The 115343-nt window shown below is 67.6% G+C and carries 95 protein-coding genes, 3 tRNA genes and 2 pseudogenes (2 of these 100 only partly in view); 30 read left to right on the top strand and 70 right to left on the bottom strand.

The window, feature by feature from the left end; translation table 11 throughout:
- From AC1PME_RS08265 to thrS, 12 genes are all read right to left on the bottom strand, one after another.
- Positions 1 to 1391, bottom strand: partial view of an undecaprenyl-phosphate glucose phosphotransferase gene (locus tag AC1PME_RS08265; RefSeq protein WP_254461115.1) — the 5' portion only. It extends 70 nt beyond the left edge of the window; the window shows 1391 of its 1461 coding nt (coding positions 1-1391); its start codon is at positions 1389 to 1391; its stop codon lies beyond the left edge, outside the window.
- 309 nt (positions 1392 to 1700) lie between these two features.
- The gene (locus AC1PME_RS08260) at positions 1701 to 3137 is read right to left on the bottom strand and encodes a GumC family protein (RefSeq protein ID WP_307549821.1); all 1437 of its coding nucleotides are present in this window, start codon (positions 3135 to 3137) and stop codon (positions 1701 to 1703) included.
- The gene (locus AC1PME_RS08255; protein ID WP_307549820.1) at positions 3134 to 3826 is read right to left on the bottom strand and encodes a polysaccharide biosynthesis/export family protein; all 693 of its coding nucleotides are present in this window, start codon (positions 3824 to 3826) and stop codon (positions 3134 to 3136) included. Before AC1PME_RS08255 ends, AC1PME_RS08260 begins: the two co-directional genes overlap by 4 nt.
- A gap of 583 nt (positions 3827 to 4409) precedes the next feature.
- A tRNA-Pro gene (locus AC1PME_RS08250) sits at positions 4410 to 4486 on the bottom strand.
- 101 nt (positions 4487 to 4587) lie between these two features.
- Positions 4588 to 4944 (bottom strand): MerR family transcriptional regulator, encoded by a 357-nt coding sequence (locus tag AC1PME_RS08245; RefSeq protein ID WP_009597860.1) that lies wholly within the window; start codon positions 4942 to 4944, stop codon positions 4588 to 4590.
- Positions 4925 to 5224, bottom strand: a complete 300-nt coding sequence (locus tag AC1PME_RS08240; protein WP_003466661.1) for an integration host factor subunit alpha — start codon at positions 5222 to 5224, stop codon at positions 4925 to 4927. The genes AC1PME_RS08245 and AC1PME_RS08240 overlap by 20 nt, the downstream gene beginning before the upstream one ends.
- A gap of 24 nt (positions 5225 to 5248) precedes the next feature.
- Positions 5249 to 7627 carry a phenylalanine--tRNA ligase subunit beta gene (pheT, locus tag AC1PME_RS08235; RefSeq protein WP_481097832.1) on the bottom strand — a complete coding sequence of 793 codons (2379 nt, stop codon included), beginning with the start codon at positions 7625 to 7627 and terminating at the stop codon, positions 5249 to 5251.
- A 119-nt stretch (positions 7628 to 7746) separates the two neighbouring features.
- The gene (pheS, locus tag AC1PME_RS08230) at positions 7747 to 8742 is read right to left on the bottom strand and encodes a phenylalanine--tRNA ligase subunit alpha (RefSeq protein ID WP_481097831.1); all 996 of its coding nucleotides are present in this window, start codon (positions 8740 to 8742) and stop codon (positions 7747 to 7749) included.
- A 202-nt stretch (positions 8743 to 8944) separates the two neighbouring features.
- Entirely contained in the window at positions 8945 to 9304 is a 360-nt protein-coding gene (rplT, locus tag AC1PME_RS08225; protein WP_010342859.1) for a 50S ribosomal protein L20, read from the bottom strand.
- Positions 9305 to 9314: 10 nt separating this feature from the next.
- Positions 9315 to 9512: a 50S ribosomal protein L35 gene (gene rpmI, locus AC1PME_RS08220; RefSeq protein WP_010342861.1), complete on the bottom strand. Its 198-nt coding sequence runs from the start codon at positions 9510 to 9512 to the stop codon at positions 9315 to 9317.
- Between the two features lie 372 nt (positions 9513 to 9884).
- The gene (gene infC / locus AC1PME_RS08215) at positions 9885 to 10424 is read right to left on the bottom strand and encodes a translation initiation factor IF-3 (protein WP_206234651.1); all 540 of its coding nucleotides are present in this window, start codon (positions 10422 to 10424) and stop codon (positions 9885 to 9887) included.
- Positions 10425 to 10472: 48 nt separating this feature from the next.
- Positions 10473 to 12377: a threonine--tRNA ligase gene (gene thrS, locus AC1PME_RS08210; protein WP_481097830.1), complete on the bottom strand. Its 1905-nt coding sequence runs from the start codon at positions 12375 to 12377 to the stop codon at positions 10473 to 10475.
- 346 nt (positions 12378 to 12723) lie between these two features.
- Between thrS and AC1PME_RS08205 the strand changes: the two genes are divergently transcribed.
- Positions 12724 to 13788: a LacI family DNA-binding transcriptional regulator gene (locus tag AC1PME_RS08205; protein WP_481097829.1), complete on the top strand. Its 1065-nt coding sequence runs from the start codon at positions 12724 to 12726 to the stop codon at positions 13786 to 13788.
- A 149-nt stretch (positions 13789 to 13937) separates the two neighbouring features.
- Here the strand turns inward: AC1PME_RS08205 and AC1PME_RS08200 are convergent, their stop codons facing one another.
- The 3 genes from AC1PME_RS08200 to AC1PME_RS08190 are packed head-to-tail and all read right to left on the bottom strand — an operon-like array spanning position 13938 to position 19302.
- Entirely contained in the window at positions 13938 to 15611 is a 1674-nt protein-coding gene (locus tag AC1PME_RS08200) for an alpha-amylase family glycosyl hydrolase (protein WP_481098090.1), read from the bottom strand.
- 8 nt (positions 15612 to 15619) lie between these two features.
- Positions 15620 to 17104, bottom strand: coding sequence for an MFS transporter (locus tag AC1PME_RS08195; RefSeq protein ID WP_481097828.1), 1485 nt, complete (start codon positions 17102 to 17104; stop codon positions 15620 to 15622).
- Positions 17101 to 19302: an alpha-L-rhamnosidase-related protein gene (locus tag AC1PME_RS08190; protein ID WP_481097827.1), complete on the bottom strand. Its 2202-nt coding sequence runs from the start codon at positions 19300 to 19302 to the stop codon at positions 17101 to 17103. Before AC1PME_RS08190 ends, AC1PME_RS08195 begins: the two co-directional genes overlap by 4 nt.
- A 241-nt stretch (positions 19303 to 19543) precedes the next feature.
- On the opposite strand from AC1PME_RS08190, the gene AC1PME_RS08185 reads away from it, so the two are divergent.
- The gene (locus AC1PME_RS08185) at positions 19544 to 21667 is read left to right on the top strand and encodes a glycoside hydrolase family 97 protein (RefSeq protein WP_481097826.1); all 2124 of its coding nucleotides are present in this window, start codon (positions 19544 to 19546) and stop codon (positions 21665 to 21667) included.
- Positions 21668 to 22147: 480 nt separating this feature from the next.
- The gene (locus AC1PME_RS08180) at positions 22148 to 24898 is read left to right on the top strand and encodes a TonB-dependent receptor (RefSeq protein ID WP_254461104.1); all 2751 of its coding nucleotides are present in this window, start codon (positions 22148 to 22150) and stop codon (positions 24896 to 24898) included.
- Between the two features lie 817 nt (positions 24899 to 25715).
- Here AC1PME_RS08180 and AC1PME_RS08175 read toward each other — a convergent pair.
- The 14 genes from AC1PME_RS08175 to AC1PME_RS08110 all read right to left on the bottom strand — a co-directional run bounded on the left by AC1PME_RS08175 (position 25716) and on the right by AC1PME_RS08110 (position 40822).
- The gene (locus tag AC1PME_RS08175) at positions 25716 to 27326 is read right to left on the bottom strand and encodes an alpha-glucosidase (protein WP_481097825.1); all 1611 of its coding nucleotides are present in this window, start codon (positions 27324 to 27326) and stop codon (positions 25716 to 25718) included.
- Between the two features lie 254 nt (positions 27327 to 27580).
- Positions 27581 to 28015 carry a DUF4189 domain-containing protein gene (locus AC1PME_RS08170; protein ID WP_481098089.1) on the bottom strand — a complete coding sequence of 145 codons (435 nt, stop codon included), beginning with the start codon at positions 28013 to 28015 and terminating at the stop codon, positions 27581 to 27583.
- 386 nt (positions 28016 to 28401) lie between these two features.
- Complete coding sequence (locus tag AC1PME_RS08165; protein ID WP_307549787.1) at positions 28402 to 30873, bottom strand: VirB4 family type IV secretion/conjugal transfer ATPase; 2472 nt, start codon at positions 30871 to 30873, stop codon at positions 28402 to 28404.
- A gap of 167 nt (positions 30874 to 31040) precedes the next feature.
- Complete coding sequence (locus AC1PME_RS08160) at positions 31041 to 31352, bottom strand: VirB3 family type IV secretion system protein (protein WP_254461101.1); 312 nt, start codon at positions 31350 to 31352, stop codon at positions 31041 to 31043.
- Entirely contained in the window at positions 31345 to 31740 is a 396-nt protein-coding gene (locus tag AC1PME_RS08155) for a TrbC/VirB2 family protein (protein WP_429002530.1), read from the bottom strand. Before AC1PME_RS08155 ends, AC1PME_RS08160 begins: the two co-directional genes overlap by 8 nt.
- Positions 31741 to 31810: 70 nt before the next feature.
- Positions 31811 to 32695, bottom strand: coding sequence for a lytic transglycosylase domain-containing protein (locus AC1PME_RS08150; protein ID WP_430543950.1), 885 nt, complete (start codon positions 32693 to 32695; stop codon positions 31811 to 31813).
- A gap of 134 nt (positions 32696 to 32829) precedes the next feature.
- Positions 32830 to 33873 carry a P-type DNA transfer ATPase VirB11 gene (virB11, locus tag AC1PME_RS08145; RefSeq protein ID WP_254461099.1) on the bottom strand — a complete coding sequence of 348 codons (1044 nt, stop codon included), beginning with the start codon at positions 33871 to 33873 and terminating at the stop codon, positions 32830 to 32832.
- Between the two features lie 19 nt (positions 33874 to 33892).
- Complete coding sequence (locus tag AC1PME_RS08140; protein WP_307549782.1) at positions 33893 to 35074, bottom strand: TraB/TrbI/VirB10 family type IV secretion system protein; 1182 nt, start codon at positions 35072 to 35074, stop codon at positions 33893 to 33895.
- Complete coding sequence (locus AC1PME_RS08135; RefSeq protein ID WP_254461097.1) at positions 35071 to 35832, bottom strand: TrbG/VirB9 family P-type conjugative transfer protein; 762 nt, start codon at positions 35830 to 35832, stop codon at positions 35071 to 35073. The genes AC1PME_RS08140 and AC1PME_RS08135 overlap by 4 nt, the downstream gene beginning before the upstream one ends.
- Positions 35829 to 36839, bottom strand: coding sequence for a VirB8 family type IV secretion system protein (locus tag AC1PME_RS08130; RefSeq protein ID WP_481097824.1), 1011 nt, complete (start codon positions 36837 to 36839; stop codon positions 35829 to 35831). The genes AC1PME_RS08135 and AC1PME_RS08130 overlap by 4 nt, the downstream gene beginning before the upstream one ends.
- A gap of 61 nt (positions 36840 to 36900) precedes the next feature.
- Positions 36901 to 37329, bottom strand: coding sequence for a toxin co-regulated pilus biosynthesis Q family protein (locus tag AC1PME_RS08125; protein WP_254461095.1), 429 nt, complete (start codon positions 37327 to 37329; stop codon positions 36901 to 36903).
- 396 nt (positions 37330 to 37725) lie between these two features.
- Positions 37726 to 39399 carry a type IV secretory system conjugative DNA transfer family protein gene (locus AC1PME_RS08120; protein ID WP_307549778.1) on the bottom strand — a complete coding sequence of 558 codons (1674 nt, stop codon included), beginning with the start codon at positions 39397 to 39399 and terminating at the stop codon, positions 37726 to 37728.
- Positions 39400 to 39638: 239 nt separating this feature from the next.
- Complete coding sequence (locus tag AC1PME_RS08115) at positions 39639 to 39848, bottom strand: hypothetical protein (RefSeq protein ID WP_254461093.1); 210 nt, start codon at positions 39846 to 39848, stop codon at positions 39639 to 39641.
- Positions 39849 to 40480: 632 nt separating this feature from the next.
- Complete coding sequence (locus AC1PME_RS08110) at positions 40481 to 40822, bottom strand: hypothetical protein (protein ID WP_481097823.1); 342 nt, start codon at positions 40820 to 40822, stop codon at positions 40481 to 40483.
- 602 nt (positions 40823 to 41424) lie between these two features.
- On the opposite strand from AC1PME_RS08110, the gene AC1PME_RS08105 reads away from it, so the two are divergent.
- Positions 41425 to 42024 (top strand): hypothetical protein, encoded by a 600-nt coding sequence (locus AC1PME_RS08105; protein WP_481097822.1) that lies wholly within the window; start codon positions 41425 to 41427, stop codon positions 42022 to 42024.
- A gap of 11 nt (positions 42025 to 42035) precedes the next feature.
- Here AC1PME_RS08105 and AC1PME_RS08100 read toward each other — a convergent pair whose 3' ends face one another.
- Positions 42036 to 42269, bottom strand: coding sequence for a hypothetical protein (locus tag AC1PME_RS08100; protein WP_481097821.1), 234 nt, complete (start codon positions 42267 to 42269; stop codon positions 42036 to 42038).
- Here AC1PME_RS08100 and AC1PME_RS08095 point away from each other — a divergent pair.
- From AC1PME_RS08095 to AC1PME_RS08080, 4 genes and pseudogenes are all read left to right on the top strand, one after another.
- Positions 42268 to 42873, top strand: coding sequence for a hypothetical protein (locus AC1PME_RS08095; protein ID WP_481097820.1), 606 nt, complete (start codon positions 42268 to 42270; stop codon positions 42871 to 42873). The genes AC1PME_RS08100 and AC1PME_RS08095 overlap by 2 nt on opposite strands.
- Positions 42860 to 42973: pseudogene (locus tag AC1PME_RS08090) on the top strand (DNA-binding protein); the annotation flags it as partial. The gene AC1PME_RS08095 and the pseudogene AC1PME_RS08090, both read left to right, overlap by 14 nt.
- 65 nt (positions 42974 to 43038) lie before the next feature.
- Positions 43039 to 43611, top strand: coding sequence for a hypothetical protein (locus tag AC1PME_RS08085; RefSeq protein ID WP_481098172.1), 573 nt, complete (start codon positions 43039 to 43041; stop codon positions 43609 to 43611).
- 6 nt (positions 43612 to 43617) lie between these two features.
- Positions 43618 to 44253, top strand: a complete 636-nt coding sequence (locus AC1PME_RS08080; RefSeq protein ID WP_481098088.1) for a tyrosine-type recombinase/integrase — start codon at positions 43618 to 43620, stop codon at positions 44251 to 44253.
- On the opposite strand, the gene AC1PME_RS08075 is transcribed toward AC1PME_RS08080, so the two are convergent.
- Both AC1PME_RS08075 and uvrB read right to left on the bottom strand, forming a co-directional pair.
- Positions 44204 to 44278, bottom strand: a tRNA-Val gene (locus AC1PME_RS08075). The genes AC1PME_RS08080 and AC1PME_RS08075 overlap by 50 nt on opposite strands.
- A gap of 89 nt (positions 44279 to 44367) precedes the next feature.
- Positions 44368 to 46392 (bottom strand): excinuclease ABC subunit UvrB, encoded by a 2025-nt coding sequence (gene uvrB, locus AC1PME_RS08070; RefSeq protein ID WP_254461092.1) that lies wholly within the window; start codon positions 46390 to 46392, stop codon positions 44368 to 44370.
- A gap of 147 nt (positions 46393 to 46539) precedes the next feature.
- Here uvrB and AC1PME_RS08065 point away from each other — a divergent pair, with 147 nt between their 5' ends.
- Together AC1PME_RS08065 and AC1PME_RS08060 are read left to right on the top strand one after the other, a co-directional pair.
- Entirely contained in the window at positions 46540 to 47067 is a 528-nt protein-coding gene (locus tag AC1PME_RS08065) for a GspH/FimT family pseudopilin (RefSeq protein ID WP_307549774.1), read from the top strand.
- 52 nt (positions 47068 to 47119) lie between these two features.
- Positions 47120 to 47196: transfer RNA gene (locus AC1PME_RS08060), tRNA-Asn, on the top strand.
- A 40-nt stretch (positions 47197 to 47236) separates the two neighbouring features.
- Here AC1PME_RS08060 and AC1PME_RS08055 read toward each other — a convergent pair.
- Genes AC1PME_RS08055 through AC1PME_RS08030 form a run of 6 tightly spaced genes read right to left on the bottom strand, consistent with a single transcriptional unit; the run spans position 47237 to position 53626 of the window.
- Positions 47237 to 47674 (bottom strand): type IV pilin protein, encoded by a 438-nt coding sequence (locus tag AC1PME_RS08055; protein ID WP_481097819.1) that lies wholly within the window; start codon positions 47672 to 47674, stop codon positions 47237 to 47239.
- 45 nt (positions 47675 to 47719) lie between these two features.
- On the bottom strand, positions 47720 to 51082 hold the full coding sequence (locus AC1PME_RS08050) for a pilus assembly protein (RefSeq protein WP_254461089.1): 3363 nt from the start codon (positions 51080 to 51082) through the stop codon (positions 47720 to 47722).
- Positions 51083 to 51097: 15 nt separating this feature from the next.
- Positions 51098 to 51631 carry a pilus assembly PilX family protein gene (locus tag AC1PME_RS08045; RefSeq protein WP_302329812.1) on the bottom strand — a complete coding sequence of 178 codons (534 nt, stop codon included), beginning with the start codon at positions 51629 to 51631 and terminating at the stop codon, positions 51098 to 51100.
- On the bottom strand, positions 51628 to 52638 hold the full coding sequence (locus AC1PME_RS08040) for a prepilin-type N-terminal cleavage/methylation domain-containing protein (protein WP_481097818.1): 1011 nt from the start codon (positions 52636 to 52638) through the stop codon (positions 51628 to 51630). The genes AC1PME_RS08045 and AC1PME_RS08040 overlap by 4 nt, the downstream gene beginning before the upstream one ends.
- Positions 52635 to 53144: a type IV pilus modification protein PilV gene (gene pilV, locus AC1PME_RS08035; protein ID WP_481097817.1), complete on the bottom strand. Its 510-nt coding sequence runs from the start codon at positions 53142 to 53144 to the stop codon at positions 52635 to 52637. The genes AC1PME_RS08040 and pilV overlap by 4 nt, the downstream gene beginning before the upstream one ends.
- Positions 53111 to 53626, bottom strand: a complete 516-nt coding sequence (locus tag AC1PME_RS08030; RefSeq protein WP_254461384.1) for a GspH/FimT family pseudopilin — start codon at positions 53624 to 53626, stop codon at positions 53111 to 53113. Before AC1PME_RS08030 ends, pilV begins: the two co-directional genes overlap by 34 nt.
- A gap of 268 nt (positions 53627 to 53894) precedes the next feature.
- Between AC1PME_RS08030 and AC1PME_RS08025 the strand changes: the two genes are divergently transcribed.
- On the top strand, positions 53895 to 54890 hold the full coding sequence (locus AC1PME_RS08025) for a sensor histidine kinase (RefSeq protein WP_481097816.1): 996 nt from the start codon (positions 53895 to 53897) through the stop codon (positions 54888 to 54890).
- Between the two features lie 39 nt (positions 54891 to 54929).
- Here AC1PME_RS08025 and ppnN read toward each other — a convergent pair whose 3' ends face one another.
- The 5 genes from ppnN to grxD all read right to left on the bottom strand — a co-directional run bounded on the left by ppnN (position 54930) and on the right by grxD (position 61822).
- On the bottom strand, positions 54930 to 56318 hold the full coding sequence (ppnN, locus tag AC1PME_RS08020; RefSeq protein WP_254461085.1) for a nucleotide 5'-monophosphate nucleosidase PpnN: 1389 nt from the start codon (positions 56316 to 56318) through the stop codon (positions 54930 to 54932).
- Between the two features lie 114 nt (positions 56319 to 56432).
- On the bottom strand, positions 56433 to 59654 hold the full coding sequence (locus AC1PME_RS08015) for a TonB-dependent receptor (RefSeq protein WP_481098087.1): 3222 nt from the start codon (positions 59652 to 59654) through the stop codon (positions 56433 to 56435).
- A gap of 514 nt (positions 59655 to 60168) precedes the next feature.
- Positions 60169 to 60768, bottom strand: coding sequence for a MarC family protein (locus tag AC1PME_RS08010; RefSeq protein ID WP_017907241.1), 600 nt, complete (start codon positions 60766 to 60768; stop codon positions 60169 to 60171).
- Positions 60765 to 61505, bottom strand: a complete 741-nt coding sequence (locus tag AC1PME_RS08005) for an SDR family NAD(P)-dependent oxidoreductase (protein WP_307549763.1) — start codon at positions 61503 to 61505, stop codon at positions 60765 to 60767. The genes AC1PME_RS08010 and AC1PME_RS08005 overlap by 4 nt, the downstream gene beginning before the upstream one ends.
- Positions 61502 to 61822: a Grx4 family monothiol glutaredoxin gene (gene grxD / locus AC1PME_RS08000; RefSeq protein WP_254461083.1), complete on the bottom strand. Its 321-nt coding sequence runs from the start codon at positions 61820 to 61822 to the stop codon at positions 61502 to 61504. The genes AC1PME_RS08005 and grxD overlap by 4 nt, the downstream gene beginning before the upstream one ends.
- Positions 61823 to 61946: 124 nt before the next feature.
- Here grxD and AC1PME_RS07995 point away from each other — a divergent pair, with 124 nt between their 5' ends.
- Entirely contained in the window at positions 61947 to 62522 is a 576-nt protein-coding gene (locus tag AC1PME_RS07995; protein WP_254461082.1) for a superoxide dismutase, read from the top strand.
- A gap of 96 nt (positions 62523 to 62618) precedes the next feature.
- On the opposite strand, the gene AC1PME_RS07990 is transcribed toward AC1PME_RS07995, so the two are convergent.
- Positions 62619 to 63767, bottom strand: a complete 1149-nt coding sequence (locus AC1PME_RS07990) for a 5-(carboxyamino)imidazole ribonucleotide synthase (RefSeq protein WP_481097815.1) — start codon at positions 63765 to 63767, stop codon at positions 62619 to 62621.
- Positions 63764 to 64267 (bottom strand): 5-(carboxyamino)imidazole ribonucleotide mutase, encoded by a 504-nt coding sequence (gene purE / locus AC1PME_RS07985; RefSeq protein ID WP_481097814.1) that lies wholly within the window; start codon positions 64265 to 64267, stop codon positions 63764 to 63766. Before purE ends, AC1PME_RS07990 begins: the two co-directional genes overlap by 4 nt.
- A 58-nt stretch (positions 64268 to 64325) precedes the next feature.
- Here purE and AC1PME_RS07980 point away from each other — a divergent pair, with 58 nt between their 5' ends.
- The 4 genes from AC1PME_RS07980 to AC1PME_RS07965 all read left to right on the top strand — a co-directional run bounded on the left by AC1PME_RS07980 (position 64326) and on the right by AC1PME_RS07965 (position 67496).
- Positions 64326 to 64595, top strand: coding sequence for a Trm112 family protein (locus tag AC1PME_RS07980; protein ID WP_010342118.1), 270 nt, complete (start codon positions 64326 to 64328; stop codon positions 64593 to 64595).
- Entirely contained in the window at positions 64592 to 65482 is an 891-nt protein-coding gene (gene nadC / locus AC1PME_RS07975; RefSeq protein ID WP_481097813.1) for a carboxylating nicotinate-nucleotide diphosphorylase, read from the top strand. Before AC1PME_RS07980 ends, nadC begins: the two co-directional genes overlap by 4 nt.
- Before the next feature lie 270 nt (positions 65483 to 65752).
- Positions 65753 to 66880: a DUF2272 domain-containing protein gene (locus AC1PME_RS07970; RefSeq protein WP_481097812.1), complete on the top strand. Its 1128-nt coding sequence runs from the start codon at positions 65753 to 65755 to the stop codon at positions 66878 to 66880.
- A gap of 271 nt (positions 66881 to 67151) precedes the next feature.
- A complete protein-coding gene (locus AC1PME_RS07965; protein ID WP_254461076.1) occupies positions 67152 to 67496 on the top strand; it encodes a DUF3301 domain-containing protein in 345 nt (114 codons plus the stop codon).
- 281 nt (positions 67497 to 67777) lie between these two features.
- Here AC1PME_RS07965 and AC1PME_RS07960 read toward each other — a convergent pair whose 3' ends face one another.
- The 7 genes and pseudogenes from AC1PME_RS07960 to AC1PME_RS07930 form a co-directional block, all read right to left on the bottom strand.
- The gene (locus AC1PME_RS07960) at positions 67778 to 68209 is read right to left on the bottom strand and encodes a ClpXP protease specificity-enhancing factor (RefSeq protein ID WP_481097811.1); all 432 of its coding nucleotides are present in this window, start codon (positions 68207 to 68209) and stop codon (positions 67778 to 67780) included.
- A gap of 73 nt (positions 68210 to 68282) precedes the next feature.
- A complete protein-coding gene (locus AC1PME_RS07955) occupies positions 68283 to 68918 on the bottom strand; it encodes a glutathione S-transferase N-terminal domain-containing protein (RefSeq protein ID WP_010342124.1) in 636 nt (211 codons plus the stop codon).
- Between the two features lie 170 nt (positions 68919 to 69088).
- On the bottom strand, positions 69089 to 69835 hold the full coding sequence (locus AC1PME_RS07950; protein WP_254461074.1) for a cytochrome c1: 747 nt from the start codon (positions 69833 to 69835) through the stop codon (positions 69089 to 69091).
- A complete protein-coding gene (locus AC1PME_RS07945; RefSeq protein WP_254461073.1) occupies positions 69828 to 71090 on the bottom strand; it encodes a cytochrome b in 1263 nt (420 codons plus the stop codon). The genes AC1PME_RS07950 and AC1PME_RS07945 overlap by 8 nt, the downstream gene beginning before the upstream one ends.
- Positions 71091 to 71093: 3 nt before the next feature.
- A complete protein-coding gene (gene petA / locus AC1PME_RS07940) occupies positions 71094 to 71723 on the bottom strand; it encodes a ubiquinol-cytochrome c reductase iron-sulfur subunit (RefSeq protein ID WP_254461072.1) in 630 nt (209 codons plus the stop codon).
- A 146-nt stretch (positions 71724 to 71869) separates the two neighbouring features.
- On the bottom strand, positions 71870 to 72826 hold the full coding sequence (locus AC1PME_RS07935) for a lytic transglycosylase domain-containing protein (protein ID WP_254461071.1): 957 nt from the start codon (positions 72824 to 72826) through the stop codon (positions 71870 to 71872).
- Between the two features lie 89 nt (positions 72827 to 72915).
- A pseudogene (locus AC1PME_RS07930) lies at positions 72916 to 73888 on the bottom strand (helix-turn-helix transcriptional regulator).
- 76 nt (positions 73889 to 73964) lie between these two features.
- On the opposite strand from AC1PME_RS07930, the gene AC1PME_RS07925 reads away from it, so the two are divergent.
- Positions 73965 to 74582, top strand: coding sequence for a glutathione S-transferase family protein (locus AC1PME_RS07925; RefSeq protein WP_307549742.1), 618 nt, complete (start codon positions 73965 to 73967; stop codon positions 74580 to 74582).
- Positions 74583 to 74651: 69 nt separating this feature from the next.
- Complete coding sequence (miaB, locus tag AC1PME_RS07920; protein ID WP_481097810.1) at positions 74652 to 76076, top strand: tRNA (N6-isopentenyl adenosine(37)-C2)-methylthiotransferase MiaB; 1425 nt, start codon at positions 74652 to 74654, stop codon at positions 76074 to 76076.
- A 17-nt stretch (positions 76077 to 76093) separates the two neighbouring features.
- Here miaB and AC1PME_RS07915 read toward each other — a convergent pair whose 3' ends face one another.
- The gene (locus tag AC1PME_RS07915) at positions 76094 to 76756 is read right to left on the bottom strand and encodes an ArsR/SmtB family transcription factor (protein ID WP_307549738.1); all 663 of its coding nucleotides are present in this window, start codon (positions 76754 to 76756) and stop codon (positions 76094 to 76096) included.
- Between the two features lie 71 nt (positions 76757 to 76827).
- Between AC1PME_RS07915 and AC1PME_RS07910 the strand changes: the two genes are divergently transcribed.
- From AC1PME_RS07910 to AC1PME_RS07870, 9 genes are all read left to right on the top strand, one after another.
- Entirely contained in the window at positions 76828 to 77325 is a 498-nt protein-coding gene (locus AC1PME_RS07910) for an OsmC family protein (RefSeq protein ID WP_481097809.1), read from the top strand.
- Positions 77326 to 77372: 47 nt separating this feature from the next.
- Positions 77373 to 77738, top strand: coding sequence for a hypothetical protein (locus AC1PME_RS07905; RefSeq protein WP_481097808.1), 366 nt, complete (start codon positions 77373 to 77375; stop codon positions 77736 to 77738).
- A gap of 355 nt (positions 77739 to 78093) precedes the next feature.
- Positions 78094 to 79080 carry a PhoH family protein gene (locus tag AC1PME_RS07900; protein ID WP_481097807.1) on the top strand — a complete coding sequence of 329 codons (987 nt, stop codon included), beginning with the start codon at positions 78094 to 78096 and terminating at the stop codon, positions 79078 to 79080.
- Positions 79077 to 79643: a hypothetical protein gene (locus AC1PME_RS07895; protein WP_481097806.1), complete on the top strand. Its 567-nt coding sequence runs from the start codon at positions 79077 to 79079 to the stop codon at positions 79641 to 79643. Before AC1PME_RS07900 ends, AC1PME_RS07895 begins: the two co-directional genes overlap by 4 nt.
- A gap of 162 nt (positions 79644 to 79805) precedes the next feature.
- Positions 79806 to 80291: an rRNA maturation RNase YbeY gene (ybeY, locus tag AC1PME_RS07890; protein ID WP_481097805.1), complete on the top strand. Its 486-nt coding sequence runs from the start codon at positions 79806 to 79808 to the stop codon at positions 80289 to 80291.
- 103 nt (positions 80292 to 80394) lie between these two features.
- Positions 80395 to 81009 (top strand): hypothetical protein, encoded by a 615-nt coding sequence (locus tag AC1PME_RS07885; RefSeq protein WP_307549728.1) that lies wholly within the window; start codon positions 80395 to 80397, stop codon positions 81007 to 81009.
- A 111-nt stretch (positions 81010 to 81120) separates the two neighbouring features.
- Positions 81121 to 82002: an HlyC/CorC family transporter gene (locus tag AC1PME_RS07880; RefSeq protein WP_254461060.1), complete on the top strand. Its 882-nt coding sequence runs from the start codon at positions 81121 to 81123 to the stop codon at positions 82000 to 82002.
- 44 nt (positions 82003 to 82046) lie between these two features.
- Positions 82047 to 83285, top strand: coding sequence for a lipoprotein N-acyltransferase Lnb domain-containing protein (locus AC1PME_RS07875; protein WP_307552918.1), 1239 nt, complete (start codon positions 82047 to 82049; stop codon positions 83283 to 83285).
- Between the two features lie 49 nt (positions 83286 to 83334).
- Positions 83335 to 84330: a magnesium and cobalt transport protein CorA gene (locus AC1PME_RS07870; RefSeq protein ID WP_254461059.1), complete on the top strand. Its 996-nt coding sequence runs from the start codon at positions 83335 to 83337 to the stop codon at positions 84328 to 84330.
- 174 nt (positions 84331 to 84504) lie between these two features.
- On the opposite strand, the gene AC1PME_RS07865 is transcribed toward AC1PME_RS07870, so the two are convergent.
- The 12 genes from AC1PME_RS07865 to AC1PME_RS07810 all read right to left on the bottom strand — a co-directional run bounded on the left by AC1PME_RS07865 (position 84505) and on the right by AC1PME_RS07810 (position 101139).
- Complete coding sequence (locus tag AC1PME_RS07865; RefSeq protein WP_254461058.1) at positions 84505 to 85869, bottom strand: NAD-dependent succinate-semialdehyde dehydrogenase; 1365 nt, start codon at positions 85867 to 85869, stop codon at positions 84505 to 84507.
- A 187-nt stretch (positions 85870 to 86056) separates the two neighbouring features.
- The gene (locus AC1PME_RS07860) at positions 86057 to 86908 is read right to left on the bottom strand and encodes an ABC transporter permease subunit (RefSeq protein WP_481097804.1); all 852 of its coding nucleotides are present in this window, start codon (positions 86906 to 86908) and stop codon (positions 86057 to 86059) included.
- Complete coding sequence (locus tag AC1PME_RS07855; protein ID WP_430544004.1) at positions 86905 to 87780, bottom strand: ABC transporter permease subunit; 876 nt, start codon at positions 87778 to 87780, stop codon at positions 86905 to 86907. The genes AC1PME_RS07860 and AC1PME_RS07855 overlap by 4 nt, the downstream gene beginning before the upstream one ends.
- 83 nt (positions 87781 to 87863) lie before the next feature.
- On the bottom strand, positions 87864 to 89006 hold the full coding sequence (locus AC1PME_RS07850; RefSeq protein ID WP_254461055.1) for an ABC transporter ATP-binding protein: 1143 nt from the start codon (positions 89004 to 89006) through the stop codon (positions 87864 to 87866).
- A 133-nt stretch (positions 89007 to 89139) separates the two neighbouring features.
- On the bottom strand, positions 89140 to 90648 hold the full coding sequence (locus tag AC1PME_RS07845; RefSeq protein WP_481097803.1) for an efflux transporter outer membrane subunit: 1509 nt from the start codon (positions 90646 to 90648) through the stop codon (positions 89140 to 89142).
- 7 nt (positions 90649 to 90655) lie between these two features.
- Positions 90656 to 92233: a DHA2 family efflux MFS transporter permease subunit gene (locus AC1PME_RS07840; protein ID WP_481097802.1), complete on the bottom strand. Its 1578-nt coding sequence runs from the start codon at positions 92231 to 92233 to the stop codon at positions 90656 to 90658.
- Positions 92230 to 93483: an HlyD family secretion protein gene (locus AC1PME_RS07835; RefSeq protein WP_481097801.1), complete on the bottom strand. Its 1254-nt coding sequence runs from the start codon at positions 93481 to 93483 to the stop codon at positions 92230 to 92232. Before AC1PME_RS07835 ends, AC1PME_RS07840 begins: the two co-directional genes overlap by 4 nt.
- A 250-nt stretch (positions 93484 to 93733) precedes the next feature.
- Positions 93734 to 94657 carry an IS110 family transposase gene (locus tag AC1PME_RS07830; RefSeq protein ID WP_254460678.1) on the bottom strand — a complete coding sequence of 308 codons (924 nt, stop codon included), beginning with the start codon at positions 94655 to 94657 and terminating at the stop codon, positions 93734 to 93736.
- Between the two features lie 793 nt (positions 94658 to 95450).
- On the bottom strand, positions 95451 to 96572 hold the full coding sequence (locus AC1PME_RS07825) for a polyamine ABC transporter substrate-binding protein (RefSeq protein WP_254461051.1): 1122 nt from the start codon (positions 96570 to 96572) through the stop codon (positions 95451 to 95453).
- A 91-nt stretch (positions 96573 to 96663) separates the two neighbouring features.
- Entirely contained in the window at positions 96664 to 98028 is a 1365-nt protein-coding gene (locus AC1PME_RS07820) for an aspartate aminotransferase family protein (RefSeq protein WP_481097800.1), read from the bottom strand.
- Positions 98029 to 98995: 967 nt separating this feature from the next.
- Complete coding sequence (locus tag AC1PME_RS07815) at positions 98996 to 100378, bottom strand: glutamine synthetase family protein (RefSeq protein WP_307549706.1); 1383 nt, start codon at positions 100376 to 100378, stop codon at positions 98996 to 98998.
- Positions 100379 to 100383: 5 nt separating this feature from the next.
- Positions 100384 to 101139 (bottom strand): gamma-glutamyl-gamma-aminobutyrate hydrolase family protein, encoded by a 756-nt coding sequence (locus AC1PME_RS07810; RefSeq protein ID WP_254461048.1) that lies wholly within the window; start codon positions 101137 to 101139, stop codon positions 100384 to 100386.
- A gap of 277 nt (positions 101140 to 101416) precedes the next feature.
- Here AC1PME_RS07810 and AC1PME_RS07805 point away from each other — a divergent pair, with 277 nt between their 5' ends.
- The 3 genes from AC1PME_RS07805 to AC1PME_RS07795 all read left to right on the top strand — a co-directional run bounded on the left by AC1PME_RS07805 (position 101417) and on the right by AC1PME_RS07795 (position 105656).
- On the top strand, positions 101417 to 102787 hold the full coding sequence (locus tag AC1PME_RS07805; RefSeq protein ID WP_481097799.1) for a glutamine synthetase family protein: 1371 nt from the start codon (positions 101417 to 101419) through the stop codon (positions 102785 to 102787).
- 105 nt (positions 102788 to 102892) lie between these two features.
- On the top strand, positions 102893 to 104200 hold the full coding sequence (locus AC1PME_RS07800) for an NAD(P)/FAD-dependent oxidoreductase (protein ID WP_481097798.1): 1308 nt from the start codon (positions 102893 to 102895) through the stop codon (positions 104198 to 104200).
- A 76-nt stretch (positions 104201 to 104276) separates the two neighbouring features.
- Positions 104277 to 105656, top strand: a complete 1380-nt coding sequence (locus tag AC1PME_RS07795) for a diguanylate cyclase (protein ID WP_481097797.1) — start codon at positions 104277 to 104279, stop codon at positions 105654 to 105656.
- Here AC1PME_RS07795 and AC1PME_RS07790 read toward each other — a convergent pair.
- The 5 genes from AC1PME_RS07790 to fdhD all read right to left on the bottom strand — a co-directional run.
- The gene (locus AC1PME_RS07790) at positions 105595 to 106875 is read right to left on the bottom strand and encodes an MFS transporter (RefSeq protein WP_481097796.1); all 1281 of its coding nucleotides are present in this window, start codon (positions 106873 to 106875) and stop codon (positions 105595 to 105597) included. The genes AC1PME_RS07795 and AC1PME_RS07790 overlap by 62 nt on opposite strands.
- A 368-nt stretch (positions 106876 to 107243) precedes the next feature.
- Entirely contained in the window at positions 107244 to 111767 is a 4524-nt protein-coding gene (inaX, locus tag AC1PME_RS07785) for an ice nucleation protein (protein ID WP_481097795.1), read from the bottom strand.
- Positions 111768 to 112461: 694 nt separating this feature from the next.
- On the bottom strand, positions 112462 to 112710 hold the full coding sequence (locus AC1PME_RS07780) for a hypothetical protein (protein WP_307549697.1): 249 nt from the start codon (positions 112708 to 112710) through the stop codon (positions 112462 to 112464).
- Complete coding sequence (locus AC1PME_RS07775) at positions 112700 to 115048, bottom strand: FdhF/YdeP family oxidoreductase (RefSeq protein WP_481097794.1); 2349 nt, start codon at positions 115046 to 115048, stop codon at positions 112700 to 112702. The genes AC1PME_RS07780 and AC1PME_RS07775 overlap by 11 nt, the downstream gene beginning before the upstream one ends.
- Positions 115045 to 115343: the 3' portion of a formate dehydrogenase accessory sulfurtransferase FdhD gene (gene fdhD / locus AC1PME_RS07770; RefSeq protein ID WP_481097793.1), read on the bottom strand. It continues 541 nt past the right edge of the window; 299 of the gene's 840 nt are visible here — the last part of the coding sequence; its start codon lies off the right edge, out of view — the gene reads right to left on this strand; the stop codon is at positions 115045 to 115047. Before fdhD ends, AC1PME_RS07775 begins: the two co-directional genes overlap by 4 nt.

Here is a 115343-nt window from a genome sequence, read left to right as displayed (position 1 = left end):
GACCAGCGACGGATGTAGTCCAGGTCGTACTGAATGCGCTTCTTCATCGTGCGCAGTTCCGGCGTCTCGCCACGGAAGCCGTTGACCTGCGCCCAGCCGGTGATGCCCGGCTTGACGTAATGCCGCTGCATGTAATGGTGGATCAGCTTCTCGTAGTGGGTGTTGTGCTGCGCCGCGTGCGGACGCGGCCCCACCACCGACATGCTGCCGCCGAGCACGTTGAACAGCTGCGGCAGTTCGTCCAGGCTGGTGCGGCGCAGGAACGCGCCGAAGCGGGTCACCCGGCTGTCGCCGCGGGTGGCCTGCACCACCACCTCGCTGGGCTCCTGCTGCACGCGCATGGAGCGGAACTTGTACATGTAGAACTCGCGCCCGCCCAGGCCGTGGCGGCGCTGGCGGAAGAACACCGGACCCGGCGAACTGAGCTTCACGCCCACCGCGATCGCCAGCATCAGCGGCCACAGCACCGCCAGCGCGGCCAGGGCCACCAGCTTGTCCTGCAGCGCCTTGGCGACCACGAAGTAGGTGTTGCGGTCCACCCCGCCCTGGCGCAGGTTGATCACCGGCACGTTGCCGATCTGGTCGCCGGACTGGTTGAGCATGCCGAAGTCGAACAGGTCGGGGATCAGCCTGACCTGGATCGGATAACGATCCATGCGCTGCAGCAACTGCTTGATGTGGTCGCGCTCGCCCAGCGGCAGCGAGATCCACACCTGCTCGACCTGGTGGTCGTCGAGATAGTCGATCAGCGCATCGGCGTTGCCCTCGCCCAGGCACTGCAGCTTCTGCGGATGGTCGGCCACCGACAGGTCGTAGTCGCTGCTGAAGTAGCCCACCACCTGCATGCCGACCCAGGGATTGCGGCTCAGGTAGTTGTGGATCTTCACCACCGGATGGCGCAGGCCGACCACCACCACGCGCTGCACGTCCACGCCTTCCGAGCGCAGGCGGTTGAGCACGCCGCGCACCACCGTGCGCGAGAGCAGCAACGTCGCCAGGCTGGTGACGAACCAGGTGCCGATCCACAGCCGCGAGACCTGCTGGCCGAACTGCACCACGAAGGCATGCACGGCGAACAAGGCGAACACGCCGCCGCAGGCCAGGCTCAACACCATCATCTCGCGCAGCAGGCCGCGCCCGCGCCAGCTGCGGTACAGCGGAAACAGGGCGAAGCAGATCACCGCGTACAGCAGTGTGGTGCCGATCGCCACCCGGTATGCCGGTTCCGGCATCCAGCTGCCGAACAGCAACCGATGGGTCAGCAACGCGCTGCCGACCATGACGGTCAGGTCGGACACGCGCAACAGGATGTCTGCCGCGGCCGCGTACTTGGACAGCATGCGCGGCGAGGAGGTCGTATAGGTGGCGCTACTCAGGTCTGCCAAAAGCATGATCGGGATTCCTATCCAAACCCGGTCGATCGGCATGCGGGGGAACATGCGACGCCGCCGGGCCTCGATTTCGCCTGCCTGTGGACCGCTGCGGCGCCTCCCTCGCCGACCCCAGGTCCACGGCAGCCCGTGATTACTTCAACAGAACAACGTCTTCGTACAACCGAGCAGGAAAATAATGGAGCACCTCATTGCTTAGCTGAACCACGTATCACCTCACTGAAGACTGTGCGTCGAACCGATGCCGTCGTGTGCGTTGCGGCACGCGCCGGCGCCTGGCGCGGTGCAACCCGCCATGGCGCCGCCACCTCACGGCGAGGCCGCCGCCGCGGCTTCGGCCTCGCCGATGAAGTAGCGCACCAGCGCCACCGCCACCGCCAGGAACAGGCCGAACACGAACGCCAGCGCCAGGTTGAGCAGCTTCTTCGGCGAACTCGGCTTGCCCGGCACGTCGGCGCGGTCGACGATCGAAATGTTGTTGGTGCCGACGTTGCCGACCACGCCAATCTCCTTGTAGCGCTGCAGCAGCGCGTCGTAGAGCTGGCGATTGGTGTCGGCCTCGCGGCGCAGCATGGTGTAGCGGATGCTGCGGGTCTGCAGGTCCAGTTCGTCGTTCTTCAGCGCGGCGATGCGGTCGCTGAGCAGGGTCTCCTGCTGCCGCGCCGCCTCGTAGTCGTTCTTCAGCGCGCTGCGGATGTTGGCGATCTCGTTGGCGATCTGCCGCTTGGTCTCGGCGATCTGGTTCTGCAGGCGCTGCATTTCCGGGTAGCCAGGCTGGAACGTGGCCAGCTTCTGCTGGTAGTCGGCGGTCAGCTTCGCCTGCTCGGTGCGCAGGCTCTGGATCAGCGGACTGCTGACCACCTGCGGCAGGCCCATGCCGTCGCCGATGCCGGCCTGGCGCCAGGCCGCCTCGGCCTTGATCCGCGCGTCCTGCGCCGCAGCCAGGCGCACATTCAGCTCGCTCATGTTCTGCGTCGGCAGCGACGGCTTGTCCTCGCCCATCGACACGATCTGTTCCTTGCTGGAATAGTCGACCGCGTTCTTCTCCGACTCCTCGACCCTGTCGCGCAGTTGCGCAAGGCGTTCGGACAGGTAGCGCGCGGCGAACGAGGACGCCTGCAGCCGGCGTTCCTGGGTCGAGGCGATGAACATCTTGGCGTAGGTATTGGCCACGCGCGCGGCCAGCACGCGGTCGGGCGAATCGAAGTTGATCCGCACCAGGCGCGAGTCGCGGACCGGCTCGATGGTCAATGCGTCCAGCACCGGGCCGACCAGCGCGTTTTCCGCCGCCGCGGCGCGCGCCTGCGGCGTCGGCGCGCGTCCGTCGCCGTTGTTCTGCAGCTTCTCCAGGGCTTCGTCCACCAGCGGCTTGAACGCCGGATCCTGGGTCAGCTTGGCCTCGCGGATCACCTGCCGCGCCAGCGAACGACTGCCGAGCAGTTCGTACTGGGTCTGGTAGAAGTCGCGGTCCTGCGGCGATTCCACCGGCATCAGGTTGGCGACGTTGGCGACGTTGAGCGATTCGCGCTCGATCTGCAGCACGCTGGTGGCGCGGTACTTGGGCGTCATCAGCAAGGTGACCAGCAGCGCCAGCAGCACCACCGCGGCGGTGATGCCGACGATCAGCCAACGCTGGCGGTACAGCGCATTCCAGTAGTCCAGCAGGCCGATGTCGGCCGGGCTCAGCGGGGCGCCCACCGGGCGCGGATGCGGCACGGAGGCCGGAGGCAGGGTGGAGGCGCTCATCGGTAGGCCCTCCAGACCATCACGAACGGAGTCAGTTGCACCACGGTGCGCAGCACCACCAGCGCATCGGAGCGGTACACCACCACGATGTCGCCGCCATAGATCGCCGGGTCGGGCGCGGCGCCCTTCTGGATATCGCGCAGATCGAAGCGGGCCAGCATCTTCTGCCCGCCGACGGTGCGGAACACCACCACATTGCCGCGGCTGGCCACGTCACTGACGCCCTTGCCCAGCGACAGCGCCTGCTGCAGGGTCAGTGCGGAGCCTTGGATGGGATAGATGCCCGGCTCGGATACCGCACCGGTGACCGTGACCCGGTTGCCGGTGAACTCGTCGACCAGCACCGACACCTGCGGGTTCTGCAGGTAGCCATTGCGGTAGCGGTCGGCGATCTCCTTCTGCAGGGCGTTGACGCTGGAGCCGGCGGCCTTGACGTCGCCGATCAGCGGCAGCGAGATGCGGCCCTCGTTGTCGACCCGCACCTGGCGCTCCAGATCGTCGACCTGGAACACCTTGACCGTGAGCAGGTCGCCCGGGCCCAGCAGGTATTCCGGCTTGCCCATGGACGCGGCAAGCGGATCGCCCGGCGGCAGGTCGGACCGCATCGCTGGCCCGCTGCTGCATGCCGACAGCAGTGCCAGACAGAAAAGGGCCAGCGCCCAGTGGAAGGTCACGGAGAGTTTACCCATGCGCGATGCTGATGCCCTCTGTCGAATGGTTTTCGAAGTGCCGCACTCGCCCAGCCGGCCAGGGGTTCCATTCCCGGCCGGGGGATGATGACGGTCTCAATTCCTGCCTGGGACGAATGGCCCTGGCCAACAGCGAAGCTTCGTGTTGCAACGCACTATGGCACAGGCATCTGCCGTCACCAAGGCGTTACCCGACATTTTTTTGACGCAGTAACGCGGGGATTCAACTACATGTCCGTCAGTTCAGCCTAGCAAGGGCGGGTGAACGTTCCATCGACGCGACGTTAACGTGATCAATGTCAACGGATTGACGCTGCGCGGTTCCCAGTTCCGGTGCGGCTTTGCGTTCCGGCAGGGCGGCGGCGGCGCTCCGGAACGGCGCAATCGCGAACATTTTGTCTACGGCGCCGGGTTCGACGCCCGCGCGACGTTACAGATCGCCACGTGTGGCGACGCCGGCACGAAGTTGCCATTCGCACCTGGGCGGGCGGCTCGCCTGCCGCGTGACCGCCGCCGCCCACCCTCGCCCGGCACACGGCACAAACAAAAAGGCCCATGTCGCGGGACATGGGCCTTCGAAAGATGGTCGGGGTAGCCGGATTCGAACCGACGACCACTAGTCCCCCAGACTAGTGCGCTACCAGGCTGCGCTATACCCCGATGGGTGTCTCCGCCGTCGTGGCGGACCCGCCTTGCGGCGAGTTGGCGATTATAGCGGGTTTGCCGCAGGCATTCCTAGCGGCTGGGGCGCCGCCGTCCGCTCAGCGCCGCAACAACTGCAGGACTTCTTCCAGCTCCTGCCGCACCTGCTTGATGATCTGGTTGCTCAGCGCCGACTCCTGGCGCGCGCCCTCGCCCTCCAGGCGCAGCCGCGCGCCGCCGATGGTGTAGCCCTGTTCGTACAGCAGGCTGCGGATCTGCCGCACCATCAGCACGTCGTGGCGCTGGTAGTAGCGCCGGTTGCCGCGTCGCTTGACCGGTTCCAGGCTGGGGAACTCGGTCTCCCAGTAGCGCAGCACGTGCGGCTTGACGTCGCACAGCTCGCTGACCTCACCGATGGTGAAGTAGCGCTTGGCCGGAATCGGCGGAAGTTCGCGGTTACTGCCCGGGTCCAGCATATGCCTCCACTCGCTCCTTGAGCTTCTGTCCGGGACGGAAGGTCACCACCGTCCGCGCCGAAATCGGGATCTCTTCGCCGGTCTTGGGGTTGCGACCGGGCCGTTGGTTCTTGCGGCGCAGGTCGAAGTTGCCGAAACCGGACAGCTTCACCTGACGCCCCTGCTCGAGCGCATCGCGCAGCACGTCGAAGAACGCATCGACGAATTCCTTGGCCTCGCGCTTGTTCAGCCCGACTTCGTCGAACAACCGCTCGGCCATTTCCGCTTTGGTCAACGCCATTGCCCTGCTATCCCCCTGTCCTTCTCAACCACGCATCCGCGCGTCGTGTTCGCGCGCCAGCGCCGCGACCGCTTCGGCGACCACCGCCTCCACGTCGCGGTCTGTCAGAGTGCGCGTGTTGTCCTGCAAAATCAAGCCCATAGCGAGACTCTTGCAACCAGCCTCGACCCCCGCGCCGACGTAGCGGTCGAACAGCACCACCTCGCGCAGCAAGGGCCCCACGGCCGCTCGCACGCTGCGCGCCAGCGCCGCCCAGCTCACCGCCTCCGGCACCACGAAGGCCAGGTCGCGGCGCACCGACGGGAACCGCGACAGCTCGGCGGCGCGCGGCAGGGCACGCGCGGCCAGCGGCGCCAGGTCCAGCTCGAACGCCAGCACGTCGACGTCGATCTGCATGGCCTGCAGCAGCCGCGGGTGCAGCTGGCCGATCCAGCCGATCCGCACGTCGTCGCGATAGACGTCGGCCGAGCGGGTCGGATGCGCGAACGGATGCGTCGACGGCCGGTAGTCCAGGCGCGCGCCGGATGCCGCGGCCAGGGAGTCCAGGTCGCCCTTGAGGTCGTGGAAATCGACCTTGCGCGCCGGCAGGCCCCACTGCAGGGCGTCGGCGTCGCCGCACACCGCGGCCGCCACGCGCTGGGTCTCGGTCGGCGCCGCGCCGGCCTGCGCCGCCGCGGCGAACACCTTGCCCAGTTCGAACAGGCGCACGCGCCCAGCCTGGCGCGCCACGTTGCGACCCAGCGCGGCGACCAGGCCCGGCAGCAGCGACGGACGCATCACCGCCAGCTCGGCGCTGAGCGGGTTGGCCAGGGCCACGCGGCCCTCGTGCAGGCCCCACTGGTCCAGCAGCGCGGCATCGACGAAGGCGTAGTTGATGGTCTCCAGCAGGTCGCGAGCCAGCAACTGCCGGCGCACGCTGCACTCGTCCAGTTGGGTCTCGCTGTCCATGGCGATGCGCGTGGCGCCGCCGGGCAAGGTGGTCGGCAGGCGGTCGTAGCCGTGGATGCGCGCCAGCTCCTCGATCAGGTCCTCTTCCAGGGCGATGTCGAAGCGGCGGCTCGGCGCGGTGACCTGCCAGCCGTCGGCCGTCGCGACCACCTGCATGCCCAGCGCGCGCAGGATGCGTTCCACGTCGGCATCGGCGATCTCGATGCCGAGCACGCGCAGGATGCGCGCGCGGCGCAGCGCGATCGGCGCCGGTGCCGGCAGGAATTCGGGCAACTCGGCCTCGACCACCGGACCGGCGCGCCCACCGGCCAGCTCCAGCACCAGCCGCGTCGCCAGTTCCAGCGCCTGCCGCGGCAGCGCCGGGTCCACGCCGCGTTCGAAACGGTGGCCGGCATCGGTGTGCAGGCCGAGCTTGCGGCCACGGCCCATGATCGCCGCCGGGGCGAAATGCGCCGCTTCCAGGAACACGTGCCGGGTGGTGTCGGTGACGCGGGTGGCGTGGCCGCCCATCAGCCCGGCCAGCGCCACCGGCCGGTCGGCGTCGGTGACCAGCAGGAAGCCCGGATCCAGCGCGGCCTCGCGGCCGTCGAGCAGGGTCAGGGTCTCGCCGGCGCGCGCATGGCGCACGCCGATCGGACCCTGCAGGGTCTCCAGATCGAACGCATGCATCGGCTGGCCCAGTTCCAGCATCACGTACTGGGTGATGTCCACCAGCAGCGACAGCGGACGCACGCCGCTGCGGCGCAGGCGCTCGGCCATCCACAGCGGCGTCTTCGCCGCCGGGTCCAGGTCCTCGACCACGCGGCCGCAGTAACGCGGCGCATCGGCGCCCGCGTCCAGCGCGACCGGCAGCGTGCGCGCGCTGCCCACCTCGGCCGGCGTCACCACCAACGGCAGCACGTCGCTGCCGCAGGCCGCGGCCACGTCGTAGGCGATGCCGCGCACGCCGAAGCAGTCGGCGCGGTTGGGAGTGAGCTTGATCTCGATGCTGGCGTCGGGCAGCCCCAGGTACGCGGTCAGCGCCTGGCCGACCGGCGCATCGTCGGGCAGTTCGAACAGGCCGGACGCATCGCTGTCCAGGCCCAATTCCTTGGCCGAGCACAGCATGCCGTTGGAGGCGACCCCGCGCAGCTTGGCCGGCTTGATCGCGATGCCGCCGACCTGGGCGCCGACCAGCGCCAGCGGCGCGACCAGCCCGGCGCGCGCGTTCGGCGCACCGCAGACGATCTGCAGCAACTCGCCCTGCCCGGCATCGACCCGGCACACCTGCAGCCGGTCGGCCTCCGGATGCGGCGCGGCCTCGACGATCCGCGCCACCACCACCTGCTGCAGGCCGTCGCCGAGCGGCACGACCTCCTCGACCTCCAGGCCGATGGCGGTCAGGGTAGCCACGAGCTGCTCGCGCGAGGCCTGGGTCGGAACGTGGCTGCGCAGCCAGTTTTCGCTGAATTTCATTGGGGAGCCGGGATTGGAGAGTCGGGAGTGGGGATTCGTAAGAGCGGGTCAAGCGAGATCCGGAAGCAGCGTGGACCCGCTTTCGCGAATCCCCACTCCCGAATCACCAATCCCTGCCCTCAAGCGAACTGCCGCAGGAACCGCACGTCGTTCTCGAAGAAGGCGCGCAGGTCGTTGACGCCGTAGCGCAGCATCGCGAAGCGCTCCACGCCCATGCCGAAGGCGAAGCCGGTGTAGCGTTCCGGGTCGATGCCGACGTTGCGCAGCACGTTCGGGTGGACCATGCCGCAGCCGAGCACTTCCAGCCAGCGGGTGCTGCCGTCGGGCTGCTGCCAGGCGATGTCGACCTCGGCGCCGGGCTCGACGAACGGGAAGTAGCTGGGACGGAAGCGCATCTGGAAGTCGCGCTCGAAGAACGCGCGCACGAACTCGGCCAGGGTGCCCTTGAGGTCGGCGAAGGTCGCGTGCTCGTCGACCAGCAGGCCTTCGACCTGGTGGAACATCGGCGAGTGGGTCTGGTCGCTGTCGCTGCGGTAGACCTTGCCGGCGGCGATCATGCGCAGCGGCGGCGCGTGCTCGCCCATGTAGCGCACCTGCACGCCCGAGGTATGGGTGCGCAGCAGGCGGCCGTCGCCGAAATAGAAGGTGTCGTGCATCGCCCGCGCCGGGTGGTGCGGCGGGAAGTTCAGCGCCTCGAAGTTGTGCCAGTCGTCCTCGATCTCGGGGCCGTCGGACAGCGCGTAGCCCAGCCGCGCGAAGATCTCGGTGATGCGTTCCAGGGTGCGGGTGACCGGATGCAGCCCACCGCGCTCGCCGCGCCGGCCCGGCAGGGTCACGTCGATGCGCTCGGCGGCCAGGCGCGCGTCCAGCGCCGCGGTCTCCAGCAGCGCGCGGCGCTCGGCCAGCGCCGCCGACACCGTGTCGCGCGCGCGGTTGATCGCCTCGCCGGCCAGCTTGCGCTGCTCCGGCGCCAGCGCGCCGAGCTGCTTGAGCTGGGCGGTGATGCTGCCGCTCTTGCCGAGCAGCGCGACCCGCAGTTGCTCCAGCGCCTCCGGACTCTGCGCCGCGGCGATGTCCGCCAGCGCCTGCCCGCTCAGGGAATCGATCTCACTCATTGCACTCGCGCCTCACTGCTCCGGCCGAACCGTGGCCACCGTGTCCCACCGGTGCGGGACCTCACCTACCCGGCAGGCATCCCGCATCGGGACGCCCAAAAACGCAAAAGGGGAAGGACTCGCGCCCTTCCCCCGCATGCCTGCGATTGCACCTCGCCGGAACCCCGCACATGGACGTGCGGGCTTCTGCGGGGACTCGCACTTATGCCGCCAGCGCGCCCTTGGCCTTCTCCGCCAGGGCGGCAAAGCCCTGCGCGTCGTGCACGGCGATGTCCGCCAGCACCTTGCGGTCGAGGGTGATGCCGGCCTTGAGCAGGCCGTTCATGAAACGGCTGTAGCTCATGCCGTTGATGCGGGCCGCCGCATTGATGCGGGTGATCCACAGCGAACGGAAATTGCGCTTCTTCTGCTTGCGGCCGATGTAGGCGTACTGCTGCGCCTTGATCACCGCCTGCTTGGCGACGCGGAAGACCTTGCGACGGGCGTTGTAGTAGCCCTTGGCGAGGTTCAGAACTTTCTTGTGACGACGGCGCGCCTGGACGCCACGCTTGACTCGAGCCATGGTTCAGTCCTCAGAGGTAGGGAAGCATACGGTCCAGACGGCCTGCGTCCTCGGCACGGACGTGGTTCGTCTGCCGCAGGTTGCGCTTCCGCTTGGTCGCTTTCTTGGTGAGGATGTGGCTACGGTTGGCGTGGCCGGCCTTGTACTTGCCGGAGGCGGTCTTGCGGAAACGCTTGGCCGCCGCCCGGTTGGTCTTGATCTTGGGCATTGCAATGTCCTTGATGGTGTTTTGTCACTGGTCAGGGCGGTGGCTGCGCCACACTTTCCGTCCGTGCCCTTACCTGCTTGTAAGCCCTTGATCCACTGAGGATCCGGGCGGGTCCTGTTGCCGCGCGAACGGCAATCCCGATGAACTGGGCCGCGCATTATGCCAGGGCTTGGAATGCCTTGCAAATCATGCAGTTCGATCCTGGCGCTGGCGCGCCGGGATTCGGGATTCTGGCGGGCTGCACGGCGCACAGCCACGTCCCGACTGCGCAGCCGTCGCTGCGCTCGGGAGGTCAGAAGGGGCTGGGCGCAGGGACCGGCACATCGCGCACCCGCCAGCGGCGGGGCGCGATCCTGGGCCGCGGTCCGCGGATCAGCGCTTCTTCGGCGCGATCATCATCACCATCTGCCGGCCTTCCAGGCGCGGACGCGATTCGATGACGATGTCCTCGCCCAGATCGGCCTCGATCCGTGCCGCCATTTCGCGACCGAGCTCCTGATGGCTCATCTCGCGGCCGCGGAAGCGGATGTTGACCTTGACCTTGTCGCCCTCTTCGAGGAAGCGGCGCATGTTGCGCAGCTTGATCTGGTAATCGCCCTCGTCCGTGACCGGACGGAACTTGATTTCCTTGATCTCGACCTGCTTGGTCTTCTTCTTGGCTTCGTTGGCCTTCTTCTGCTGCTCGAACTTGAACTTGCCGAAGTCCATGATCTTGCAGACCGGCGGATCGGCCTGCGGCTGGATCTCGACCAGATCGAGTCCGTCCTCTTCGGCCAGCGCCAGCGCTTCGTCGCGGGTCAACACGCCGACCATCTCGCCGTCCGCGCCGATCACGCGCACGCGCGGGACGCGGATCTCTTGGTTCTTGCGGTTCTGTTTGTTGTCAGGGGTACTGATGTTGCAATCTCCCAGGGGAATCGGACTGGCGCGGCCGGAAGGTCCGTCCGCGCCAGGGTGGTGTCACGCCAACTGCTCGGCGCGCAGCCGTTCGGCGAAGGCGGCGACCGACATGGTGCCCAGATCCTCCCCCGATCGCGTGCGGACCGCAATGGCGCCGTTTTCGGTCTCGCGGTCGCCCGCCACCAACAGGTACGGCACCCGCTGCAGCGTGTGTTCGCGAATCTTATAGCCGATTTTTTCGTTCCGCAAATCGGCCTCGATGCGGAAGCCTTGATTTGCAAGGAGTTTCCGCACGTTGTCTACATACTCCGCCTGCGCGTCGGTGATGTTCATGACCACGGCCTGCACCGGCGCCAGCCAGGCCGGGAACATGCCGGCATGGTGCTCGATCAGGATGCCGATGAACCGCTCCATCGAGCCGACGATCGCCCGGTGCAGCATGACCGGATGCTTCTTCTGGCTGTGCTCGTCCACGTACTCGGCGCCGAGGCGGCCGGGCATCATGAAATCGACCTGCATGGTGCCGAGCTGCCAGGTGCGGCCGATCGCGTCCTTCAGGTGGTACTCGATCTTCGGGCCGTAGAAGGCGCCCTCGCCCGGCAGTTCCTGCCACTCCACCCCACAGGCGCCGAGCGCGGCGCGCAGGGCGGCCTCGGCCTTGTCCCAGGTGGCATCGTCGCCCAGGCGCTTTTCCGGGCGCAAGGCGATCTTGATCTGGATGTCGTCGAAGCCGAAGTCGGCGTACACCTTCAACGCCTGCTGGTGGAAGGCGGTGACCTCGGCCTCGATCTGCTGCTCGGTGCAGAAGATGTGGCCGTCGTCCTGGGTGAAGCCGCGCACGCGCAGGATGCCGTGCAGCGCGCCGGACGGCTCGTTGCGGTGGCAGGCGCCGAACTCGCCGTAGCGGATCGGCAGGTCGCGGTAGCTGTGCAGGCCCTGGTTGAACACCTGCACGTGGCCCGGGCAGTTCATCGGCTTGACCGCGTAGGTGCGCTTCTCCGACTCGGTGAAGAACATGTTGTCCTGGTAGTTGTCCCAGTGGCCGGACTTCTGCCACAGCGACACGTCCAGGATCTGCGGGCAGCGCACCTCGCCGTAGCCGCTGTCGCGGTAGACCTTGCGCATGTACTGCTCGACCACCTGCCAGATCGACCAGCCCTTGGGGTGCCAGAACACCAGGCCCGGGCCCTCTTCCTGCAGGTGGAACAGGTCCTGCTGCTTGCCGATCTTGCGGTGGTCGCGCTTGTCGGCCTCCTCCATCCGCAGGATGTAGGCGTCGAGCTGCTTCTTGTCGGCCCAGGCGGTGCCGTAGATGCGCTGCAGCTGCTCGTTCTTGGCGTCGCCGCGCCAGTAGGCGCCGGAGATGCGGGTCAGCTTGAAGGCCTTGAGGAAGCGCGTGTTCGGCACGTGCGGGCCGCGGCACATGTCCACGTATTCCTGGTGGTAGTACAGGCCCATCGCGGTGACGTCGTCGGGCATCTCCTCGATCAGGCGCAGCTTGTAGTCCTCGCCGCGCTGCTTGAACAATTCGATCACCTCGGCGCGCGGGGTGACCTTCTTGATCACGTCGTAGTCCTGCGCGATCAGCTCCTGCATGCGCTTCTCGATCGCCGCCAGGTCCTCGGGGGTGAACGGGCGCTCGCTGTAGATGTCGTAGTAGAAGCCCTCGGCGATGACCGGGCCGATCACCATCTTGACCTCGGGGTACAGCTGCTTGACCGCGTGACCGACCAGGTGCGCGCAGGAGTGGCGGATGATCTCCACGCCCTCGGCGTCCTTGGCGGTGATCAGGCGCAGGCTGGCGTCGTGGTCGATCAGGTCGCAGGCGTCGACCAGGCGGCCGTCGACCTGGCCGGCGATGGTCGCCTTGGCCAGGCCGGGGCCGATGGACTGGGCCACGTCCATGGGGCTGACGGGGTGTTCGAATTCGCGGCGGCTGCCGTCGGGGAGCGTGATCGTGATCATGGGAGTCGGCGGAAAGGGAAACGGAAGGACGGCGTCCACGCCACCACGGCGGCGGTCGCGACTGGGCGCGGGACAGAAAGAAGGCGCCACAAGGGCGCCTGCTCGGACAGCCTTGGGCGGAAACTCACGCGAGGGCGGTGGTAGTGCTCATGTCGCACGCTCGGCCGGCGTTGCCGCGGGCCACCCAGGTCCGGATCAGGTGATGGGCAAGATGGTAAACCAGTTAGCGCGCAATTGGTAACTTTTGGCGATCGCGGGGCGCGCCAGCAGCACCATCCCGAACGCCAGCGGACCGCCCCTCGCCGCCTCGCTGCGCCGCAGCAAGAGCTAAGGCGGACGCCATGGCATGCTTCGCCGACGTTTTCTCCGCACCGGACGCGCCGTCATCAAAGGCAAGGCCACATCGCTGGACATCGCCTACCTGGCAGGCGTGTCGCAACCCACCGTCTCGCGCGCGCTGCGCGGCAGCCCGGCGGTCAACGAGCAGACCCGGCGCAAGATCCTGGCGATCGCCCGCGAGCTGAACTACAAGGTCGACAAGCACGCCTCCAGCCTGCGCCTGCGCAATGCCGGCACCCTGGCGCTGCTGTTCTTCGAGGACCCGACCACCGACGACTCGCTGATCAACCCGTTCTTCCACTCGATGCTGGGGTCGATCACTCGCGCCTGCGCCCGCCATGGCTACGACCTGCTGGTGTCGTTCCAGCAGTTGTCGGACAACTGGCGCGCCGACTACGGCGACAGCCAGAAGGCCGACGGGCTGATCCTGCTCGGCTACGGCGACTACCTGCAGGCGCAGCAGCGGCTGCAGCACCTGGTCGACCAGGGCATCCATTTCGTGCGCTGGGGCGCGGTGCTGCCCGGGCAGCCGGGCGTGTCGATCGGCAGCGACAACTTCCAGGGCGGCCACGACATCACCGCGCACCTGCTGACGCAGGGCCGCCGCCGCATCGCCTTCCTCGGCGACGCCTCCAACCATTACCCCGAATTCCTGGAACGCTACCGCGGCCACCTGCAGGCGCTGCGTGCGGCCAGTGCCGAGGCCACGCCGGCGCTGCAGGTCGACGCGATCACCACCGAACAGTCCGGCTACGCCGCGGCGCTGGCCCTGCTCGGCCGCGGCGAGCGCTTCGATGCGCTGTTCGCCGCCAGCGACCTGATCGCGATCGGCGCGCTGAAGGCCTTGCGCGAGCACGGGCTGCGCGTGCCCGAGGACGTGGCCCTGGCCGGCTTCGACGACATCCCGGTGGCGGCCAGCGTCGACCCGGCGCTGTCGACCGTGCAGCAGGACACCAAGCTGGCCGGCGCGGTGCTGGTGGAGACCCTGCTGGCGCAGATCGCCGGGCAGCCGGTGAGCAGCCGCACCTTGCCGGTGACGCTGGCGCTGCGCGGCTCCTCGCTGCGCGGCTGAGGCGTCACCGCCGGCGCGTCGGGTCGCGAGCCGGACGCAGGCCGGCTCCAGGAGCGAAACGCGGAGTCCGCAAGACCGGCTCACACCACCCAGTGCGCGTGGACGGCGAGCGCAGGCCGACGCACCAGGCAGACGCGCATCCCCAAGCTTCAGGGCGTCGGCGCGACCCCGTCCTTGGCCGCCATCAGCCAGCGCAGGCGCGCGCGCAGGTCCGGCCGCACGATCGGCGCATCGGACAGGAACACGCGCACCCCGTGTGCCGGCACCTCGGCGCGCAACGCATCGCTCACCTCGATGGCGCTGCCGTCGAAGCCGTCGCGCCAGATGCCGGGCTGCAGGTAGCGGCGCACCTCCAGCGTGCGCGGCGCATCGCCCTTGTTGAGCAGCACCAGCGCGGTCTGGGTGGTGCCCGCATGCTGGAACACGCGGTAGAACACCGCCTCGTCGCCGGACAGGCGCAGGTTGAGCTGCAGCCCACGCTGCAGCGCCGGGCTGCGTTGGCGCAGCGTGGCGATGCGCCGCAGCGGCGCGAAGATCGGGCTGCCGGGAGCGGCGTTCACTCGCGCCTGGCCGAAATAGTTGCGGTTGCCGGCATGCTCGGCGCGGCCGCGCATGAAGCCGGTCTCCGAGCCGTAGTAGATCACCGGGATGCCGCGCGCAGTGAACAGCCAGTTGTGCGCGTCGATGAAACCGGCGTCGCTGGCGTCCAGCCGCGCCATGTCGTGGTTGTCGTAGAAGGTCATCAGCTCGTACGGATTGGCGTACGGGCCGCGCTCCAGGTACAGCGCCGGCTGCAGCGTCTCGTAGCCGCGCCGGGCGTGTCCGAACGTCGCCGCCAGCGCCTGCTTGAGCGGGAAATCCAGCACGCTGACACCCGCATTGTTCGCCCAGGTGTGGCCGGCGATCTTGTGCGCGTCGTAGTCGAAGTCCTCGCCGAACATGAACATGCCCGGGCGCTGCGCGCGGATGCGGCGCACGAACTCATGCCAGAAGCTATCCGGCATCCAGCCGATGGTGTCGATGCGGAACGCGTCGGCGCCCTGCCCCAGCCATTGCGAGTAGGCGCCGACCAGGTAGTCCATCACCGCCGGGTTGCGCTCGTTGAAATCGGACAGCTGCGCCAGGTTGCCGCCGGTGTTGTAGAACGCGTGCAACGGGTTGTGCGCCGGGTCCAGCTTGGATGGCGGCAGGTTCTGGTGGTCGGCGATCAGCTTGCCGTCGCGGTCGAACACCTGGCCGAACATCGGCTGCCGCTTGGGCATGGTCCAGGCCGGCGAGCCGTGGTTGCCGACGATGTCCAGCACCACCTTCAGCTGCTGCGCGTGCATGGCCTGGGTGAAGCCGGCGAAATCCAGCCCCGGACTCGGCAGATGCTCGTCGAGCTTGTAGAAGTTGACGCCCCAGTAGCCGTGGTAGCCGGTCTTGCCGCGATCGCTCAGCGAACTGCCCCAGGTGATCGGCTTGCCGCCGGTGAAGGCTTGGTCGGGGTTGTCGACGATCGGAGTGATCCACACCGCGCCGAAACCCAGGTCGCGGATGTAGCCGGCGTTGTCGACCACGCCCTTGAAGTCGCCGCCGAGGTAGCCGATGTTGTCGCTCTCGCCCGGCGGCGCCGGGATCGGGATGTCGAAGGTGCGGTGCGCGCCGCCCTGGTCGCGGTGATCGTTGCCCGGGTCGCCGTTGACGAAACGGTCGGTGACCACGAAGTACACCGCCTCGCTGGCGAACGGCTCCAGCGTGCCGTAGAACTCCTCCTGTGCAGGCGCCTGGGCCTGCGCGGACGCGGCACAGGCCCCCAGCAGGGCCAGCGCCAGCAGCGACATCCGATCGATCATGCAGTTGCTCCCGAATCCGACGGCACCCGCAGCACGCACAGCGCCGCCACCAGCAGGCTGCCGCCGCCGATCGCCAGCGCGTACAGCGGCCGGCCATCGAGCCAGTGCGTGAGCACGAAGCCCAGCACGCTGACCGCGACCAACTGCGGGATCACGATGAAGAAATTGAAGATGCCCATGTACACGCCCATCTTCGCCGCCGGCACGCTGTCCGACAGCAGGGCGTAGGGCAGCGACAGGATCGAGGCCCAGGCGAAGCCCACCCCGACCATCGACAGCAGCAGCCACTGCGGATCGCGGATCCACAGGAACGACAGCAGGCCGGCCGCACCCAGGCACAGGTTCAGCAGGTGGCTCATGCGCAGCCCGCAGGCGCGCACCAGCCGCGGGATCGCGATCGCCGCCAGCGCGGCGAAGCCGTTGTAGGCGGCGAACAGCACGCCGACCCAGTTGGCGCCGTCGTTGTACGCGGCCGAGGTCGCGTCGTGGGTGCCGTAATGGGTCTGGGTCACCGCGGCGGTGGTGTAGATCCACATCGCGAACAGCGCGAACCACGAGAAGAACTGCACCCAGGCCAGGCGCCGCATCGCCTGCGGCATGGTCTGCAGGTCGCAGGCGATCGCCGCCAGCATGTGCCCGCGGCGCAGGCGCGGCGCCAGCCCCTGCAGCACGCCGTAGCCCAGGCACAGCCCGGCCAGCACGTACAGCATGCGGTCGCCGCCGCTGACGGCGATGGCGGCGCCCCCGGCGATGCCCACGGCGCCCCACAGCGCAGCGGCGACATCGGCGCGGCGCGGCTGCGTCGCGGTGGCGGCCGGGGTGGCGTCGTCGAAACCGTGCAGGTCCTCGGGCGGATACTCGCGGGTGCGCAGCACGGTCCAGCCGATGGACAGGAACAGCACCGCGCCGCCGAGGTAGAACGCGTAGCGCACCGTCGCCGGTACCTCGCCGGGGGCGGCGGTGTTGCTCACGCCCCAGTGCGCCAGCAGCCACGGCAGCATGCTCGCCACCACCGCGCCCACGCCGATAAAGAAGCTCTGCATCGCATAGCCGCTGGCGCGCTGGCGCGGCGGCAACTGGTCGCCGACGAAGGCACGGAACGGTTCCATCGAGATGTTGATCGAGGCGTCCAGCACCCACAGCGTCCCCGCCGCCACCCACAGCGCCGGCGAGTTCGGCATCGCCAGCAACGCGAGCGTGGTGAACAGCGCGCCGACCATGAAGTACGGCCGGCGCCGGCCGAAGCGGTTCCAGGTGCGGTCGGACAGGTAGCCGACGATGGGCTGCACGATCAGCCCGGTCAGCGGCGCGGCGATCCACAGCCCCGGCACCTGCTCCATGTCCGCGCCCAGGGTCTGGAAGATGCGGCTGGCGTTGGCGTTCTGCAGGGCGAAGCCGAACTGGATGCCCAGGAAGCCGAAGCACATGTTCCAGATCTGCCAGAACGACAGCGCCGGCTTGGCGCGGGCCACGTCCCTCATGGGCGACCTCCGGCAGCGCCGATCGGCGCGATCAACAGTGCGGCGACATCGGCGGCATTGACCACGCCATCGGCGCCGCCCTGCCCGCCGGTGTAGCGCGCGAAGTGTTGCAGCGCGCTCATGTTCGCCGCCGGCAACAGCCGCGCGTGGCAGCGCTGCCCGGCCTGCAGGGTGAATGCCGCCGCCGTGGAGGTCTGCTCGCCCACGCTGTGCGGCATCACCAGCGGCTGCGTCTGCGGTGACGCCGCACCGCATTGCACCTGCAGGCGTTTCACCGCGGCGGTGACGCCGGTGTTGATCGGGCCATGCGCGTTGACGTAGCGCAGGCTCAGCCGATACGTGCCATCGTGCGGCGCCGTCCACGCCCAGTCGTCGGCGCCGTCCACGCGCGCGACGTCGCCGACGCAGACGGTGGGACTGTGCAGCGACTCCCAGCGGTCCCCGCGCCGGGTCAGGCTCAGGCACTGCACGTGCTCGGCCAGCGGCAACAGCATGCCGTCGGCGCTTCCCGTGCGCGCCTGCCCATCGACGTACAGCAGCGTGTCCGCGGCGGCCTGCACGCGCCAGCCCTGCGCCTCGCGCCGCACCTGCGGTGCCGGCGGCGCCAGCGGCGCGAAGACGTCCGCCGCCGCGAGCACATGCAGGGGCGCGCTACCGCTGCGCCGCGCGACCAGATCGACGGTGGTCACGCCGTCCTGGCTGCGGGTGTCGCCGGCGACCAGCAGGTCGCCCCGCAGTTGCGCCGGCCGCCGCAGCACGACGCGTCGGTCCTGCAGTTGCAAGGCGATCTCCTGGCGCTCGCCGAACAGCAACGGCACCAGGCTGGCGGGCAGCTTGGGCAACACGCGGCCGTCGTCCTCCACCCCGAACACGCCCTCGACCACCATCGCCAGGTAGCCGGCCACCGACCACAGCTGCCGCGGCGAATTGACCACCGGCCCGCTGAGCGGGCCGTCGTCGACATGCGCGGCCTGGCTCAGGAACTCGTAGTTCTCCATGTTCGAGCCGGCCAGCGCGGCGCCGCGCAGCAGCGAACGCACTTCCAGGTCGATGCGCGCGCTGTCGTCGGTATGCCGCGCCGCGCGCAGCGCATAGGCGCTGACGAACGGCCAGATCGCCCGGTTGTGGTAGATCGGTACCTCGCGCTGCTGCGGCCACACCACCGGGCTGCCCGCCTCCACCGCCGGATAGCGCGCCAGCGCCTGGCGCGCGCGCGCGGCGGGCAGCACGTCGGCCAGCACCGCCAGCGACAGGCCCAGCAGATCGTAGCTTTCGTAGCGCACTGGATGCTCGGCGGTGCCGATATAGCTGACGTAGGTGCCGCGGTCCTCGCGCCAGAAGCGCTCGGCGATCGCCTGGCGCAGCGCATCGGCCCAGCCGGTATAACGCGTGGCCGCCTGCGTGTCGCCCTGCTCGCGGGCCAGGCGCTCGCCCAGGCGCAGCGCCTGGTAGTGCAGCACGTTGGTGGACAGCGCGAAGGAACTGGCGACGAAGCCGACGTCCTCGCGGGTCCAGGCCGGATAGGTCTGCTCGCGCCAGTCCAGGAACGAGGTCTCGCCGCGGTACAGGCCGATGCGCGGATCGAACGCGAACGCACGGTCCTGCGCCAGCGTGGCGGCGAGCGCGGCGCGGGTGTCGGCGGCGAAGCCCGGTTCGTCCAGCAGGTGGCGCGCAGCCAGGAACCACACCACGCGGTCGCTGCTCACCGGCCAGCTGCCGCCGGAGCCGGTGTCCTGCGCCACGAACAGCCCCGGCAGCGCATCGGCGCCGCGCAGCGGCGACAGCTTGAAGCGCAGCGAACGCCGCGTGCGCTCCGGATCCAGCCGTGCCAGGGCCAGGTCCGCGGCATAGCTGACATCGCGGGTCCATACGTAGGGCCAGCGCTCGCCGGTCTGGTAGCAATCGCACGGCAACGGCTTGCCGTGGTCGAACGCCGGGTCGCGGATGGCCTGGACCTGATCGTCGTGCAGTTCCTGCTGCGCCAGCGCGAACAGCGCATCGAACAGCGGGCTGTCGGTCTCGCTGCGCAGCGGCTGTGCCGGCAGCGTACGCGTGCCGTGCGCCGCATGCAGCACGAAGCCGCCATCGGCGGTGGCCTCGGCCTGCGCGGTCTGGCCACGCCAGTGCAATGACGTCTGTCCAGCAGACGCCGACGCCGCAGCACCCAAGGTGGCGGCCAAGCAGATCATCTTCAGCATCGAAGCGGCAGACCGGCTCGCACCGATCGACCTCCCTCCCTCTTTGCCTGCGTGGTGAAAGCACGGGCCGACATTGCCGGCGCCGCGGTCGCCGCCTCCGCATCGCGGGGCGCTGTGGACATGGTAGACGGGCGGCACGGCGGCGCGTGCGCTTGCATACGTATTCATGCGCTGCGCGACGGCGGCATGCGGCGCCGCGGCTATAGTCGTTGCGCTGCCACGGTCGCCTTGGGAGGGGGATATGCCGCTGCCGCTTCACGTTTTGTCGCGCCTGCCCATCTTTCGCCCGCGTCCGGCGCGACGCCTGCCGGCGCTGCTGGCGAGCGTGCTGTTGTGCATCGCACCACAGCTGCACGCGGCACCGCAGACGGTGGCCAGCGTCGACTCGCCCGGCAAGGCCCTGCAGGTCTCGCTGCAACTGGACGACGGCCGCCCCAGCTACCGCGTGCTGCGCCTGGGCGAACCGGTGGTCGGCGACTCGCAGCTCGGCTTCCAGTTGCGCGACGGCAATTTGGACCGCGACCTGGCCGTGCTGGACCAGCGCAGCCGCAGCGTCGACGAGACCTGGGAACAGCCATGGGGCGAGCGCCGCTACGTGCGCAACCACTACAACGAGTTGCGTGTGGAGCTGGGCGAGCGCGGCGGCCGCCAGCGCCGCTTCGCGGTGGTGTTCCGCGTCTACGACGACGGGCTCGGCTTCCGCTACAGCTTTCCGCAGCAGGCCGGCATGCAGGAAGCGATCATCGACGAGGAGCTGACCGAGTTCGACATCGTCCCCGATGCGACCGCCTGGTGGATCCCGGCCGGCGGCACCATCCACTACGAATACCTGTACCGGCGTACGCCGCTGCGCGAAGTGCCGCTGGCGCACACGCCGTTCACCCTGCGCAGCCAGGACGGCCTGCACCTGGCCATCCACGAAGCCGCCCTGGTCGACTACGCCGGCATGTGGCTGCGCCGCGGCGAAGGCCAGCGCCTGCATGCGCAACTGTCGCCGTCGGCGGAAGGCTGGAAGGTGCGCCGCGCCCTGCCCTTCGACACGCCGTGGCGCACGCTGCAGATCAGCGACACCGCCGGCGGCCTGGTCGATTCCAACCTGATCCTCAACCTCAACGAACCCAATGCGCTGGGCGACGTGAGCTGGGTGCATCCGGCCAAGTACGTCGGCGTGTGGTGGTCGATGCATTTGAACGAGCAGACCTGGGCACGCGGCCCCAGGCATGCCGCCACCACCGCCAACACCCGCCGCTACATCGACTTCGCCGCCGCGCACGGCTTCCGCGGCGTGCTGGTGGAAGGCTGGAACCCCGGCTGGGACGGCGACTGGGGCGGCAACGGCTATGACTTCGACTTCACTCGCCCCACCGCGGACTTCGACATCGCCGCGCTCAGCGCCTACGCAGCGAAAAAGGGCGTGCATCTGATCGGCCACCACGAGACCGGTTGCGCGGTGGAACACTACGAGGACCAGTTGGATGCGGCGCTGGATCTGTATGCGCGGCTGGGCGTGGACACCTTCAAGACCGGCTACGTCTGCGAGGACGGCCAGGTGGACCGGCGCAATCCGGCCGGCGGTCCGCTGTGGCGCGAATGGCACGATGGCCAGTTCATGGCCCGCCACCATCTCAAGGTGGTGCAGGAGGCGGCCAAGCGCCATCTGTCGGTCAACGCCCACGAGCCGATCAAGGACACCGGCCTGCGCCGCACCTACCCGAACTGGCTCTCGCGCGAAGGCGCGCGCGGCATGGAATACAACGCCTGGGGCGAGCCGCCGAATCCGCCGGAGCACGAAGTCGATCTGGTGTTCACGCGGATGCTGGCCGGCCCCATGGACTACACCCCCGGCATCCTCAGCCTGAAGGGCCGCGACGGACGCGCGATTCCAAGCACGCTGGCGCGGCAGCTGGCGCTGTACGTGACCCTGTACAGCCCGATCCAGATGGCGGCCGACCTGCCCGAACACTACCTGCAGCACCGCGACGCCTTCCGTTTCATCGAGGACGTGGCAGTGGACTGGGACGACAGCCGCGTACTCGACGGCGAGGTCGGCGATTACGTGACCATCGTGCGCAAGGACCGGCACAGCCGCGACTGGTTCCTCGGCAGCATCACCGACGAACACGGCCGCGTCCTGCCGATCGCGCTGGGCTTCCTCGAGCCGGGCGTGCGCTACCGCGCCGAGATCTACCGCGACGGCGATGCCGCCGACTACCAGCGCAATCCGTTCGACTTCGTGCGCGAGCAGCGCGAAGTCACCAGCGGCGATCGATTGCAGGTGAAGCTGGCCCCCGGCGGCGGCCAGGCGATCCGCTTCGTCCCGCTGGATCCGGCGCCGACCTCCGCCGGCACGGCCGCGCCGCGCTAGCGCGCCACCATGCCGCATGCGGCGCCGCCGGCGGCACGTCGGCGGCGCACGCGCGCGATGCCTGGTCACATGCACGGCGTCGCGCCATCGTGCGCGGCAGGACAGCGCTGCGGCGCAGGGCAATTGGGCAATACGTGTGCCGTGCCATCCACAACGCGACCCAGCAACCCCGCGCTGGCGCGAAACCGTGGCACTGCTACCGCGCCGCGTCCGCGCGTTCACGAGGGGCCACGTCGACGCATCGAGCATGCGCCTGTTCGCAACGACACCGGCGTCGCGACGTGCACGCGACAGTGCGGCCCTGAAAGCGCTTCCAATGCGATGCGCTCCAGTGAATACGTATGCAGCGGGCGTTCGCGACGAAGCCGCGTGTCTACCATACAGCGCAATCGCGACACCGCCGTGCGGCGGCGCGACACGCACATCCGGCCGCCTCGCCGGTTCAGATCTTCGCAAGACAACATTGCCTGGGAGGGGAAAATGTTGAACCACAAGCGCAACGCGCTGACGCTGGCGCTGGCCGTCGCACTGACGCCGATGCTGGCCGCTGCACAGTCCGAGACCGCCACCACCACGTCCAACGATCCGGTCACCGAACTGGACAAGGTCCAGGTGACCGGCATCCGCCGCGGCATCGAAAACGCCATCGCGGTCAAGCAGGACGCCACGTCCATCGTCGAGGCGATCTCGGCCGAGGACATCGGCAAGCTACCGGACGTGAGCATCGCCGAATCGCTCGGCCGCCTGCCCGGCCTGGCCGCGCAGCGCGTCGCCGGCCGCGCCCAGGTGATCAGCGTGCGCGGCCTGTCGCCGGACTTCGCCACCACACTGCTCAACGGCCGCGAAGTGGTCAGCACCGGCGACAACCGCAGCGTCGAGTTCGACCAGTACCCCTCGGAACTGGTCAACGGCGTGACCGTGTACAAGACGCCCGATGCCGGCCTGGTCGGCCAGGGCCTGTCCGGCACCATCGACATGCAGACCGTGCGCCCGCTGAGCTTCCCGGACCGGGTGATCGCGCTCAGCGGCCGCCTGCAGAAGAGCTCGCTCGGCAAGGCCGCCGATGTCGACGCCTTCGGCAACCGCTTCAGCGCCAGCTACATCGACCAGTTCCTGGACAACACTCTGGGCGTTTCGATCGGCTATGCCCACAGCGACATGCCGATCCAGGAAAACCAGGTCGGCCTGTACGAGCCGTGGACCACGCAGAACACCGACAGCGGCAGCCGCCCCGGCGTGGCGCCGGGCACCTACTTCTCCGACGGCATCAAGGCGCTGCGCCGCACCGGCAACAACAAGCGCGACGGCGTGATGGCGACCGTGCAGTTCCGTCCGTCCAGCAGCTGGACCAGCACCTTCGACGCGTTCCATACCGAAGCCGAGCAGATCGACACCGCCAACCAGTTCGAGGTCAATCTCAGCAACTTCAACGGCGGCTACACGCCCGGCCTGCTGATCACCAACCCGCAGGTCGACGCCAGCGGCAGCTTCACCGGCGGCACCGCCAGCGGCGTGTATCCGCTGGTGCGCGGCATGTACAACAAGCGCAAGGACAAGATCGACGCGTTCGGTTGGAACAACGAGTTCAACCTCGGCAGCGTGCGCCTGATGGCCGACCTGAACTACTCCAAGGCGACCCGCAAGGAGTTGAACCTGGAGAACAACCTGCAGCTGGTGCCGATGCCGCAGCTCGATACCGTCGGCCTGGTGATCAAGCCCAACGGCTTCTCGCAGATCACCCCTGGCCGCGACTACTCCAACCCGAACGACCTGTTCCTGACCAACACCATCTACGGCTCCGGCTACGGCAAGGTGCCGGAGGTCGAGGACCGCCTGAAGGGTGGCCGCCTGGCGGCGACCTTGCCGGCACCGCAGGCGTTGACCTGGTTTTCGGACATCGACGTGGGCGTGAACTACGCCGACCGCCGCAAGCAGAAGACCCAGGCCGAGGGCAACATCCTGCTCGGCGCGCAGGGCGACACCAGCATCGCCAGCGACCTGCAGTACGACCCGGTCAACCTGGGCTTCGCCGGCATCGGCACCATCCCGGCCTGGAACGTGCCGGCGGCGGTCTCGCGCTACATGAGCTTCAACCCGGTCACCAATCTGGACTACCTGATCCCGAAGTCGTGGACCGTGCAGGAGAAGATCACCACGGCCTGGGTCCGCGCCAACATCAACACCGACATCGGCGAGGTCGGGGTGCGCGGCAACATCGGCGTGCAGCTGCAGCACGCCGACCAGAGCTCGCAATCCAGCTACTTCGACCAGTCACGTCCCGCGGGCCAGAACGTGCTGCCGATCGATGCCGGCAAGACCTACAACGACTGGCTGCCGAGCCTCAACCTGGCCTTCCTGTTCCCGCACCAGCAGACCCTGCGCTTCGCCGCGGCCAAGCAGGTGGCGCGGCCGCGCGTGGACCAGATGCGCGCCGGCCTGGACTTCGGCGTCGACACCTCCACCGGCAAGCCCGGCGGCAGCGGCGGCAATCCCCTGCTGGACCCGTGGCGCGCCAACGCGCTGGACCTGTCGTACGAGAAGTACTTCGGCGAGAAGGCGTACGTGGCGGCCGCGGTGTTCTACAAGGACCTGAAGAGCTACATCTATACGCAGTCGCGCGACGACTACGACTTTTCCGCCTTGCTCGCCAGCTATGTGCGGCCGCCTGGCATGACCGTGCCCGTGCAGACGACGGGCACCTTCTCCTCGCCGCAGAACGGCAAGGGCGGCACCTTGCGCGGCCTGGAGCTGACCGCGTCGTTGCCGCTGGACATGTTGACCGACAGCCTGCGCGGCTTCGGCGTGCAGGCCAGCGCGACCTTCAACGACAGCGACATCAAGATCCTCGATCCGGAAAGCGCCTCCAGCGTCGGCTCGGCGCCGATCGACCTGCCCGGCCTGTCCAAGCGCGTGTACAACGTCACCGCCTACTACGAGCGCAACGGCTTCGAGGCGCGCGTCAGCCAGCGGCGGCGCTCGGACTTCATCGGCGAGATCGGCAACTTCAACGGCAACCGCACGCTGCGCTATGTGGTCGGCGAGAACGTCACCGACGCCCAGCTCAGCTACACCTTCGCCGACGGCAGCACCCTGGCCGGGCTGAGCCTGCTGCTGCAGGCGAGCAACCTGACCAACTCGCCCTACCGCACGTACGCCGGCACCAAGGACCGCCCGCTGGAGTACGTCGAATGGGGACGCACCTACATGCTGGGCGTGAACTACAAGTTCTGAGCCCCGCCAAGAGGATGCAGACGACGCCCGCCGGCGCACCCGGCGGGCGTTTTTTCGTTGCGCGGTTGCGGCTGCGGTGAGGTCGAATGCCTGGGAGCTCAGCGGCGAGAGGGAAGATCGCGATCGGGCAGCGGTGGCAGTCCCTTTCGTCATCCGGAGGGAAGACGAGTAGTTCGCAGGGACGCGCGCGCTACTCTTCCCGAAGGCGAGGAAGCTCCATACCCGAACGTCCGATCGGGAGTCCGGACCAACCTGGTCGCCCTCCGGACGATAGGGCTCCGACAAAGCGGGGCTACGGCAGCCGATCGAGAGTGGCATCACCATCGCGGACAATGGCTTGCAGCGGAAGGCCGCGAGCACGCGCAACTGCCCGCGTCGGCGGGAAAGGCGGTGTTGCAGATCGCCAAGGCCGACGCGTGGGCCTGGCGACCTCGGGACGATGCCCGAAAGTGCGGCGCAACGCCCACGCGGCGTCGTGGCGCACCCCCATGGCGGCGTTATGGCAATGTCCCCGGCGCCGGGCGAGGCGGCACGACGGGCGGTTCATCGTGTGGACCGGCAACGCCGTGTCTGGATCGGCCCTTGTGTGCTGGCGACATCTACCGCAACGTCGTGGCCGCTGGCGCATGCCACCAACCGATGTCGGCACTCCGGATCGATCCGTACCGCTCACCCAAGCGCCGACGTGGCCGCCGCACGTATGCGGCCCAGTCCGGTGCGAGCCGGATCGTCAGATCAGCCAACGGCCTCTCCGCAGTGCCGCAGCCGCATCAGCAGCGATGCGGCATTCCCCTCGACAGCGATCGCCCATCCGCGCTCACGCGCCCTGCAGGCACACCATCGCATAGCCGGGCAAACGCAAGCGCTCGCCAAGCGCCCCAGGCTCCACGCCCGGTACCTCCAGCGCCTGCCAGGCTCCCTCCGGCACCGCCACCTCGGCGGCCTCGGCAGACAGGTTGAACGCCAGCAGCAAGGTTTGCGCCGCATGGCGGCGCTGGAACATCAGCACGGGCTCGGCCGTCTCGTGGAACACGATGTCGCCCTCGCGCAGCGCCGGATGGCGCTTGCGCCAGGCCAGGAACCGGCGGATCGCTAGCAGTACCGACTGCGGGTCGGCCTCCTGCGCCGCCACCGATTGCGCACGATGCGCTGGCGCGACCGGCAGCCAGGGCGTGCCCGTACTGAAGCCGGCCTGCTCGCCGGCATCCCACGGCAGCGGCGTCCGGCATCCATCGCGGCCCTTGAAGTTCGGCCAGAACGCGATGCCATAGGGGTCCTGCAAGGCCTCGAACGGCACGTCCGCCTCGCCCAGGCCCAGCTCTTCGCCCTGGTAGAGGCAGACCGAGCCGCGCAGCGAGCACAGCATCGCGACCAGCAGGCGCGCGAAGGCCGGCGTCTCGGCGCCCTGCCCCCAACGCGTCACTGCGCGCTGCACGTCATGATTGGAAATCGCCCAACACGGCCAGCCTTCGGTCATCGCCGCTTCCAGGCGGGAGACCGTCTGGCGGATGTAGGCGGCGCTGAAATCGTCGGTCAGCAGTTCGAAGCTGTAGCCCATGTGCAGATGCCCGGCCCGCGTGTACTCGGCCGTGGTCGCCAGCGAATCTTCCGACGAGATCTCGCCCAGGCTCACCGTCCCCGGATAGCGGTCGAGCAGGCTGCGCAACTTCTGCAGGAACGGCAGATTCTCCGCCTGCGTGTTGTTGTAGTAGTGGTACTGGAAGGCGTACGGATTGTCCGGGCTGAAGCCACGGCCGACCCGCTTTTCCGGCGGCTTGGGCGGGTTGTCGCGTAGCTGCGGATCGTGGAAGCAGAAATTGATCGCATCCAGCCGGAAGCCGTCCACGCCGCGCGCCAGCCAGAACTCGACGTTGTCCAGCGTCGCCTGCTGCACCTGCGGATTGTGGAAGTTCAGATCCGGCTGCGACGCCAGGAAGTTGTGCAGATAGTACTGCGCCCGGCGCGGCTCCCATTGCCACGCCACGCCGCCGAAGATCGACAGCCAGTTGTTCGGCGGCGTCCCATCCTCGCGCGCATCGGCCCACACGTACCAATCGGCCTTCGGATTGTCGCGGCTTTGCCGGCTCTCCTTGAACCAGTCGTGCTCGACCGAGGTATGGCTGAGCACCTGGTCGATCATCACCTTCAGGCCCAGCGCATGCGCCTTGGCCAGCAGAGCATCGAAGTCGGCCATGGTGCCGAACAGCGGATCGACCTCGCGGTAGTCGGCGATGTCGTAGCCGAAATCGGCCATCGGCGACTTGAAGAACGGCGAGATCCAGATCGCATCGACGCCCAATGCCGCGATGTAGTCCAGCTTGCGCACGATTCCCGGCAGATCGCCGATGCCATCGCCGTTGGCGTCGAGGAAGCTACGCGGATAGATCTGATAGATGACGGCACCGCGCCACCATGGAGCCTGAGACATGCAACGCCCCCCTTCGGGCAGAAATCGCGCGTGCGACAGGCACGCGAAACGCCGCGTTAGAGTAGCGTTGATGTCTCAAGTTCAGACATAGATGCATACGTATTCACGCCAACGGACGGATAAAACTGGTGAGAGGCCGGCGGCGAGACGAAATTGCTGGCACGTCAGAGTTCGCACGGACGAGCAATAAACCAGAAATAAAGAATTCAAATCATAAATGAAAATTTCAACGCAAAATTAAATTCCCTTACGAATCAATATTTCTTAAACTGAGCCTCCGAACAATCCGTGCCTCTGACAACACATTCGGAGCCAGATGCCTCCTTACACCGGCGCAACGCCTCTTTCGTAGCCGCCTCGACACTTACAGCACTTACTATCTTTCCCACTCCGCTGCCGTCGGGGCCCTGGACGACCGCTACGCACTGGTTTTTATACGTGAAAGCAACCTTGCAATCCGAATTGCCGAGATCAGCACATCTTTTCAACGCGCCAGGCTCGGCATCCTTTTCGGAAAATCTACCGGTGCTGCTTCCGATGTCTCCACTGGACGCCGTCGCGATCGCACCCCACGTTTTAATCCACTCTCCTGTCGGACGGGCAGGAGCCTCAGCACAGCCAGGACTTGGGCCACATTGAGAACTACCTGGCGCCACGCCGGATGGACACGCCGTTTGCGCAGATGCCATCGAGCTGATCAACAGACAAGATAAAAAGAAGATGGGTTTCACAGCAGCCTCCAAAACCTAATTAACCTAGGTCCTGAGGCCTGAATCTGCCAACTCCCGTCTGGCCATTCGCACCGGAGGAGAAGCCAGGCTGTCTCAGCGCATGATTTTGCGTAACAGCGCTGGAGGGATTGAAATCATTGCCTCGATAGGACGCGTCATTGCCAGGCGACTGCGGCGTATAGGGCCTACCAGTCGCCGGATCCCGCTGGCAACAGCGTGAGCAGCGCAACCACACCAACGACACGAACGACACGAACACGACTGAATGCTTTCGTCCTCTTGTCCATGCGCAACTCAACAAAGATCTTGTAGAAACATCCCCGTGCGTAACCAAGGCAAGGCGGTCAGTTGACCGCCGCCGCCCCCCGATTATCCGAAGACATCGATCTCGCCGGAGCCGATTTTCCGGATCCCTTACGCCGTGCATAGAACTCGTTCAACCACTGCTCTGGCGTCAGGTCGTCCGGCACGACGCCATGTTCCTTGGCTTTGCGCTCCAACACCTCGTGCATGATTTCGATATTGTCGGTCGACGCCGAGATGACCGACAGTGCATCGTCCATGCCGCGGAGGTTGAGCTGGCACACCGACGACCCGTGGCCCTGCTTGACCAGGAAGCAGCGCGAGCGCTCGTCCAGGCTGACCACGACCTGGTACTCGGCCTCGGTGAGCTTGAGGCCGTCCATGTAGTCTTCCTTGCTGGCATTGGGATTGGGCAGCAGGATCATGGTCGCGGTCTGTTCGACCAGCGCCGCGGAGATGTCGCTGGCGAGCGCATCCTCCGGGCTCTGGGTGGCGAAGATGCCGAGGCCGTTCTGCTTTCGGATGGTCTTCTGCTTGTTCTTGGCGAACTCCTTCAGGCCACCCTTGCCGTCGAGGATCTTCCAGAACTCGTCCATCACGTAAATCAACGGCCGGCCGTCGATCAGCGCCTCCAGCCGATGCAGCAGGTAGTTGATGACCGGAACGCGTACTTCAGGGTTGTCGATGACGTCGGTGTAGTCGAAGCCGATGATGCTGGCCTTCTCGAGATCGATCGTGTCGACCGGGTTGTCGAACACCCAGCCGTGCGAGTTGCCGGCGGTCCACTTGCGCATGCGGGCGTACAGGCCGTCGTCGCCCATGTTGGGCAGGCTCTTGCGGAAGTTGGTCATGCTGCGCAGGTGCATCGGCGTATCGAGCATGCCTTCCACGCCACGGAAGATGTCCTCCTCTTCGCGCGAGGTGTACTCGATCTTGCCGGCCAGGACCTTGATCAGGTCGGCCAGGAACTGCACGTTCGCCTCGGTGCGCTCGCACTGGAACGGATTGAAGCCGGTGGGCTTGCCGTTCTCCAGCGCCAGGTAATTGCCGCCGCAGGCGCGCACGAAGATCTCGGCGCCGCGGTCCTTGTCGAAGAAGAAGATGGTCGGGACCGGATCGAACTTCTGCACCTGGCTGAGCAGGAAGTTGATCAATGCGGTCTTACCGGTACCCGACTTGCCGATCACCATGGTGTTGGCGATCGCCTTTTCGCCCAGCGAGTTCTCCGCCGGGTGCGTCGCGTGGAAATTGAAGTAGTACGGCTGACCGTTGGTGGTCTGCAAGGTGGTGACGCACTCGCCCCACGGATTGTTGTCGCGCTTGCCCTGGGCGAAGTTGTGCAGCGGCGACAGGCCAAGGAAGTTCAGCGAGCTGACACTGGCGATACGCGTGCGGTAGCGCCAGTTCCCCGGCAATTGGGCGTAGAAGGAGGACGCGACCGCCAGATCCTCCTTGGTCGAGACGAAACCGGCATTGGACAGCTCCGCACGCGTGGTGGCGACCTGCTGCGCGAGCTTCTCCTGCGTATCCGCGTAGACGGCGATGGTGAAGTGGTACTCGCCCAACACGAAATTGCCCGACGACAACTGGTCCATGGCCAGGTCGAGCTCGTGGATCTGGCTGACCGCCTTGTCGCCGGAGGACACCATCATGCCCTTGGTGCGATCGAGCACCTTCAGCGCATCGTGCCGCCCCATCGGGCTGAAGGAGTGAGTCACCACGTACTCGAAATCGAGATACTTCAAGCCATTGAGAATGCCGGGATAGGTCCCGTCGGTGTATTCCTTGATGTTCAGAATGGCGCCGAAGTGATTGATGCCTTCAGGCGTCTTGATCACGAAGTCGCCGGTCTTGTTGGCGAACATGTGCTTGCTGACCGGCAGATAGGCGGGCACCGGCGCCTGCAGCACCGGCACCGGCTCGTCGATGCGGTTGATCAGATAGCCGAAGAACTCCAGCGCCTCGGAGAACACCACGCCATTGCTGGCTTCGTACATGCTCAGGCGGTAGGGCGAATAGTCCTTCAGCACGGCTTCGACATTGCCCGCCAACTCGAGCACCTTGGCGATCGCCTGGTCCTGCTCGGACTGCAGCTGGGGAATGCTCGACGACTTGTCCATGAGACGCTTGCCCGTCACCACCGGGCGATAGATCATCGTCATGTACAGCTCGTTCTGCATGATCTTCTGCGACGACAAGGTGCCGTAATACTGGTCCGACAGGTCCTGGTTGAAGGCCTGCTTGAACTTTCCCGCATTCTTGATGCGGCGACGGCGGCGCACGTCGTGCACCCAGAACGCCACGTTGGCGAAATCCGGGGCACGCAGGGTCTGCAGCATGCGATTGAAGGTGTTGTGACGGTGTTCGATCTCCCACTCTTCGCGGCCCACGAACGGAAGCCCGCCCAAGTGCCAGATCAGCATGAAATCTCCTCCCGTCGTCTTCAGCACGGACGGCGCCACATGCGTGGAGATGGAGATGAACTCGCTGATCGAAGTATCCGGGATGAACATAAGGGAATAACTCAGAATCCGTTTCGTCTTGCAAAGGCCCGGCGCAGATGCTCCGGGAACCGCCAGCCACGCGCTACCGCCATCGCGCGCCGACACGAAAAACCGAACAACCCCATGCACGACACATACGTCGTGCATGGGGTCGACACCCGGTGCCCGGCTCCAAACTAGCGCTTGGCGCCTGGCACGTCTTTCCTGTACTCATTCGGCGAGAACACCCACATGCCGGAATAGCGCTGCAGGTTGCGCACGCGCATCCTCATCATCCAGCGCAAGCCGAGCATGCGGAAGATCATCTCGTCCCGCTTGGTCATCTGCTGCATGACGAAGACGATGACCGGAATGAGCGCCAGCAGCCACATATTGAAATAGATACCCATCAGGAAGCCGCCACCGGCACCGATGAAGAACGGGACGTAGGGCACCCCGAAAAACATCGCAGGCCGCGTACAGCCCCGGAAAAGTACGTTCTTATGCATACTGCATCGCGTGCTGAACGAGCGTGATGGCGGCAGTGCAGGACGTCTGGCCGGTATCGCCGATCAGCATCTTGGCCAACTGGCCGGCAGCACCGATCAGCACGCCCCCCAGCAGCACCGGCGCCACTTCGGCAACGCGCTTGTGCGCGAAGGCGATCTGGTAACCGGCGAAGACAACCGCGATGGTCACCACCACAATCGAGGCCATGTTCAGGATGTTGTTGGTCTTGCCGAGGAAACCACAGACCTTCTGATCTGCACCGGCGTAGTCGGTACCGGTCGCCATCGCGGCGCCGGAGGCGAATACGGCCGCGGTGAACATCGCCGCCTTCAATGCCGCCATGCCGATGATCTTGGCGTTCGAATTCACTTCAGCTTTCTTGAACATCATGGGTTTCTCCTTGACTTGGAAACAGGGTGGTCAAAAGCCATTTGCATGGCCGTGCTACTGCATCTGGCTAGAATACGAAGGCCCCGTCGCCAGACGTCGGCGACGGCGTACTTGTGCCAGGAACGGCCGCTCCCGCCACGGCTGGAGGCGCGTGTGCGGCAGCGTGCGGAGCTGGGGGCTCTCCGCCACCTGCAGGAACCGCCACTCCTTTGCCGGCGCCTGTCGGTCGTATTACATAAAGATCGGAATCTGCAGCAGCGGCCTGAGCGGGTGCAGCCGCTACGGCACCCGCCGTTGGCTGCACCGGCGCCGCAATGGCAGCCTGGGCGGGCACGGACGGTTGCGTTTCCCTCGTGAAACCGCTGGCGAGCCGATCGGCCGCAGAGTCGATGCGCCGCGACACGATCGAATCGACTTCACGTATCGCTGCAGCCCTGACGGAGTCGGTGACAACGCGGCGCACGCCCCCTGCCGGGATCACCGGGATCGCACCTGCGGTGGAGCCGGCAAGCGCCCTGCCCTGGTTGATCGACGCATAGACCTTCTGCACGTAACCGTGCCGATACCCGGTCTCGAAGTTGCCGGAGTAGTAGCAACTGAACGACTTGCCCCAGTTGCCGCCGGAGCGGTTGTAGCATTCGGCCAGGATCTTCGACGCGGCCTGCAGATTCGGGCAGGTCTTGAACGCCTTTTCGTAGGTATCCAGACCGTACTTGATCAGGTTGTAGCGATTGACCTGCCCCAGGCCGAGCGAAAAGTTGTAGCCCTTCTCCTCCAGCATCCGCGCCGTCGCGACCGCTTCGGACAGGTTCTGCGGCTGGCGCACCAGGCGCCCGCCGACCACCCCGATCGCGAACGGATTGTGCGACGACTCGACGCGCACAACGTGCTGCATGACTTCAGCCGGAACCGCCATTTCGGGACAGCTCAGTAGTTCCATGCCTGGCAACATGCCGTGGTTACTCCTTATGCATCGGCGCACCGGAAACGCGTCCGGAACACCGCAGATGTCGCAAATCAATCGTGTTGGAAGAAAAATTCAAAGTCAATCGGCGCTGTTTTGCCCTATCACCTTGGTGAACATATTCATCCACCGCCCGAATGCATGCGCTCCGGATCGAAATCGATACCGGTGATATAGCGCCGGCCCGCGTGCGATTTGATGTGGACAACGATGTCGATGGTCATCATCAGCAGCCGCTTGATGACGGAAAACTCCAGGCCCGATCCTTCGGCCGACGCCTTGACCATCAGCGCCAACTGGTCCCAGGTCTGCCCGATGCTGCCAGCATGGCAACTGGTGATGGAACCTGGATGACCGGAGGCGCAGTTGCGGATGAAGTAGAACGACTCGTCGCCTCGCAGCTCGGCCAGGATGATGCGGTCGGGCTTCATGCGCAGGCACGCTTCCATGCAGCTCTTCGCCGTGACGTTACTGGTGCTTTGTCCGCCTTTCGAATAGAGCAAATGCACGGAATTGGGCTGGCTGATGAAGAGCTCGCGCGCGTCTTCGATCGTCACCAGCCGTTCTTCGTGCGGAATGTGGTTCACCAGCGACTTCATGAAGGTGGTCTTGCCGCTGCCGGTGGCGCCGGCGACGACGACGTTCTTCTTGAACAGCACCGCCTTCTTGAAGAATTCGGCGTAATCGCGCTGCCGCCGCAGTTCCAGCAACTCCCGATCCTGCTCGCTGAGGCCCGATTGCACCTCCAGGATTTCCTGGAAGAAGCCGTCTTCCTTGTACTGCTCCAGGGTCTTGGTGTGCTTGGACGGCAGACGGATGGTGATGGATACCTTGCCGGCGTCGCAGGCCGGCGGGATCACGAACTGCGCGCGCTGACCGGTAGGAAAGGTCAACGACACCACGGGATCGGCATCGGTGATGCGCTGGCCGGTGTTGCTCTCGTTGACCACTGCCGTGCAAAACTGCCGCGCGCGCTCGAACGTCAGCGACGGAATCTCCAGTCGCTGCCAGCCACGCAGGGTCTCCAGATACAGCTCGCCAGGACGGTTGATACAGATTTCCGTCACTTCCGGCGAGTTCAGGTAATCCAGGATGCCCAGCACCGAGTACTGGTAATCCAGGAAATCCGTGGAGATCTGCGCAGTCGGAGAGTCGTCGAACGTCACGTCGCTGTCTCGCTCGCGATCAACGCGGCAACACCGCGGTGAAGTCGACGTCCTTGGCCACGTAGACGTTGACGATGGTGCCCTGGTTGATGGTCACGGTGGCGGGACGACGGCGATCCAGGGCCTGGTCGGCCAGACGCTGGATGGACTGGGCCGTGTTGCTCTCGTACGGCTGCTGGGTGACCACGCCGGAGTTGAGACCCACCGTCGTCGTCTTCGGACCATTCTCGGCCGCTGCCCACTTGAAGGCGTCGCTCAGCATGCTGATCATCAGTGCGGACGAGATGCGGCTTGCCCAATGCGCGCTGTATTGACCCGGGTGGCCGGAGCTGCCGAGATTGTCGACGCCCGGTCCAACCAGCGTCACATCGATGCCGGTGGGCGTGGTGATGCGATCCCAGACCACCTGCATGCGCGGACCGGTCGGCTCTGCAGCCCCGTACTGACCGAGGATCTTCGACCCCTTCGGTAACAGCAGGCGGCGGCCGTTGATGGAGTAGACCGGCTCGGTGATGATGCAGGAGGTGAAACCCGGGAAGTCGGTGATGATCCGGGTCTCCAGCACGCAGCGGATGTAGGTGCCGCGCACCAGCAAACCGTCCGGGTTGGCGATCGGCTTGGCAGAGGTCTCCTGCCCTTGCTGCAGCGGTGCGCCACCCTGCTCCTGTCCCGGCAGCATGCCGCCCATGCCCTGGCCACCACCAGACTCCTGTTGCAGGCCGGCCATACGCCGCTCCAGCAACGATGGTCCGCGCTCCTGCCGCGCCGCCGACTGCATCTGCGCATCTGCGTTGGTGGGCATCGGCGGCAACGGCGGCAGGCTCGGCTGCTCGGCCAGTGGCACCGGCTCTACCTGCTGCACCGGCGGCGGCGCCGCGGTCTGCGGCAACGCAGGTGCCACCACCGCTTCCTGGCGCGGCTTCGGTGCCGGCTCGGGCGTGCTGCTGCCGCTCACCAGCCAGAAGATCGCCAGGATCAGCAGCGCGGCGATACCGGCGAGGAACACCAGCGCCTTGCGGTTGAGCTTCTTCAGGTCGCTGGACCGGAGCACCGGCTCGTTGGCGTCCAGATCCGGGTCGGCAGTCTGCTGCTGGCGGGCGAAATAGGGATTCTCGCGCGGCGCATCGTCCGCACGCGGGGAACGCGGCTGACCGTGGTCGTTGCCGTAATTTTCGTCAGACGGGGGTAGATTCGAGTTCACTTTTGCTTGTTCCTACGCAAGCCGACAACATTCTTGCCGTGGCGGATGACCAGGAAGGGATAGGTCCCGTGGACAATCAGGGTGTTGCCCTCGACTGTGGTATTGACCAGGAAATCCTCATCGCTCTCCTTCTCGCGGCCGAACACGGCCGGGAAATTGCCTGTCGGGAAACGCGTCAGATCCATTTTGATGTAGGTGAACTTGCCATCGTCGTAGACGCTGCTCGGCACGATCCATGGTTGCTTGGAACGCGTCGAATAGTCGTAGTCGAAGTAGTAATGACGGTCCTTGGTCAGGCGCGTGTCGAGCTGCGACTCATCCTTCACCTCGTCGCTGGCCGCGGCAAAGCTGGTGTCCTTCGGATAGGTGAAGGTCACCTTGTACTGCACGCCGGCCTGCTTGGCCTGCTCCAGCCGCTGCCAATCCGTGGCTACCACCTTCAATTCCAGGATGTAGGAATGGGTAGCGGTGCGGATCATCATGTTGGTGTCGACGTCGACGTTCTTCGGCTTCAGATAGAAGACGTTCTCGCGACGACTGAGTTCCCAGCCACTGGTGAAACCGGTGCTGTAATCCAGGATCTTCTCGTTCGGGCTCAGTTCGATCTGGGTAGTGATGCCCAGGCCGGTACGCACCTGATAGATCTTGTCGGGCTCGTACTCGTACTGCTGAACCACCTGGGCCGACGCAATCGGCGCGAACAGGCCCAGAGCCAGCAACGCAAGATGCGCCGAACCGGTTTTCGTCAGGAAACTCATCGAACGTTCGCTCCATTACCGTTGTGCTGAGGTGCAACGCTGGGTGCAGGACGCGCCGCAGCCGGCTGCGCTCCTGGATAAACAGGCGCGCTCGCCGGATTGACCGACGGCGCCTCCTGCGGAACCGGCATCGTGCCGTTCGCGCCCGGCGCCATCGGCTGACCAGGCATCTGCTGCACCGGCACTTGTCCTGCCGCTCCCGGCATCTGGGCGGCCGCCGGCTGCTGAACCGCGCCGGTGGCAGGGGTCTGCACGGCGGACGACGGCGGAACCGGCATGGCCGAGTAGTCGTTATCGACCCGGTAATCGGTCACCTGGAACCCCAGCGGATTCTGCACCCGCAGTTCGTCTCCCATGGCCAGATTGCTGTTGTAGCGGAAGGCCATGATGGCGAACTTGTTGTCGAGCAGCGTGGATTGCCCCGTCTTCTTGTCGTAGATGCTGCGCTGGAAGCGCACATTCGCACCGCTATAGGGCTTGCCGCCGCCGCCGAGCAACGAGATGCTCAGAATCTTGACCCGAATCGAGCGCGCCTTGCCGTAGGTGTAATACGGGGCCGAGGGGTTGTTGGGCGCGTGCAGATTGAAATACTCGGCCCCCACGGCGGTATCCCGCGGCGCCATCGAAAACACCGTATTCCAGTCGTTGAGTCCCATCATCTCCGAGTCGTAGGACTCACGTGCGGTGATGAAACGCGCCACATTGCTCTTGGCCAAAGCTTCACTGCTGGTGATGCTCTGCACGTCCCCGCTGTTGCGCAACACCGAGACCGTGGAGGTGCCGGTATACGCATCCGCCATCACCAGATACGGCACTTTTTCCTTCAACGGCAGCATGTAGTAGTACCCGCCGCCAAGCAGCAGGCACAGGATGATGGCGCCGAACGCGACCCACCACGCACGGCGCTCGCTGCGGCGCGCCAGATCAGCGATGCTGATTTCGTAATTGACCGCCTTCGCTACCGCTTTGTTGACGTTTTCGCTTTCGACCGGCTTTTTACCGAACATCAGACTTCACCAGGTTTCGTAATGTGGCTGCCGGCGCACCGCGTGCGCGCCGACGGTGACGTCACTTCGCGCTGCCACTGGCCGTGGCCGCTGGTGCGCCGCTCAGCGATGACGACGGCTGCACCAGGATGCGATTGCCTGCAGCGGTCACGCTCACTCCTTCCTGCGCATAGACCACGCTCAGCTCGGCGACCGCCTGCTGGATGCTGGTCGTGTTGATCTTGGCGACCGGCGCGTACAGCGTGTAGTCGGACTGGATGCCATAGGACAGCTGCATGTTCGAATCCTTGGCCCAGCGCTCGAGCATCGTCTTCAGCGTGCCGTCCATCGGGATCGCCTGGTACACGTACGACGAGTACAGCGGAATCTCCATGGTCGACTCGGAGAAACGATTGACCGGCTTCCACTTGCCACGGAAGTCGGGTGCCGGCCTGGTTGCACAGGCGCTCAACAGCGCGACGGCGCTCAACGTAGCGATCAGCCGAAACATATGCGTTCTTTTCACGCGAGCCTCTGAATTGCGGAAACGTATGAAGAGCGGGCGGCGCGCAGGCGGCCCACTGCTGGATTGCGGAGTTCGACGCGACGACGCGACACGCGCGATGCGGGAAGGAAGGCGCCGCGGATGGCGCCGGCGCAGATCTGCGGCAGACAGCGGCAGGTGCCCGAGGCCGCACGACCAGCGCCAAAGAAAACGGAATTTGACAGCAAACCTTCCATGTCACCCCTTAACGTGTGCCGGTTCGACCCACGCTCCTGTTCCTGTTACCAACTTACCGCCATACCCGCGAGAATGTGCCGCAGGGGCATGCTCACGTCAAGCATTTGGCAAAAAAACGTTCAATTGACGACGACGCCCAAAAAATAGATGAATTTCGTCACACTCTCAAATCGAAAGCGTCGGAATATCGACTTTGGGGCGCAGCCGTGCGGTGAAGTAGCGATCCTTGTAGTACTTGATCTTGTCGCACTTCACCGGATGCGGGATGCCCTCGTACAGGAACACCTCTTGATCGTTCCCCATCGCCTTCAACTCCTGCGGCAGCATCAACGCCCGCTTTTCCTCCGATACGCTCCGGGTCACATCCTTGCCACGGGTGACGTTCTTCTTGCGGAAGGTGGTGTAGCCGAGCATCTCGGAGTAGTCGTTGGCGTCCTGCTGCTCGCGCGGAGCGTAGAGAATCTGCAGTGCATGATTCGTGATGATGGTCCGCGAGATGTCCTTGCCATAGGTGGCATCGAGCTGGGCCATGCTCTGGATGATCGGCAGAAGGCGGACATTGTAGCCAGCCATGTATGACACTGCCGAGGCGATGATGTCGACCTTGCCGATCGCGGTGAACTCGTCCATCAGCAGCAGGCACTGGTACTTCAATGCCGGATTGCTCTTAGGCAGTTCCTTGGTGTTGAGGTTGATGATCTGGCTGAAGAACAGGTTGATGATCAGGCGGCTTTCGGCCAGCTTGTTGGGCTGGATGCCGATGTAGATGGTCATCTTCTTCTTGCGCAAGTCGGTCAGCAGGAAGTCGTTGTCGCTGGTGGCCGCATCCAGCACCGGATTGATCCAGGCGTTGAGCGGCTCCTTGAGCGTGCCCATGATCGAGGCGAAGGTCTCGTCCGCCTGCGACAGCAGGTTGGAGAACGCCGACTTGGCGTTGCCGCTGAGGAAGCGCCGCTCCGACAGCGACTTCAGGTACTTCTTCAGATCGGTGCCGTCGCCGGACGACAGACGGTAGATCGCCCCCAGCGTCGGCGTGCCCAGACCGCCGGGGAAGCCGATGTTGCGTTCGTCGTCCCAGTTCTCGAACAGGTACAGCGAGAACGCCATGAACGCGTTGCGCGCCTGGCTGACCCAGAACTTCTGGTCGTCGGAGCCGTCCGGATACAGCATGGCGGCGATGCTCATCAGGTCCGAGACGCGGAACGCCGGATCGTCGGAGACGTAGCTGAGCGGGTTCCAGCGGTGGGTGCGGCGGTCCTCGGCGAAGGGATTGAACAGGAACACCTCCTGGCCCTGGCTGGCGCGCCAGCCGCTGGTCAGATCGAAGTTCTCCTGCTTGATGTCCAGGACCACCACCGACTCCTGGTACTCGAGCAGGTTCGGGATGACCACGCCGACGCCCTTGCCCGAGCGGGTCGGGGCCGCCAGGATCACGAACTGCTGACCGCTGAGGCGCACCAGTTTGCCGCGGAACTTGCCGACCACGATGCCGTCGCCGCTGGCCTTGAACAGCCCGTGCCTGGACAGGTCGGCCGCACCGGCGAAGCGCGCGTCGCCATGCAGGCTGCGCTTGGCCGGCTTGAACATCAGCACCAGGATCAGCAAGGCCAGCAAGCCAGGCAAGCCGAAGCCGAGGTAGCCGGCCCATTTGATCTTGCCGACGTAGGGAGCCACCTCCGGCAGGCCGATGGCGTGCACGTACTGGTAATAGGTACCCAGCCCGAACATCCGCGTGTCCAGCTTCAACAGCAGCAGGACCAGGTAGCCGGACAGGAAGTAGCCGCAGGCGGCCGCGAGCACGACGACGAGCGCCGCCGCAACGAGTTTACGATTCGACAAGCCCCATCCTCCTTGATCCATCCTGGCGAATATTCTAGAGCGAGTTCCACACTTTGCGACCAGCGCGTCGACGATCCGTGCGGCGTGACGTCGGCCGCGTGCGGGAAGCTGAGCAGGCTGTGCCCCGCCGCGAGCCACGATGCTCGCCCATCCCGCCTACGGCGGCGCGCCGGACTCCGGCATGTCTTGTGCGGGCGCCGCCGGCCGGCTCGCGCGTGCCTCGACGTGCGCGGCGCGCCCTACCGGCGCTGCCGCGTACTCGGCTTGTGCCGCGACGGCTTCCTTTCCGTACTGACCGCCTCCCGATCGCGCTCGATCAGGGTGTCCAGGAACACCCGCGCCTCGTCCCAGGACATGTCGTGCGGATCCACGCGCGCCCCGCCGTCGGTGGTGACCGTATAGCCCACCACGTTGGCCGGGCTGTAGTCCGGCTCCCGGGTCAACGCCACGAGCTGGTAGCGTCCTTTGACTTGCACCGTATGATGGTATTCCACCATGCGTCTGGCCTCCTCGCCTGATCGTCCGCTCGGATGCTAAAGCAAGCCTGGCCGCGCGGCCAGCGGCCCGCCTTCACGCCCCGGTTGCCGGGCAGCCGGGGCACAGACACAAAAAAAGCCGGCTTCCGCCGGCTTTGTTCGTTTCCACGTCCGCATCTTCGCGTCGTGGTGGGCGGTACAGGGTTCGAACCTGTGACCCCTATCATATCAAGGTCGCGTAAAATCAACAAAAACAAGAACTAATGCGATCAATTGCGATCACTCGAAGCCTTGATATATCAAGGCTTCGCGGTGCCTATGGGGTCAGTTTGGGGTCAGTCGACCGCGGGAGCTTACAGGGAGTCAAGTAGACTGAAGAAGTCACTTTTGCTTAGACCCGCCTGACTGAGCATCAATGCCAAGACGCGCCGGTGATAGGGCGAGTTATGCTCGTCTAATGTGACCTTCCGAAACACCTTACCGTCGTCTAGAACCCAGTGCTCGTGTGAAGTCGCCCTCTGCGGCCTGGGCTCATAGCCAAGGCGCTTCAGTACGGCTTTGAACTCTTTGTGCGTTACCGGCCTCTCCCTGACCATAGAGTTACTTCAGCAGGACACTGGAGCCATGCGGATCTTTTCGTGAAATGGGGTCACGGCAGGCGCCGGCCGGTGCATTGCTCGAGCAAGCCTAGCCATCCACTTGCCCAGGTAGTAACGCGCCCACTCACCTGCCGGGGCTTTACGCTGGGAGATCAGATACTCAGCATGCTTTTGATCCTGCCCACACAGGGCATCCTGCAAGTACTCCTGAATCTGGGCGTCGAGCTTCTGCCTAGCCTCTTCGAAGGAGGCGCCTTGTGCCGCCAGCGAAAGATCAAGGCAAACGGCAAACCACAGCGCGCCCTCACGCTCCGCGTAGCAGCGGAGAATCAGTTGGTTCGGTCGCATATGGCACTCCTGGTTCACGGGGTCTACCACCATCCTGGTGGGATACATCGGCACATCAGCCAACATCTTCAGCGCTAGCTTGTTTCCACGATGTGTGTGTGGGTGTGTGTGGGTGTGTGTGGGTGCGGATGCTAAACACCTCAAGGGCTGTTTTGTTAAAATTTTGATAAAATTTCACCATCTAGCCGGGCGCAAGATGTAAGCTATTGATTACTCTGAAGTAACGAAACTAGACAAAAGTGAAACAAGTTTTCGGCCGCAATGGAAAACGCATCTCCGCCCGGGCGATTGCGTCTCAGACGAAATAGAGACTAACTCTGGCAGACAGAGGTGATCAGCTCCACCGTCGTCGAAGTCGACGCGATCGGCCGGGGAAGAGCTGCCCTGTCAGCGAATTGCGGGCGCGTTCCCGACGCACTTCGTCGCCTCTTCGAATGAGCGCATCCCCTACGGGCGCACCGGCGACGCTATGGATTTGCCCGAGGGCAAGACCTGCGGAGACTGCGTCCATTGCCGACGCTGCACCATGATTTTTGGGCATATCTCCGAGGACGAATCATGCGACTGGGAGCCTTCGCGCTTCCGGGAAAAGGAGCCGACCCATGGCTGACATCGAACAGCAGAGGACCGCATTCGAAGCCGCCATGGTCGCGGCCGGGTACGACAAGCCGAAGCGCCCATGGGCTTGCTCCGTGGTCACTGGCGACTATCTGTGGCAACGCGACCAGGACCGATTCATCGGCTTCCAACTCGCGCTCGCCTCGCAGGCGCAGGTGCTGGACGAGCCTGACCAGGCGCTGCTGATCAGCATGGCTACGTGCCTCAATCACGGCTTCGGCGTGCTACCCGCTGATCGGCAGCACGCCATGCTGCGCGACATGCGCAAGCTGTGGGACGAGGTCATGGGCCGCGGGGCTACTACTCCCCGCAGTGTCGCGAGCGCTACACCTCAATGCTGGCCGCCGCGCCGGCGCCGGAGGGCATCCATCATGGATAAGATCCAGCTCAACCGCGCCGATTCATTGCGCGTGGTCAACAACGAGGACGCGTCTCCCGATGCGAAGGTGATTGCGTCGTTCGCCCTGGCGTTCTTCGCGGTCATGGAGGCGGCCGACGTCATCGAGAAGGAAACGGCCGCCATTGCCCACAAGCTCATGCGTGTGGCCGTCAGGGAGATCGACCAGGCGATGGAGGATCGGTGATGGCAACTCAGTCAGGCGTCCGCGTTATTCGCCCATGCCCAGTCGGTGCCAAGCCCTTCCACGACCCGCTCTGCCTCTTCTTGCGCGGTGTGCCGCGCATAGGACTCCGCTGTGTACATCGGCGCTCCCCCGCCCTGCGGGACAACATGCACCGCCGCGCGCCAGAAGCTCGCGGGCGCCTCGTTGGTGACGTAGCGCGAGGAAATCACAAGCGTCCAGCCATTCACATCGAGAGAGAGTGCCATGCGTGAGCATCCCATGCTGTTCAGTGGCCCCATGGTCCGCGCCATCCTCGACGGGCGCAAGACGCAGACCCGGCGCATGCTGAAGTCCCAGCGTGTAGCAGCGTTCGCGGCGCTGGGCCAGCGGCCATGCCACCTCGGCAAGCCTGGCGACCGCCTGTGGGTGCGGGAGAGCTACGCGGATCTGCTCGGCACTGGGATCGAGCACCGGCCGGATCCTGCTGGCCCGATGCAGCGTTACGCCTATGCAGCCGACACGCCGCCTGGCTCCGCAGGGGACTTTGCGCGCAAGGACTATGGCGTCAGGTGGCGGCCCAGCATCCACATGCCTCGCGAGGCCTGCCGCCTGGTGCTGGAGATCACCGGGGTGCGCGTCGAGCGGCTTCAGGCGATCAGCGCCGCGGACGCCGAGGCCGAGGGTCTGCGCAAGTTCCCGTTCGAGGACAGCCATGCGTGGGCATGGCGCGACGGCGACAAGCATGGCCATGCCTCGCCGACCGGCGCGTTTCGAAGCCTGTGGGAGAGCACCGGTGGCGACTGGTCGGCCAACCCATGGGTGTGGGCAATCAGCTTCAAAGGAATGGAGGGCGACGATGGGCGCCGCTGAGCGACTTCCCGAGCTGTACACCGAGGCGGCGGCCGCCTCCTACCTCGGCATCTCCGAAATCACCTTGCGACGGTTCCGCGTGCGCGGCGCCATCGCGCACATCCGCATCGGCAAGGCCGTCAAGTACACCGAGCGCCACCTGCTGAACTACCTGGAGCCACAGACGTGTCCACCCGCTTCCGCCTTGGCGACTACTGGCTTGAACAACGCAAAGGCTCAACCGTCTGGTACCGGGCGTGGCGGGACGCGGCAGAATGCAAGCAGCGCGCTTCGCTTGGCACAAGAGACCTTGGCGAAGCGAAAGTAGCGCTGGCGCAGTGGTACGTCGAGAACGCCGCCATGGCGCAGCAGGCGCCGGCGGATGTCCTGCTGTCGACCGTCCTCACCCGCTACATGGTGCAACACGGCGACGGGTTGGCCAGCAGGGACAGCGCCAAGCCCGGCAGCGCGCTGTGGCGCGAGTTCTTCGGGCCGGATGCAACCGTGGCGGACGTGACGATCGCGCGCCAGGAGGACTTCGTGCGCTGGCTGCGCGGGCGCGAGTTCAGTGAGGGCTACGCGCGGCGGCTGCTGGGCGTCTGCAAGTCAGCGATGAATCGCGCGTGGAAGCGTGGCGAGATCAGCCAGGTGCCATTCGTGGATCTGCCGCCGATTGGCGACACCTACCCGCACTACGCCTCGCGGGAGCAGATCGTGCGCCTGCTGAACACGCCGATGGCGGACCACGTCTGGGCCTAGTTCCTGGTGCGCCTGTGCGCCTGTGCGCCTGTGCGCCTGTGCACCGGCTGCCGCGGCGACGCGGCGCTGGACCTGCAGGTCTTCCAGATCGACCGTGGCGCCGGCCTGGTGCGCCTCAACCCGCCGGGACGGCAGCAAACGAAGAAGTACCGGCCCGTGGTCCCGCTGCTACCGGCGCTGGCCGCCTACCTCGACCAGGCGAAGCCATCCGCCGACGTCGTCCACTTGCACCAGCGGCCGGTGGCCTCGATCAAGACGACGTGGCGCAAGCTGCGGCGCGCGGCGCTGCTGCCGGCCTGGTTCGTCCCGAAGACCATTCGCCACACCGTGGCCACCTGGCTGCGCCAGCGCGGCGTGCCTGCGTGGGAGGTGTCGGGCCTGCTCGGGCACCACGCCGGCGGGACGACGGACGCCTACGCCAAGTTCGACCCGACCTACCTCGGCGAAGCGCGCAAAGCGCTGCAGGCGATCGTGGAAGACCTTGCACGCGACGTGCCCCGACTGCGCGCCCTTGGGGTCAGTTCGGGGTCAGTCGAGGATGTGCGTGGTGTTGATCGATCCACCGAAACCGCTGGGACGCTTGGGTTTCGAGTGGTGGGCGGTACAGGGTTCGAACCTGTGACCCCTACCATGTCAAGGTAGTGCTCTACCGCTGAGCTAACCGCCCTTCTCTGCCGCGGCGCACCGCTGCAGGGGCGCGAATCTTAGCCCACCTGGCGGACAAGAACAATACCCACCACCCACTCGGCCGGCCGCCTAGCTGACCAGGCTGGCATCGCGCAGCTTCTTGATCTGGTCGCGCACCCGCGCCGCATCCTCGAATTCCAGGTCGCGCGCGTGTTGGTACATCTTCTGCTCGAGGGCCTTGAGCCGGGCCGCGACTTCCGCCGGCTCCAGCGCCCGGTAGTCGGCCGGCTCCTCCGCGACCCGCCGCGCCTTGCTTTTGCCCTTGCCGGACTTGGTCTCGGCGACGTCGTCGCGCGCGCCTTCCAGGATGTCCACGATCGGGCGCGCCACCGATTTCGGGGTGATTCCATGCGCTAGGTTGTACTCCACCTGCTTCTCGCGGCGGCGCCCGGTCTCGTCGATCGCGGCCTGCATCGAACGCGTCATCTTGTCCGCGTAGAGGATGGCCTTGCCGCGCAGGTTGCGCGCGGCGCGGCCGATGGTCTGGATCAGCGAGCCGGTGGAGCGCAGGAAGCCCTCCTTGTCGGCGTCCAGGATCGCGACCAGCGAGACCTCCGGCATGTCCAGGCCCTCGCGCAGCAGGTTGATGCCGACCAGCACGTCGAACTTGCCCAGGCGCAGGTCGCGGATGATCTCCACGCGCTCGACCGTGTCGATGTCCGAGTGCAGGTAGCGCACCTTCACGCCGTGCTCGCCCAGGTACTCGGTGAGGTTCTCGGCCATGCGCTTGGTCAACGTGGTGACCAGGACGCGGTCGCCATCGGCCACGCGCAGGTTGATCTCCGACAGCAGGTCGTCGACCTGGGTGGCTACCGGGCGGATCTCCACTTCCGGATCGATCAGCCCGGTCGGGCGCACCACCAGTTCGGTGATCTCGCCGGCCGACTCGCGCAACTCGTACGGGCCGGGCGTGGCCGACACGTAGATGCTGCGCGGCGAGCGCGCTTCCCATTCCTCGAAGCGCAGCGGCCGGTTGTCCAGCGCCGACGGCAGGCGGAAGCCGAACTCCACCAGGGTTTCCTTGCGCGAGCGGTCGCCTTTGTACATCGCGCCGATCTGCGGCACGGTGACGTGCGACTCGTCCACCACCAGCAACGCGTCCGGCGGCAGATAGTCGAACAAGGTCGGCGGCGGCTCGCCCGGCGCCTTGCCGGTGAGATGCCGCGAGTAGTTCTCGATGCCGTTGCAGAAACCGACCTCGGCCATCATTTCCAGGTCGAACTGGGTGCGCTGCGCCAGCCGCTGCGCCTCGACCAGCTTGTTCTGCGCATACAGCTGTTCGAGCCGGTCCTTCAGCTCCAGCTTGATCGTGTCCACCGCGCTGAGCGTGCGCTCGCGGGTGGTGGCGTAGTGGGTCTTGGGGTAGATCGTGTAGCGCTGCAGCTTGCGCAGGGTCTCACCGGTCAGCGGGTCGAACAGGGTCAGCTGCTCCACGTCGCCATCGAACAGTTCGATGCGCAAGGCTTCGCTGTCGGATTCGGCCGGAAACACGTCGATGACCTCGCCGCGCACGCGGAAGCTGCCGCGGTGCAGCTCGTACTCGTTGCGGGTGTACTGCAGATCGGTCAGGTGGCGGATCAGCTGGCGCTGCTCCACGTGCTCGCCGATCGACAGGATCAGCCGCAGCGACAGGTAGTCCTCCGGCGCGCCCAGGCCGTAGATCGCCGAGACCGTGGCCACCACCAGCGCATCGCGCCGCGACAGCAGCGTCTTGGTCGCGGCCAGGCGCATCTGCTCGATGTGCTCGTTGATCGAACTGTCCTTCTCGATGAAGGTGTCCGAGGACGGCACGTAGGCCTCGGGCTGGTAGTAGTCGTAGTAGCTGACGAAGTACTCCACCGCGTTGTTGGGAAAGAACGCCTTGAACTCGCCGTACAGCTGCGCCGCCAGGGTCTTGTTGGGCGCCATCACCAGGGTCGGCTTCTGGATCGCCTGGACCACGTTGGCGATGGTGTACGTCTTGCCCGACCCGGTGACGCCGAGCAGGGTCTGCTTGGCCAGGCCGGCCTCGAAGCCGGCCACCAGCTTCTCGATCGCCTGCGGCTGGTCGCCGGCCGGCGAATACGGCGATACGAGTTGGAAACGGTCGGACATGGACCTTCACCTGGAGACGACAGATGAGTATAGCGAGCGGCGGATGACAGCCATGTCTGGATTATTCCTACAGCACTGTCGGCATCCCGGCGATGCCTCGGCCTCGCCCCCACCGCTAGCTTGTGGAACACCAGCCAAGGAGCGGACATGGCCAGAAGAACCCAAGGTTTCACCCTGCTGGAGATGATCGTCAGTCTGGCGGTCGTCCTGGTGATACTGAGCGTCGGGCTTCCGGCCTTCGGACGATTGCTGGACAGGCATCAGGAACTGGCGGCCACCAACGCGTTGCTGACGCAGCTTGCCCTGGCGCGCAGTTGGGCCGTCTCCCGCGGCCAACCCGTCGCCCTGTGCCCATCCAGGACCCAGGGACGCTGCACCGCCGAGATCGAGTGGAGCAACAACTGGATGATCTACGCGGATCCGGATGGTGACCGGCAGCCCAATCGGAGCAGCGACATCCTGAGCGAAGCCGCAGCACCCGGCCGCTCCAGACTGCGCGTACTGTCGTCTCTCGGGCGTTCACAGATGCGCTACCTCCCCGATGGGCGCGCTACGGGAAGCAATGTGACCTTCAGGATCTGCCGCCGACAGGCCATCGCGTCCGAAGTGATCGTCAGCGCAACCGGAAGGGCGCGCTCGGTTCGCCATGCAGGCGAGCCCCCATGCGGGCCGTAGCAACAAAAAGGTGCTTGCCAGGCGCCCAAGATCTGCTTACAATGCGCGCCTCGCCCGAATAGCTCAGCCGGTTAGAGCACTTGACTGTTAATCAGGGGGTCGTTGGTTCGAGTCCAACTTCGGGCGCCACCTAAAAAAAACCGCCGTTGCTCGGCGGTTTTTTTTTGCATCACCAGCACTTCGCCGGGGTTGAGGACAGAGAGCCACTGGCCGAACGCACGCCGCGCTGGTCGATCGTCAATGTCGCGCATTCCGTATCCCGCGCTTGCGCCTTTCCCGAGATCGGCACCGCAGTGATACTGAAACTGGTTGCAGTGCTGGCGGCCAGACTCACCGTGTAGAAGTTGCTGACATCGGTACTGCATGCCGGCAGCGTAGGCGCGGCACCGGCTGCGCTCAGATAGCTCATGTTGGTCGTGTGGAAGCGCTCCATGTACTGCGCCGCCTCCTGCAAGCAACCGGCTGCGGCCGAACGCCGCGCCTTGATCATCACCCAGTTGTAACTGACCATGGCAATGCTGGCGAGGATCGCAACAATCGCCACCGTGATCATCAGTTCGATCAGGCTGAAACCGCGCTGTGCTGCGAATCGACTACGACTGGGCATGCCTTAGCTCCAATGGATGTGGGAAACGTTTCGGGCTGAACGCTGTCATTCCTGGAGTAGCTCCTTCCATTGCACACGTCCCACTTTGCGAATTTCGCGAATCTTTTTGCAGACGGCGCTGCCATCGTTGATATTCAGGCAAGCCAGACCGCCGCTGCCACCCGCGCCGCCGGTGAAGTAATTGCTCGAGCTGCCCAAGCCGCCCAAGGCGACGGACGCGACGGGAATCGACACGCCCCCGACCGTCAGCGTTTCATCGGCATAGGAGCCGTCCTGATTCAGGTCGAAGAACGACTGGTTGAGACTGGAGCCCGTGAACGCATCGATGGCGTTGTCCTGGCCCTTGCCGCCAGGCAGACACGGGTCATCGTCGGGAATGTTGCTGGTGAACGTCAGAACGCCGGAAATGACATTCACCCCGGTATAGACGCGCTCGCCATCGGCCGTTGCAGGCGCGGGGTCGGACACAGGCGGATCGATCAAATCCAGATACCAGCCCTTCTTGCCGGCTGCCAGCGCGCTGTTGGCCTCCATGACCCGCACCCTCTGATTGTTGACCACGCCGCTCGCCGCGAACTTGCGCCGCTGCAGGTCGGACTTGGCAACACCGCTCGTGGCGTCCTTGATTCCATAGACCGACTGCACGGTCATGTCGGTCACGTCGTCGGTGGTGAGAAAACGGCCAGTACCGAAGAAGATCCACAACTGGAAGCTGGCAGGATCACGCGCGATCGCCGGTGCCGAGGTGATGGGCTGCGGCGTCCCTGCGGAGTTGGTCGCGGTGAACAGGCGCAGGCGATTACTCGCAGCGTTCCAGCTAGAAGAGGTGGTGGCGGAAAGGTCGAAGCGCCATAGGTTCCCCTGCATGTCGCCAGCGTAGACGAAGTCGATGGTACCGTTGCCGTCGACGTCGCGCGCAGAGGGCGCAAACAGTCCGTTCGGAGACGAGGAAGAACCTACCCCCGTGTCGATTTCCGAAAGCAACGCACCATCGCTGAGCCGATACACGAACAAGGCCGCGCGCTCGTTGGTGCTATTGGGGCCGTTGGCCACGAGCACCCCGAGATCGCCATTGTTGAGCTTGGCGATGACGGGAGCGCCCAGATTCAGGCCCATGTTGTTGTCGGCCGTCGTGGACGCCCGATTGTCGCCGGCTTTTTCCCACAGCACGTTGCTGTTGGAGAAACTGTCGGGATTGGTGACATCCAACGCATAGATCCCCTTGCCGCCGCGCCCGAGCGTGCCGACCAGGATCGTCTGGTTGCTCAGTTGATCGCGTCGGGAAAGGCTGATCGGGCCATCCACGAAGAAGCGATGGTCGTAGTCGGGCGCACTGAGGGTGGCCAGGTCGGTGAAGTTGAGACTGGCCGGCACATACGCAAATCGCTCCACGCCAGTATCGGCATTGAAGGCATGCATCATGCCGTCGTTGGAGCCGATGAAAATGGTCCCGCTGACCGTGTCGTAGGCCGGGGAAGAATTGACGAGGTCGCCGATCAAGGTGCTACGGGTGCGCAGATACCCGTTGGGGTGATCTTGCTCCAGGTCCTGGGTTCCGGCGATATAGGCCGCGTTGTCGGCGCCGGTGACGGCGGCGGCGGTTGAGGTGGCCGCGCGCGTCAGCGCCGTCCGCTGCGCGGAAGTGGGAAAGGTCGTGCCGGCGGTGCCGCTCCACGTGCGGATATTGCGCCCCGAACCGGGAATGCTTGCCACCCAGGACGGATTGGTCGCATCTACGCCGGTACTGGTGACCGGAATCGCCTTGAGCGCACCAGTCCATTTACCGGAAACGAAACTGGCCTGATAGACATGCGTACTGCTGGTGAGGCTGCTGGAATTCGCCGCGAGATTGCCGGCGGTGCCGGTACGCTCGACGATCGAACCAAGCGCAGATTTAAGCCCCTGCGTGAATTCGTCGGGATTGCTCGCGACGATGAAACTGCCATGACCATTCACCGCCGCGTGCCACAAATCGTCGATATTGGCGACACTATCGGCGGAAGGCGTCGGCCAGCTCTTCGCGCCCGAAGTGAGGGCCGGAAGATCCTGTTTCGGATCCAGAGTCCCCTTCGCACCGATAGAAATCGCGAACGTCGTCATGTGCTGCCAGAAAGCGGGATCTGCGGAATTGGTAGGCACGGAGTTCGCCATGTCGGATCTTAGATCCGACTTCCAGTAGCGCATCGCCACGTCGGCCAGGGTGTCCGAATCAGGACTTGCATAAGGCCGTGACGGGGTATAGGTGTACGTATTGCCGGTCGGACTGGAAATGGTGGCGCCGGCGACGTTATCCTGCTCGTTGACAGGCGTGTAGTCGCCCTTGGAATTCCAGTAACCATCGGTGGTCAGAATCGTGAAGTTCTGCCGGCAAACGAGCTGCGCGGCGCCGGCTTGCGGACCATAGGGACCCGCAGCATCGCTGCTACTGAAATACATGCCGGCACTGCTGAGCGCCCGGTGCAGCGGCGTGCCATTGTTGCCGTAGGCAGCATACAGGCGGTCGTACCAGACCTTGCGATTATTATTATCCCCATTCACCCCATTGGGGTTGTCGAACAAACCGTCATTCCTATTCACTGGAATGGGGTTTGCATGGTTCATCGGAAGTGAATCTGCCGTTCTCTGCCAGATCGTGCGGAACCCGACCCGGACATTGGTCCCCAGGTCGGAAAACGCATGTCCTGCGCTGCCCTTGGCCACTTTGATGCGCGTGCGGCTGTAGGAATACCATGTCGCAAAGTTGGTACGCTCGTCCGCCTCGCTTCTGCCAGTGGGCGTTGCGCGCGTGCAGTTCTTCCACTGCCAATCGTTACGGGAATTGGAGCAACCACGCCCCGCCAACCCCTGTTGGTTCGCGACGTTGTTCAGCAACTCGCTGCGGATGATGACACCATCACCCATGATCTGATAACGATAGTAATTTGCCGTATCCGACAGATAGGATTCCGAATTGTTTCCAGTATCCTTCGGGACATAGAACGTCCTCGTAGAGTCGTAAAGATTGATTGACGACGTGAGGTCATGCGAATTGTCATAAGCACTCCCATAATCCATGCCACCAGTCATAGGCGCTCCGGTGGAGTCCACCCACGGCTGATAGTTCACCGCCGGGTTGTAGTAGATGGAATTTCGCGTGTAAGCGAAGCTACCAATACTGTTACCGCCCCTGCTGTCCCTGGTCTGCGGCACCGAATCCGGCATGTAGCTAAATTCCATGGAGCCGGAGTCGTCCAAAATGAACAACACATTGGGCGCGATACGCCCACCCGACTGCAGCGGGTAGCTTGGCACCACGATGCCGGCACTGGCCGGGAGCGCCAGCATGGTGCAGGCAAAGGCCGTAGCGAATGCATTGAGACGGGGCCAAAGGCCGCGTCGCTGCACACGATGGTCGTGAAACTGGCTCATGGCGGTGACTCCGTCTTACGGCGCGATATAACTGGATTGAAGAATGACGCTGGCGCGGCCAGGCGCCTGGCTGCGCGCCACCACCCGGTACATCGGTCGCACGCAGATCTGCTGGCCGGTGTACTTCTCGTCGCTGTTGCACTCGAACCAGGCTTCGGACGAGCCCATGTATTCGATATAGAAACTCGTGGTGGAGGCCGACGCACTACGGCTGGCGGCACTGGCGTTGATCCAACCAGTGAAGCCGGGGTCGCGCCAGCGCTCGGTCTGGGTCGCCTGCGGGCGTCCGCAAACGCCAGCGCTGCACCCGTTGCCGGTGGGCACGACGGTCTGCGCAGCCGCCAGCGCTTCGCCCTCGCGCAACGCCGATTCGGCGGCCTGGAAGTTGACGCTGCGATCAAGCAGGTTGCCGCTCATCCGCTCCTGCATCAGCGTTCCGCGCACGACCGCCAAGCCCAGCAGGGTCATCACCAGCAGCAGCAACAGCACGACGATCAAGGACACGCCGGCCTGGCGCGCGACGGGGATTGGGCGAGGCGTTGTGCTCATTCGTTGCGATTCCGCAAGGTGATGACATTGCTGATCGTGCGTGTCACCGGCAGCCCGTTGGTTCCGATCGTATCCTGGGTCTGGAAGGTCAAGGACAGATTGATGGCGGTCACCTGCCCCCAACGCGTCCCTACTGCCGCGGCATTGACGTAACCGCCATCGTCGGGAATCAGATAGGTGATGGTCATGTTCTGCACGTTCTCGGCCACTTCCTGGTCGACGATCGCCGGAGTACCAGTGGTGTTGGTCAACACGCCCTGGTACAGCGAGCGCCCCCCGCGAGGATTGGTGCCGATGAACCAGCGCGATGCGTTGAGCCGACTGAGCAGCGTGTTCGGCCCGTAGGTGAAGACGGAACCGTTGATGCCAAGGTTGGCACTGGAATTTCCCGGCGACCCGGAGGCGGCATGGCCGATGGTGGTCCCCCCTTGGCCGCTGCTCATCTGGAACAGCGCGCCCATTCGCAATACCCCGGTGGTTTCGGAATTCGGACCGCACGCGATCAGGAAGTCGCCATTTTTGAAGCCATGGGTATTCGCATTCACCGTGAATCGCGCGGACGCCGGGTTATGCGCGGTCACGATCGCAGTCGCGTCGCCGGAAGACAACAGCATCAAGCCATCCGTATTGGCCACGCGATTGGACACGACATCGGGAAAACTGCCGCTCGCCGACACGCCGACCAACCGGTTACCCGACCAGTTCGTCCACCAACGCGACGCCGGATCGTTGATGACGTTCGACATCCCCATATTGTCGCTACTGTTGCATTGATTGCCGCCGGCCTCGCGGATGTCGCGGGTCATCAGCTCGAACGCGGTGCGCACATTCTCCTGTATGCGCCCCAGATTCTCCGTGGCCGTGTAGGTACGCCGATTGGTGAGGAAGATGCCGATGGCCGCCCCCACGACGAGCAGGCCCAGCACCAGCGAGATCATCAACTCGATCAGGCTCAGGCCCGCACTGCGGCGCCGGCATGGCGCATTTCCCCGGCGCATGCGGCTCATAGTCTGGTCACCGTCTGGAACTGCTGCGTTTGCACCGCCGTCGCGTCGGCGGCCGCATGACTGCCCCTGCTGTCGTCCCACTGCACCGTCACCTGGCATGCCGTGGCACTGCAGTTGATCGCGCCGCATGCCGAGGCGCCCATGATCGCCTGCAGCGAATTAATGAAATTGCGCTGGTCGACCACCACCTGCGAGGTACCACTGGGCGCGACACAGGTCATGCTCATGTTGTAGTTGCCGCTGCGAGCCGCGCTGAGATTGGCCCGCATCGCATCGAAGACCCCGGTCGTGCCGACCACCACCTGGCTACGTTCGAAGGAACTCTGGTTGTTGCGCAACGCGGTCGCCTGCAGGGCGGCCACGCCCAGCATGCCAATGCCCATGATCAACACGGAGATCATCACTTCGATCAGACTGACGCCGCGTTGCGATGCCATCGCGACCGATCGCGGAGAGGAAATGTGCATGACGTTCACTTCGATGGGGAATCCGAGGGTGCAGGACATGCGACGTTCCCGGGGGTACTGTAGAACGCCACCCGACTGCCGCCGGCGATGTACACCACACGCAGATTGTCGCTCGGACGCGTTGTGGCGATGCAACTGGAAAAGCCCGCATTGAGCAACATTCCGGTGCTGTTACGGGCAACGCCATCGGGGCTGAAGACGATGCGGTCATTGTTGCCGCTGACCGCCGCGCTCACGCTCATTTGCACCGGCGCCTTCACCGTACTGACGCGCAGCACGGTGGAGTCGGTCACCACGATGGTGATCCACTGGTTCCATGCGCCGCCGGCGGCGCAACTGCTGCCGTTATCGCTGCGGCACACCGCCACGTTGCGGTTGAGCCGGATCGCTTCCGAGCGCGCGAGCTGCAGCGAGGCCACCATTTCGTTAGCGGCGGCGGTCAGCCGGCTGGAGTTGATCAGATAGGTATAACTGGGAATGGCGATACTCATCACCACCGCCAGCACGGCGACCGTCACCATCAGTTCGACCAGGCTGAATCCGCCGATCCCTCGGCGCCTTGCGGAGCGGCGCGGTCGCGCGGCGTGAAAACGCGGCATATCGTATCCCCTCTTTCCCACCTCTAAGCTAGAACTCCAGCCGGACCGATGCCAGCGGGGTCCGATGGGCGGTGGCAGATCGTAGCCGAACGGCACGGTTGACGACATGGGGGCTGGAACCGGGGCATGATGCGGCTGGCCTCCCCTCCCCATGCCCATGTCCCCCGCCCCCACCAGCCCCCCACCGGCCATGACCCTCGACATCCTGTGGCAACCCACGACGCTGATGTGGGTGGTGCTTGCCGGCGAGGCGGTGGCCGTGGTGCTGAGTCTGGCGCCGGGGCAGTCCAGCAATGGCTGGATCCATTTCGGCCTGACCTCGCTGCTGCTGCAATGGACGGCATTGACGACGCTGGCCTTGCTCTACCTGATGCGCGGCAACCTGCGCCGCCGCAGGCCCCAGCAGATCGCCTATCTGGCGGTGGCCGTCTTGGTGCTCGTCGCCGTCGGCGTGCACGCGATCGCCTGGGCGATACTCAGCGAGCTGTCGCTGCTGCAGGGAAGCTGGCACAGCTTCCTGCTGAGAGTGGCGGCCATCGCCCTGACCCTGGGGCTGATGGCACTGCTGGCGTTCCAGAACCACTGGCGCGTGCAGCACTTGGCGGTACAGGCCAAGCAGGCCCAGCTCGAAGCGCTGCGCGCCCGTATCCAGCCCCACTTCTTGTTCAACACACTCAACACCGGCGCGACGCTGGCGCGCTCCTGCCCGGAACAGGCGGAACACCTGCTACTGGATCTGGCCGACCTGTTCCGTGCAGCCCTGGCCGGGCCGGATCGACTGCGCCTGGAAGAGGAGTTGACGCTCGCTCGGCGCTATCTCGGCATCGAGCGGATGCGCCTGGGCGATCGACTGAGGGTGGACTGGCAGCTCCCCGATCCGCTTCCGGCGATCGAGGTGCCCACCCTCTCGATCCAGCCGCTGATGGAGAACGCGATCCGGCACGGCATCGAACCCAGCACCCGCGGCGGTCATGTCCAGCTGCGAATCGAACAGGATGCGCACTGGGTCAAGATCGAAATCGCCAACTCCCTGCCCGCTGCCGGCGAATCGACCGTCGGCCGCGGACATGGGATCGGCCTGGCCGGGGTCCGCGCCCGCGTGGAGAGCATCAGCGGCGGACGCCTGAGCGCCAGGCGCGAGGCCGACCGCTTCGTCAGCCTGCTGGAATTGCCGCGCTCTTCCTGATGGCGTGAACATCTCGCCGCCAGCGTTCCCGCTCCGCCCTCAGGCCATGACCCGATAGCAAGGCCGGTACTCGCCAGAGATCTTCATGCGGCGCTGTTCGACGAAGGCGCGCAGCAGTTCGTCCAGGGCCTGCATCATGTCCGCGTCGCCATGGATCTCGAACGGGCCGTGCTGCTCGATCCGGCGCATGCCGTCTTCCTTGACGTTGCCGGCGACGATGCCGGAGAAGGCGCGGCGCAGGTCCGCGGCCAGCGCATGCGGCGGGCGGCCGTGGTGCAGATCCAGCGCCGCCATCGCCTCATGGGTCGGTTCGAACGGACGCTGGTACTCCAGCGGGATGTCCACGGACCAGTTGAAGTAGAACGCGTCCTTCTGCTCCTTGCGGTGCGCGCGCACCTGCTGGATGCCGGCGGCCATCTTGCGCGCCACCGCCACCGGATCGCCGACCACGATCTCGTAGCGCGAGGTCGCCACTTCGCCCAGGGTCAGGCGCAGGAAGCGGTCGATCTGCTCGAAGTACGGCGCGGCGATGGTCGGGCCGGTGAGGATCAGCGGGAACGGCAGGTCGCGGTTCTCCTCGCGCAGCAGGATGCCGAGCAGGTACAGGATCTCCTCCGCGGTGCCGACGCCGCCGGGGAACACGATGATGCCGTGGCCGATGCGGACGAAGGCCTCCAGGCGCTTCTCGATGTCCGGCATGATCACCAGGTGGTTGACGATCGGGTTCGGCGACTCGGCGGCGATGATGCCCGGCTCGGTCACGCCGATGTAGCGGTTGTCGTGCTTGCGCTGCTTGGCATGGGCGATGGTGGCGCCCTTCATCGGCCCCTTCATCGCGCCCGGACCGCAGCCGGTGCAGATGTCCAGCCCGCGCAGGCCCAGCTCGTAGCCGACCTGCTTGGTGTACAGGTATTCGTCGCGCGAGATCGAATGGCCGCCCCAGCACACCACCAGCTTGGGATCGGTGGGCTGCAGGATGCGCGCATTGCGCAACTGGCCGAACACCGCGTTGGTGATGCCCTCGCTGGAGTGCAGGTCGGTACTGGATTCGGGGCCGAGTTCGATGGCCATGTAGGCCAGGTCGCGGACCACGGCGAACAGCAGCTCGGCCACGCCGTTGATGATCTCGCCGTCGACGAAGGCCATCGCCGGCGCATTGAGCAGGTCGATGCGCACGCCACGGTCGCGCTGCACCACCTGGATGTCGAAGTCGGGATACAGATCGCGCGCCGCGCGCGGATCGTCGGACGCGCTGCCGCTGGTCAGCACCGCCAGTGCGCAGCGCCGCAGCAGTTCGTGCAGGCCGCCGCTGGACGCATCGCGCAGGCGCGCCACTTCCACGCGCGAGAGGATGTCCAGGCCGCCGCGCGGGTAGATCCGCGCATCCACTACCGGCAGCGCGCGTGCGGCCGTATTGCTCGTCGTCATATCGAAGTTCTTGTCGTTGTGGTCAGCCGGCTGACTTTAACGTCAGCCCCCACAAAAGGAAAACGGCCGGGTCGCCCCGGCCGTTTCCAACGCATCAGCTAGCCTGCGCCGCGATCAGAACTGATAGCGGAAGCCCAGCTGCAGCGACCACTGCGACACGCCGGTGTTGAACCCGTCGGCGTCGGCGTTGGCGGCCGTCGGCTGGTCGGTGTACAGGGTGTTGTACACGTACTTGCCCTGGTAGATGCCCTGCAGGTTGGCGACGCGGGCGTCGGCATAGAAGCCGTAGTCGTAGATCCGGCCCCACTTCTTGTTCAGCAGGTTGCCCACGTTCTGGATGTCCAGCCAGACCTCGGACTTGTGGCCCTTGAAGAAGCCCGGCAGCTGCTGGGTGATGCGCACGTCGAAGGTGTTGATCCAGCCGGAACGGAAGCCGTTGGCCGGGGCGTAGCTGCCGGCGTACTTGGCCAGCTGCGGGTTCTTGGCCAGCCAGTCGAAGAACTGCTGCTGCAGCGCCGGGTTGGCGGTGAACGCGCCGGTGCTGCTCAGCGTGCCGAACAGCACGTCGCCCGGACCCTTCGGCACGTAGAACAGGTCGTTGGTCGAACGGCCGTCGCCGTTGGCGTCGCCGTTGAACACGTAGCTGTACGGACGGCCGCTGCGGCCTTCGTAGACCAGGCCCACGCGGGTCTCGTAGTCGCCGAAGAACATGTGCTTCCAGTCCAGCGAGCCGGAGATGCGCTCCTTGATCTCGTAGCGCGAGGTGTTCTCGGTTTCCGAGTTGGCGTTGAACGCGTACTGGTAGCCCCAGCCCGAGCTGGCGGTGGAGCTGGTCAGCGAACCGACTTCGGTGGCGTGGGTGTAGGTGTAGCCCAGGGTCCAGGACCAGTCGCCGCCTTCACTGAACGGCTTGGACAGCGACACGGTGAACTGCTGGGTCTTGCCCTTGTCGGTGTTGTCGATCAGGTAGACGTCGCTGTAGGCCTGGTTGCGGTTGTAGCGGTTGTTGCCGGTGGCCCACGGACGACCGGTCTGCGACGGGTTCCAGTACAGCGCGCGGCCGTCCGGACCGTAGTAGGCCGGGCTCGGATCCTGGCCCGGGCCATTGACACGGCCGATGTTCAGGCTCTTGTAGTACAGGCCGTCCTTGACCTTGGTCACCAGCAACTCGGCCGAGGCCACGATGCCGTACCACGGCAGCTCGTGATCCAGGGCCAGGTTGGCCTTGTACAGCGACGGCAGCTTGAAGTCGTTGCCGACGAAGCTCACGCCCTGCGTCGCCGAACCCGGGGTGGTCGGCACCGGCTGGGTGTCCTTGTTCGGGCTGAACGGCAGCGCCGGGTTGTAGCTGGTGTAGCTGTAGGCGTTGTAGTTGAAGCCGGTGTTGGAGTAGCTGTTGCCGATCCACACCTGCGGCGCATCGCCCTGGAACAGGCCCACGCCACCGCGCAACTGGGTCGGACGGTCGGTGTCGAAGGTGTAGTTGAAACCGAAGCGCGGCTGGATCAGGAAATCGCCGCTGAAGATCTTGCTGTTGTCGTAGCCGAAGTAGGCCTGCGCCCCGGCGTTGTAGGTCGGATCCGGACTCACCTGCGGACGGTCGCCGCGCAGGCCCAGGGTCAGGGTCAGGTTGTTGTTGACGTACCAGGTGTCCTGCACGAACAGGCCGAGGTTGCTGTTCTTGTAGTCGGCCGCGATCGAACCCGGGCTACGCTCCTGGTTGAGCTGGTACGAGCTCCAGCGGCCGCTGGCGAAGTTGTCCAGGCCGAAGAAGGTGTACACGCCCCAGGTGTTGCGGCCGTACAGGTTGTAGATGTCGTTGGTGCTGTAGTCGACGCCGAACTTCAGGTTGTGGTTGTCCAGGGTCAGGGTGCCCGCACCGTAGTAGTTCCAGGTCTTGGTGGTGAGGATGTTGCCCTGTGAGTTGGTCTCGGTGCCCAGGTACAGCACGTCGCCGGTCGGGTTGGCGACCGAGCCGTCGAAGTACACGGCGATGCTCGGCGCGTTGGTCGGGACCACGCGGATCGCGGAGTAGTCGCGGTAGGACACCTTGAACTCGGTGGAGAAGTTCTCGGACCAGTCGCTGAACAGCTGGCCGACGTAGCTCTCGACCGACTTCTCGTGCTGGTACCAGTACGAGCTCAGCGAGGCCTGGCTGGAGTTGCCGGCACCGTTGATGCGCAGCTTGCTCTGGTCGAGCTTGCTGTAGCGGAAGCTGGCGCGGTGGTTGTCGTTGATGTTCCAGTCGAGCTTGAGCGCGTATTCCTTCAGGTCGGTGTTGCCGTCGCTGTCCAGGGTGCCGGCGTCGAAGCCGTAGTTCTTGGCGATCTGCTGGGCGCGGGTCACGTCGGCCATGCCGTACTTGGCGTTGGCCTTGCCCAGCGCGGTGCTGCCCAGGTCCAGGCCCGGCGCGTCCTGCTGGAACTTCTCGTAGTTGGCGAAGAAGAACAGCTTGTCCTTGACGATCGGGCCGCCGAAGGTCGCGCCGTAGGTCTTCTCCTTGGTGAAGCCGTTGAACTTGCTGCCGTCCGGGTTGTCGCCGAACCAGTCGCCGTCGCGATAGCTGCCGTACACCGAGCCGTGGAACTCGTTGGTACCGGACTTGGTCACCGCGTTGACGGTGGCGCCGGCGGCGCTGGCGATGCTGACGTCGTAGTTGGACAGGTTGACGTCGATGGCCTCGATGGCCTCCATCGACACCGGCTGGCGCCGGGTGGTCATGTTGTTGCCTTCCAGGCCGAAGGTGTCGCTGGCCGAGACGCCGTCGATGTTGATCGAGTTGTAGCGCGGGTTGAGGCCGCCGGCGCTGATCGTGCCCGAGGCGCGATCGACGAAGGCCACGCGCGGATCCAGGCGCATGTAGTCCTGGATGTTGCCGTTTATCGACGGCAGCGCCTCGATCTGCTCGCGGCCGACATTGGTGCCCGAGCCCATCTTGGTGGCGCTGAACACTTCCGAGCCGCTGGCGATGGCCACGGCGTTGACCGTCTCCAGCGTGGTCGGCGCGGCCAGGTCGCCGGTCAGGTCGGCGTTGATGGTGGCGTTCTGGTTGACGCTCAGGTACACGCCGTCTTCGGTCTTGGTGCCGTCGCCCGGCTTGGTGATGGTGATGCTGTACGGACCGCCGACGCGCAGGCCGCGCGCGTTGTAGCGACCGGCGGCATCGGTGGTGGCGCGGCTGACCGTGCCCGACTCGACGTGGGTGATGGTCACCTCGGCGCCCGCGACCGGCTGGCCGGCATGGGTCACCACGCCGCCGACACCGGCGGAAGTGCTCTGGGCGAACACCGGCGCGGCAGCGAGCGCCGCAACGAGGCCCAGGGTGAGCTTGGACATCCGCAGACGGGGTTGGATCATTGCAATAGCCTCGATGGAGTTGACGAAATGCGCGTGGCAAGCCGTGCGGGTACGGGCGCACGACCGCGAAATGGAGGGCTGGTCCCCCTTGCCGATTCCCCGCAAGGGTTAACGTGAGTTTAACACCATAGAGCCGATTTGTTGCCAAACCGTGACAGCCGGGCAAAAGCGGACATCAGAAGACGTCGATCCCAGTCCTGGCGGGCATCGAGGACACCGCCAGGACAGGCGTGCTACGGGCGCGGCGCCCCCGCCTGGGTGAGCGCAAAGCGAAAACCTGTCACCCGTCACCCTTTACCACGGTCCGCCGCGGGAACAGCTTTGGGCGTTCCCGGGGAATGTCGAGACGGAGGTCGGCACGTCACGGCGATCGGCCACGGACGCCCTGCCCGCTCACCGGGCCCGCGGCGTACGGCCGAGGCCGCGACGGCGCCCGCAGCGGCGGGCACGGCGCCGCCCCCGCGGCACCCACCCGCCCAGCCGTGAGGCAGCCTCAGCCGGCGACCGGCAGCTTCAGGTAGGCGCTGAGCCCGTCCAGGAACATCTGCACCGAGATCGCCACCAGCAGCATGCCCATCAGCCGCTCGACCGCGGTCAGCACGCGCATGCCGAGCAGCTTGTACAGCAGCGTGCCGGAGAACAGCAGCGCCGAGGTCGCCAGCCAGGCCAGGATCAGCGCCAGGCTCCATTCGCCCAGGCGGGTCGGCTCGTTGCTGCCCATCAGCATCACCGCGGCCATGCCGGACGGGCCGGCCACCAGCGGGATGGCCAGCGGCACGATGAAGGGTTCGCCGTCCGGGATCTCGCCCATCAGCCCTTCCGGGCGCGGGAAGATCATGCGGATGCCGATCAGGAACAGCACGATGCCGCCGGCGATCGCCACCGACTCCTGGCGCAGGTGCATCACTTCCAGCGCGTACTTGCCGCCCCACAGGAAGCCCATCAGCACGCCCAGCGCGATCAGCAGTTCGCGCGCCAGCACGACACGCTGGCGCCGCGCCGGCAGCGGCTTGAGCACGCTCAGGAATACCGGGATGTTGCCCAGCGGGTCGAGGATCAGGAACAGCAGCAGCGCTGCCGACAGGATGGTCATGCCAGGGGCTTCCAGATTGCGCCGCGGTGCGCGGCACCGGCGGGCGACAGCAGTTCGACGCAGGCGCCGGCGTAGCGCGCCGGGTCGACCGCGTCGCGGTCTTCTTGATGGGTATAGGCGCGGGCGCGCAAGGCGCTGCGCATCGGACCCGGCTGCAGGCCGGCCACGCGCACGTGCGAGGCGGCCAGTTCCCCGTGCAGGCTCGCCAACAGGCCGCGGCGGCCATGCTGGGCCGCACCGTAGCCGCCCCAGTAGGCCTGGCCGACCCGCGCCGGATCGTCGACGGCAAACACGATCGCGGCATCCGGCGCCTGCCGCAGCAACGGCAGGCAGGCCTGGGTCAGCCAGGCCGCGGCGGTCAGGTTGACGTGGATGGCGCGCGCGAACTGGGCCGGATCGGCATGTTCGAACGGGGTCAGCCCGGCGAAGTCCGCGGCGCAGTGCAGCAGCCCGTCCAGGCGGCCAAGCTCGCCCTGCAGGCGCTCGGCCAGGGTCGCGTAGTCCGGCGGGGTGGCGCCGAGCAGGTCCAGGGGATACAGCAACGGCGCCGCGCCGACCGCGGCGATCGCGTCGTAGACCCGGTTCAGGCGTGCCGGCTTGTGCCCGAGCAGGACCACGGTGGCCCCGGCCTGGGCGCAGGCCAGCGCCGCGGCGCTGCCGAGTCCGCCGGCGGCGCCGCTGACCAGGATCACCCGCTGCGCCAGCGCGCCGGCCGGCGGCGACGCAGGCGCGCTCACGACTGGTAGGCCTCGGTCACGATGCGCTGCAGTTCGCCGGATTCGAACAGTTCCAGGGTGATGTCGCAGCCGCCGATCAGTTCGCCATGGATGAACAGCTGCGGGAACGTCGGCCAGTTCGAATAGCGCGGCAGATTGGCGCGGATCTCCGGCTCGTCGAGCACGTTGACGGTATGCAGGCGGTCGGCGCCGGCGGCCAGCAGCGCTTGCAACGCACGGCTGGAAAAGCCGCACATCGGGTACTGCGGCGTGCCCTTCATGAACAACACGATGGGATGGCGTTCGACGTCGGCCTGGATGCGCTCCATCACCTGCATGCGGGTATCTCCTGCTGGGGCGAAAGAACGACCTCGGCGGTCGGCTAGACTCTCGCGTAGCCGCATAGTGTAAGCCCTGCACGCGGCAGTACCGCGACACGCATCCGAAACCGCCCGAGGATCCATGCCCATCGAACTCGCTCCCCTGCCCTACGCCGCCGCGGCGCTGGCCCCGCACCTGTCCGCCGCGGCGGTGGAACAGCACCACGCCCATGAGCGCGCCTTGGTGGAACGGCTCAATGCGCGGCTGGACGGCAGCGACCTGGCCGAGCTGGCGCTGCCGGACCTGCTGCGGCGCGCCCAGGGCCGGCTGTTCCAGGAGGCGGCCGAGGTCTGGAACCACGCGTTCTACTGGCGCGGCCTGCGCCCGCGCGGCGGCGGCGAACCCGGCGGCGCGCTCGGCGAGCGCCTGGCCAAGAGCTTCGGCGACGTGGCCCGGTTCAAGGCCGAGTTCGAGCGCATGGCCCTGGCGCTGTTCGGCTCCGGCTGGGTCTGGCTGGTGCAGCGTCCGGACGGCCACCTGGCCGTGGTCAGCACCGCCAACGCCGGCACCCCGCTGACCGGCGACGACACGCCGCTGCTGGCCTGCGACGTCTGGGAACACGCCTACTACACCGACTATCCCGGCGACCGCGCGCGCTACCTGCAGGCGTTCTGGAAACTGGTGAACTGGGAATTCGCGGCGTCCAATCTGCGCTGAGCCGGGATTGGGGATATGGGATTGGGGATTCGCAAGAGCGGCGGCCGTAGCCGCCGGTCCTTGCCCCGGGGGTAGCCCGGACTTCGTGCTGCTGGTTCAGCGCTCGCCGCGCAGGGCGGCGATCACCGGGGCGACCTGGGTCTCGCGCTGCAGTTGTGCGCCCACGGCCTGCAGGGCCTGCGCCAGCGCCTCCGGCGTGTCCTCGCGCAAGGTGGCGTGGCCGACCTTGCGGCCCTCGCGCGGCTCCTTGCCGTAGTCGTGCCAATGCCCGCCGGGCTGCGCCAGGACCGGCGCGGCATCGGGCATCGCCCCGATCCAGTTGAGCATGCAGGCATGGCCGCGCATGCGCGTGGATCCCAAGGGCAGCCCCAGCACGGCGCGCAGGTGGTTCTCGAACTGCGAGGTCTCCGCGCCTTCGATGGTCCAGTGCCCGGAGTTGTGCACGCGCGGGGCCATCTCGTTGGCCAGCAGTTCGCCGTCGCGGCAGAACAGTTCCAGCGCGAACACGCCCACGTACTGCAGGCGCTCGGCCAGCGCACGCGCATGCGCCACCGCCGCCTGCTCCAGCGCGGCATCGGCCTGCGCCGGCGCCAGGCTGGCCGACAGCACGCCGTGCACATGCCAGTTCTCGGTCAGCGGCCAGGTACGGAACTCGCCGTCGCGGCCGCGCACCGCCACCACGCTGACCTCGCGCTGGAACGGCACGAACGCCTCGGCGATCAGGCCCACACTGGCCGCCTGCGCGCCCAGCGCCGCCCAGGCCGCATCGGCATCGGCAACCGAGGCGATGCGGAACTGGCCCTTGCCGTCGTAGCCGAGCCGGCGGGTCTTGAGGATGCACGGCGTGCCGACCTGGGCCAGCGCCGCGTCCAGGTCCGCACGACTGTCCACCGCGGCGAACGCCGGCACCGGAATGCCGAGTTCGCGGAACAGGGTCTTCTCGGCCAGGCGGTCCTGCGCCACGGCCAGCGCATCCGGGTTCGGGAACACCGGCACCTGCCCGGCCAGCCAAGCGGCGCTGGCCGCAGGCACGTTCTCGAAATCGAAGGTCGCCACCTCCACCGCGTCCGCGAACGCGGCCAGCGCGGTCTCGTCGGCATAGTCGCCGACCCGCAGCGGCGCGACCTGCCCGGCGCAGGCATCGGCCGCCGGATCCAGCAACGCGAAGCGCAGGCCCAGCGGAACGCCGGCCACGGCCAGCATGCGTGCCAATTGCCCCGCCCCCAGAATGCCGACGGTGGTCATTGGCGCGGATCGTCCTTGGCCATCACATCGTCGGTCTGGCGCTGGCGGAAGTCGCCAAGCGCGCTGCCGATGTCGGCGTGGTCGTGGGCCAGCATCGCCGCGGCGAACAGCGCGGCGTTGGCCGCGCCGGCGGTGCCGATCGCGAAGGTGGCCACCGGGATGCCGGCCGGCATCTGCACGATCGACAGCAGCGAGTCCATGCCGTTGAGCGCCTTGGACTGCACCGGCACGCCCAGCACCGGCACCGCGGTCTTGGCCGCGAGCATGCCCGGCAGGTGCGCGGCGCCGCCGGCGCCGGCCACGATCGCGCGCAGGCCGCGCCCGGCCGCCTGCTCGGCGTAGGCGAACAGCACGTCCGGCGTGCGGTGCGCCGACACCACCTTCACTTCATAGGGCACACCCAGCGCATCGAGTTTCTGCGCCGCATGCTGCATGGTCTCCCAGTCGGAGCGGGAACCCATCACGATGCCGACGAGCGGCGCGGTTTGCTTGGAGGTCATGGCCGTCCCCTGCCTTAAAGACGTATTCTAGCCGTCTTCCACGCAAGACGAAGACCGGATGGACCGCAAACTGCTCGACCTGCTGTGCTCGCCCGACACCCGCCAACCGCTGGCGCTGCTGGAGGCGCGCGGCCTGGAGGCGTTGAACCGCGCCATCGCCGCCGGCGGCGTGCAGCGCGCCGATGGCAGTGCGCAGGCGCAACCGCTGCGCGAAGCCCTGATCACCCGCGACCGCAAGCAGGTGTTCCGCGTCGACGACGGCATTCCGGTGCTGCTGGCCGAGGAAGCCATCGGCACCGCCCAGCTCGCCGACTTCCCGGCCAAATGAGCCGCGACCCGGCGCCGCCGCAGGCGCCCGCGCCGGAACTGATCGCCGCCGATGTCGCGCGTGCGCTGGCCGAGGATCTCGGCAGCGGCGACGTCACCGCGGCGCTGTTGCCCGACCGCGCCGACAGCGCCTACCTGCTGTGCAAGCAAGACGCGGTGATCGCCGGCCGGCCCTGGTTCGACGCCTGCCACCGCGCCCTGGATCCGCAGGTGCGGATCGACTGGCACGTGAGCGAAGGCCAGCGCGTGGCCGCCGGCACCGTGCTGGCCCTGCTGCACGGACGCAGCCGCGCCCTGGTCAGCGCCGAACGCGCCTCGCTGAACTTCCTGCAGACCCTGTCGGCCACCGCCACCGCCACCGCCGCCTACGTGGCCGCGGTCGCCGGCACCGGCGCGCGCATCCTGGACACGCGCAAGACCCTGCCCGGCCTGCGCCTGGCGCAGAAGTACGCGGTGCGCTGCGGCGGCGGCAGCAACCACCGGATCGGCCTGTACGACACGGTGATGCTCAAGGAGAACCACATCCACGCCGCCGGTTCGCTGCCCGCGGCGGTGGCGGCCGCGCGCGCGCAGTGGCCGGCGCTGCCGCTGGTGGTCGAGGTGGAAACCCTGGACCAGCTGCGCGAAGCGCTGCAGGCCGGCTGCGACCGCATCCTGATCGACGATTTCACCCCGGCGCAGCGCCGCGACGCGGTGGCGATCGCCGCCGGCGCCCCGTTCCATCGCGCGATTCCGCTGGAAGTCTCCGGTGGCGTCGACCTGGAGGCGGTGCGCGCGATCGCCGCCGACGGCGTCGACTGCATCTCCATCGGCGCGCTGACCAAGCACGTGCAGGCGGTGGATCTGTCGCTGAAACTCGGGCCGCCGCCGTCGCGGCCAGCCAGCTGACGAGGCGGCCGCTGCGGCCAATCCCACGCCGGCGGCGCAGGCGCAGCCGACCAAGGTGTGCCCAGGCGCATCGACTCTTTCAGCCGTCGCTGGATACGGCCCGCACACGCCTGGGCAGGCCGCGACACACCGCGGCGCAGCCGATACGCCTGCGAACGCTGCCGCCAGCACGGTGCACCACCACCCGCGCACGGCGCGTCCTACACTTCACGACTTCGCCAACGCCGCTCTGCGACGCTGCGCGGTACTTCCTCCCCGCCGAGTTCGCCGATGCTCCGCCCCTGGTTCGCGTTGCTGTGTGCCGCCGCCCTGTTTCCTGCCGGCCGCGCCGCGGCCGCGGAAGTCTGCGATCTGCCGCCGCGCTTCGGCCTGACCCCGGCGGCGGTGGCGATCGTGCGCACCGCCTGCAACGAACACCGCCTGTGGTGGCGTCCGTTCATCGACCGCGACGGCCGCCTGGCCGGCCTGCGCGTCACCGAGGCCGAACGCGCCGACCTCGCCGACGACGGCATCGAAGCCTGGCAGCGCGTCGCCGCGTACTGGCGCGACAGCGGCACGCTGGGCGCGATGGGACGCATCGACGGCGCCGAGAGCTGCCAGGAGCTGGACGGCTCGCGCTACCGCGAGAACGACTGCCGCGCCTTCCTCGTCGACAATCCGTGGTCGGCGGCCTTCGTGTCCTACGTGATGGTGCGCGCCGGCGTGGCCGGTTTCCGCAGCTCGATCCGCCACATCGACTACATCCGCGCCGCCTACCAGGCCGGTGCCGACGGCCTGCCCTACCGCTACGCCGACCCGCAGCAGGAGAAGCCCGCCCCCGGCGACCTGCTGTGCTTCCTGCGCGGACGCCGGCAGCCGGTCGGCGCCGCCGGCCTGCGCGAGGCGCTGGCGCGCGGCCGCCCGCTGCCGTGGGAATCGCATTGCGACATCGTGGTCGCAGCCAACGTCGGCGGCGACCAGACCCTGTACCTGATCGGCGGCAACGTGTTCAACGCGGTGACCATGCGCAAGCTCAAGCTGGACCGCAGCGGGCGCCTGCAACTGGATGCGCCGCTGGCGCAGGAGCAGAACGACGAAGGCGCCGCGCTCGAATGCACGCCCGGCCACGAGGAACTGTGCGACTTCAACCGCCAGGACTGGTCGGCGCTGCTGAAGCTGCAACCGCAGGCGCAGGTACTGCCGCCGGTTCCGCCCGGCGTGCCTGCCGTCGTGCCGACCGCGACGCCGCCGGCCACTCCAGCAGGCGCCGCACCCGGCACGCCTGCCGTTCCGCCGGCACCGCCCACCGCCCCGAACACGCCGGCACCGCCGGCACCCGCCGCAGCGCCTCCACCGCCACAACCCGGCGCATCCCCCAGCAGCCAAGCGCCCAGGACCGAACCGCAGCCACAGCGCTAGCACGCGTTCGCACCATCGCACCGCTAGGCACCGCTAAAAGCCAAGTTCCTGTGGTTGAACACCTCGCGCAATCAAGGCGCCGTGCGCGCTTGCCCAGGGCCATGGCCGCCGCGAGAATGGGCCTCGGCACCTCTCCCGCAGCTAGCTGCAGGCGCGCGAGCGCACGGCATCACCCCGGCAACCGCCGAGGCGCCTACCAATCCCGAATCCCGAATCCCCAATCCCCGCCCCCAAGATTGCCCGCCCACCAGCGCCTCGCTACAGTGACGCCATGCCCAGCCTGATCCTGTTGATGATCGCCGGCGCGGCGGTGTTCGCGTTCTGGAACGCCTCGCGTGCCGCTGCCGAACGCGCCGAAATCCTCGGCCGCAACGCCTGCAAGGCCGCCGACGTGCAGTGGCTGGACCAGAGCGTGCACGGCACCGGCCTGCGCCTGCGGCGCCTGCCCAGCGGCTGGCTCGGCTTCGAGCGCAGCTTCCGCTTCGACTATTCCTACGACGGGACCGACCGCCACAGCGGCCGCCTGGTGCTGCTCGGCGACCAGTTGATCGCCTTCACCGGGCCGTCGGTGGCCAGCGTGAGCAACCTGCAGGACGCGCGCGCGCAGCGCGACTGAGCCATGTACCAAGGCCGCGCACCGATGGCGCGCGGCCTCTTGGGCGACAGTGAAGGTGAGTGCGAGACCGCTGCGCATGCCACCTGCAATGGACGGCGACCGCAGGGCCCCACGCGCCTGCTGTAGGAGCGGCTGAAGCCGCGACGGGCGTTCCCGGGAACGTCCGTCGCAGCTGAAGCTGCTCCTACGACAGAACACGGCGCGTGCGATACGCGTACACCAGAGATGCCAACGCGTAGGGATAGGTACAGCGCGCGGCCCCGAGGCCGCGCATCGACTGCTTACTTGACCACGCGCAGGCGCGGCCGCTTGCCGGCGTCGTCGGAACCGCCCGGCCGCGGCGGTGGCGGGGTGTCGTCGCCCGGCGGCTCGCTGGCGCCGTGGATGTCGTCCGGCAGCGCCATGCCCTGCCCGGTTTCGCGTGCGTAGACCGCCAAGACCGCGGACATCGGCACCTGCACCGGATAGCTGACCCCGCCGAAGCGCGCGGTGAAGCTGACCCCGTCGTTGTCGATCTGCAGACGCACCACCGCCCGCTCGGCGATGTTCAGCACCACCCGCCCGTCCTTGACCGCGCTCGGCGGCACCTGCACGCCGGGCAGGCCGGCGTCCACCAGGATGTGCGGGGTCATACCGTTGTCGTTGATCCATTCCACCAGCGCCCGCAGCAGGTACGGGCGATGGCTGGTCATGCGGGAGGTCTCGTCGGTCATGCGCCCATTCTACGTGCCGGCGCGCAACGCCGGTACAACTCCAAAGACAACGGGGACGGCGCGCCTGCCGCCATCATGCCGGCAGGTCGCGCAGTTTCTTTTCCTGGTCGGTCAGGCTGCGGATGAAACCCGGATTGCGGAAGATGCGGTTGCCGTAATCCTCGATCGCCTTGCCGTCCTTCGGCAGCGGGATGTCCAGCGCCTGCAGGCGCCAGATGATCGGCGCCATCGCGCAGTCCGCCAGGCTCATCTCCGGATTGAGGAAGAACTTGCTGGCCTTGAACAGCGGCACCGACGCGGTCAGCAGTTCCTTCAGGCGCTTGCGCCCGGCTTCGGCCTGGGCCTTGTTGCCGAGCTGAATCGCCTGCACCTGCGGAACCCAGTCGTGTTCGATGCGCAGCATCGCCAGGCGCAGGCGCGCGCGAGAGAGCGGATCGACCGGCATCAGCGGCGGATGCGGGTAGCGTTCGTCCAGGTACTCGCTGACCACGGACGCGGCATACAGCACCAGCTCGCGCTCCACCAGCGTCGGCACCGAGTGGTAGGGATTCAGGTCGATCAGGTCTTCCGGCGGATTCTGCGGATCCACCGCCACGAAATCGTAGGTGACGCCCTTGGCCGCGAGCACCAGGCGGACGCGGTGGCACAGGACATCATCCGTGGAGGAAAACAACGTCAAGGTATTTCGCATGCGCAAACTCGCCGCCATTCAAGGCTCTCCGACGGCCGGAATCCGCCGGCCGCATCGACGCCGCCCGCACCTTGCGGACGGTCGTCACGGCCCCTGAGTGTGCAACCCTCGCTCACAAAAGCCAATAGGATGAACAGGGGATCGGCTCAGCAACGGTGCAGCCGGGGCTCCGCCGAAACGGCCGGCGCTCAATGCACGTCCTTCCAGTATTCCTTCTTCAGCAGATAGGCCAGGAAGGTCAACAGCGCCAGGAACAGCACCACCCACACGCCCAGGCTCTGCCGCTTGAGCGCCGCCGGCTCGCTGGCGTACTCGAGGAAATTGCTGATGTCGCGCACCGTCTGGTCGAACTCGACCGGGGTCTGCTTGCCCGGCGTCGCCAGCTGCAGCCGCGCCACCGGCTTGTCCACGCCCGGCTGCTCGGCCTTGCCGTAGACCGGCTGCTGCAGGCCCTGCAGCTCCCACAGCGGATTGGGCATGGAGGCGTTGGCGAACAGCTGGTTGTTCCAGCCCAGCGGCCGCGACTGGTCGAGATAGAACGACTTGAGGTAGGTGTAGACCCAGTCGGTGCCGCGCACGCGGGCGATCAGGCTCAGATCCGGCGGCGCCTTGCCGAACCACTTGGTCGCCGCATCGTGCGGCATCGCCGTCTCGATGTGTTCGCCGATCTTGGCGCCGGTGAAGTTGAGGTTCTGCATCACCTCGTCATCGCTCAGGCCCAGGTCCTCGGCCATGCGCTGGTAGCGCAGGTACTTCAGCGAATGGCAGCCGGAACAGTAGTTCATGAACAGCTTGGCGCCGCGCTGCAGCGAGGCGCGGTCGCCCAGGTCGTTGCCGGCCTGCAAGGTGGCCGCGCCCTCGGCGGCCATGGCCGAGGCGGACAGCAGCAGCGCCGACGCAAGGCCGGCGAGAACGGCGATCAGGCGCTTAGTCATGGCTGCTCACCCGCTCCGGCACCGGCTTGGTTCGATCCAGCGACGTCCATATCGGCATCGTCAGGAAGAAGGCGAAGTACAGCACGGTCAACACGCGGCCGATGTAGGTCTCGATGATCTCGGTACCGGGACCGGAACCGATCACGCCGAGCCAGACGAAGCACACCGCCAGCACCCCCAGCATCACCCGCGAGATCCAGCCGCGGTAGCGGATCGACTTGACCTTGGCACGGTCCAGCCAGGGCACCAGGAACAGGATCGCGATCGCCGAGAACATCACCAGCACGCCGCCGAGCTTGTTCGGCACCACCCGCAACATCGCGTAGTACGGCGTGTAGTACCACACCGGCTTGATGTGCTCCGGCGTCACCAGGCGGTTGGCCTCGGTGAAGTTGTCGTGCTCCAGGAACAGGCCGCCGAAGCCGGGCGCGAAGAAGATGATGAAGGCGCCGATCATCAGCAGGAAGCCGACGCCGACCATGTCCTTGACCGTGTAGTACGGATGGAACGGGATGCCGTCGGCCGGCTTGTTCGGGCTCCAGCGGTTGCCCTTGGGGCCCTTCTTGATCTCCACGCCGTCGGGGTTGTTGGAACCGACCTCGTGCAGCGCGCCCAGGTGCAGCACCACCAGCAGCAGCAACACCAGCGGCAGCGCGATCACGTGCAGGGCGAAGAAGCGGTTGAGGGTGGCGTCGGACGGCAGGTAGTCGCCCATGATCCACTCGGTCAGGCCGTTGCCGATCACCGGGATCGCGCCGAACAGCGAGATGATCACCTTGGCACCCCAGAACGACATCTGCCCCCAGGGCAGCACGTAGCCCATGAAGGCTTCGGCCATCAGCACCAGGTAGATCAGCATGCCCAGGATCCACACCAGCTCGCGCGGCTTCTTGTAGCTGCCGTACATCAACCCACGGAACATGTGCAGGTACACCACGATGAAGAACAGCGAGGCGCCGGTGGAGTGCATGTAGCGGATCAGCCAGCCCCACTCGACGTCGCGCATGATGTACTCGACCGAGTTGAACGCCTCGGCCGCGCTGGTCTTGTAGTGCATCGTCAGGAAGATGCCGGTGACGATCTGGTTGACCAGCACCACCAGCGCCAGCGAGCCGAAGTAGTACCAGAGGTTGAAGTTCTTCGGCGCGTAGTACTCGCTGACGTGCTTGCGGTAGAACGGCATCAGCCCGGGGGCGCGCTCGTTGACCCAGTCGAACACGTTGCCCGCGGTGCGGGTGAGGAGGTTGTCGGCCATGACTTACACCCCTCCCTTCGCGGACGCGCCCGGATCCACGCCGATCACCAGCGTGTTGTCGTCCTGGTAGTGGTGCGGCGGCACCAGCAGGTTGATCGGCGCCGGCACGCCCTGGAACACGCGTCCGGACATGTCGAAGCGCGACTTGTGGCAGGGGCAGAAATAGCCGCCCTTCCAGTCGGGGTCGTAGGGTTCGGGACGGATCTCGGCGACCATTTCCGGCGAGCAGCCCAGGTGCGTGCACAGGCCGACCAGCACCGAGACGTCGGGCTTGATCGAGCGGTACTCCGGATTCTTCAGCACGTAGTCCGGCTGCTGGTCCTTGTTGGTGGACTCCGGATCCTTGAGCCGGCTGTCCAGCGACGGCAACGCATCGAGCATCGCCTTGGAGCGCTTGACGATCCAGATCGGCTGGCCGCGCCATTCCAGGATCAGGCGCTGGCCTTCCTGCAGGGCGCTGATGTCGGCGGTGACCGGCGCGCCGGCCAGCTTGGCCTTTGCGCTCGGATTCCAGGACTTGATGAAAGGAACCGCGACGAACCCCGCACCGACCGCGCCCACGACGGACGTGGTGGCGGTGAGAAAGCGGCGGCGTCCTGCGTTTACAGAATCGTTGACCCCATCGTTGGCCATCCGGCACTCCGATCTGTGATTGGGTAGCGTGAGGCTGCCAGCAGCTCGGTGGGGGGCGAGCCGCACTAAATCCATTGCAGTGTAGCGGAACCCTTAACGCGTCGACAATGGAGACGCAACGCCGTGTGCAGAGCCGCGGCGGCGGCTCAACGCGCGGTCGCCAGCACGCCGCGGTAGCGCTCGGCGAGCACGCCCACCCGTTGCACGTAGCGTTGGGTCTCGCTGTACGGCGGCACCCCGCCGTGTTTGTCTACCGCGCCCTCGCCGGCGTTGTAGCCGGCCGCGGCCAGGCTGAGGTTGCCGTTGAAGCGCTTCAGCAGCCACGCCAGGTACTGCACGCCGCCGCGAATGTTTTGCGCTGCATCAAAAGAATCGCTGACGCCGAAGCGGCGCGCGGTCGGCGGCATCAGTTGCATCAGCCCCTGCGCGCCGGCGCGGCTGAGCGCCATCGGGTTGTAGGCGGACTCGGCGTGGATGATGGCGCGCACCACCGCCTCGTCGACGCCGTACTCGCGCGCGGCGGCGGCGATCTCGCTCTGGTAGGCGGTGGTGTTCAGGCGCACCGCACCGAAGTTGACCCCGGGATTGGCGCAGGCGTAGCAGGTCTCCATGAAGCTGTAGCGGATCGTGCGCACCGCGCCGAGATTGGCGACCTGGGTCGGGCGCGCACTGGTGTAGTGGCGCACGCCATCCTTCATGTACGAGTACAGCTGGCCGCTGACCAGGCGGCGCGGTACGCCGCTGCTGCCGGGCGGCACCGGCGCGATCCGGTTGGGCACGGCGTTGGCGGTGACCGGGGCCGGGGCGGTCACCGGGGCGCTGATCAGGGTGGCCGGCGCCACCGCTGAGGCGCTGGCGATAACGCCGCGGCTGGGCGCCCGCTCGACGCTGGCCTTGGCCGGCGCAGGGGCCGGGGCGGCGCGCGCGGCGCGGCGGTCGGGGGTGTAGCGGCCGATCACGCTGCAGCTGGCGCCGGACACGCGCTTGCTGCCGTAGCTGGGCACGCCGTCGCTGCCGGTGCATTTGTACAGGGTGCCGGCGCTGGCCGGCGCAGCCGTCAACGTGGCGAATCCCAGCCCCAGGAGCCACAGCATCCCCTTCATGGCGGCGAGTGTCCCAACTTCCCCGGCACTTGCCAAGTGCGCGCCACCCCAGAACACCCGGCAGACCTCGCGTCAGCAGGCCCGGACGCCTACTGCCCGGGCACGGACGCCGGCACCTGCTCCAGCAACGCGTTCAGCACCCCGCGCAGCGCCGCCCGCACCTCGGGCTCGGCCTGCAGTTCCGCGAACGGCACCCCGACGGTCAGCAACTGCGCCGCCAGCCACGGCACCGCATCGGCCAGCAGCGACAGCCGGCAGTGGCCGTCGGCCTCGTCCTGCAAGGTGCCGCACCACAGCGGAATGCGCGCTCCCAACTCGGCGGCGCTGCCGCGCAGGCGCACGCTGAGGGCGAACCCCATCGCCCGCGGGCTGTAGCGGATCGCCGCATCGACCATGGCCGCCGGCGCCTGCGGCGGCAGGCGCAGCGCCACCGCCGCGCCGAGCCGCAAGGGCGGCACGATGCGCTCGACGCGGAAGGTGCGCCAGTCGCCACGGTCGCGGTCCCAGGCCAGCAGGTACCAGCGGCGACCGGCGTTGACCAGCCGCAACGGCTCGACCAGCCGCTGGCTGGCGCGGCCGCCATGGTCGCGGTAGGCGAAGCCGAGCAGGCGCCGGTCGCGGCAGGCGCTGGCGACGCCGACCAGCACCCGCGTGTCCGGCCGCAGCGGGTCCTGGCCCAGCGCCAGGGTCGCGCCCTGCAGCGCCTCGGCGCGCTGCCGCACCCGCGCCGGCAGCAGCGGCTCGAGCTTGGCCAGCACCCGCACCGCCGTGTCCTCCAGGCCGGCCATGCTGGCGCAGGCGGCGCGCAGCGCCACTGCGACCGCCACCGCCTCGTCCTCTTCGAACAGCAGCGGCAGCATCTGCGCCCCCGCCGCCAGGCGGTAGCCGCCGCCGACGCCGGCCGCCGCCTCCACCGCATAGCCCAGCGCACGCAGCCGCTCCACGTCGCGGCGCAGGCTGCGGCGGTCCTCCCAGCCGCTCGGCCAACTCGGCGCCGGACCACAGCCGGCGGGTCTGCAGCAGGGCGATCAGGCGCAACAGGCGGGCGGCGGGCGAGGACATCGGTGCACGCTATTGCGGACAGGATCTGTCCGCAATGGGGTCTACGCTGCCAATACCGACCAGCCAGGAGCCGTGCATGACCGCCGACCGCCACATCACCCTGTTCCACAACCCGCAGTCGCGCTCGCGCGGCGTGCTGATCCTGCTCGAGGAACTGGGCGCCGACTACACCATCGCGCGCATCGACTTCGAGCGGCAGGCGCAACTGGCGCCGGAGTACCTGGCGATCAACCCGATGGGCAAGGTGCCGGCGATCGTGCATGCCGGCGCGGTGGTGACCGAACAAGGCGCGATCTACCCTTACCTAGCCGACCTGTACCCGGAGGCCGGCCTGGCGCCGCCGATCGGCGACCCGCTGCGCGGCCCTTACCTGCGCTGGCTGGCGTTCTACGGCGCCTGTTTCGAGCCGGCGCTGATCGACCGCGCGCTCAAGCGCGCGCCACCGCCGCGGGCGATGTCGCCCTATGCCGACTGCGACACCGTGCTGGCGGTGCTGGACGCGCAACTGGCGCGCGGCGACTACCTGCTCGGCGCGCGCTGCAGCGCCGCCGACGTGCTGTGGGGCAGCGCGCTGGGCTGGATGCTGCAGTTCGGCCTGCTCGATCCGCCGGCGCCGACCCGCGCCTACGCCGCGCGGATGGCGGCGCGGCCGGCGGTGCAACGCGCGCAGGCGGTGGACGCGGCGGCCGGCTGAGCCCAGCGCAGCCGCGCCGGCACGGGTAAACTAGTCGGCTTCCCCAGCCACCCGCCTGGATTAAGCGCCATGCCCGGGACCATCCTGCATCCCCTGCCCTCCGCCGGCACCGCCGCCGCGCCCTCGCCGGTGCGCGGCAAGCTGTACATCAAGACCCACGGTTGCCAGATGAACGAGTACGACTCGGCCAAGATGGCCGACGTGCTCGCCGCGGCCGAGGGCCTGGAGCTGACCGACAACCCGGAAGAAGCGGACGTGGTGCTGGTCAACACCTGCTCGATCCGCGAGAAGGCGCAGGAGAAGGTGTTCAGCCAGCTCGGCCGCTGGAAGGCGCTCAAGGCCGGCGGCAAGCCGGTGATCATCGGCGTCGGCGGCTGCGTGGCGTCGCAGGAAGGCGAGGCCATCGTCAAGCGCGCGCCCTACGTGGACCTGGTGTTCGGCCCGCAGACCCTGCACCGGCTGCCGGAACTGATCCGCGCACGCCGCGCCTCCGGGCAGGCGCAGGTGGACATCAGCTTCCCCGAGGTGGAGAAGTTCGACCGCCTGCCGGAACCGCGCGCCGAAGGCCCGTCGGCGTTCGTGTCGATCATGGAAGGCTGCTCCAAGTACTGCTCGTTCTGCGTGGTGCCCTACACCCGCGGCGAAGAGGTCAGCCGGCCGTTCGAGGACGTGCTGGTGGAAGTGGCGCAACTGGCCGCGCAGGGCGTGCGCGAGATCAACCTGCTCGGCCAGAACGTCAACGCCTACCGCGGCCCCTACGCCGACGCCGAGGCCGGCGAGGACGTGCAGCATGCCGACCTGGGCCTGCTGATCCGCAGCATCGCGCAGATCGAGGGCATCGGCCGCATCCGCTTCACCACCTCGCATCCGCTGGAGTTCAGCGACGCGCTGGTGGAGGCCTACCGCGACGTGCCGCAGCTGGCCAACTACCTGCACCTGCCGGTGCAGGCCGGCAGCGACCGCATCCTCAGCGCGATGAAGCGCGGCTACACCGCGCTGGAGTTCAAGCAGAAGATCCGCAAGCTGCGCGCGGTGCGCCCGGACATCTCGATCAGCTCGGACTTCATCGTCGGCTTCCCCGGCGAAACCGACGCCGATTTCGAGAAGACCATGAAGCTGATCGAGGACGTGGGCTTCGACCAGAGCTTCTCCTTCATCTATTCGCGGCGCCCGGGCACGCCCGCCGCCGACCTGGAAGACGACACCCCCGACGCGGTCAAGCACGCGCGGCTGGCGCGGCTGCAGGCGCACATCAACGCGCATGCGCAACAGATCTCGCAGGGCATGATCGGCAGCGTGCAGCGCGTGCTGGTGGAAGGACCGTCGAAGAAGAACCCGGCCGAGCTGACCGGCAAGACCGAGAACATGCGCTCGGTGAACTTCCCCGGCCACCCGCGCCTGATCGGCCAGTTCGTCGACGTGACCATCACCGAGGCGCTGAGCAATTCGCTGCGCGGCCGCCTGTACCTGGCCGAGGACGACGCCGCGGCCTGAGCGGCAGCGGGCGCGTCCTAGTCGAGCAGGCTCAGGAACCGTTCCCCGCGCGGGCCGATCTGCACCACTCGCGAATCCGGCACGCGCCTGGCCAGCCCGGTGTCGAGGAGATGCCGGAGCAAGGCGCTGCCCAGCGCACCGGCGACATGGTCGCGGCGCTCGCTCCAGTCCAGGCACGGCCGGCACACCGGCCGGCGCGACGCGCGCAGCGCCGCCACGTCGATACCGAGCGTTGCGCACCAGGCCGCGCCGGACGCGCTCAGGGCCATGCCGTCGCCGCATAGCAGGTGTCCTCGCGCCTCCATCTGCTGGCGCCAGCGGATCGCCAGTTCGCCAGCAAGGTGGTCGTAGCACACGCGCGCCCGGCGCAACGCGGGATCCGACGGACCGGCACGCCGCGCCGGCGGCGGCGCGAGCCCCATCATCGCCTCGACCGCTGCGGCGACCTGCGCATCGGCGAGGCGGAAATAGCGGTGCCGACCTTGGCACACCACCGCGAGCAGGCCGGCCTCGACCAGTTGCGCCAGATGTCGGCTGGCGGTGGACGGCGCCACGCCCCCGTCCAGGGCCAATTCCGTGGCGGTGCGCGCCTGTCCGCTCATCAACGCGGCCAGCATGCGGCTGCGCGCGGCGTCGCCCAGCAGGAAGGCGACACGGGACAACGGCGTGGCTTCGCTCATGCTTCGATTCTAGACGAAGCATGGCGCCGCGCTGGCGTCTACCGTGCCCGCTTCCCACACGAGGCAGGCACATGGCCGACACGCTCCATCACTACGTTTCGCAACTGCACTGGACCGGCAACCACGGCGACGGCACCGCCGACTACGCCGGCTACGGCCGCGACTACATGCTGCAGGTTCCCGGCAAAGCGGCACTGGCGGGCAGCGCCGATCCCGCGTTTCGCGGCGACCCGGCGCTGCACAATCCGGAAGACCTGTTCGTCGGCGCCCTCGCCGCCTGCCACATGCTCACCTACCTGGCGCTGTGCGCGCATGCCGGCATCCGGGTACTGGCCTACCACGACCAGGCGCAAGGCTGGTTGGAGCTGAATCCCGGCCGCGGCGGACGCTTCCGCGAAGTGGCGCTGGCGCCGCGGGTGACCATTGCCGCGGACAGCGATGCGGCCCGCGCGCACGCGCTGCACGCACAGGCGCACGCGCAGTGCTTCATCGCCAACAGCTGCACGGTGGCGGTGCGCTGCGAGGCGACGGTGGTGCACGGCGAGGCGCCGGCGGAGACACTGCGATGAAGGACGTGGAGATCCATCTCGACGATCGCCCCGGCGCACTGGCGGCGATGGCCAAGGCACTGGGCGCGGCCGGCATCAGCATCGAAGGCGGCGGTGTGTGGCGCGTGGATGGCCATGCGGTCGCGCACTTCCTGTTCGATGCTGCCGCGCCGGTGCGCGACGCGCTGCAGGCGCACGGGATGCGCGTTGCCGCCGAGCGGCCCGCGGTGCTGCTGCGCCTGGACCAGGAAACGCCGGGACAACTGGGCTTGCTGACCGGCCTGCTCGGCGACGCCGGCATCGACATCGCCGTGCAATACAGCGATCACCACGGTCAGCTGGTGCTGGTGGTGGACGACCTTGCCGGCGCACGGGCAATCGCGGACGCGTGGAGGCAGGCCCGCGACGCGCGCAGCGACGGTGGGCGTCGATAAGGCCCGCCGCAACCGATCCGAGAGCGACGAGCGCCGCGGCCACGCAGCGGTCGCCGTCAGGAGCGCTGCAGTTTTTTTCGCCAACCTAGGTCAACGCCTTGCGCGGCAAGGCGCCCGCACGGTTGTCCACAGGCTTTTGGACAATCGATCCACATCCATTGTGGACAACGTTGCCATCGCCGGGTCGCGCGGGTCGCGGCGGTGGCGCGCACGAACCCGCACGACGCACTGCGACTGCGTCGGCGTGCGCACGCCGGCCGCGGTCCCTGCGCGCCTTCACTGGCCCGGCTACGCGCTGCGCGCTACCCTTTGCGCCCCTACTTTCATGCGCCGCCGCCGGCGGCGTGCGCCCGCCATGACCACCCCTGCGCAACGCGACTTCACCCTGGATCCCGCCGACACCGAGCGCCTGGCCAACCTGGCCGGCCCGTTCGACGCGCACCTGCGGCAGATCGAACTGCGCCTGGGCGTGGAGATCTCCAACCGCGGCAACGTGTACCGGGTGACCGGACCGGAGCCGGCGGTGGCGGCGGCCGAGCGCCTGTTGCAGGCGCTGTACGCCGAAGCCGACCACGTCCCCTTCGACGACCAGGAAATCCACCTGCGGCTGAACCAGTCCAACGTCGACCAGGTGGCGCAGCGCGCGTACCAGCCGCAGGAGGTCGCGATCAAGGTCAAGCGCGGCACGGTGCGCGGCCGCGGCGCCAACCAGGCCAAGTACCTGCACCAGATCGCCACCCACGACATCAACTTCGGCATCGGCCCGGCCGGCACCGGCAAGACCTTCCTGGCCGTGGCCAGCGCGGTGGAAGCGCTGAACGAATCGCGGGTGCAGCGGCTGATCCTGGTGCGCCCGGCGGTGGAGGCCGGCGAGAAGCTGGGCTTTCTGCCCGGCGATCTCAGCCAGAAGGTCGACCCCTACCTGCGCCCGCTGTACGACGCGCTGTACGAGATGCTGGGCGTGGAGAAGGTGGTCAAGCTGCTGGAGAAGAACGTCATCGAGATCGCGCCGCTGGCGTACATGCGCGGGCGCACCCTCAACGACGCCTACGTGATCCTGGACGAGGCGCAGAACACCACCATCGAACAGATGAAGATGTTCCTGACCCGGCTCGGCTTCGGCAGCACCGCCGTGGTCACCGGCGACCTGACCCAGATCGACCTGCCCAAGCACGTCAAGTCCGGCCTGCGCGATGCGATCGAGGTGCTGCACGAGGTGGACGGGGTCAGCTTCACCTTCTTCGAGGCGCGCGACGTGGTCCGGCATCCGCTGGTGGCGCGCATCGTCAACGCCTACGAGAAGCGCGACGTCGACGACCGGGCCAGCGGACCGGCCGCATGATCCGGCCCTGGCCGGGCCTGCTGGGAGCGCTGCTGGGCCTGGCCGGCAGTGCCGGCGGCCAGACGCCGGAGCAAACCCCTGCACGCGATCCTGCGCCGCAACGCGTCGCCCTGGCGCAATCGCTGACCTCGCCGTGCGTGTCGATCGCGCAGGACAGCGCCGTCATCGGCCTGCCGCGCGACGTCCTCGAACGCGCGGCAGCGGTCGTCCGCGCCTCGCCGACCGCGCCGCGCGACGACGAGGCGCAACGCCTGGCCTGGATCGCCGGAACCCGGGCGAAAGCCCTGCTCGAGGCGGTCGAGGCCGACGGCGTGACCCGCGACCGCTTCGGCTGCAACGCGCTTCCCTACAAGAAGGTGCCTGCGGACAGCCTTTACCTGGTCGGCGACCTACTCGAACACGGCCAGGCCGCGGTGTGGTTGCCTGCTTCGGGACGCTTCGCCGCCAAGGTGGAGATCCTGCGCAACAATCCGCAATGCCAGCAAGGCCCGATGGGCGGCGTGGCCTACCGCACCGCTGCCGAAAAGACGCGCTTGCTGTTCCTGGTCGCATGCGTGACCTGAGCCGGGCGCCGCACGTCCCGACGACCGGTGCGGTCGTGTCGCGCCGCGCAGGCGCGGACGCTGCGGCGAGGCACGCTCGCCCCAGCGCCGACGCCGGAAGGTCGCCCTGAGCCGCCGCACGCGCGATACTGTCCGCCCGTCCGCTGCGTTCGCCGTCCCGCCATGACCAAAGGTCCCGTCCGCCTCGATGTCGGCGTCAGCTACGCCCTGCCCCGTGCCGGGCTGCCGGCGGCGACGAGCTTCCGCAAATGGGTCGCCGCGGCGCTGAAGGGCCGCATCCGCGAGGCCGACCTGGCGATCCGCCTGGTCGACGACCGCGAAGGCCGCTCCCTCAACCAGCACTACCGCGGCAAGGACTACGCCACCAACGTGCTCAGCTTCCCGGCGGAACTGCCCGAGGGGCTGCCGAAGGGCGTCAAGCTGCCGCTGCTCGGCGACCTGGTGATCTGCGCGCCGGTGGTGGCGCGCGAAGCCGCCGAACAGGACAAGCCGCTCAACGCGCACTACGCGCACCTGACCGTGCACGGCGTGCTGCACCTGCTCGGCTGGGACCACGAGGACGACAAGGAAGCCGAGGCGATGGAGCAACTGGAGCGCGACATCCTCGCCGACCTCGGCGTGTCCGACCCCTACGCCGGCGAACGCTGATCCGGCGCCGCCGCTCGCCCCCGCGCTGGTCAAGCGCAGGCGCCGGCGCTAACGTGGCCGCGCGGCGCTCGCCGCAGCCCGCTTTCCTTCGAGGTTCCGTGCGTTGATCCGTCCCTCGCTCGTCCTGCTCGCGTTCGCCTGCGCCATCCCCGCGGCGGCCGCGCCTGCCGCGCCACCGGCGGCAACACCTGCCGCCAGCGCGGCCGCCGACCCGGCCATCGACCTGCCGGCGCTGCTGGAATGCCGCCAGCACGTGGCCGACTTCACCGCCCTGGCGCCGCTGCTGGCCGATCCGCTGAAGGCGGTGGCGCACGGCTGGCGGCCGCTGCCGCAGTCCAACCTGTTCATGACCGAGTACGCACTGACCCGGCCGATCCAGGTGTTCGGCTACAGCAGCGAGCGCATCGCCTTTTCCGGCGCCAGCGTGATGGCGATCCTGGACCTGCCCGACCCGCGACCGCTGGCCAAGCGCCTGAACCTGGAAGCGGCCGTGGACACGCCGGAGAAGGCCATGTTCGGCCGCGAAGTGCTCAGCCGCGACGTCCGCGATCCCAAGACCGGCGAGCCGATGATCGAGTCGATCATCCTCAGCGTGTCCACGGTGAAATCGCACCCCGGCAAGACCCTGGCCGGCTGCAGCTACAGCCTGGACCTGCCCGAGGAACCCGGCGCGGCACCGGCACCGGACGCGCTGCATACGCCGCCCTCTGGCGGCTGAACCTGCGCCGGCGGGCCGCCGGGGCCCCGCCGGCGGCGTCGCGATGCTGTCGCGACCGCCCTGTTAGACTTGCCGCTACCGCCCGTTCGACCGGGCGCCTACCCACAGAACATGTCAGAAGACGGACCGAGTAGCTCCTCCCCGGAACCCCACGAAAAACGGCGCGGCTGGCTGGAACGCCTGACCTCGGTGTTCTCCGGCGACCCGCACACCCGCGACGACCTGGTCGAGGTGCTGCGCGACGCGCAGCACGATGGCCTGATCGCCGCCGACACGCTGCGCATGATGGAGGGCGCGCTGTCGGTCTCCGAACTCACCGTCGGCGACGTGATGGTCTCGCGCGCGCAGATGGTCTCGCTGCCGGTGGAGTCGCGCTTCCTCGACCTGATGAAGCAGGTGGTGGAATCGGGCCACTCGCGCTTCCCGGTGCATGGCGAGAACAAGGACGACATCCTCGGCATCCTGCTGGCCAAGGACCTGCTGCGCGGCGTGGTCGCCGACCACGGCCCGGGCACGGTGCGCGAACTGCTGCGCCCGGCGGTGCTGATTCCCGAATCGAAGAAGCTCAACGTGCTGCTCAAGGAGTTCCGGCTCTCGCGCAACCACATGGCGATCGTGGTCGACGAGTACGGCGGCGTGGCCGGGCTGGTGACCATCGAGGACGTGCTGGAGCAGATCGTCGGCGACATCGACGACGAGCACGACGACGCCGAGGACGAGGCGTCGCTGATCGCCGCGCAGGCCGACGGCCAGTACGTGGTGGATGCGCTGACCCCGATCGAGGATTTCAACGAGCGCTTCGGCGCCGACTTCCCCGACGACGACTACGACACCGTCGGCGGCCTGGTCACCGAGGCGATCGGCCACCTGCCCGAGACCGGCGAGGAACTGACCCTGGGCCGCTTCGCGTTCCGCGTGGCGCGGGCCGACGCGCGCCGGGTGCAGGCGTTCCACGTCACCATCCTGCCGCCCGCCGAGCAGGACGGCGCTTGAGCGCGCGCACCGTGCCGCGCGCGCGCGCGGCCTGCTGGCTGGGAATGCTGCTGGCGCTGTGGGCCGGACTGGCGTTTGCGCAGACCCCGCCCGCCGATCCGGCGGCCCCACCGCCGCTGGCCGCCCAGGCGCCGGCAACGGCGGCAGCCGCCACGGCCGACGCCAGCGACCCGGCACCGCGCATCGGCGTGGCCACGATGCAGCCCGGCGAGGTGTTCTTCGAGCGCTTCGGCCACGACGCCATCGTGGTGCTCGACCCGCGCACCGGCCAGGCCACCTCGTACAACTTCGGTTTCTTCGACCCCAGCGAACCGGGCTTCGTCGGCCGCTTCGCCGCTGGCGACATGCGCTACTACCTGGTGGCGCTGCCGCTGCAGGAGGATCTCGAGCAGTATCGCGAAGCCGGCCGCGGCGTGGACATCCAATGGCTGGACCTGGCCCCGGCGCAGGCACGCGCGCTGCAGCAGGCGCTGGCCTGGCGCGCGCGCCCGGAAAACGCCCGCTACCGCTACGACTACTACACCGCCAACTGCGCCACGATGGTCCGCGACGCGCTGGACCGGGCCATGGGCGGGGCGCTGCACGCGCAGCTGTCCGGCCGTTCGCGCGGCAACACCTACCGCAGCGAATCGGTGCGCCTGGCCTCGCCGGCGCCGTGGATGTGGCTGGGCTTCGACCTGGGCCTGGGCCCGTACGCGGACAAGCCGCTGTCGCGCTGGGAGGAGGCCTTCGTGCCGATGCGCCTGGCCGAGAGCCTGAACGAGGTGCGCAACAGCGCCGGCCGCCCGCTGGTGCAGGCGCGCCAGCAATTGCTGCCGCAGCGGCTGCCGCCGGAGCCGCCCGAGCAGGTGCGGCACTGGTGGCCATGGCTGCTGGTCGGGCTGGCCGCGGCGGCGGGCGTGCTGGCGCTGCGCCGCCGGCCGCGCTGGCTGGCCGCGCTGGCGCTGCCGTTCTGGCTGCTGTGCGCGCTCGGCGGCGCGGTCCTGCTGTACCTGTGGGGCTTCACCGAGCATCGCGCCGCCTGGGGCAACCGCAACCTGTTGCTGCTGGATCCGCTGTGCCTGCCGCTGCTGGTCGGCGGCGTGGCGCTGCTGCGCGGGCGCCGTCCCGGGCGCTGGTTCGACATGCTGCTGTGGCTGGTGGTGGCGCTGGCCGGCGCCGCGCTGCTGATCCACTGGCTGTCGATGCTGCAGCCGCAATTCAACCTGCAGTGGATCGCGCTGCTGTTGCCGGTGCACGCGGCGCTGGCCTGGGCGCTCACCCGCCCTCGCCCGCAGCCCTGATACCGTCGGGCCCCTCGCCACGCGCGCCTCCGCCGAACACGATCCTGCCATGGCCTCCGCGACCGCCAATCCCGCCTGCGTCATCAACTGCGTGCACTACGACGGCCACGGCCGTCGCCACGACATCCCCCTGGAGCAGATCAGCGACGTGCTGGCCGGCGACGACGACGGCTTCGTCTGGGTCGGCATGTACGAGCCCGGCGACGCCGTGCTGCAGCAGCTCAAGGAGGAATTCCAGCTGCACGAGCTGGCGATCGAGGACACCCGCAAGGCGCACCAGCGGCCCAAGGTCGAGGCCTTCGGCAACTCGCTGTTCCTGGCCGTGCACACCGCGCAGGTGATCGACGAGCGCATCGTCTATGGCGAGACCCACGCCTTCCTCGGCGAGCGCTTCCTGCTGACCGTGCGCCACGGCGCCTCCCTGCCCTACGCGCCGGTGCGCGAGCGGCTGGAACGCGAGGCCTCGCTGATGAAATTGGGCCCGTCGTACGCGCTGTACGCGGTGCTGGACTACGTGGTGGACAACTACCAGCCGATCCTCGACGCCTTCCGGCAGAGCCTGGAGCGGCTGGAGTCGGACATCTTCGCCGAGGCGTACCGCCGCGACACCGCGATCCGCCTGTACGAACTCAAGCGCGAACTCAACCAGATGCGCCTGGGCGTGGCGCCGCTGCAGGACGTGCTGGCGCACCTCAAGCGCCACCCCGGCCCGCTGATCGCCGACGAAGTGCGGCTGTACGTGCGCGACGTGCTCGACCATGCGGTGCGCACCAACGACGCCATCGACACCCTGCGCGAGATGCTGGGCACCGCGCTGAGCGTGAACCTGTCGCTGGTGACCCTGGCGCAGGGCGAGACGGTCAAGCGCCTCGGCGCCTGGGCCGCCCTGCTCGCCGCCCCGACCCTGATCACCAGCTGGTACGGCATGAACTTCAAGCAGATGCCGGAACTGGAATGGCCCTGGGCCTACCCGCTGATGGTCGGCGGCGTGGCCGCGGTGTGCCTCGGGCTGTATGTGGCGTTCAAGCGGGCCAGGTGGCTGTGAGCCGCCGCGCAGCGGCGGCGGGAATGGGGAAACGGGAATCGGGAATGGGCAGCGCGCCGCTTACGTGAGGCAGTGGCGCAACCGTTGGACATACAGCACCCGTCCACAACGGACCGGCGCCCTCAGACGCCGCCGCTTCTCCCATTCCCCATTCTCCATTCCCGATTCCCCACCTCAAGCCACATACACCGACTTGATATTCATGAACTCATGGATGCCATGCTCGGCCAGTTCGCGGCCGAAGCCGGAGCGCTTGATGCCGCCGAACGGCAGGCGCACGTCGCTCTTGACGATGGCGTTGACGAAGGCGGCGCCGCATTCGAGTTGGCAGGCCACGCGTTCGCCACGGGCGCGGTCGGCGGTCCAGACGCTGCCGCCGAGGCCGAAGGTGGTGTCGTTGGCCACGCGCACCGCCTCGGCTTCGTCGGCCACGCGCAGGATCGCCGCAACCGGGCCGAACAGTTCTTCGTCGTAGGCCGGCATGCCCGGCGCCACCTGGTCGAGGATCGAGGCCGGATAGCCGGCGTGGCTGCCGCGCTCGGGTTCGCAGCCCAGCAGCGGCGTCGCGCCCTTGGCGATGCTGGCCTGCACCTGCTTGTGCAGTTCGTCGCGCAGGTCCTGGCGGGCCATCGGCGCCAGCGTGGTCGCCTCGTCCTGCGGATCGCCCAGGCGCCGCGCGGCGGCAGCGGCCACGAAGCGGCGCACGAACGCGTCGGCGATCGCCTCCACCACCACGAAGCGCTTGGCGGCGATGCAGGTCTGCCCGGCGTTGTCGAAGCGCGACTTCACCGCCGCAGCTACGGTGGCGTCCAGGTCGGCATCGTCCAGCACCACGAAGGCGTCGCTGCCGCCCAGCTCCATCACGCACTTCTTCAACTGCCCGCCGGCATTGGCGGCGATGGAGCGGCCGGCACGCTCGCTGCCGGTGAGGGTCACCGCGGCCACGCGCGCATCGCGCAGCACCTCGGCGGCCTGGTCGTTGTCGATGTGCAGCACGTCGAACACCCCGGCCGGCACGCCGGCATCGGCGAGCACCCTGGCGATCGCGTCGGCGCAGCGCGGCACGTTGCTGGCGTGCTTGAGCAGCGCCACGTTGCCGGCCATCAGCGCCGGCGCCAGGAAGCGGAACACCTGCCAGATCGGGAAGTTCCACGGCATCACCGCCAGCACGCAGCCCAGCGGTTCGTAACGCACGTAGCTGCGCTGCGCATCGGTGGCCACCGTCTGCTCGCGCAGATACTCGGCCGCGTGGTCGGCGTAGTAGTCGCAGGCCGCAGCGCACTTGTCGAGTTCGGCCAGCGCCTCCTTGCGCAGCTTGCCCATTTCCGCCGTCATCACCCGCTGGATCGCATCGCGCTGTTCGCGCAACTGCGCCCCGACCTTGCGCAGCAGCGCGCCGCGCTGCTCCAGCGGGGTGGCCGCCCAGTCGGGGAATGCCTGTGCGGAGGCGGCCAGACGCCGCTCGACGGCGGCGGCGTCCATCAGCTCCTGGCGGTGTTCGACCTGGCCGGTGGCGGGATTGACGGTGTCGTAAGGCATCGCGACGGACTCCTGGAAAAATGTCCGCTCAGCCTAGCGCTGCGAAGGTTGCGGCGGCGTGGCGATGGTGCCGCGTGCGATGGCTCACAGTGTTCCGCGAGGCCTGGCAGCAGCGGCTTTAGCCGCGACCGGGCAGTGTCGAAAGAGGCCGGTCGCGGCTGAAGCCGCTCCTACATCGAGCAGCGCCCTAGCCCGCCTGCTGCTGCGCCAGCTGCATGTCGCGCTGGCGCCGCTTCTCGCTGCGCGCCATCAACCACCAGCCGACGACGGCGGCGATCGACACCGCCAGCACCATCAGGGTGGCCAGCGCGTTGATCTTGGGCTTCAGGCCCATGCGCACCGAGGAGAACACGGTCATCGGCAGCGTGGTCGAATCCGGGCCGGCGACGAAGTTGGCGATCACCACGTCGTCCAGCGACAGGGTGAACGCCAGCAGCCAGCCCGACACCAGCGCCGGGGCGATGATCGGCACGGTGATCAGGAAGAACACCTTGAGCCGGTTGGCGCCCAGGTCCATCGCCGCCTCCTCCAGCGAGCGGTCCAGCTCCTGCAGGCGCGAGGACACCACCACGGTGACGAAGGACAGGGTGAAGGTGACGTGCGCCGCCCAGATCGCCATCACGCCCTTGGGCGGAATGCCGAGCACGCCGCCCATCGACACCAGCATCATCATGATCGACAGGCCGATGATCACCTCCGGCATCACCAGCGGCGCGGTCACCAGCGCGCCGAACAGGCTCTTGCTGGGAAAACGCCGGAAGCGGGTCATCGCCATCGCCGCCAGCGTGCCGATCACCATCGACGCGGTGGCCGTCCAGAACGCCACCTTCAGGCTGATCCACGCCGCCTGCAGGATCTGCCGGTCGCGCAGCAACTCGCCGTACCACTTGGTGGAGAACCCGGCCCACACCGTCGCCAGCTTGGAGGCGTTGAACGAATACACCATCAACAGCAGGATCGGCAGGTACAGGAAGGCGAAGCCGGCGCCCAGCACCGCCCAGCGCAGCACCGTGCCCATGCCGCCGCGCACGCCGCTCATGCCTGCCCGCCTTCGAGCTGGCGCTGCTGGTAGCGGTTGAAGATCAGGATCGGCACCATCAACAATGCCAGCATCGCGATCGCCACCGCCGAGGCGGTCGGCCAGTCGCGGTTGTTGAAGAATTCGCCCCACAGCACCCGGCCGATCATCAGCGTGTCCGGGCCGCCGAGCATCTCCGGGATCACGAACTCGCCCACCGCCGGGATCATCACCAGCATGCAGCCGGCGACGATGCCCGGCCGCGACAGCGGCAGGGTCACGGTCAGGAACGCCTTCCACGGCGGCGCGCCGAGATCGTAGGCGGCCTCGAGCAGGCGCTGGTCGAGCTTGACCAGGGTCGCGTACAGCGGCAGCACCATGAACGGCAGGTAGCAGTAGACGATGCCGATGTAGGCGGCGACCGGGGTGTACAGGATGTGCAGCGGCGCATCGATCAGGCCCAATGCCAGCAGCGCGCGGTTGAGCACGCCGTTGCTGTCGAGGATGCCGATCCAGGCGTAGACGCGGATCAGGAACGAGGTCCACGACGGCAGCACCACCAGCATCATCGCGATATTGCGCGCCGACGGCGACAGCCGCGCGATCGCGTAGGCCATCGGGTAGCCGATCAGCAGGGTCAGCGCGGTGGAGATGCCGGCGATCTTGATCGAGCCCCAGTAAGCCTCGATGTACTGGTGGTCGCGCAGCAGCGCCAGGTAGTTCTGCAGGGTCAGCTTCAGCGTCAGCACGCCGTCGCGGATCTCCAGCAGTTCGCTGTACGGCGGACTGCGGATCGCCTGTTCGGAGAAGGAGATGCGCAGCACGATCAGGAACGGGATCGCGAAGAACAGCAGCAGCCACAGGTAGGGCGCGGCGATCACCAGCCAGCGCATCGCCGGCAGGGAACGCAAGCGCAAGCGCTGCTGCAGGCGCAGCCGCGGCGTCGGTTCCGACGGCACCGGCACGACGGGCGCGCTCATGCGGTCAGCACCACGCCGTCGTTGTCGTCCCACGACACCCAGACCGCATCGCCCCAGGTCATGCCTTCGCTGTCCCAGCGCTTCTGGTTGGCGAAGTTGGACTGCACCCGGATACCGCTGGGCAGGCGCACGTGGAAGATCGAATGGCTGCCGAAATAGGCGATGTCCTCGATGGTGCCGCGCGCCTTGTTGTAGGTCTGTTCGGGTTCGTCCTTGGTGATCCAGACCTTTTCCGGACGCACCGCGAACGCCACGTCCTGCCCTTCCACGCCGGTGATGCCGTGGCTGATGTAGATCGGCACCGGGAATTGCGGGCACAGCACCGTCACGTGGTCCGGGTGGTCCTCGCCGATCCGGCCCTCGAACATGTTCACCGAGCCGATGAACTCGGCGACGAAGCGGCTGTTGGGCGACTCGTAGATGTCGCCCGGGGTGCCGACCTGGCGGATGCGGCCATGCTCCATCAGCGCGATGCGCGTGGCCATGGTCATCGCCTCCTCCTGGTCGTGGGTGACCATCACGCAGGTCACGCCCGAGGTCTCGATGATGGAGACCAGCTCCAGCTGCATCTGCGAGCGCAGCTTCTTGTCCAGCGCGCCCATCGGCTCGTCCAGCAGCAGCAGTTTGGGCCGCTTGGCCAGCGAGCGCGCCAGCGCCACGCGCTGTTGCTGGCCGCCGGAAAGCTGGTGCGGCTTGCGCTTGCCGAGCGTGCCCAGCCGCACCAGCTCCAGCATCTCGCCGACGCGGCTGGCGATGGCCGCGCGCGACAGCCCATCCTGCTTCAGGCCGAAGGCGATGTTCTGCTCCACGCTCATGTGCGGGAACAGCGCATAGGACTGGAACATCATGTTGAGCGGGCGCCGATACGGCGGCAGCCCGTCCAGCGCCTGGCCGTCGAGCACGATGCGGCCGCGGCTGGGCTGCTCGAACCCGCCCAGGCAACGCAGCAGCGTGGATTTGCCGCTGCCGGAGCCGCCGAGCAGCGCGAAGATCTCGCCCTGGCCGATGTCCAGGTCGATGTCGTCCAGCGCGACGAAGCCGTCGAACTCCTTGCGCAGGCCGGCGATGGACACATAGCCGCCGCCCTTGACCGGCGGCGGCGCCGGCAGATGGTCGGTTCTCGCTTCGCTCAACGCCATCGGTGATTCCCCGTGAAACACGCCGTCGTGCGGAACGCCGATGCCCAGGCGACCGCGGCGCGGTGAAGCTCAGTGTAGCCGTGACGGCGTGGGATTCGGGAGTCGGGAATGGGGATTGGTAAAAGCAGCGCGCTCACTGCGTCGTGGCTGGCGTTGGCGCGGACGCCGCTGCCGGCGGCGCCGCCCAGCCCAGGCCCAGGCTCTTCTGCAACGCCACGTAGCGCAGCAGAACCTGGGTGTGCGCCTGCAGCGCGCTGTCCTGGGCCGAGGCCTGCTGGCGCTGCACGTCCAGCGCATCGATCAGCGAGGACGCGCCGGCGGCGTAGCGTTGCTGCAGCAGCGCAGCGGACCGATCCGCCGAGGCCGCGGCCTTGTCCGCGGCCAGCGCCTGCTGGCGCGCGGCGCCGAACCGCGCCAGTGCGCCGTTGGCGTCCTGCAGCGCGGCCAGCACCGTGCCCTCGTAGGCGGCCAGGCGCGCGGCATTGCCGGCGCGGGCCTGTTCGACCTTGGCGCGGGTGGCGCCGAAGTCGAACAGCGACCATTGCAGGAACGGCGCCACCACGCTGTTGACCGCATCGCGGCCGAGATCGCCCGGCGAGGTCGCGGCCATGCCGATGTTGCCGAGCAGCCGCACTTGCGGGAAATAGGCGCTCAGCGCTTCGCCGATCTGCGCCGACGAGGCGGCCAGTTGGCGCTCGGCGCGGCGCACGTCGGGGCGCCGGCGGATCAGCGCGCCGGCATCATCCACCGGCACGCGCGCCGGCAGCGTCGGCAACGGCCGGTCCGCGGCCAGCTCGGCATCGAGCGCGCCGGGCGCGCGGCCGATCATCAGCGCCAGTTGGTCCAGCGCCACCTGCGCCTGCGCCTGCAGGTCGGGCAGCACCGCTTCCTGCTGCTGCAGCTGCGCCTGTGCGCGTTCCACCTGCAGGTCGGCATCGGCGCCGCGCGCGCGGCGCTGGCGGGTCAGCGCCAGGGTCTGCCGGGCGGCCTCCAGGTTGCGCTGGGCGACGGCCATGCGCGCACGGGTGCTGCGATAGCCCAGATAGGCCTGCCCCACTTCCGCGGCGATCTGCACCTGGGTATCGGCCAGGTCGGCCTCGTCGGCCTGGGCGTCGGCCAGCGCGCCTTCGCTGGCGCGGCGGCGGCGGCCGAAGAAATCCAGTTCCCAGCTGGCATCGAGGCCGACGTTGTAGAGCTGCGTGCGCGGATTGATCTCCACCGGCTGGCCGGTGCCGGCGGCGATGCTGCCCACGCGATCGGCCAGCGCATCGGGCAGCCTGGCGTTGAGGTAGGCGGCATTGGCGCCGACGCTGGGCAACTGTTCGGCATGGCGCTGGTCGACCAGGGCGCGCGAGGCGCGCAGGCGCGCCTGCGCCACGCGCAGGTTGGGGCTGTGCTGCAGGGCCTGCTCGACCAGCAGGGTCAACTGCGGGTCCTGCAAGGTGTCCCACCAGCGCTGCGGCGGCGGGGCCGGCACCACCCCGGCGGCGGCGGCCGTGGCATCGGCGCGGTGCAGCCGCGGCTGCGCCAGCGCCGCCTCGGCCACCGGCGGCGGCTTCACGTAGTCCGGGCCGAGCATGCAGGCCGACAGCAGCGACGGCAGCGCGGCGGCGACGAGAACGCGGGAGAAACGCTGGGCCATGGAATCCTCAATGCATCGCGAGCGGAGCGCCGCCCTTGGGCAGCGGCTTGAGCAGGAACGCCAGCGGGATCGTGCACACCACGATCACCCCGAAGATCCAGAACAGATCGTTGTAGGTCATCACCAGCGCCTGCTGCTGCACCAGCCGCGCCAGTTGCGCCAGCGACTGCATCGCCGCGCCGGCGCCGGACGCCGACTGCAGCTGGGCGGCGATGCCGTGCAGGTAGTCCTGCGCCAGCGGCGAATTGGCGGTGGTGCCGCTGCCGAGCATCTGCGTGTGGAACACCATGCGCCGCTCCTGGAAGGTGGAGATCAGCGCCAGGCCGATCGAGCCGCCCATGTTGCGCGCGGCGTTGAACAGGCCCGAGGCGTCGCCGGCCAGGTCCGGCGGCACCGAGGAGATCGCCGCTTGGTTCAGCGACATCAGCGCCAGCGCCAGCCCGCAGCCCTGCAGCAGCTGCCCGGCGACGAAATGCATGCCCACCGACTCGGCGGTCAGGTGGATGTTGACGAAGCAGGCGCTGGCGAAGCAGGTCAGCCCGCCGAGCACCAGCACGCGCACGTCCACCGTGGTCAGCAGCTTGGGCATCATCGGCATCAGCAGCACCGTGGGAATGCCCGACAGCAGCACCACGTAGCCGGACTGCTCGGTGTTGTAGCCGGAGATCACCGCCAGGAACTGCGGAATCATGTACATGACCCCGAACAGGATCATGCCCACGGCCATCACCATCACGAACACCGCGCCGAAGCTGCGCTGCAGCAGGATCGACAGGCGGATCACCGGTTGCCGGCTGACGAACTGCGAGGCCACCAGGGCGACGAAGCCGACCAGCGAGACCACGCTCAGCAGGACGATCTCGGTGGACTCGAACCAGCGCTCGCGCTGGCCCTCCTCCAGCACCACGGTCAGCGCGCCCAGTCCCGCGGTCAGGCCGAAGATGCCGAGCCAGTCGGCGTCGAGCAGCCCGCGCAGGTACATGCGCTCGTGCGGCAGCCCGAGCAGCAGCAGCGCCACCAGGCCGGCGCAGACCGGCACGTTGAGGAAGAACGCGTAGTGCCAGCTCACGTTCTCGGTCAGCCAGCCGCCCAGCAGCGGCCCGATCACCGGCCCCAGGATCACGGTCATGCCGAACAGCGCCGTGCCCAGGGTCTGCTGCGCCGGCGGCAGGCGCGTGGCGACGATGGTCAGCGCGGTCGGGATCAGCGCGCCGCCGGCGAAGCCCTGGCCGACGCGGCCGAGGATCATCATGGTCAGGCTGTTCGACAGCCCGCACACCACCGAGAAGAAGGTGAACAGCAGCGCGCAGATCAGCAGGAAGTTGCGCAGCCCCAGGGTGCGCACGAACCAGCCGGTCAGTGGGATCATCACGATCTCGGCGACCAGGTAGGAGGTCGAGATCCAGGTGCCCTCGGTGCCGCTGGCGCCGACCTCGCCCTGGATGGTCGGCAGCGCGGCGTTGACGATGGAGATGTCCAGCGTGGCCATGAACGAGCCGATGGTGCCGGCGGCCACCGCCAGCCAGGCGCCGGTGTCGGCCTTGCGCGGCGCCTGCGCGCCCGCCGCCGCGGCCGCTTCGCTCACGGGTTGCGCCCACGCGGGGCGACCGCATCCTGGCCCTGCACGTCCTCTTCCTCCACGCGTTCCTTGGCGTCCTTGGCGCTGCGCGTATCGACGGTCACCGTCACCGACATGCCCGGCACCAGCACCTTGCGCGCCTCGGCGCCGGCCTTGATCCGGATCCGCACCGGCACCCGCTGCACCACCTTGGTGAAGTTACCGGTGGCGTTCTCCGGCGGCAGCAGCGCGAATTGCGAACCGGTGCCGGGGGCGATGCTCTCGACCACGCCGTCCAGTTCCACCCCGGACAGCGCATCGACCTCGATCCGCGCCGGCTGCCCCGGCCGCATCAGCCCGACCTGGGTTTCCTTGAAGTTGGCGCTCAGGTACAGCGCGTCCACCGGCACCACGCTCATCAGCCGGGTGCCGGCGGCGACGAACTGGCCGACCTGCACGGTCTTGTCGCCGATGCGGCCGGCGATGCGCGCGGTCAGGCGGGTGTCCTCCACCGCCACCTGCGCCTGCGCGGCGTCGGCCTGCGCCTGCGCCAGGCCGGCGCGCGCCTGGTCGAGCTTGGCCGCGGTGCCCTGCACCTGGCTCTCGGCGGCGGCGACCTGGGCCTTGGCCGCGTCGAACTGCGCCTGCGCGCGGTCGCGATCGTGGACGATGCTTTCGTAGTGTTCGTGGGTGTCGGCGCCGGAGGCGGCCAGCGGCCCGAAGCGCCTGGCCTCGCCCTGCGCGAAGCGCAGGCTGGCGGCGGCGGCGGTGACCTGGGTGCGCGCCTGCAGCAGGCTGGCGCGCTGCGCCTGCAACCCGGCCTCGGCGGCAGCGATGTCGGCCTGGCGCACCGCGATCGCGGCCTGCGCCTGCTCCAGGGTGGCGCGGTAGGTGCGCGGGTCGATCTCCAGCAGCGGCTGCCCGGCGGCGACGGCCTGGTTGTCGCGCACGTACACCGCGGTCACGTAGCCATTGACCCGTGGCGCCACCGCGACCGTGTCGGCCTGCAGGTAGGCGTTGTTGGTCTCCTGCAGGTAGCGGCCGGTGCTGAGGTAGTAGATCAGCCACACCACCAGGCCGATCGCCACCAGCAGGCCGATCAGCAGCAGGGTCCATTTGACCTTGGGGTTCTTCAGCGGCGACGGGGTGTCGGACTTGCCGGCGGCGTTGCCGCCCGCGTCGTCCCGGCGCCTGCCGGCCTGGCCCTGGTCGGCCTGGGGGTCGTGCGCGGCGCCCTGCCGCGGCGCCTGCGAGGAGTCTGGGTCGTGGTTGCTCAAGTCGCTGGTTCCTGGGGAGAGGAAGAACGTCGCCGGGTCGGGATGGCGACAGCACCAAACGGTAGCGTACGCCGGAACGGCGCATTGTTTGTACCGGCGAGTACAGGATGTGTGAGCATGGCGTGGCGAGGGGCGTGCGGATGCCACAGGCCGGCGGCGCGCATGGTTCAGCACCAGGCGCGAGGGCTTGTCGGGAGCGACATCGGGGGGCGCGCATCACCGTAGGAAACGCGCATGTAGGAGTCAACTGTCATGCCCCAGCGATAACCGGAGGAGCGTACGGTGCCTGATCGCGCGCGATGGCATTGAGCCAGCGCAGGAACTTGTGCATGCAGGCGACGATGGCGACCTTGGCCGGCTTGCCGGCCGCGCGCAAGCGCGCGTAGGTGTTGGCCAAGGGGGATTTGGCGCGGATGCTGGCCCAGGTGGCCATGTACAGCACGCCTCGCACGTCGGCACGGCCGCCTTTGATGCGACGTTGGCCTTTCCAGCAGCCGCTGTCGTGATTGAACGGGGCCAGCCCGACCAGGGCGGCGAGCTTGCGTGGCGGCAGCGTGCCCAGCTCTGGCAACCGCGCGGCCAGCACTGCGCGCAGGATCGTGCCGAGCCCAGGTACCTTGGGCAAGCTCGAGCAGGTCTTGCCCTGCTGCTCGATCTCCTGCGTCAATGTCTGGATCTGCTGGTTCAGCAGGGCGATCACCTCTCGGCAGCGGTGTTGCACCTTGGCGCTGGTGATGTGTTCCAGGCGCCGCCGATGGGCATCGCGCTGGCCCACCAGGGTGGCACGCAGGTCCAACAGTTCGCGAAGAGACTGCTGGTGCTCGGGCACCACGGTCGTGGGCGTGGTCGGGATGTGCTGGGCGGCGATGGCCAGCAGGCGCGCGTCCAGGGCGTCGGTCTTGGCCTGCAGGCCCAAGGCTTGGGCTAGCTTGCGCGGACGATCGGCGGCCATCCGCACTGCCGGCAGGGCCGCCTCTCGGAGCACCCGCAGCACGGCATGTTCGTAGCCGCCACTGGCTTCCAGCAAGATCCGCTCGCAGCCCAGCTCCACCAGGCGTTGGGCCAGCACACGCTGCCCCTGTGGCGTATTGGGTTGGGTCCAGGCCTGCTCGTCCGGCAGGACATGAATGACCAGTTCGGCCTTGGATACATCGATCCCGACATAGCGCCGCATAGACGTTCTCCGCAGTAGACTCAGGAACGAGAGCACTCCTGCCGATGCCCATGCTTGTGGAGTTCGAGCTCGCGACTCGGGCAACTGTTCGGGCTGATGAGGCAGGAGATACGGGGTGCGGCGGCGCTGACTCCTACTCGTGCTTGCTGGCACTGCGGCTAAACGGCCTGCCGCACTCCGCTCTCACCTACAACGATAGACCCTCATTTGACACAAGCGGCTTGCCAAGCTGCGGCAGGAGGGCGTGTTAGCGGCGGCCTTCGTCGCGAAGAGCAAGACGCCGTGCGCGTCGGGCTGCATGCCGTCGGGACTGAAGTCCCTCCCACAAGGGGCGCATGCGCTTGCCTGGTCGACGTGGGTGAGAGAGGGCTTTGTCCCTGTCGCATAACAACCGCGACTGCTTGGCCGCGCGCGCCCCGCGCGCGCTGGTGGGCGTTGCGGGAGCGACCTCAGGGCAGCTTCCATCACCTGCGTTCGCCACGATCAAGCCGAATGGACGCTGCCCCTGTGGGAGCGGCTTCAGCCGCGACGGGCCTTACCGGGAAGGCTGTCGCGGCTGAAGCCGCTCCTACGGGCAACGTGGCTTGCCAAGCTGCGGCAGGGAAGCGTATTAGCGGCGGCCTTCGTCGCGAAGCGCGAAGACGCCGTGTGCGTCGGGCTGCATGCAGTCGGGACTGAAGTCCCTCCCACAACGGGCGCATGCGCTCACCCTGGCCGTGCTGGGGACCAGCGCGGTGTGCTGCCTGCCCGGGTCAACACCAGGGCATCTCCCGGGACCGCGATCGCCAGCGGCTCAACGGCCGGTCTTGATCTCCGTCCACAGGCGGGTGTACAGCTTGTCCACTTCGGGCGGGTTGATCGAATAGGTGAACATTTTCGCGGCCACTTCCGGCGGCGGATAGATGGTGGGGTCGTTGCGGATCGCCGCGTCCACCAGCGGGGTCGCCTTCGGCACCGGGTTGGCGTAGTGGATGAAGTCGGTATTGGCCGCGGCCACCTTCGGCGTCAGCAGGTAGTTGATGAACGCATAGGCGTTCTCCGGATGCTTGGCGTCCTTGGGGATGGCCAGCATGTCGAACCACTGCGGCGCGCCCTCCTTGGGAATCGAATAGGCCACGTGCACGCCGTTCTTGGCTTCCTCGGCGCGGTCGCGCGCCTGGATGATGTCGCCCGACCAGCCCACCGCCAGGCAGGTGCTGCCGTTGGCCAGCGAGGTCACGTACTGCGAGGAGTGGAAGTTCTGCACGTACGGGCGGATGCGCTTGATCAGCGCCGCGGCCTGCTCGATCTTGGCCGGATCGGTGCTGTGCGGATCCTCGCCCAGGTAGTGCAGCGCGATCGGGATCAGGTCCGACGGCGTATCCAGCAGGGTCACGCCGCAGTCCTTGAGCTTGGCCAGGTTCTCCGGCTTGAACACCAGGTCCCAGCTATTGGCGATGTCGGTGCTGCCGAACGCGGCCTTGACCTTGTCCACGTTGTAGCCGATGCCGGTGGTGCCGACCATGTACGGCACGCCGTACTTGTTGCCCGGATCCTGCTGGGCGATGCGCTGCATGATCTGCGGATCGAGATTGGCCAGGTTGGGGATCTTGCTCTTGTCCAGCGGCAGGAACACACCGGCCTGGATCTGCCGGCCGAAGAAGTTCAGCGTCGGCACCACCACGTCGTAGCCGCTGCCGCCGGCCAGCAGCTTGGTCTCCACCATCTCGTCGCTGTCGAACACGTCATAGGTGACCTTGATACCGGTCTGCTTCTCGAACTCGGGAATCGTGTTCTCGGCGATGTAGTCCGAGTAGTTGTACACATTGAGGACCTTCGCCTCTTCCTGCCCCGACTTGCCTGCGTCGCTGCCGGAGCCGCCGCAACCGGCGAGCAGCACCGTGGCCAGGGATAGGGTGAGCAGTCGCAGGGTCATGGCAGGTCTCCGCAGGTCCATGTAGGGTCGGAAGGATCCGCGCGGCGCGCCGGATCCGGAAGAGAGAGGCTCCAGACTACCCAGCCCCGGGCTATTTGCCCAGCGCCTGCGCCGTGTCCTCCAGCGCCAACCAGGCCTTGTCGAACAGTTCGTCGACCTGGGCGCGGCTGAGGATCAGCGGCGGCGACAGCAGCATCGCGTCATTGGTGGCGCGCAGGATCAGGCCGCGGCGCAGCGCGTTGTCGCGGCACAGCGCGCCGACCTTGCCGCGCTCGGGGAAGTAGTGCCGGCGCGGCTTGTCCGGCACCAGCTCGAGCGCGCCGATCATGCCGACGATGCGCGCCTCGCCGACCAGCCGGTGCTCGCCCAGCTCGGCCCAGCGCTGCGCCAGGTACGGCGCGATCTCGCTGCGCGCGCGTGCGACGATGCCCTCGTCCTGCAGCAGGCGCAGATTTTCCAGCGCCACCGCCGCGCACACCGGGTGGCCGGAATAGGTGCCGCCATGCGCCAGTTCGCCGCCCTGCTCCTTCAGCACCGTGGCCACGCGCGTGCCGAACATCGCCGCGCCGAGCGGGATGTAGCCGGAGGTGATGCCCTTGGCGATGGTCATCACGTCCGGCTGGAAGCCGAAGTGTTGCGATCCGAACCATTCGCCGGTGCGGCCGAAGCCGCAGATCACCTCGTCGGCGACCAGCAGCACGTCGTAGCGGCGGCAGATGCGTTCGATCTCCGGCCAGTAGCTGCGCGGCGGGATGTACACGCCGATCGCGCCCATGATCGGTTCGCCGATGAACGCGGCCACCCGCTCCGGCCCCAGCTCCAGGATCTTGTCCTCCAGCCGCCGCGCGGCCAGCAGGCCGTATTCCTCGGGGTCCAGGTCGGCACCGTCGCCGAACGGGTATGGCGGATCGATGTGGTGGATGTCCGGGATCGGCAAGCCGCCCTGGCGGTGCATGCCCTTCATCCCGCCGAGGCTGGCGCCGGCCATGGTGGTGCCGTGGTAGCCGTCGTGGCGGCCAATGAAGATGGTCTTCTGCGGCTGGTCCTGCATCGCCCAGAAGTGCCGCACCAGGCGCAGGATGGTGTCGTTGGCCTCGGAGCCGGAGTTGGTAAAGAACGCATGGTCGAGGTCGCCGGGCGTCAGTTCGGCGAGCTTGGCGGCCAGACGGATGGTGGGTTCGGTGGTGCACTGGAAGAAGCTGTTGTAGTACGCGAGCTGTTCCATCTGCCGCGCGGCGGCCTGGCCGAGTTCCTTGCGCCCGTAGCCGACGTTGACGCACCACAGGCCGGCGAAGGCGTCGAGCAACTGGTTGCCGTCGGCGTCCCAGACGTAGGCGCCGTCGCCACGGGTGAGGATGCGGGTGCCTTTCTGCGCCAGGGCGCCGTTGTCGTTGAACGGGTGCAGGTGGTGCGCGGCATCCAGGTCCTGCAGGGCGCGCGTGTCGATCCGGTCCATGTCCACTCCAATGTCGATACCAAGGCCGCCGCCGCGGCCGTGCTTTGCAGTTGCAGTTTCTGTTGCAGTTTCTGTTGCTGTTGTTCTTGCCGTCGCTGTTGCTGTTGTTCTTGCCGTTGCTGTTGTTGTTGCTTTTGACTTACCGGGTTCCCTTCCGAAGCGGCGGCCAGCCCGGGGAAAAACCCCGAAGGGGCGGCGCACATGGATGTGCGCCGTCCGCGGCAGGGGCAGGATGCCCCTTCCGCGAATCCCCGGCATGGACGCGGACCCGGAGCGCGCTAGCGCGGAGGGCGCGAGGCAGGGTGTGCTTTCTTTTGGTTACTTTTCTTTGCACAAGCAAAGAAAAGTAACTCGCCGCAAGGCGAAAGCTTTGCTCTTGCTCTAGCTGATGTGGCAGCGACCGCTGGATCATAGGAGCGGCTTTAGCCGCGACAGCGAGAGTCCATTGTCCCTGTCGCGGCTAACGCCGCTCCTACAGATCTTCTCGCCTAACACGCAAACTTGAAGCAACAGCAAAGGCTTTCGCCCTAACGGGCGAGTTACTTTTCTTTGCTCGCGCAAAGAAAAGTAACCAAAAGAAAGCGCGCCCTGCCTACGCGCCCTCCGCGCTGCGCGCTCCGGGTCCGCGAACCAGACGGGATCCGCGGAAGGGGCTTGGCTGCTCCGCAGCCAAGTCCGGGGCAGTCGCCTCGCGGCGCCAGCCCGCCCGCCGGGGCGAAGCAGTGCTTCGCCTTTTTCCGGCGAGCCCTGCCCCTGCCGCGGACGGCGCACATCCATGTGCGCCGCCCTTCGGGTTTTTCCCGCCTGGTTCGCCGCTTCGGAAGGGAACCCGGTAAGGCAAAAGCAACATCAACGTCCGGAGCAAGAGCAACGTCAGGAGCAACAGCAACAGCAACAACAACAGCAACAGCAACGGCAACGGCAACGGCAACGTCGATGTTCTGGCTGGCTAGCGCGAACCGCCCCCTTACACGTTCAACAACAAAAACTCCCGCTCCCACGAACTGATCACCCGGAAGAACGTCTCGTACTCCTTGCGCTTGACCGAAATGTACGCCCGCACGAAGCGCGGACCCAACAACTCCTGCAACGGCGCGCAGCGCTCCAGCTCGTCCAGCGCCTCGCCCAGCGACCGCGGCAACTGATAGCCCATCTCCTTGCCGCTGCCCGTGGTCGGCTCCGTGGGCTCCAGTTGCTCACGGATGCCCAGCAACCCACAGGCCAGCGTCGCCGCCATCGCCAGATAAGGATTGGCATCGGAACCGGCGAACCGGCTTTCCACGCGCATGTTCTCGATCGTGTCGATCGGCACCCGCAGGCCGCAGGTGCGGTTGTCGAAGCCCCACAGCACGTTGCTCGGCGACACCTCGCCGAACATCAGCCGGCGGTAGGAATTGACGTTGGGCGCGAAGAACGCCATCGCCATCGGCACGTACTTCTGCAGGCCCGCCAGATAATGGGCGAAGGTGCGGCTGTACTCGCCGGCACGGCGGCCGCTGAAGACGTTCTTGCCGTGCTTGTCCACCAGACTCTGGTGAATGTGCATCGCACTGCCCGGCTCGTTCTCCATCGGCTTGGCCAGGAACGTGGCGTAGACGCCGTGGCGCAGCGCCGCCTCGCGCATGGTGCGCTTGAACAGGAACACCTGGTCGGCACGCGACAACGCGTCGTCGTGAGTGAAGTTGACCTCCAGCTGCGCCGCGCCGGATTCGTGGATCAACGTGTCCACGTCCAGTTCCATCGCATCGCAATAGTCGTACATCAGGTCCAGGATCGGATCGAACTCGTTGACCGCGTCGATCGAATACGACTGCCGCGCCGTCTCCGGCCGCCCCGAGCGGCCGGCCGGCGGCAGCAGCGGGAAATCCGGATCGGTGTTCTTCTGCACCAGGAAGAACTCCAGTTCCGGCGCCACCACCGGCTTGCAGCCGATCGCCGCATATGCCGCCAGCACCCCGCGCAACACGTTGCGCGGCGCCAGTTCGTGCGGCTGGCCCTCCTTGGTGTAGCAGTCGTGGATCACCTGCGCGGTGGGGTCGGCGGCCCACGGCACCATCCGCACCGTGTCCGGATCCGGGCGCAGCTGCATGTCCGAATCCGACGGCGAGGTCAGGTCGTAGTAGTCGTCCGGATAGTCGCCGGTGACGGTGGTGGCGAAGATGCCTTCGGGCAGGCGCGTGCCGTAGTCGTGCGAGAACTTGGCGGCGGGGATGATCTTGCCGCGGGCATTGCCGGTGATGTCGGGCACCAGGCACTCGACCTCGGTGATGTGGCGCTCCTTGAGCCAGCGCCGCAGCGAACTTTCCTGCTGTTCCGGCGTGTGCTTGCGCGATCGGGATCGACTGGCCATGGGAATCAGCGCCTGCGGGTGGCCGCATAGTGGCGACAGGCGTCGCCGAAGGATTGGAAGATGCCGAGATAGAACGGGTCGTCGAGCACCCGCCACTCCGGATGCCATTGCACGCCGAGCAGGAAACCGGGACCGATGCCGCGGAAGGCCTCGACCAGCCCGTCCGGTGCCAGCGCCTCGACGATCAGGTCTCCACCGAGCCGGGCCACGCCCTGGCCGTGCAGCGAATTGACCCGCACCCGCCCGCAGCCAGCGATCTCCTCCAGCCAGCCGCCTTCGCTGAGCGTCACCTCGTGCGCCGGTGCGTACTGCGCCTCCAGCGTCGCCTGCGGATCCTCGCGGTGATCGGACAGCCCCGGCTGCGCGTGCACCTTCTGGTGCAGGGTACCGCCGAGGGCGACGTTGACTTCCTGGAAGCCGCGGCAGATCGCCAGGATCGGCAGGCCCAGCGAGATCGCCTGCGGAATCAGGTCCAGCGTGTTGGCGTCGCGTGCCGGGTCGTGCGGGTTGCCGAGCCAGCTCGGTTCGTCGCTGTAGTGATGCGGCTCGATGTTGCTGACCGCACCGGTCAGCAACAGGCCGTCGAGCCGCGTCAGCCAGGCGCGGGCGTCGACCGGCGGCTGCAGCGACGGCAGCAGCACCGGGGTCACCCCGGCACCATCGACGGCGGCGCGCAGATACTTTTCGCCCGCGGCCAGGAACGGATGATGGCCGATGAGCTTGCGGTCGGTCGGCACGCCGACCAGGGGCGATACGGCCATGCGAAGAACTCGTGTGGCGTCGTCGCAAGTTACCGCGGGCGTTTTATTTTTACAACACGAGGCAATGCGGAACACGGCACAGACCGAGTGCGCGATGCCGTGACCTGAGCTGCGCAACGCAGCAATTGCTGCCTGCCACTCCGCAAAACCGGGCCACCGCCGCACGATAGCGCGACCGCACGTCCGCGCATCGTACCCGGCGCCTGTTGAGTATTCTTGACGCCATGGGGCTCTGCTAAGCTCGAAGCATTCCCGCCGTCCGCCGCGATGACCCCGCATGCACGATGCTGAGCTGCTGCCCCCGGAGGATGCCCAGACCCTGCAGCGCATCGCCGGCTGCGAGCAGATCGACCTGCTGCTGCCGGACTGCAACGGCCTGCTGCGCGGCAAGCGCATCGCCCGCGACGCGCTGGACAAGGTCTACCGCGACGGGGTGTGCCTGCCGATGTCGCTGATCGCCACCGACATCACCGGCAACACCGTCGAGGAAACCGGACTGGGCTACGACATCGGCGACGAGGACCGGCTGTGTTTCCCGGTGCCCGGCAGCCTGCGGCCGGTGCCATGGGCGCCGGTACCGTCGGCGCAACTGCTGCTGGCGATGCAGGACGGTGCCGGTGGCGCACTCGACTTCGCTCCGCGCCAGGTGCTGGCGCAGGTATTGGCCCGCCTGCAGGCGCGCGGACTGACCCCGGTGATCGCGGTGGAACTGGAGTTCTACCTGTTCGACCCGCACGCCGATGCGAACGGACGCCCGCAGCCGCCGCTGCACGCCCACAGCGGGCGGCGCAACGACAGCACCCAGGTCTATTACATGCAGGAACTGGACGACCAACGCGGCTTCACCGACGCGGTCGCGCAGGCCTGCCGCGCGCAGGGCATCCCGGCCGACACCGCGGTCGCCGAATACGCGCCCGGCCAGTTCGAGATCAACCTCAAGCACCGCGCCGATGCGCTGGCCGCCTGCGACGACGCGGTGCTGCTCAAGCGCGCGATCAAGGCGATCGCGCAGCAGCAGGGGCTGCTCGCCAGCTTCATGGCCAAGCCGTTCGCCGCGCAGTCCGGCAGCGGCCTGCACCTGCACGTGAGCCTGCTCGATGGCGCCGGCCACAACCTGTTCGCCTGCACCCCGCAGGCGCCGGCCGCGCCCTTGCGGCATGCCATCGGCGGGCTGCAGCGCAGCGCCGAGGACTGCCTGCTGCTGTTCGCGCCGCACGCCAACAGCTACCGGCGCTTCGTCGCCAATGCCTTCGTCCCGCTCAACGACAGCTGGGGCTTCAACAACCGCACCGTGGCGATGCGGGTGCCGCACAGCGACCCGGCCAACACCCGCATCGAACACCGCATCGCCGGCGCCGACGCCAATCCCTACCTGGTCGCCGCGGCGGTCCTGGCCGGCATCGAACACGGCCTGGCGCAGGGCCTCGATCCGGGCCCGCCGACCCAGGGCAACGCCTACACCCAGCACCCCGCACGCGAACCGGACTGGCGCGGCGCGATCGCCCGCTTCCTGGCCAGCGACTTCGCCGCCACCGCCTTCGGCACGCGCTTCCGGCATATCTACGGCCAGCAGAAGCGCCGCGAACTGCTGGATTTCCAGGCGCAGGTCAGCGATGTGGACTATCGCTGGTATTTGCGCACGGTTTGACGGCGGGGAATCGGGAATGGAGAAGCGGGAATCGAAAGCAGCAACAGCGAAAGCGCCTGCCGCCCAGGGCATGGTGCGCCAGCGCCACCGCAGCAGTGCGCCGCCATGACCAGCGCTTCTCCCATTCCCGATTCCCGAGTCCCCCTTCCCCACGCTTCCTGGTACACACAAAGCGCCACGCCGTTCCCGGCGCAGGAACCGCTGCGCGGAAGGGTGCAGGCCGACGTGTGCATCCTCGGCGCCGGGTATACCGGGCTGAGCGCGGCGCTGGCCCTGGCCGAGGCCGGGTATCGGGTGGTGGTGCTGGAGGCGCAGCGGGTCGGATGGGGTGCCTCCGGGCGCAATGGGGGGCAGGCCATCGTCGGCTACGGTTGCGAACAGCACACCCTGGAAGCCCTGCTCGGCCAGGACGATGCGCGGCTGCTGTTCGACTTCTCCCGCGACGGCATGCACTTGCTGCGCACCCGCATCGCCCGCCATGGCATCGCCTGCGACTGGCGCGACGGGCATGCGCACGTGGCGATCAAGCCGCGCCAGGAACGTGCGCTGCGCGCCGGCATCATCGAGATGGCGCAGCGCTACGACTATCCGCTGCAATGGTGGGACCGCACGCAGTTGCAGTCGCAGCTGCGCAGCCCGCGCTACCTGGGCGCGATGTACGACGCGGCCAGCGGGCACCTGCATCCGCTGGACTACGCGCGCGGCCTGGCACGGGCGGCACTGGCCGCCGGGGTGCGCATCTACGAGCGAACCCCGGTCACGCACCTGGTGCGCGGCGCGCGGCCGATCCTGCGCAGCGCGCACGGCGAGGCCGAAGGCGAGTTCGCCATCCTCGCCGGCAATGCCTGGCTGCGCGGCATCGCCCCGGAACTGGAGTCGCGGATCATGCCGGTCGGCACCTACATCGGCGCCAGCGCGCCGCTGGGCGAGGCGCTGGCCCGCGCGCTGATCGGCAACGACATGGCGGTGGCCGACGTCAACTGGGCGCTGGACTACTTCCGCCTCAGCCGCGACCACCGGCTGCTGTTCGGCGGCCGTGCCAGCTATTCGTCGCTGCCGCCGCCGGGCCTGCGCGGGGTGATGACCCGGCGCATGCGGCGGGTGTTCCCGCAACTGCGCCAGGTCGAAATGGAGTCGGTCTGGGGCGGCTACGTCGACATCACCCGCAACCGTGCCCCGCACTGGGGCCGGCTGACCCCGAACGTGTACTTCGCGCAGGGCTTCTCCGGCCATGGCGTGGCCGCCACCGGTCTGGCCGGGGCGGTCATCGCCGCGGCGATCGCCGGGCAGGCGCAACGGCTGGACGTGTTCGCGCGGATTCCGCACGCGCCGTTCCCCGGCGGCCGCCTGCTGCGCACGCCGCTGCTGGTGGCGGCGATGTCCTGGTACAAGCTGCGCGACGCACTCTGGTAGCAGCGCGCCGCCCTCAAGTTTGCGCGCGCACGGCCGCTACCCGGGCTACCCCCCGATTGCCGCCCGCGAGGCATGCATGTCGCACCCGTTGTCGATCTCCCCGATCGCCCCCGACGGCAGCCCCGCACAGCAGCGCATCCTGCTGGTGGAAAACTCGCGCACCTTCACCGACCTGTTGCGCGCGGCGATCGAACAGCGGGTGGAACTGCCGGTCACCGTGGTCTCCACCCTGGCCGAGGCCGCCGCCGCCCTGGACGATGGCGGCTCCTGGTTCCTGGCGCTGACCGGGCTGGTGCTGGCCGACGGCGACCGCGACACCGTGGTGGATTTTTTCATCGCGCGCGGCTTGCCGACGGTGGTGGTCAGCGGGGTCTACGACGAGAGCCTGCGCAAGCGCATCCTGACCCAGCAGATCATCGACTTCGTGTTGAAGAACGCGCCGGACAGCATCGACTACCTGGCCTGGCTGGTGCAGCGGCTGGCACGCAACCGCGCCATCACCGCGCTGGTGGTGGACGATTCGCCGTCGGCGCGCGCCTACGCCGCCTCGCTGCTGAAGATGTACGGCTACCGCGTGATCGAGGCCGCCGACGGCGCCGCCGGGTTGCGCGCGATCGAAGCCAACCCCTCCATCCGCCTGGCGGTGGTGGACCAGGAAATGCCGGGCATGGAAGGCGTGGAATTCACCCGGCGGCTGCGCGCGTTGCGCGCGCGCGACATGCTGGCGGTGATCGGCCTGTCCGGCAACAACGACCCGTCGCTGGTACCGCGCTTCCTCAAGAACGGCGCCAACGACTTCCTGCGAAAGCCGTTCTCGCGCGAGGAATTCTTCTGCCGGGTCTCGCAGAACGTGGATCAGCTGGAGCTGATCGGCACCCTGCAGGACCTGGCGACGCGCGATTTCCTCACCAGCCTGCCCAACCGCCGGCACTTCCTCGAACAGAGCCAGCGCCTGCTGCCGCAGTGGCTGGCGCGGCAGCAACCGGTCAGCGTGGCGATGCTCGACATCGACCATTTCAAGCACATCAACGACACCTGCGGCCACGAGGCCGGCGACGAGGCGCTGCGCGCGGTCGCCGCGACCCTGGCCGCGCACGCCCGCCCGCAGGACATGGTGGCGCGCTTCGGCGGCGAGGAGTTCTGCATGCTGGTGCCGGGCCTGGACGCCGCGGCCGCCATCGACTACTTCGAGGCCCTGCGCGCGCGCATCGCCGACCTCAAGATCGCGGTGGGCACGCAGATGCTGCACCTCACCATCAGCATCGGCATCAGCAACAGCGGGCCGCAGCGGCAGAGCCTGCATCCACTGCTGACCGAGGCCGACAAACACCTGTACCTGGCCAAGGCCGGCGGCCGCAACCGGGTCGAGTGCGCCCCCGCCGAGGAACCGGCGCTCAGCGACGCGGTCGGCGAATCGCCAGCAGCGCCAGCAAGGTCAGCAGCGCCGCCGCACTGAGGTAGTAGCCCACCCACGGCAACCCGTAGTGCTTGGCCAGCCACACCGCCACGTAGGGCGCCGGCGCCGCGCCGAGGATGCCGGCCAGGTTGAACGACAGCGAGGCGCCGGTGTAGCGCACCGGCACCGGGAACAGCTCGGCCAGCAGCGTGCCACAGGGGCCGTAGGTCAGGCCCATGAAGAAGAACCCCAGCGCCAGGAAGCCCAGCACCTGCCAGGGCTGCCCGGCCTGGAACAGCGGCGCGAACAGCAACCCGAACGCGACGATCACCACGCTGGCCACGAGCATCGCCGGGCGCGTGCCGCGGCGGTCGCCGTACCAGGCCGACAGCGGGATGCCGGCGGCGAAGAACAGGATGCCGGCCATCTGCAGCAGCAGGAACTGCTCGCGGCTGTAGCGCAGCGTGGTGGTGCCGTAGCCCAGCGCGAACACCGTCATCAGGTAGAACAGCACGAAGGTCGCCAGCACGGCGAACGTGCCCAGCACCGTCGCGCCGGCGTGCTGCGACAGCACCGTGAGCATCGGCAGGCGCACGCGCTCGTTACGGTCGAGCGCGCGCTGGAAATCCGGGGTCTCGTGGATACGCAGGCGCACCCACAGCCCGGTGATCACCAACAGGGCACTGGCGACGAACGGAATGCGCCAGCCCCAACGCAGGAATTGCGCCTCGTCCAGCCACGCGTCCAGCACCAGGAAGATGCCCGAGCACAGCAGGAAGCCCAGCGGCGCCCCCAGCTGCGGGAACATGCCGTACCAGGCGCGCTTGCCCGGCGGCGCGTTCTCGGTGGCCAGCAGCACCGCCCCGCCCCATTCCCCGCCCAGGCCCAGGCCCTGGCCGAAGCGGCACAGCACCAGCAACGCCGGCGCCCACAGGCCGATACGGTCGTAGCTGGGCAGCAGGCCGATCAGCACGGTGGACAGGCCCATGGTCAGCAGCGCCGCCACCAGGGTCGCCTTGCGCCCGACGCGGTCGCCGAAATGGCCGAACAGCGCCGACCCCAGCGGCCGCGCGACGAAGGCCACGGCGAAGGTCGCCAGCGACTGCAGCTGCGCCGCATCGGAATCGCCTGCGGGGAAGAACAGCTTGGGGAACACCAGCACCGCGGCGGTGGCGTAGATATAGAAATCGAAGAACTCGATGGTGGTGCCGACCAGGCTGGCCAGCAGCACGCGACGTGGCGAGTTGACGGGCGGAACGGGAGACGCGACGGCGCTCATGGACTCGGCATTGGCGGACAACGCCTGCGATTCTGGCAGATCGCCTCGCCTTTCGCAGCGTCGTGCGGCCGGCCCATGCCGCGCTGCGCGCGTCCGCCCCTCGAACAGCGGAGCGCCCGCGCACTCCCGCTTGCCGGCGGTGGGCGACCGCCGCGACGGCCGTGACCACCCCAGGACATCGCACGCCGCCCGACAGCGGCACCAACGCCGGCGCCGCCACCGAGCAGGGAGGTGCCCGCGCGCACCTCGCACGGGCACATCCGGGCACGACCGGGAAAGCCCGGCAAACGGACTATCCGCGCGACCGTGCGGCTCCCGCCGCCGCCCCGGTCCCGCGGCGGCCGCCGGCGCCGCGGTCGCCTCGCCCCTCAGACATCGTGCACCTCCTCGACAACGCCCGGATCGCACTCCAACGGCAGGCACGGCGCCTGCTCCAGCACCTCCGCGTCGTCGCCCTTGCCGACCAGGTTGCCCTGCGCATCGACCTGGTACGGCATGTCGGCTTCCACGCCTTGCTCGCCGGTGGTGACCACGAGGTTGGTGTAGCGCTCGCCATCCCAGCAGCGGAAAATAAGCGTCGAGTTCTCCCCGCCGGTCAGCGTCGACCCCAGGCTGCCGATCAGCCTGCTGCGGGCACCGGCGGTCAAGACGCTGTTCTTGCCGGCGGTCAGCTTGCTGCGGTCGCCGGCCATCAGCGTGCTGTCGTCCCCGGCGGTGAGCCTGCTCCGGTCGCCCGCGGTGAGGTGGCTGTTGCGTCCGGCCAACAGCTTGCTGCGATCGCCGGCGGTTTGGGTGCTGTCGGCGCCGGCGATCAGCTTGCTGCGGTCGCCGGCGGTCTGCACGCTGTCCGCACCGGCGATCAGGGTGCTGCGCGACCCCGCGGTCTGGGAGCTGCCCTTGCCGGCGATCAGCATGCTTTTGTGGCCGGCGATCTGGATGCAGTCGTGGCCGGCGATCAGCGAGCTTCCGTAGCTGGCGATCAGGTTGCTGCCGTAGCCGGCCGTCAGGAAGCTGCGCACGCCGCTGGTCAGATTGCTGCCGTAGCCGGCGATCAGCGAACTGTCCTGCCCGGCGACGCCGGTGCTGCCGTAGCCTGCCGTCAGCGAACTGCTGTGCTCGGCCATCTGGGTACTGCCATAGCCGGCGGTCAACGTGCTCTCGTAGCCGGCGGTCTGGGAACTGCCGTAGCCGGCGATCAGCGTGCTGGCGTAACCGGCGATCTCGGTACTGCCGTAGCCGGCGGTCAACGAGCTGTTCTGCTGCGCGGTCAGCGAACTGCCGTAGCCCGCGGTCAAGGTGCTCTCATAGCCGGCCGTTTGGGTACTGCCGTAGCCGGCGATCAACGAGCTGTCGTGGCCGGCGGTCGAGGTGCTGCCATAGCCGGCGGTCAGCGTGCTCTTGTAGCCGGCGGTTTGCGTGCTGCCATAACCGGCGGTCAACGAGCTGTCGTAGCCGGCCGTCGAGGTGCTGCCGTAGCCGGCGGTGAGGGAACTGCTCTCCTGGGCGGTCTGGGTACTGCCGTAGCCCGTGGTCAGGGTGCTGTTGTAGCCCGCGGTCTGGGTGCTGCCGTAGCCGGCGATCAGCGAGCTGTCGTGACCGGCGGTGGAGCTGCTGCCATAGCCGGCGGTGAGCGTACTGTCCTCGCGCGCGGTCTGCGTACTGCCGTAGCCGGCGGTGAGGGTGCTGTCGTAGCCCGCGGTCTGGGTGCTGCCGTAGCCGGCGATCAGCGAGCTGTCGGCGCCGGCAGTGCCGGTACTCCCATAGCCAGCCGTGATGTCACTGCCCTGCCGCGCCGTCTGCGTGCTGCCATAGCCGGCCGTCAGCGAGCTGTCGCTGCCTGCGGTCTGGGTGCTGCCATAGCCCGCGATCAGCGTGCTGTCCGCGCCGGCAGTGCCGGTACTGCCATAGCCGGCGGTGACGTCGCTGCCTTGCCGCGCGGTCTGCGTGCTGCCATACCCCGCCGTCAGCGAACTGTCGCTACCTGCGGTCTGCGTACTGCCATAGCCTGCGATCAGCGTGCTGTCCGCGCCGGCAGTGCCGGTGCTGCCATAGCCGGCGGTGACGTCGCTGCCTTGCCGCGCGGTCTGCGTGCTGCCATACCCCGCGGTCAACGAACTGTCGCTGCCTGCGGTCTGCGTACTGCCATAGCCCGCGATCAGCGTGCTGTCCGCGCCGGCAGTGCCGGTACTGCCATAACCCGCGGTGACGTCGCTGCCCTGGCGTGCCGTCTGCGTACTGCCGTAGCCGGCCGTCAGCGAACTGTCGCTACCTGCGGTCTGCGTGCTGCCGTAGCCCGCGATCAGTGAACTATCGGCACCTGCGGTGCCGGTGCTGCCGTAGCCGGCAGTGACGTCGCTGCCCTGCCGCGCCGTTTGCGTACTGCCATACCCCGCCGTCAACGAGCTGTCGCTGCCTGAGGTCTGCGTGCTGCCATAGCCGGCAATCAGCGTGCTGTCCGCGCCGGCAGTGCCGGTACTGCCATAACCCGCGGTGACGTCGCTGCCTTGCCGCGCCGTTTGCGTACTCCCGTAGCCGGCCGTCAGCGAGCTGTCGCTGCCTGAGGTCTGCGTGCTGCCATAGCCGGCAATCAGCGTGCTGTCCGCGCCCGCGGTGCCGGTGCTGCCGTAGCCGGCGGTGACGTCGCTGCCTTGCCGCGCCGTCTGCGTACTGCCATACCCCGCCGTCAGCGAACTGTCGCTGCCCGCGGTCTGCGTGCTGCCGTAGCCCGCGATCAGTGAGCTATCCGCCCCGGCGGTGCCGGTGCTGCCGTAGCCGGCGGTGACGTCGCTGCCTTGCCGCGCGGTCTGCGTGCTGCCATACCCCGCCGTCAGCGAACTGTCGCTGCCCGCGGTCTGCGTGCTGCCGTAGCCCGCGATCAGTGAGCTATCCGCCCCGGCGGTGCCGGTGCTGCCGTAACCGGCGGTGACGTCGCTGCCTTGCCGCGCGGTCTGCGTGCTGCCATACCCCGCCGTCAGCGAACTGTCGCTGCCTGCGGTCTGCGTGCTGCCGTAGCCCGCGATCAGCGAACTGTCCGCACCCGCGGTACCGGTGCTGCCATAACCCGCGGTGACGTCACTGCCCTGCCGCGCCGTCTGCGTACTGCCGTAGCCGGCCGTCAGCGAGCTGTCGCTGCCTGCGGTCTGCGTACTGCCGTAGCCGGCAATCAGTGAGCTGTCGTGACCTGCCGTCGAGGTGCTGCCATAGCCGGTCGTGAGCGAACTGTCCTGCTGTGCCGTCTGCGTGCTGCCGTAGCCGGCGGTCAGCGAGCTATCGCTGCCTGCGGTCTGCGTGCTGCCATAGCCCGCGATCAGTGAACTGTCGGCCCCCGCGGTGCCGGTGCTGCCGTAGCCGGCGGTGACGTCGCTGCCTTGCCGCGCCGTCTGCGTGCTGCCGTACCCTGCGGTCAGCGAGCTGTCGCTACCCGCGGTCTGCGTACTGCCATAGCCGGCGATCAGCGTGCTGTCCGCGCCCGCGGTGCCGGTGCTGCCATAACCCGCGGTGACGTCGCTGCCCTGGCGTGCCGTCTGCGTACTGCCGTAGCCGGCCGTCAGCGAACTGTCGCTGCCCGCAGTCTGCGTGCTGCCGTAGCCCGCGATCAGCGAACTGTCCGCACCCGCGGTGCCGGTACTGCCGTAGCCGGCGGTGACGTCGCTGCCTTGCCGCGCCGTTTGCGTACTCCCGTAGCCGGCCGTCAGCGAGCTGTCGCTGCCCGCAGTCTGCGTGCTGCCGTAGCCCGCGATCAGCGAACTGTCCGCACCCGCGGTGCCGGTGCTGCCGTAGCCGGCGGTGACGTCGCTGCCTTGCCGCGCCGTTTGCGTACTGCCGTAGCCGGCGGTCAGCGAACTGTCGCTGCCTGCGGTTTGCGTACTGCCGTAGCCGGCGATCAGCGAACTGTCCGCACCCGCGGTGCCGGTGCTGCCGTAACCGGCGGTGACGTCGCTGCCCTGCCGCGCCGTCTGCGTGCTGCCGTAACCCGCGGTCAGCGAGCTGTCGCTGCCTGCAGTCTGCGTGCTGCCATAGCCGGAGATCACGGCGCTGTCGGCGCCCGTGGTCGCGGTACTGCCATAGCCGGACGTCACGCGACTGCCTTCCTGGGCCGTCTGGGTACTGCCGTAACCGGCGATGAGCGTGCTCCGGTCGGCCGCGGTCTGGGTGCTGCCATAGCCGGCAAGGATGGAACTGTCGGAGCCCGCGGTGCCGGTGCTGCCATAACCGGCGATCAGATCGCTGTGATCGCCAGCGGTCTCGGTGCTGCCGTAGCCGGCGACCAGCCGGCTTTGGTCGGAGCCGGTGAGCGTGCTGCCATAGACGCCTGTTTCGGTCTTCCTGGCAAGGAGGTCGGGACGCGACTCGACAGGATTGGCCGCAATGACCGTGGCCACCGGCGTTGCCGGTGTCGCCACGGTCGCCACGGTCGCCACGGTCGCCACGGTCGGCGGGGTGGGTTGGGTCGGCGGGGTCCCCAGGGTTGCCTGGGTCGCCGGCGCAGACGCCGCCGCGGCCGGACTGGCTACGTTCGTCGGCGTTGCCGGCAACGCGGCCTGATCCGCCAGTTCGTAGAACCGGCGATTGGCCGCGATATAGTCCAACGCCTCGCTCCGGCTCCCGACCAGCAGCACCTGCGCACGCGGAAACTTGATCATCCCCTCTTCCGGCAACGGCAGCACGTCGCTAGCGGCGACTTCGCAAACGACCCAGCGGGCATCGGCATGCGCGCTCAGATGGGCCCCGCCGCCGCGCCCCCACGACAGACCGGTGAGGCCGTTCTCGTGCAGAGCGGACGGTTTCCAGTACTTGCATTCCACGTGACCGGACATCGGCCAGATCAAGCCGCAGTGATCGGCCATATTGTTGGCGCATGTGCGCAGCGCCAGAATCTTTTCAGTGATCATCGCATCGCCCTCATTATAGATATGGAAAAACCGGATGAGTTCCCAGGACGAATCCGCGACCTGCAAACGGGAAAACACTGCTGCATCGCATCCGTTCTGGCTGCGACGGCCAGTGGGCATGGCCATCGCCAGAGGCGCCTGGCGCGAGACCTGCCCCATCTCCACGAAACGGAGTCCGGCCGCGGCCGCAATGCGAAGCCGTTGCCACCAAGCATCGGGGGGCGGCAAGGCCCGATTCTCCGAGCGGACGCGTGGGTCAGTTTCATGAAAACGACCACAGCGTCGAATCCGGCATTCTCACGGATTGAGACTGGGGAAGACGTTTGCGCTCCAAATGCGCCAAACCGCGACTGGGTCACTTACCGCGGGAAAGCATGAAACTTACATGCCCACGCAACGAGAATTGATTATCTATTTTCGCGTGCGCCCGTTAACGCAAAAACTGAACCTGTGCAGTTCCGATATGACGCCCCTGCACGCGCACGAGCGCACTGCGCCTGTCGGGATGGCGCAACGACACCGGCCGCACGCACGCCGGCAGCGCATGCGCGCCGATAGCGCACGCGCACCGATGTCGATGTCGATGTCGAAAGAGAGCGTCCGGCCAGGCGCGGGGGGCAGGCCCGCTTGCCAGACCGCCCACGGCGCAGCGTGCAGATATCGACAGCCACCTCGAATGGCGGGGGCGCAGCGCCTACTGCCGCAGTTGCGCGCGGCCGGCAGCGGTCAGCACCGCCAGCTCGCGTTCGCCCGCACGTTCCACCCGCACCCAGCCAGGCCCCGCCTGCCCGGCGAGCTCGGCATCGCCGAGCCAGGCCAAGGTGCGCAGCAGTACGCTCATGCGCACGTCCAGGCGCTTGCACACGCGCGCCAGGACCATGCCCTCCGGCGCCTCGGCCAGCAGTTGCAGCAGACGTGCGGTCAGCAGCGGATCAGCGGACAAGCGCCACACCGATGTCGCGCGGAGCGGCCGCGGCGGCCTCGGCCAGGTGTGGGGTGACCACCACCGGAATCGACTTGGAGGTCGGTGTGCGCGCCTCGTCGGCGAAGCTGGACAACGGCACCAGCGCGTTGGTTTCCGGGTAGTAAGCCGCCAGGCAGCCGCGCGGGATGTTGTAGGCGACCAGCATGAAGCGCTTGGCCTGGCGCGGCACGCCGTCCTCGCACAGGCTGTGCAGATCCACCCAGTCGCCGGCGTGCAGGCCCAGGTCGGCGATGTCGGCGGCGTTGATGAACAGCACCCGGCGCTCGCCGAACACACCGCGGTAGCGGTCGTCCAGGCCATAGATGGTGGTGTTGTACTGGTCGTGCGAGCGTGTGGTGGCCAGGGTGAACACCAGTTGCCCCGGGTGCTGGCGGCGCGCGCGGTGGATCGGGTTGTCGGTGGGCACCGCATGCGCCTTGAACACCGCGCGGCCCTCGGGCGTGTCCCACACGCGGTCGCGCGCGTCGTTGGACAGGCGGAAGCCGCCGGGCACCCGCACCCGCGTGTTGAAGTCGGCGAAATCGTCGAACATCTGCGCGATCAGGTCGCGGATGCGGTCGTAGTCGGCGACCAGCCAGCGCCAGCGCACCGTGCTGCGCGCGCCGAGCGTGGCCTCGGCCAGGCCCGCCACGATCGCCGGTTCGGACCGCAGCTGCGGCGAGGCCGGCGGATTGATGCCGCCGGACAGGTGCACCATGCTCATCGAATCCTCGACGCTGACGTGCTGCGGCCCGCCCTCCTGGATGTCGATCTCGGTGCGGCCCAGGCACGGCAGGATCAGCGCGTCGCGGCCGTGCACCAGGTGGCTGCGGTTGAGCTTGGTGGTCACGTGCACGGTCAGCGCACAGCGGCGCAGCGCGCGGTGGGTGGCCTCGGTATCCGGCGTGGCGGTGGCGAAATTGCCGCCCATGGCGAAGAACACCTTGGCGCGGCCGTCGGCCATCGCCTCGATCGCGCCGACCGTGTCGTAGCCGGGCGCGCGCGGCGGCGCGAACCCGAACACCGCCTGCAACCGATCCAGGAACGCTTCCGGCGGCTTCTCGTAGATCATCATGGTGCGGTCGCCCTGCACGTTGCTGTGGCCGCGCACCGGGCAGGCGCCGGCGCCGGGGCGGCCGAGATGGCCGCGCAGCAGCAACAGGTTGGCGATCATCTGGATGGTGGCCACCGAATGCTTGTGCTGGGTGATGCCCATGCCCCAGCAGGCGATCAGCCGCTCCGACGCGAGGTAGATCTCTCCGGCCTTGCGCACCTCGGCCTCGCTCAGCCCCGACTCCTCGACGATGGTGTCCCACGGCTCGGCGGCGACCTCGGCGGCGAAGGCCTCGAAGCCGACGGTATGGCGCTGGATGAACTCCAGGTCCAGCAGCCGCGGCTGGCCGCTGCCGGCGGCCTCGGCGTCGCGCTCCAGCACGTGCTTGATGATGCCCTTGACCGCGGCCAGGTCGCCGCCGATCTTCAGCTGGAAGTAGTCCGAGGAGATCCGCGTGGAGCCGTTGTGCAGCATCTGCAGCTTGTCCTGCGGGTCGGCGAACTTCTCCAGGCCGCGCTCGCGCAGCGGGTTGAACGAGACGATCGCCGCGCCGCGCTTGGCCGCCTGGCGCAGCTCGCCGAGCATGCGCGGATGGTTGGTGCCGGGGTTCTGGCCGAAGATGAAGATCGCATCGGCCAGTTCGAAATCCTGCAGCGACACCGTGCCCTTGCCGACCCCGATCTGCGCCTTCAGCGCGGTGCCGGACGGCTCGTGGCACATGTTGGAGCAATCCGGGAAGTTGTTGGTGCCGAACTCGCGCACGAACAGCTGGTACAGGAACGCGGCCTCGTTGCTGGTGCGGCCGGAGGTGTAGAAGATCGCCTCGTCCGGCGAGGCCAGGCCGTTGAGATGACTGGCGATCAGCGCGAACGCCGCGTCCCAGTCCACCGGCACGTAGTGGTCGGTGTCGGCGTCGTAGCGCAGCGGCTGGGTCAGCCGGCCCTGCCCTTCCAGCCAGTAGTCGCTGTAGCGGGCCAGTTGCGCGACGCTGTGCTGGGCGAACAGCTCGGGAGTGGCGCGGCGCGCGGTGGATTCGGCGGCCACCGCCTTGGCGCCGTTCTCGCAGAACTCGAAGGTCGAGGTGTGGTCGCGGTCGGGCCAGGCGCAGCCGGGGCAGTCGAAACCGTCGGGCTGGTTGGCGTGCAGCAGGGTCTTGGCGCCCTGCACCGCCACATCCTGCTCCATCAGGTGCTTGGCCACGGCGCGCAGCGCGCCCCAGCCGCCGGCCGGCTGCGTATAGGGTTGGATGGTCTTCTTGTTCATGCGGGCTCTCCGGCGGGTTCTATCTGCGCTAGGCGCTGCGGATGGCTGTAAATGACGTAATCGTGGTCGCGGGCGAAACCGATCAGGGTCAGGCCGGCGCTGTCGGCCAGCGCCACCGCCAGCGCGGTCGGCGCGGAAATCGCGGCCAGCAGCGGGATGCCGGCCTGCGTGGCCTTCATCGCCATCTCGTAGCTGGCGCGGCTGGTGACCACGGCGAAACCGGCGCCCGCATCGAGACCGGCGCCGACCAGTGCGCCGATCAGCTTGTCCAGCGCGTTGTGGCGGCCGACGTCCT

The sequence above is a fragment of the Xanthomonas sp. NCPPB 901 genome (assembly GCF_056725085.1).
Note: the sequence above shows the minus strand (reverse complement) of the source record. Positions and strands in the feature narration are given on the sequence as shown.

Coding starts and splice junctions, on each gene's coding strand:
- AC1PME_RS07965 (WP_254461076.1), top strand. CDS start 67,152: ATGCCCAGCCTGATCCTGTTGATGATCGCCGGCGCGGCGGTGTTCGCG.
- AC1PME_RS08160 (WP_254461101.1), bottom strand. CDS start 31,352: ATGCATAAGAACGTACTTTTCCGGGGCTGTACGCGGCCTGCGATGTTT.
- AC1PME_RS07955 (WP_010342124.1), bottom strand. CDS start 68,918: ATGGCGGCGAGTTTGCGCATGCGAAATACCTTGACGTTGTTTTCCTCC.
- AC1PME_RS07970 (WP_481097812.1), top strand. CDS start 65,753: ATGCTCCGCCCCTGGTTCGCGTTGCTGTGTGCCGCCGCCCTGTTTCCT.
- purE (WP_481097814.1), bottom strand. CDS start 64,267: ATGACCTCCAAGCAAACCGCGCCGCTCGTCGGCATCGTGATGGGTTCC.
- AC1PME_RS07790 (WP_481097796.1), bottom strand. CDS start 106,875: ATGAGCGCCGTCGCGTCTCCCGTTCCGCCCGTCAACTCGCCACGTCGC.
- AC1PME_RS08245 (WP_009597860.1), bottom strand. CDS start 4,944: ATGCTGGACCCGGGCAGTAACCGCGAACTTCCGCCGATTCCGGCCAAG.
- AC1PME_RS08045 (WP_302329812.1), bottom strand. CDS start 51,631: ATGAGCACAACGCCTCGCCCAATCCCCGTCGCGCGCCAGGCCGGCGTG.
- AC1PME_RS08055 (WP_481097819.1), bottom strand. CDS start 47,674: ATGCCCAGTCGTAGTCGATTCGCAGCACAGCGCGGTTTCAGCCTGATC.
- AC1PME_RS08015 (WP_481098087.1), bottom strand. CDS start 59,654: ATGTCCAAGCTCACCCTGGGCCTCGTTGCGGCGCTCGCTGCCGCGCCG.
- inaX (WP_481097795.1), bottom strand. CDS start 111,767: ATGATCACTGAAAAGATTCTGGCGCTGCGCACATGCGCCAACAATATG.
- ybeY (WP_481097805.1), top strand. CDS start 79,806: ATGACCAAAGGTCCCGTCCGCCTCGATGTCGGCGTCAGCTACGCCCTG.
- AC1PME_RS08030 (WP_254461384.1), bottom strand. CDS start 53,626: ATGGTGACGGTCGCCGTGCTGGCGGTGGTGATGAGTATCGCCATTCCC.
- AC1PME_RS07950 (WP_254461074.1), bottom strand. CDS start 69,835: ATGACTAAGCGCCTGATCGCCGTTCTCGCCGGCCTTGCGTCGGCGCTG.
- AC1PME_RS07910 (WP_481097809.1), top strand. CDS start 76,828: ATGGCCGACACGCTCCATCACTACGTTTCGCAACTGCACTGGACCGGC.
- AC1PME_RS07820 (WP_481097800.1), bottom strand. CDS start 98,028: ATGGACCGGATCGACACGCGCGCCCTGCAGGACCTGGATGCCGCGCAC.
- AC1PME_RS08260 (WP_307549821.1), bottom strand. CDS start 3,137: ATGAGCGCCTCCACCCTGCCTCCGGCCTCCGTGCCGCATCCGCGCCCG.
- AC1PME_RS07945 (WP_254461073.1), bottom strand. CDS start 71,090: ATGGCCGACAACCTCCTCACCCGCACCGCGGGCAACGTGTTCGACTGG.
- AC1PME_RS07825 (WP_254461051.1), bottom strand. CDS start 96,572: ATGACCCTGCGACTGCTCACCCTATCCCTGGCCACGGTGCTGCTCGCC.
- AC1PME_RS07865 (WP_254461058.1), bottom strand. CDS start 85,869: ATGCCTTACGACACCGTCAATCCCGCCACCGGCCAGGTCGAACACCGC.
- AC1PME_RS07875 (WP_307552918.1), top strand. CDS start 82,047: ATGCTGCTGGCGCTGTGGGCCGGACTGGCGTTTGCGCAGACCCCGCCC.
- AC1PME_RS08255 (WP_307549820.1), bottom strand. CDS start 3,826: ATGGGTAAACTCTCCGTGACCTTCCACTGGGCGCTGGCCCTTTTCTGT.
- AC1PME_RS08100 (WP_481097821.1), bottom strand. CDS start 42,269: ATGGCACTCTCTCTCGATGTGAATGGCTGGACGCTTGTGATTTCCTCG.
- pilV (WP_481097817.1), bottom strand. CDS start 53,144: ATGTCCTGCACCCTCGGATTCCCCATCGAAGTGAACGTCATGCACATT.
- AC1PME_RS07800 (WP_481097798.1), top strand. CDS start 102,893: ATGACCAGCGCTTCTCCCATTCCCGATTCCCGAGTCCCCCTTCCCCAC.
- AC1PME_RS07915 (WP_307549738.1), bottom strand. CDS start 76,756: ATGAGCGAAGCCACGCCGTTGTCCCGTGTCGCCTTCCTGCTGGGCGAC.
- AC1PME_RS08125 (WP_254461095.1), bottom strand. CDS start 37,329: ATGTTTCGGCTGATCGCTACGTTGAGCGCCGTCGCGCTGTTGAGCGCC.
- AC1PME_RS08040 (WP_481097818.1), bottom strand. CDS start 52,638: ATGAGCCGCATGCGCCGGGGAAATGCGCCATGCCGGCGCCGCAGTGCG.
- pheT (WP_481097832.1), bottom strand. CDS start 7,627: ATGAAATTCAGCGAAAACTGGCTGCGCAGCCACGTTCCGACCCAGGCC.
- petA (WP_254461072.1), bottom strand. CDS start 71,723: ATGGCCAACGATGGGGTCAACGATTCTGTAAACGCAGGACGCCGCCGC.
- nadC (WP_481097813.1), top strand. CDS start 64,592: ATGAGCCGCGACCCGGCGCCGCCGCAGGCGCCCGCGCCGGAACTGATC.
- grxD (WP_254461083.1), bottom strand. CDS start 61,822: ATGCAGGTGATGGAGCGCATCCAGGCCGACGTCGAACGCCATCCCATC.
- AC1PME_RS08200 (WP_481098090.1), bottom strand. CDS start 15,611: ATGTCGCTGCTGGCGCTGGCCCTGCTGGGGGCCTGTGCCGCGTCCGCG.
- AC1PME_RS08050 (WP_254461089.1), bottom strand. CDS start 51,082: ATGAGCCAGTTTCACGACCATCGTGTGCAGCGACGCGGCCTTTGGCCC.
- rpmI (WP_010342861.1), bottom strand. CDS start 9,512: ATGCCCAAGATCAAGACCAACCGGGCGGCGGCCAAGCGTTTCCGCAAG.
- AC1PME_RS07905 (WP_481097808.1), top strand. CDS start 77,373: ATGGCCAAGGCACTGGGCGCGGCCGGCATCAGCATCGAAGGCGGCGGT.
- AC1PME_RS08130 (WP_481097824.1), bottom strand. CDS start 36,839: ATGTTCGGTAAAAAGCCGGTCGAAAGCGAAAACGTCAACAAAGCGGTA.
- AC1PME_RS08170 (WP_481098089.1), bottom strand. CDS start 28,015: ATGGCATCTGCGCAAACGGCGTGTCCATCCGGCGTGGCGCCAGGTAGT.
- AC1PME_RS07960 (WP_481097811.1), bottom strand. CDS start 68,209: ATGACCGACGAGACCTCCCGCATGACCAGCCATCGCCCGTACCTGCTG.
- AC1PME_RS07805 (WP_481097799.1), top strand. CDS start 101,417: ATGCACGATGCTGAGCTGCTGCCCCCGGAGGATGCCCAGACCCTGCAG.
- AC1PME_RS07830 (WP_254460678.1), bottom strand. CDS start 94,657: ATGCGGCGCTATGTCGGGATCGATGTATCCAAGGCCGAACTGGTCATT.
- AC1PME_RS08165 (WP_307549787.1), bottom strand. CDS start 30,873: ATGTTCATCCCGGATACTTCGATCAGCGAGTTCATCTCCATCTCCACG.
- AC1PME_RS08185 (WP_481097826.1), top strand. CDS start 19,544: ATGCCGCTGCCGCTTCACGTTTTGTCGCGCCTGCCCATCTTTCGCCCG.
- AC1PME_RS07870 (WP_254461059.1), top strand. CDS start 83,335: ATGGCCTCCGCGACCGCCAATCCCGCCTGCGTCATCAACTGCGTGCAC.
- ppnN (WP_254461085.1), bottom strand. CDS start 56,318: ATGACGACGAGCAATACGGCCGCACGCGCGCTGCCGGTAGTGGATGCG.
- AC1PME_RS07935 (WP_254461071.1), bottom strand. CDS start 72,826: ATGAAGGGGATGCTGTGGCTCCTGGGGCTGGGATTCGCCACGTTGACG.
- AC1PME_RS08240 (WP_003466661.1), bottom strand. CDS start 5,224: ATGGCGTTGACCAAAGCGGAAATGGCCGAGCGGTTGTTCGACGAAGTC.
- AC1PME_RS07795 (WP_481097797.1), top strand. CDS start 104,277: ATGTCGCACCCGTTGTCGATCTCCCCGATCGCCCCCGACGGCAGCCCC.
- AC1PME_RS08010 (WP_017907241.1), bottom strand. CDS start 60,768: ATGACCATCCTGTCGGCAGCGCTGCTGCTGTTCCTGATCCTCGACCCG.
- AC1PME_RS08065 (WP_307549774.1), top strand. CDS start 46,540: ATGGCCAGAAGAACCCAAGGTTTCACCCTGCTGGAGATGATCGTCAGT.
- AC1PME_RS08190 (WP_481097827.1), bottom strand. CDS start 19,302: ATGCTGAAGATGATCTGCTTGGCCGCCACCTTGGGTGCTGCGGCGTCG.
- thrS (WP_481097830.1), bottom strand. CDS start 12,377: ATGATCACGATCACGCTCCCCGACGGCAGCCGCCGCGAATTCGAACAC.
- AC1PME_RS07980 (WP_010342118.1), top strand. CDS start 64,326: ATGGACCGCAAACTGCTCGACCTGCTGTGCTCGCCCGACACCCGCCAA.
- AC1PME_RS08175 (WP_481097825.1), bottom strand. CDS start 27,326: ATGTCTCAGGCTCCATGGTGGCGCGGTGCCGTCATCTATCAGATCTAT.
- AC1PME_RS07815 (WP_307549706.1), bottom strand. CDS start 100,378: ATGGCCAGTCGATCCCGATCGCGCAAGCACACGCCGGAACAGCAGGAA.
- AC1PME_RS08155 (WP_429002530.1), bottom strand. CDS start 31,740: ATGTTCAAGAAAGCTGAAGTGAATTCGAACGCCAAGATCATCGGCATG.
- AC1PME_RS08180 (WP_254461104.1), top strand. CDS start 22,148: ATGTTGAACCACAAGCGCAACGCGCTGACGCTGGCGCTGGCCGTCGCA.
- AC1PME_RS07925 (WP_307549742.1), top strand. CDS start 73,965: ATGACCGCCGACCGCCACATCACCCTGTTCCACAACCCGCAGTCGCGC.
- AC1PME_RS08095 (WP_481097820.1), top strand. CDS start 42,268: ATGCGTGAGCATCCCATGCTGTTCAGTGGCCCCATGGTCCGCGCCATC.
- AC1PME_RS08205 (WP_481097829.1), top strand. CDS start 12,724: ATGCTTCGCCGACGTTTTCTCCGCACCGGACGCGCCGTCATCAAAGGC.
- AC1PME_RS07810 (WP_254461048.1), bottom strand. CDS start 101,139: ATGGCCGTATCGCCCCTGGTCGGCGTGCCGACCGACCGCAAGCTCATC.
- miaB (WP_481097810.1), top strand. CDS start 74,652: ATGCCCGGGACCATCCTGCATCCCCTGCCCTCCGCCGGCACCGCCGCC.
- AC1PME_RS07880 (WP_254461060.1), top strand. CDS start 81,121: ATGTCAGAAGACGGACCGAGTAGCTCCTCCCCGGAACCCCACGAAAAA.
- AC1PME_RS07990 (WP_481097815.1), bottom strand. CDS start 63,767: ATGACCACCGTCGGCATTCTGGGGGCGGGGCAATTGGCACGCATGCTG.
- AC1PME_RS07845 (WP_481097803.1), bottom strand. CDS start 90,648: ATGGCCCAGCGTTTCTCCCGCGTTCTCGTCGCCGCCGCGCTGCCGTCG.
- AC1PME_RS07775 (WP_481097794.1), bottom strand. CDS start 115,048: ATGAACAAGAAGACCATCCAACCCTATACGCAGCCGGCCGGCGGCTGG.
- AC1PME_RS08105 (WP_481097822.1), top strand. CDS start 41,425: ATGGCTGACATCGAACAGCAGAGGACCGCATTCGAAGCCGCCATGGTC.
- pheS (WP_481097831.1), bottom strand. CDS start 8,742: ATGAGTGAGATCGATTCCCTGAGCGGGCAGGCGCTGGCGGACATCGCC.
- AC1PME_RS08025 (WP_481097816.1), top strand. CDS start 53,895: ATGACCCTCGACATCCTGTGGCAACCCACGACGCTGATGTGGGTGGTG.
- AC1PME_RS07900 (WP_481097807.1), top strand. CDS start 78,094: ATGACCACCCCTGCGCAACGCGACTTCACCCTGGATCCCGCCGACACC.
- rplT (WP_010342859.1), bottom strand. CDS start 9,304: ATGGCTCGAGTCAAGCGTGGCGTCCAGGCGCGCCGTCGTCACAAGAAA.
- AC1PME_RS07995 (WP_254461082.1), top strand. CDS start 61,947: ATGCCCATCGAACTCGCTCCCCTGCCCTACGCCGCCGCGGCGCTGGCC.
- AC1PME_RS08150 (WP_430543950.1), bottom strand. CDS start 32,695: ATGTTGCCAGGCATGGAACTACTGAGCTGTCCCGAAATGGCGGTTCCG.
- AC1PME_RS07860 (WP_481097804.1), bottom strand. CDS start 86,908: ATGAGCGGCGTGCGCGGCGGCATGGGCACGGTGCTGCGCTGGGCGGTG.
- AC1PME_RS07850 (WP_254461055.1), bottom strand. CDS start 89,006: ATGGCGTTGAGCGAAGCGAGAACCGACCATCTGCCGGCGCCGCCGCCG.
- AC1PME_RS07855 (WP_430544004.1), bottom strand. CDS start 87,780: ATGCGCTGGCTGGTGATCGCCGCGCCCTACCTGTGGCTGCTGCTGTTC.
- AC1PME_RS08135 (WP_254461097.1), bottom strand. CDS start 35,832: ATGAGTTTCCTGACGAAAACCGGTTCGGCGCATCTTGCGTTGCTGGCT.
- AC1PME_RS08195 (WP_481097828.1), bottom strand. CDS start 17,104: ATGAGGGACGTGGCCCGCGCCAAGCCGGCGCTGTCGTTCTGGCAGATC.
- AC1PME_RS08110 (WP_481097823.1), bottom strand. CDS start 40,822: ATGCGACCGAACCAACTGATTCTCCGCTGCTACGCGGAGCGTGAGGGC.
- AC1PME_RS07895 (WP_481097806.1), top strand. CDS start 79,077: ATGATCCGGCCCTGGCCGGGCCTGCTGGGAGCGCTGCTGGGCCTGGCC.
- uvrB (WP_254461092.1), bottom strand. CDS start 46,392: ATGTCCGACCGTTTCCAACTCGTATCGCCGTATTCGCCGGCCGGCGAC.